103 protein-coding genes and 1 other RNA gene (2 of these 104 running past the window's edge) are annotated in these 114,408 nt (G+C 71.1%); 69 read left to right on the forward strand and 35 right to left on the reverse strand.

Annotation, left to right across the window (positions count from 1 at the left end; genetic code table 11):
* Positions 1–92 carry the 5' end (the start) of an amino acid ABC transporter permease gene (locus ACXKZB_RS09220; protein ID WP_260233042.1) on the reverse strand. Its footprint begins 1,057 nt before the window's first position, so the window shows 92 of its 1,149 coding nt (coding positions 1–92); its start codon is at positions 90–92; the stop codon falls past the left edge of the window.
* 131 nt (positions 93–223) lie between these two features.
* On the opposite strand from ACXKZB_RS09220, the gene ACXKZB_RS09225 reads away from it, so the two are divergent.
* The 4 genes from ACXKZB_RS09225 (at position 224) to ACXKZB_RS09240 (ending at position 4,511) form a co-directional block, all read left to right on the forward strand.
* On the forward strand, positions 224–475 hold the full coding sequence (locus ACXKZB_RS09225) for a DUF4287 domain-containing protein (protein ID WP_488825823.1): 252 nt from the start codon (positions 224–226) through the stop codon (positions 473–475).
* Positions 476–536: 61 nt separating this feature from the next.
* On the forward strand, positions 537–1,505 hold the full coding sequence (locus ACXKZB_RS09230) for a hypothetical protein (RefSeq protein WP_488825824.1): 969 nt from the start codon (positions 537–539) through the stop codon (positions 1,503–1,505).
* Positions 1,506–1,581: 76 nt separating this feature from the next.
* Complete coding sequence (locus tag ACXKZB_RS09235) at positions 1,582–2,964, forward strand: alpha/beta fold hydrolase (RefSeq protein WP_488825825.1); 1,383 nt, start codon at positions 1,582–1,584, stop codon at positions 2,962–2,964.
* Complete coding sequence (locus ACXKZB_RS09240; RefSeq protein WP_123312801.1) at positions 2,961–4,511, forward strand: GMC family oxidoreductase; 1,551 nt, start codon at positions 2,961–2,963, stop codon at positions 4,509–4,511. Before ACXKZB_RS09235 ends, ACXKZB_RS09240 begins: the two co-directional genes overlap by 4 nt.
* Positions 4,512–4,558: 47 nt before the next feature.
* Here ACXKZB_RS09240 and ACXKZB_RS09245 read toward each other — a convergent pair whose 3' ends face one another.
* Together ACXKZB_RS09245 and ACXKZB_RS09250 are read right to left on the reverse strand one after the other, a co-directional pair.
* Positions 4,559–5,125, reverse strand: a complete 567-nt coding sequence (locus tag ACXKZB_RS09245; RefSeq protein WP_488825826.1) for a GIY-YIG nuclease family protein — start codon at positions 5,123–5,125, stop codon at positions 4,559–4,561.
* Positions 5,126–5,227: 102 nt separating this feature from the next.
* Entirely contained in the window at positions 5,228–6,073 is an 846-nt protein-coding gene (locus ACXKZB_RS09250; protein ID WP_488825827.1) for a siderophore-interacting protein, read from the reverse strand.
* Between the two features lie 58 nt (positions 6,074–6,131).
* Here ACXKZB_RS09250 and ACXKZB_RS09255 point away from each other — a divergent pair, with 58 nt between their 5' ends.
* From ACXKZB_RS09255 to ACXKZB_RS09305, 11 genes are all read left to right on the forward strand, one after another.
* Positions 6,132–6,815 (forward strand): biliverdin-producing heme oxygenase, encoded by a 684-nt coding sequence (locus ACXKZB_RS09255; RefSeq protein WP_488825828.1) that lies wholly within the window; start codon positions 6,132–6,134, stop codon positions 6,813–6,815.
* Positions 6,812–7,105, forward strand: a complete 294-nt coding sequence (locus tag ACXKZB_RS09260; RefSeq protein ID WP_488825830.1) for a DUF2470 domain-containing protein — start codon at positions 6,812–6,814, stop codon at positions 7,103–7,105. Before ACXKZB_RS09255 ends, ACXKZB_RS09260 begins: the two co-directional genes overlap by 4 nt.
* Positions 7,106–7,320: 215 nt before the next feature.
* Positions 7,321–9,978 carry a phosphoenolpyruvate carboxylase gene (locus ACXKZB_RS09265; RefSeq protein WP_488825831.1) on the forward strand — a complete coding sequence of 886 codons (2,658 nt, stop codon included), beginning with the start codon at positions 7,321–7,323 and terminating at the stop codon, positions 9,976–9,978.
* A 54-nt stretch (positions 9,979–10,032) separates the two neighbouring features.
* A complete protein-coding gene (locus ACXKZB_RS09270) occupies positions 10,033–11,241 on the forward strand; it encodes a multidrug effflux MFS transporter (protein WP_340196849.1) in 1,209 nt (402 codons plus the stop codon).
* A 60-nt stretch (positions 11,242–11,301) separates the two neighbouring features.
* Positions 11,302–11,637, forward strand: coding sequence for an STAS domain-containing protein (locus ACXKZB_RS09275; RefSeq protein ID WP_488825833.1), 336 nt, complete (start codon positions 11,302–11,304; stop codon positions 11,635–11,637).
* Positions 11,637–12,050 carry an ATP-binding protein gene (locus ACXKZB_RS09280; protein WP_488825835.1) on the forward strand — a complete coding sequence of 138 codons (414 nt, stop codon included), beginning with the start codon at positions 11,637–11,639 and terminating at the stop codon, positions 12,048–12,050. The genes ACXKZB_RS09275 and ACXKZB_RS09280 overlap by 1 nt, the downstream gene beginning before the upstream one ends.
* 107 nt (positions 12,051–12,157) lie before the next feature.
* On the forward strand, positions 12,158–13,117 hold the full coding sequence (locus tag ACXKZB_RS09285) for an AraC family transcriptional regulator (RefSeq protein WP_488825836.1): 960 nt from the start codon (positions 12,158–12,160) through the stop codon (positions 13,115–13,117).
* A gap of 28 nt (positions 13,118–13,145) precedes the next feature.
* Positions 13,146–13,730, forward strand: coding sequence for an RBBP9/YdeN family alpha/beta hydrolase (locus tag ACXKZB_RS09290; RefSeq protein ID WP_488825837.1), 585 nt, complete (start codon positions 13,146–13,148; stop codon positions 13,728–13,730).
* A 118-nt stretch (positions 13,731–13,848) separates the two neighbouring features.
* Positions 13,849–14,895, forward strand: coding sequence for a hypothetical protein (locus ACXKZB_RS09295; protein WP_488825838.1), 1,047 nt, complete (start codon positions 13,849–13,851; stop codon positions 14,893–14,895).
* 71 nt (positions 14,896–14,966) lie between these two features.
* Entirely contained in the window at positions 14,967–15,824 is an 858-nt protein-coding gene (locus ACXKZB_RS09300; protein ID WP_488825839.1) for a Nif3-like dinuclear metal center hexameric protein, read from the forward strand.
* 2 nt (positions 15,825–15,826) lie between these two features.
* Positions 15,827–16,561 (forward strand): zinc ribbon domain-containing protein, encoded by a 735-nt coding sequence (locus ACXKZB_RS09305; protein WP_222660981.1) that lies wholly within the window; start codon positions 15,827–15,829, stop codon positions 16,559–16,561.
* Between the two features lie 359 nt (positions 16,562–16,920).
* On the opposite strand, the gene rnpB is transcribed toward ACXKZB_RS09305, so the two are convergent.
* The 3 genes from rnpB to map form a co-directional block, all read right to left on the reverse strand.
* An RNA gene (rnpB, locus tag ACXKZB_RS09310) (RNase P RNA component class A) lies at positions 16,921–17,281 on the reverse strand.
* Between the two features lie 239 nt (positions 17,282–17,520).
* A complete protein-coding gene (gene ppgK / locus ACXKZB_RS09315; RefSeq protein ID WP_488825840.1) occupies positions 17,521–18,270 on the reverse strand; it encodes a polyphosphate--glucose phosphotransferase in 750 nt (249 codons plus the stop codon).
* A 40-nt stretch (positions 18,271–18,310) separates the two neighbouring features.
* Positions 18,311–19,174, reverse strand: a complete 864-nt coding sequence (map, locus tag ACXKZB_RS09320; protein ID WP_488825842.1) for a type I methionyl aminopeptidase — start codon at positions 19,172–19,174, stop codon at positions 18,311–18,313.
* 184 nt (positions 19,175–19,358) lie between these two features.
* Here map and ACXKZB_RS09325 point away from each other — a divergent pair, with 184 nt between their 5' ends.
* From ACXKZB_RS09325 to ACXKZB_RS09350, 6 genes are all read left to right on the forward strand, one after another.
* Complete coding sequence (locus ACXKZB_RS09325; RefSeq protein WP_123312787.1) at positions 19,359–19,538, forward strand: SPOR domain-containing protein; 180 nt, start codon at positions 19,359–19,361, stop codon at positions 19,536–19,538.
* Between the two features lie 108 nt (positions 19,539–19,646).
* Positions 19,647–20,984, forward strand: a complete 1,338-nt coding sequence (glnA, locus tag ACXKZB_RS09330) for a type I glutamate--ammonia ligase (protein ID WP_123312786.1) — start codon at positions 19,647–19,649, stop codon at positions 20,982–20,984.
* A gap of 13 nt (positions 20,985–20,997) precedes the next feature.
* The gene (locus ACXKZB_RS09335) at positions 20,998–23,949 is read left to right on the forward strand and encodes a bifunctional [glutamine synthetase] adenylyltransferase/[glutamine synthetase]-adenylyl-L-tyrosine phosphorylase (protein WP_488825844.1); all 2,952 of its coding nucleotides are present in this window, start codon (positions 20,998–21,000) and stop codon (positions 23,947–23,949) included.
* A 514-nt stretch (positions 23,950–24,463) separates the two neighbouring features.
* Positions 24,464–26,089: a glycosyltransferase family 2 protein gene (locus ACXKZB_RS09340; protein ID WP_488825845.1), complete on the forward strand. Its 1,626-nt coding sequence runs from the start codon at positions 24,464–24,466 to the stop codon at positions 26,087–26,089.
* Positions 26,082–27,713, forward strand: a complete 1,632-nt coding sequence (locus ACXKZB_RS09345) for a glycoside hydrolase family 26 protein (protein WP_488825846.1) — start codon at positions 26,082–26,084, stop codon at positions 27,711–27,713. The genes ACXKZB_RS09340 and ACXKZB_RS09345 overlap by 8 nt, the downstream gene beginning before the upstream one ends.
* Entirely contained in the window at positions 27,710–29,137 is a 1,428-nt protein-coding gene (locus tag ACXKZB_RS09350) for a UDP-glucose dehydrogenase family protein (protein WP_488825847.1), read from the forward strand. The genes ACXKZB_RS09345 and ACXKZB_RS09350 overlap by 4 nt, the downstream gene beginning before the upstream one ends.
* A gap of 216 nt (positions 29,138–29,353) precedes the next feature.
* Here ACXKZB_RS09350 and glnA (ACXKZB_RS09355) read toward each other — a convergent pair whose 3' ends face one another.
* Positions 29,354–30,778: a type I glutamate--ammonia ligase gene (gene glnA, locus ACXKZB_RS09355; protein WP_123312781.1), complete on the reverse strand. Its 1,425-nt coding sequence runs from the start codon at positions 30,776–30,778 to the stop codon at positions 29,354–29,356.
* A gap of 140 nt (positions 30,779–30,918) precedes the next feature.
* Here glnA (ACXKZB_RS09355) and ACXKZB_RS09360 point away from each other — a divergent pair, with 140 nt between their 5' ends.
* A complete protein-coding gene (locus ACXKZB_RS09360) occupies positions 30,919–31,374 on the forward strand; it encodes an RDD family protein (RefSeq protein ID WP_123312780.1) in 456 nt (151 codons plus the stop codon).
* A 350-nt stretch (positions 31,375–31,724) separates the two neighbouring features.
* Here the strand turns inward: ACXKZB_RS09360 and ACXKZB_RS09365 are convergent, their stop codons facing one another.
* Positions 31,725–32,438 carry a DUF4191 domain-containing protein gene (locus ACXKZB_RS09365; RefSeq protein WP_123312779.1) on the reverse strand — a complete coding sequence of 238 codons (714 nt, stop codon included), beginning with the start codon at positions 32,436–32,438 and terminating at the stop codon, positions 31,725–31,727.
* Positions 32,439–32,566: 128 nt separating this feature from the next.
* Between ACXKZB_RS09365 and ACXKZB_RS09370 the strand changes: the two genes are divergently transcribed.
* On the forward strand, positions 32,567–33,382 hold the full coding sequence (locus ACXKZB_RS09370; RefSeq protein ID WP_488825849.1) for a hypothetical protein: 816 nt from the start codon (positions 32,567–32,569) through the stop codon (positions 33,380–33,382).
* Positions 33,383–33,487: 105 nt separating this feature from the next.
* On the opposite strand, the gene sucB is transcribed toward ACXKZB_RS09370, so the two are convergent.
* The 3 genes from sucB to ACXKZB_RS09385 all read right to left on the reverse strand — a co-directional run bounded on the left by sucB (position 33,488) and on the right by ACXKZB_RS09385 (position 38,094).
* Positions 33,488–34,984 (reverse strand): 2-oxoglutarate dehydrogenase, E2 component, dihydrolipoamide succinyltransferase, encoded by a 1,497-nt coding sequence (sucB, locus tag ACXKZB_RS09375; protein ID WP_123312777.1) that lies wholly within the window; start codon positions 34,982–34,984, stop codon positions 33,488–33,490.
* A gap of 73 nt (positions 34,985–35,057) precedes the next feature.
* Positions 35,058–36,431, reverse strand: a complete 1,374-nt coding sequence (gene lpdA, locus ACXKZB_RS09380) for a dihydrolipoyl dehydrogenase (protein WP_111086393.1) — start codon at positions 36,429–36,431, stop codon at positions 35,058–35,060.
* A gap of 154 nt (positions 36,432–36,585) precedes the next feature.
* Positions 36,586–38,094, reverse strand: coding sequence for a leucyl aminopeptidase (locus ACXKZB_RS09385; protein ID WP_488825850.1), 1,509 nt, complete (start codon positions 38,092–38,094; stop codon positions 36,586–36,588).
* A gap of 75 nt (positions 38,095–38,169) precedes the next feature.
* On the opposite strand from ACXKZB_RS09385, the gene ACXKZB_RS09390 reads away from it, so the two are divergent.
* From ACXKZB_RS09390 to ACXKZB_RS09415, 6 genes are all read left to right on the forward strand, one after another.
* A complete protein-coding gene (locus ACXKZB_RS09390; protein ID WP_123292679.1) occupies positions 38,170–39,099 on the forward strand; it encodes a proteasome assembly chaperone family protein in 930 nt (309 codons plus the stop codon).
* 156 nt (positions 39,100–39,255) lie between these two features.
* Entirely contained in the window at positions 39,256–40,575 is a 1,320-nt protein-coding gene (locus ACXKZB_RS09395) for an MFS transporter (RefSeq protein WP_488825851.1), read from the forward strand.
* A gap of 193 nt (positions 40,576–40,768) precedes the next feature.
* The gene (locus ACXKZB_RS09400; RefSeq protein WP_488825853.1) at positions 40,769–42,019 is read left to right on the forward strand and encodes an RNA polymerase sigma factor; all 1,251 of its coding nucleotides are present in this window, start codon (positions 40,769–40,771) and stop codon (positions 42,017–42,019) included.
* 4 nt (positions 42,020–42,023) lie between these two features.
* Positions 42,024–43,283 (forward strand): MurT ligase domain-containing protein, encoded by a 1,260-nt coding sequence (locus tag ACXKZB_RS09405; RefSeq protein WP_488825854.1) that lies wholly within the window; start codon positions 42,024–42,026, stop codon positions 43,281–43,283.
* A complete protein-coding gene (locus ACXKZB_RS09410; RefSeq protein ID WP_488825855.1) occupies positions 43,280–44,053 on the forward strand; it encodes a type 1 glutamine amidotransferase in 774 nt (257 codons plus the stop codon). Before ACXKZB_RS09405 ends, ACXKZB_RS09410 begins: the two co-directional genes overlap by 4 nt.
* Before the next feature lie 126 nt (positions 44,054–44,179).
* Positions 44,180–44,629, forward strand: coding sequence for a hypothetical protein (locus ACXKZB_RS09415; RefSeq protein WP_488825856.1), 450 nt, complete (start codon positions 44,180–44,182; stop codon positions 44,627–44,629).
* Between the two features lie 79 nt (positions 44,630–44,708).
* Here the strand turns inward: ACXKZB_RS09415 and ACXKZB_RS09420 are convergent, their stop codons facing one another.
* Positions 44,709–44,933, reverse strand: coding sequence for a DUF7455 domain-containing protein (locus ACXKZB_RS09420; protein WP_071255055.1), 225 nt, complete (start codon positions 44,931–44,933; stop codon positions 44,709–44,711).
* Positions 44,934–45,101: 168 nt separating this feature from the next.
* Between ACXKZB_RS09420 and ACXKZB_RS09425 the strand changes: the two genes are divergently transcribed.
* Positions 45,102–47,228 (forward strand): DNA gyrase/topoisomerase IV subunit B, encoded by a 2,127-nt coding sequence (locus ACXKZB_RS09425; protein WP_488825857.1) that lies wholly within the window; start codon positions 45,102–45,104, stop codon positions 47,226–47,228.
* Between the two features lie 239 nt (positions 47,229–47,467).
* On the opposite strand, the gene ACXKZB_RS09430 is transcribed toward ACXKZB_RS09425, so the two are convergent.
* Positions 47,468–49,954, reverse strand: a complete 2,487-nt coding sequence (locus ACXKZB_RS09430) for a DNA gyrase/topoisomerase IV subunit A (protein ID WP_123312768.1) — start codon at positions 49,952–49,954, stop codon at positions 47,468–47,470.
* 62 nt (positions 49,955–50,016) lie between these two features.
* On the opposite strand from ACXKZB_RS09430, the gene ACXKZB_RS09435 reads away from it, so the two are divergent.
* Complete coding sequence (locus tag ACXKZB_RS09435; RefSeq protein ID WP_488825858.1) at positions 50,017–51,183, forward strand: alkaline phosphatase family protein; 1,167 nt, start codon at positions 50,017–50,019, stop codon at positions 51,181–51,183.
* 42 nt (positions 51,184–51,225) lie between these two features.
* Here ACXKZB_RS09435 and sepH read toward each other — a convergent pair whose 3' ends face one another.
* A complete protein-coding gene (gene sepH, locus ACXKZB_RS09440) occupies positions 51,226–52,260 on the reverse strand; it encodes a septation protein SepH (RefSeq protein WP_456795425.1) in 1,035 nt (344 codons plus the stop codon).
* Positions 52,261–52,526: 266 nt separating this feature from the next.
* Here sepH and ACXKZB_RS09445 point away from each other — a divergent pair, with 266 nt between their 5' ends.
* On the forward strand, positions 52,527–52,826 hold the full coding sequence (locus tag ACXKZB_RS09445; protein ID WP_031263038.1) for a DUF4193 domain-containing protein: 300 nt from the start codon (positions 52,527–52,529) through the stop codon (positions 52,824–52,826).
* Between the two features lie 104 nt (positions 52,827–52,930).
* On the opposite strand, the gene ACXKZB_RS09450 is transcribed toward ACXKZB_RS09445, so the two are convergent.
* Positions 52,931–53,362: a DUF3093 domain-containing protein gene (locus ACXKZB_RS09450; RefSeq protein ID WP_111086383.1), complete on the reverse strand. Its 432-nt coding sequence runs from the start codon at positions 53,360–53,362 to the stop codon at positions 52,931–52,933.
* A 66-nt stretch (positions 53,363–53,428) separates the two neighbouring features.
* Here ACXKZB_RS09450 and dut point away from each other — a divergent pair, with 66 nt between their 5' ends.
* The 6 genes from dut to ACXKZB_RS09480 all read left to right on the forward strand — a co-directional run bounded on the left by dut (position 53,429) and on the right by ACXKZB_RS09480 (position 61,627).
* Entirely contained in the window at positions 53,429–53,920 is a 492-nt protein-coding gene (gene dut, locus ACXKZB_RS09455) for a dUTP diphosphatase (RefSeq protein ID WP_488825859.1), read from the forward strand.
* Positions 53,917–54,654, forward strand: a complete 738-nt coding sequence (locus tag ACXKZB_RS09460) for a DUF3710 domain-containing protein (RefSeq protein ID WP_261784215.1) — start codon at positions 53,917–53,919, stop codon at positions 54,652–54,654. Before dut ends, ACXKZB_RS09460 begins: the two co-directional genes overlap by 4 nt.
* Before the next feature lie 47 nt (positions 54,655–54,701).
* Complete coding sequence (locus tag ACXKZB_RS09465) at positions 54,702–55,457, forward strand: DUF3159 domain-containing protein (RefSeq protein WP_488825860.1); 756 nt, start codon at positions 54,702–54,704, stop codon at positions 55,455–55,457.
* 128 nt (positions 55,458–55,585) lie between these two features.
* A complete protein-coding gene (gene acnA, locus ACXKZB_RS09470) occupies positions 55,586–58,402 on the forward strand; it encodes an aconitate hydratase AcnA (RefSeq protein WP_123312762.1) in 2,817 nt (938 codons plus the stop codon).
* Positions 58,403–58,534: 132 nt separating this feature from the next.
* Positions 58,535–60,466: a 1-deoxy-D-xylulose-5-phosphate synthase gene (dxs, locus tag ACXKZB_RS09475; RefSeq protein ID WP_488825861.1), complete on the forward strand. Its 1,932-nt coding sequence runs from the start codon at positions 58,535–58,537 to the stop codon at positions 60,464–60,466.
* A 126-nt stretch (positions 60,467–60,592) separates the two neighbouring features.
* Entirely contained in the window at positions 60,593–61,627 is a 1,035-nt protein-coding gene (locus tag ACXKZB_RS09480; RefSeq protein WP_488825862.1) for a hypothetical protein, read from the forward strand.
* A gap of 114 nt (positions 61,628–61,741) precedes the next feature.
* Here the strand turns inward: ACXKZB_RS09480 and ACXKZB_RS09485 are convergent, their stop codons facing one another.
* From ACXKZB_RS09485 to ACXKZB_RS09500, 4 genes are all read right to left on the reverse strand, one after another.
* A complete protein-coding gene (locus ACXKZB_RS09485; protein WP_488822839.1) occupies positions 61,742–63,886 on the reverse strand; it encodes a 3-hydroxyacyl-CoA dehydrogenase NAD-binding domain-containing protein in 2,145 nt (714 codons plus the stop codon).
* The gene (locus ACXKZB_RS09490; RefSeq protein ID WP_488822841.1) at positions 63,883–65,103 is read right to left on the reverse strand and encodes a thiolase family protein; all 1,221 of its coding nucleotides are present in this window, start codon (positions 65,101–65,103) and stop codon (positions 63,883–63,885) included. Before ACXKZB_RS09490 ends, ACXKZB_RS09485 begins: the two co-directional genes overlap by 4 nt.
* Before the next feature lie 127 nt (positions 65,104–65,230).
* Positions 65,231–66,487 carry an HRDC domain-containing protein gene (locus ACXKZB_RS09495; protein WP_488822843.1) on the reverse strand — a complete coding sequence of 419 codons (1,257 nt, stop codon included), beginning with the start codon at positions 66,485–66,487 and terminating at the stop codon, positions 65,231–65,233.
* Positions 66,484–67,065: a DUF3000 domain-containing protein gene (locus ACXKZB_RS09500; RefSeq protein WP_123312757.1), complete on the reverse strand. Its 582-nt coding sequence runs from the start codon at positions 67,063–67,065 to the stop codon at positions 66,484–66,486. The genes ACXKZB_RS09495 and ACXKZB_RS09500 overlap by 4 nt, the downstream gene beginning before the upstream one ends.
* Before the next feature lie 23 nt (positions 67,066–67,088).
* Between ACXKZB_RS09500 and ACXKZB_RS09505 the strand changes: the two genes are divergently transcribed.
* The gene (locus ACXKZB_RS09505) at positions 67,089–68,312 is read left to right on the forward strand and encodes an alpha/beta hydrolase family protein (protein WP_488822845.1); all 1,224 of its coding nucleotides are present in this window, start codon (positions 67,089–67,091) and stop codon (positions 68,310–68,312) included.
* Between the two features lie 333 nt (positions 68,313–68,645).
* Here the strand turns inward: ACXKZB_RS09505 and ACXKZB_RS09510 are convergent, their stop codons facing one another.
* The 4 genes from ACXKZB_RS09510 to ACXKZB_RS09525 form a co-directional block, all read right to left on the reverse strand.
* Positions 68,646–69,119, reverse strand: coding sequence for a hypothetical protein (locus ACXKZB_RS09510; protein ID WP_488822847.1), 474 nt, complete (start codon positions 69,117–69,119; stop codon positions 68,646–68,648).
* A 480-nt stretch (positions 69,120–69,599) separates the two neighbouring features.
* Positions 69,600–74,930 carry a DUF6531 domain-containing protein gene (locus tag ACXKZB_RS09515; protein WP_488822849.1) on the reverse strand — a complete coding sequence of 1,777 codons (5,331 nt, stop codon included), beginning with the start codon at positions 74,928–74,930 and terminating at the stop codon, positions 69,600–69,602.
* A gap of 140 nt (positions 74,931–75,070) precedes the next feature.
* Entirely contained in the window at positions 75,071–75,520 is a 450-nt protein-coding gene (locus ACXKZB_RS09520; RefSeq protein ID WP_123312753.1) for a SufE family protein, read from the reverse strand.
* The gene (locus tag ACXKZB_RS09525) at positions 75,517–76,422 is read right to left on the reverse strand and encodes a sulfurtransferase (protein ID WP_123312752.1); all 906 of its coding nucleotides are present in this window, start codon (positions 76,420–76,422) and stop codon (positions 75,517–75,519) included. The genes ACXKZB_RS09520 and ACXKZB_RS09525 overlap by 4 nt, the downstream gene beginning before the upstream one ends.
* Positions 76,423–76,607: 185 nt before the next feature.
* Between ACXKZB_RS09525 and zapE the strand changes: the two genes are divergently transcribed.
* The 3 genes from zapE (at position 76,608) to ACXKZB_RS09540 (ending at position 79,826) form a co-directional block, all read left to right on the forward strand.
* Positions 76,608–77,564, forward strand: coding sequence for a cell division protein ZapE (gene zapE, locus ACXKZB_RS09530; RefSeq protein ID WP_340197717.1), 957 nt, complete (start codon positions 76,608–76,610; stop codon positions 77,562–77,564).
* 202 nt (positions 77,565–77,766) lie between these two features.
* Entirely contained in the window at positions 77,767–79,041 is a 1,275-nt protein-coding gene (locus tag ACXKZB_RS09535; protein WP_111086361.1) for an ammonium transporter, read from the forward strand.
* Between the two features lie 209 nt (positions 79,042–79,250).
* Positions 79,251–79,826, forward strand: coding sequence for a tyrosine-protein phosphatase (locus tag ACXKZB_RS09540; RefSeq protein WP_488822853.1), 576 nt, complete (start codon positions 79,251–79,253; stop codon positions 79,824–79,826).
* A 107-nt stretch (positions 79,827–79,933) separates the two neighbouring features.
* Here the strand turns inward: ACXKZB_RS09540 and ACXKZB_RS09545 are convergent, their stop codons facing one another.
* On the reverse strand, positions 79,934–80,905 hold the full coding sequence (locus ACXKZB_RS09545) for an aldo/keto reductase (RefSeq protein WP_488822854.1): 972 nt from the start codon (positions 80,903–80,905) through the stop codon (positions 79,934–79,936).
* Between the two features lie 187 nt (positions 80,906–81,092).
* Between ACXKZB_RS09545 and ACXKZB_RS09550 the strand changes: the two genes are divergently transcribed.
* Positions 81,093–82,061, forward strand: coding sequence for a beta-ketoacyl-ACP synthase III (locus tag ACXKZB_RS09550; protein WP_488822855.1), 969 nt, complete (start codon positions 81,093–81,095; stop codon positions 82,059–82,061).
* Positions 82,062–82,092: 31 nt separating this feature from the next.
* On the opposite strand, the gene ACXKZB_RS09555 is transcribed toward ACXKZB_RS09550, so the two are convergent.
* Entirely contained in the window at positions 82,093–83,040 is a 948-nt protein-coding gene (locus ACXKZB_RS09555; protein ID WP_488822857.1) for a hypothetical protein, read from the reverse strand.
* 38 nt (positions 83,041–83,078) lie between these two features.
* Here ACXKZB_RS09555 and ACXKZB_RS09560 point away from each other — a divergent pair, with 38 nt between their 5' ends.
* Positions 83,079–83,708 carry a hypothetical protein gene (locus ACXKZB_RS09560; RefSeq protein WP_488822859.1) on the forward strand — a complete coding sequence of 210 codons (630 nt, stop codon included), beginning with the start codon at positions 83,079–83,081 and terminating at the stop codon, positions 83,706–83,708.
* A 35-nt stretch (positions 83,709–83,743) separates the two neighbouring features.
* Here ACXKZB_RS09560 and ACXKZB_RS09565 read toward each other — a convergent pair whose 3' ends face one another.
* From ACXKZB_RS09565 to ACXKZB_RS09590, 6 genes are all read right to left on the reverse strand, one after another.
* Complete coding sequence (locus ACXKZB_RS09565) at positions 83,744–84,703, reverse strand: hypothetical protein (protein ID WP_488822861.1); 960 nt, start codon at positions 84,701–84,703, stop codon at positions 83,744–83,746.
* 120 nt (positions 84,704–84,823) lie between these two features.
* Positions 84,824–85,111 (reverse strand): hypothetical protein, encoded by a 288-nt coding sequence (locus ACXKZB_RS09570; RefSeq protein WP_488822863.1) that lies wholly within the window; start codon positions 85,109–85,111, stop codon positions 84,824–84,826.
* A 57-nt stretch (positions 85,112–85,168) separates the two neighbouring features.
* Entirely contained in the window at positions 85,169–85,537 is a 369-nt protein-coding gene (fliW, locus tag ACXKZB_RS09575) for a flagellar assembly protein FliW (protein WP_488822865.1), read from the reverse strand.
* On the reverse strand, positions 85,534–86,415 hold the full coding sequence (flgL, locus tag ACXKZB_RS09580) for a flagellar hook-associated protein FlgL (RefSeq protein ID WP_488822867.1): 882 nt from the start codon (positions 86,413–86,415) through the stop codon (positions 85,534–85,536). Before flgL ends, fliW begins: the two co-directional genes overlap by 4 nt.
* A 2-nt stretch (positions 86,416–86,417) precedes the next feature.
* The gene (flgK, locus tag ACXKZB_RS09585; protein WP_488822869.1) at positions 86,418–87,839 is read right to left on the reverse strand and encodes a flagellar hook-associated protein FlgK; all 1,422 of its coding nucleotides are present in this window, start codon (positions 87,837–87,839) and stop codon (positions 86,418–86,420) included.
* Between the two features lie 4 nt (positions 87,840–87,843).
* The gene (locus ACXKZB_RS09590) at positions 87,844–88,329 is read right to left on the reverse strand and encodes a flagellar protein FlgN (RefSeq protein WP_123312744.1); all 486 of its coding nucleotides are present in this window, start codon (positions 88,327–88,329) and stop codon (positions 87,844–87,846) included.
* 450 nt (positions 88,330–88,779) lie between these two features.
* Here ACXKZB_RS09590 and ACXKZB_RS09595 point away from each other — a divergent pair, with 450 nt between their 5' ends.
* The 18 genes from ACXKZB_RS09595 (at position 88,780) to ACXKZB_RS09680 (ending at position 103,997) form a co-directional block, all read left to right on the forward strand.
* A complete protein-coding gene (locus ACXKZB_RS09595; RefSeq protein WP_488822871.1) occupies positions 88,780–89,598 on the forward strand; it encodes a sigma-70 family RNA polymerase sigma factor in 819 nt (272 codons plus the stop codon).
* 117 nt (positions 89,599–89,715) lie between these two features.
* A complete protein-coding gene (locus ACXKZB_RS09600; RefSeq protein WP_222661066.1) occupies positions 89,716–90,555 on the forward strand; it encodes a flagellin N-terminal helical domain-containing protein in 840 nt (279 codons plus the stop codon).
* Positions 90,556–90,659: 104 nt separating this feature from the next.
* Positions 90,660–92,048, forward strand: a complete 1,389-nt coding sequence (gene fliD, locus ACXKZB_RS09605; RefSeq protein ID WP_488822874.1) for a flagellar filament capping protein FliD — start codon at positions 90,660–90,662, stop codon at positions 92,046–92,048.
* A 10-nt stretch (positions 92,049–92,058) separates the two neighbouring features.
* A complete protein-coding gene (locus ACXKZB_RS09610; protein WP_222661070.1) occupies positions 92,059–92,532 on the forward strand; it encodes a flagellar export chaperone FliS in 474 nt (157 codons plus the stop codon).
* Positions 92,522–92,842 carry a hypothetical protein gene (locus tag ACXKZB_RS09615; protein ID WP_488822876.1) on the forward strand — a complete coding sequence of 107 codons (321 nt, stop codon included), beginning with the start codon at positions 92,522–92,524 and terminating at the stop codon, positions 92,840–92,842. Before ACXKZB_RS09610 ends, ACXKZB_RS09615 begins: the two co-directional genes overlap by 11 nt.
* A 303-nt stretch (positions 92,843–93,145) precedes the next feature.
* A complete protein-coding gene (locus ACXKZB_RS09620) occupies positions 93,146–93,490 on the forward strand; it encodes a flagellar basal body rod protein FlgB (protein ID WP_123312740.1) in 345 nt (114 codons plus the stop codon).
* A complete protein-coding gene (locus ACXKZB_RS09625) occupies positions 93,487–93,882 on the forward strand; it encodes a flagellar basal body rod protein FlgC (RefSeq protein WP_235035933.1) in 396 nt (131 codons plus the stop codon). Before ACXKZB_RS09620 ends, ACXKZB_RS09625 begins: the two co-directional genes overlap by 4 nt.
* Positions 93,882–94,217, forward strand: coding sequence for a flagellar hook-basal body complex protein FliE (gene fliE, locus ACXKZB_RS09630; RefSeq protein ID WP_123312739.1), 336 nt, complete (start codon positions 93,882–93,884; stop codon positions 94,215–94,217). The genes ACXKZB_RS09625 and fliE overlap by 1 nt, the downstream gene beginning before the upstream one ends.
* Positions 94,217–95,887 (forward strand): flagellar basal-body MS-ring/collar protein FliF, encoded by a 1,671-nt coding sequence (gene fliF / locus ACXKZB_RS09635; protein ID WP_488822879.1) that lies wholly within the window; start codon positions 94,217–94,219, stop codon positions 95,885–95,887. The genes fliE and fliF overlap by 1 nt, the downstream gene beginning before the upstream one ends.
* Positions 95,884–96,951, forward strand: coding sequence for a flagellar motor switch protein FliG (fliG, locus tag ACXKZB_RS09640; protein WP_488822881.1), 1,068 nt, complete (start codon positions 95,884–95,886; stop codon positions 96,949–96,951). Before fliF ends, fliG begins: the two co-directional genes overlap by 4 nt.
* Positions 96,944–97,606 carry a FliH/SctL family protein gene (locus ACXKZB_RS09645; RefSeq protein WP_488822883.1) on the forward strand — a complete coding sequence of 221 codons (663 nt, stop codon included), beginning with the start codon at positions 96,944–96,946 and terminating at the stop codon, positions 97,604–97,606. The genes fliG and ACXKZB_RS09645 overlap by 8 nt, the downstream gene beginning before the upstream one ends.
* The gene (locus tag ACXKZB_RS09650) at positions 97,603–98,946 is read left to right on the forward strand and encodes a FliI/YscN family ATPase (protein WP_488822885.1); all 1,344 of its coding nucleotides are present in this window, start codon (positions 97,603–97,605) and stop codon (positions 98,944–98,946) included. Before ACXKZB_RS09645 ends, ACXKZB_RS09650 begins: the two co-directional genes overlap by 4 nt.
* A complete protein-coding gene (locus ACXKZB_RS09655; RefSeq protein ID WP_123312735.1) occupies positions 98,946–99,377 on the forward strand; it encodes a flagellar FliJ family protein in 432 nt (143 codons plus the stop codon). The genes ACXKZB_RS09650 and ACXKZB_RS09655 overlap by 1 nt, the downstream gene beginning before the upstream one ends.
* Positions 99,374–100,108 carry a C40 family peptidase gene (locus ACXKZB_RS09660; protein WP_488822888.1) on the forward strand — a complete coding sequence of 245 codons (735 nt, stop codon included), beginning with the start codon at positions 99,374–99,376 and terminating at the stop codon, positions 100,106–100,108. The genes ACXKZB_RS09655 and ACXKZB_RS09660 overlap by 4 nt, the downstream gene beginning before the upstream one ends.
* Positions 100,105–101,625 carry a flagellar hook-length control protein FliK gene (locus tag ACXKZB_RS09665; RefSeq protein WP_488822890.1) on the forward strand — a complete coding sequence of 507 codons (1,521 nt, stop codon included), beginning with the start codon at positions 100,105–100,107 and terminating at the stop codon, positions 101,623–101,625. The genes ACXKZB_RS09660 and ACXKZB_RS09665 overlap by 4 nt, the downstream gene beginning before the upstream one ends.
* 25 nt (positions 101,626–101,650) lie before the next feature.
* A complete protein-coding gene (locus ACXKZB_RS09670) occupies positions 101,651–102,094 on the forward strand; it encodes a flagellar hook assembly protein FlgD (RefSeq protein ID WP_488822892.1) in 444 nt (147 codons plus the stop codon).
* 56 nt (positions 102,095–102,150) lie between these two features.
* On the forward strand, positions 102,151–103,326 hold the full coding sequence (locus tag ACXKZB_RS09675) for a flagellar hook protein FlgE (RefSeq protein WP_111084147.1): 1,176 nt from the start codon (positions 102,151–102,153) through the stop codon (positions 103,324–103,326).
* A 107-nt stretch (positions 103,327–103,433) separates the two neighbouring features.
* Positions 103,434–103,997 (forward strand): DoxX family protein, encoded by a 564-nt coding sequence (locus ACXKZB_RS09680; protein WP_488822894.1) that lies wholly within the window; start codon positions 103,434–103,436, stop codon positions 103,995–103,997.
* On the opposite strand, the gene ACXKZB_RS09685 is transcribed toward ACXKZB_RS09680, so the two are convergent.
* The 4 genes from ACXKZB_RS09685 to ACXKZB_RS09700 all read right to left on the reverse strand — a co-directional run bounded on the left by ACXKZB_RS09685 (position 103,984) and on the right by ACXKZB_RS09700 (position 109,646).
* A complete protein-coding gene (locus ACXKZB_RS09685; RefSeq protein ID WP_123313120.1) occupies positions 103,984–105,564 on the reverse strand; it encodes a Na+/H+ antiporter in 1,581 nt (526 codons plus the stop codon). The two genes, ACXKZB_RS09680 and ACXKZB_RS09685, sit on opposite strands and share 14 nt — an antisense overlap.
* Positions 105,565–105,632: 68 nt before the next feature.
* Positions 105,633–106,754 carry a DUF475 domain-containing protein gene (locus ACXKZB_RS09690; protein ID WP_488822897.1) on the reverse strand — a complete coding sequence of 374 codons (1,122 nt, stop codon included), beginning with the start codon at positions 106,752–106,754 and terminating at the stop codon, positions 105,633–105,635.
* A gap of 147 nt (positions 106,755–106,901) precedes the next feature.
* On the reverse strand, positions 106,902–108,470 hold the full coding sequence (locus ACXKZB_RS09695) for a helix-turn-helix domain-containing protein (protein ID WP_488822899.1): 1,569 nt from the start codon (positions 108,468–108,470) through the stop codon (positions 106,902–106,904).
* Between the two features lie 108 nt (positions 108,471–108,578).
* Positions 108,579–109,646 (reverse strand): hypothetical protein, encoded by a 1,068-nt coding sequence (locus ACXKZB_RS09700; RefSeq protein WP_488822901.1) that lies wholly within the window; start codon positions 109,644–109,646, stop codon positions 108,579–108,581.
* Between the two features lie 127 nt (positions 109,647–109,773).
* Here ACXKZB_RS09700 and ACXKZB_RS09705 point away from each other — a divergent pair, with 127 nt between their 5' ends.
* The 7 genes from ACXKZB_RS09705 to fliP all read left to right on the forward strand — a co-directional run.
* On the forward strand, positions 109,774–110,052 hold the full coding sequence (locus ACXKZB_RS09705; protein WP_222661086.1) for a flagellar FlbD family protein: 279 nt from the start codon (positions 109,774–109,776) through the stop codon (positions 110,050–110,052).
* Position 110,053: 1 nt separating this feature from the next.
* Positions 110,054–110,887, forward strand: coding sequence for a motility protein A (locus ACXKZB_RS09710; protein ID WP_488822903.1), 834 nt, complete (start codon positions 110,054–110,056; stop codon positions 110,885–110,887).
* Positions 110,888–110,889: 2 nt separating this feature from the next.
* Positions 110,890–111,819: an OmpA/MotB family protein gene (locus tag ACXKZB_RS09715; RefSeq protein WP_488822905.1), complete on the forward strand. Its 930-nt coding sequence runs from the start codon at positions 110,890–110,892 to the stop codon at positions 111,817–111,819.
* A gap of 106 nt (positions 111,820–111,925) precedes the next feature.
* A complete protein-coding gene (locus tag ACXKZB_RS09720) occupies positions 111,926–112,834 on the forward strand; it encodes a flagellar motor switch protein FliM (protein ID WP_340196139.1) in 909 nt (302 codons plus the stop codon).
* A complete protein-coding gene (gene fliN, locus ACXKZB_RS09725) occupies positions 112,831–113,535 on the forward strand; it encodes a flagellar motor switch protein FliN (RefSeq protein ID WP_123312691.1) in 705 nt (234 codons plus the stop codon). Before ACXKZB_RS09720 ends, fliN begins: the two co-directional genes overlap by 4 nt.
* 8 nt (positions 113,536–113,543) lie before the next feature.
* A complete protein-coding gene (locus ACXKZB_RS09730; protein WP_123312690.1) occupies positions 113,544–114,059 on the forward strand; it encodes a FliO/MopB family protein in 516 nt (171 codons plus the stop codon).
* Positions 114,056–114,408, forward strand: partial view of a flagellar type III secretion system pore protein FliP gene (gene fliP, locus ACXKZB_RS09735; protein ID WP_123313118.1) — the 5' portion only. 484 nt of this gene lie beyond the right edge of the window; the window shows 353 of its 837 coding nt (coding positions 1–353); the start codon lies at positions 114,056–114,058; its stop codon lies off the right edge, out of view. Before ACXKZB_RS09730 ends, fliP begins: the two co-directional genes overlap by 4 nt.

Consider the following 114,408-nt stretch of genomic DNA (forward strand, 5'->3'; position numbering starts at 1 on the left):
GCCGCGTCGTCGACGCTGGTCGCGTCGACCGCATCGGTCCCGGCGACGGCGCTGGTCGCGTCCCGGGGCGGTCCCGTTCTGGTGTCGGTCATGTCGCGACCGTAGAAGGGTCGCGGTGCCTGGACAACGCACGGTGCAACACACCGCTACGGGGCGGAACGCGGCGTCACAGTCGCCCCGCGCATGACGTTCCGTGACGCCGTGTGCGCAGTACGGTTCTGCCATGACAGCGCACCGCGTGACCGCTCCCGTGCCCCCGGCGGACGGCAGCAAGCCGAAGGGCCCGGCGTCGTACTTCCCGAGCATCGAGACGACGTACGGCCGCCCCGTCCAGGAGTGGCTCGACCTGGTCGCCGATCAGCTGGACGACCACCCGCACATGCAGGTCGTCGCCTGGCTGAAGACCGAGCACGGGCTCGGGCACGGCCACGCGAACGCGCTCGTGGCGTACGCGAAGCAGGCCCTCGCACGCTGAGCGCCCGTCGCCGTCCCGCGGTGTCGACGGCAGTGTCGGTGGCGGTGCCTAGCGTGTGGACGTGGCCGAACCCGTCGACGCGTGGTGGCGCCGCCGACAGTGGTCGCGCGGCGAGGCGGTGCCGTACGCCGTCGGGCAGTTCCGCGCCGACTGGGCGCCCTACCCGGTGCTCATCCGCCAGTACCACCCCGACTGGAACCACGGTGTCGTCCTGACCCAGGTCCCGCCGGCGGCCGAGGTCCTGCTGACCTGGGAGTGCGACGTCGGTCACGTCTTCGTCGCCACCCCCGCCGAGCAGCGGTCCCGACCCGGTCGTGAACGCCGGCGCTCGGTGTGGTGCCCGGAGTGCGCGGTGCAGGCGCAGCCGCAGCGCTGGCCGGTCCTGCCGTCCGACTGGCCGTCGCAGGTGCCGGTCCCGCAGCGGGTGGTCCGTGCCACCGGCCGCCAGACCCTGCCGGCGGCGCCCTCCCGCGGCACCCCGGCGGGTGCCGTGGCCTCGAGCCGCACCCGTGCGCGTCGACCGGTGGCGGGGGGACCGCGACGCGCGAACCAGCCCGTGCCCCGCACGATCTGCCCGAAGACCCCGCGGCTGCCGTCGGGTGAGTCGTTCGCGAGCGTCTGCGCACCGGCGACGGCGTCCGCGGTCGAAGCCGAGCTGCGTGCCGCGCTGTCCGACCGGTTCGCGTTCACCTACGACCACTCGGCGATCCGCCTCGACCGGCCGTTCTTCGACCACGTCGAGGTCTGGCCGGACATCATCCTGCCGGAGCTCCGCGTGGCGATCGAGTACGACTCGACCGGTCGGCACGGCCTCGAACACGTCGGGCCGCGACAGGAGACCGACCGCAAGAAGGACCGCGCGGTCCGCGCCGTGGGCTGGGAGGTCGTGCGCATCCGCACCGGGCGACTGCCGGCGATCGGCCCGTACGACCTGCAGGTGTCCGGCATCTCCGGCCGGACGGTCGATCGGCTCGCCGACACCCTGCGGCACATCCGTGGCGACCTCTTCGTCGACGCGTACGCACGATGACCGATCGGGGGACAGGATCGGCCGTCGGGGTACACGCCGCCTGGGTCCGCCGCGGAGCGACCGGTAGGCAAGACGGGTGACCCCTGCGTTCTGCCTCCACGCGTTGGGGGCGAGCTCCGAGGAGTTCGCCCTGCTCCGCCGCGCCCTGATCCGTGACGACCTCGAACTCATCGGCATCGACCTGCCCGGCTTCGGCCGCAGCCCTGCGTCGTCCGGCACCACCGTCGAGGAGATGGCCGTGCTCGTGGAGCGCACGATCGGTGCGAGCGGCGCGAGCGAGTGGGTGCTCATCGGGCACTCCATGGGCGGCAAGGTGGCCACGGTCGTCGCCGACCGCACCATGTCGGGTGCCAACGGCCTGTTCGGCCTGCGCGCCGTCGTGCTGCTGGCGGCCTCCCCGCTGGCGCCGGAACCGATGGACGACGAGCGCCGCGCCGCGATGCTGTCCTGGGCGGCGGGCGGCCCGATCGGCGCGACCCACGCCGCCGAGTTCGTCGATGCGAACACCGCGTCCACCCTGGCGCCCGAGCGGCACACGACCGCCGTGCAGGACGTCCAGCGCACCGATCCCGGCGCGTGGACGGCGTGGCTCACGCGCGGCAGCCGCGAGGACTGGTCGGACGCGGCGCCGAACCCCGTGCCGGCGCTCGTGCTCGCCGGTGCCGAGGACGGCGACCTCGACGCCGAGGCGCAGCGTCGCCTCACGCTCCCGCACTGGCCGGACTCGGAGCTCCACGTCGTCGAGGGCGCTGCGCACCTGCTGCCGTGGGAACAGCCCGAGGCGGTGGCCGACCGCATCCGCGACTTCTGGACCCGCCGCTTCACCGGGGCTCCCGTCGTGCCCGTCGAGCAGGCACGGGTCATCGCCTCGCCGCGGGTCAGCGCCCGCATGCGCTCCCTGTTGGCGGCACGCGCGCTGCCCGACGACCCGACCGCCGCGCCGCGCGCGCTCACGGCGCTCCAGCTGCAGACCCTCCGTGCCATCGCCCGGATCGTCGTCCCACAGCCCGGCGACGGTCAGGTCGACCTCGCCCTGCGCGTCGACGACCAGCTCGCCGCGGGGCTCGGTGACGGATGGCGCGTCGACGGCATGCCGGACGACGTCGAGGCGTACCGGGCGGCGCTCGACGTGCTCGCCGGGCCGGCGCAGGACGGCGTGCTCGACCGCACGCTGCAGGACGTCTCCGCCGGTCGGTACCGTGCCGACGGCGTGCTCGACGCCGAGCAGCTGCGCGCCTGGTTCGAGGACGCCAGCGTCGACCTCGTGAAGCACTGGCTGGCCCACCCCGCGACGATGGCGGCGATCGACTTCGACGGCTTCGCGAACGGCGGCGACGGCGTGCGCAAGCAGGGGTTCCAGCTGCTCGCCGCCGACCAGCGCGAGGCCTGGGAGCCACCGGCACCCCACCGCCGCGACGACACCCACGACGACACCACGACGACGGAAGCAGCACGATGAGACTCGACGGACAGCGCACCTACGGCACGGACGACGTCGTCGACGTGGTGGTCGTCGGGACCGGCGCCGGCGGAGCCCCCCTGCTGGCCTCCCTGGCCCGTCGCGGCCTGCGGGTCGTCGCCCTCGAGGCCGGTCGCAACACCGAGCCGGGCGACCACGTGCCCGACGAGGTCGCCGCACCCGGCGACATCAACTGGATGGACGAGCGGCTGAGCGGCGGCGGAGCACCGACCGCGTTCGGCCCGAACAACAGCGGGACCGGCGTGGGCGGCTCGACGCTGCACTGGGGTGCGTTCACACCGCGCCCGAGCGAGCACGACCTGCGCCTGCGCTCCGAGAGCGGCCAGGGCCAGGACTGGCCCATCAGCCACGCCGAGCTCACCGGCTGGATCGAGCAGGTCGAGCACGACGTCGGGGTGGCCGGTCCCGAGCACTACCCGTGGGACCCGTCGCGCCGATACCGGATGCGTCCGCCGGCGCGCAACGCCTCGTCGGACATGATGATGCGCGGAGCAGCGGCCGCCGGCATCACCGCGACCGACGCCCCCGTCGGCCTGACCACCGAGGACCGCCACCAGGAGCACCACGGTCTGCGCCATGCCTGCGTGTCCTGCGGCTCGTGCCACCAGGGCTGCCGCAACGGCGCCAAGGTCTCGATGGACACGACGTACCTGCCGGCCGCCGTGGCCTTCGGCGCCGAGATCCGGCCGGACTCGTTCGTGCACGGCATCGAGCTCGACGCCGCGGGCGAGGTCAGCGCCGTGCTGTACACCCACGACGGCCGCGAGCACCGGCAGCGCTGCCGGTCGCTCGTGCTCGCCGCCGGCGGCGTCGAGACCCCGCGACTGCTGCTGCACACCGGGATCGCGAACGGCAGCGACCAGGTCGGCCGGAACTTCACCGCGCACGGCGCCACCCAGGTCTGGGCCCGCTTCGACCAGTCGATGCGCTCCTACCGCGGCTACCCCTCGTCGATCATCACCGAGGACTTCGTCCGACCCGCCGACGCCGACTTCGCCGGCGGGTACCTGATCCAGAGCCTCGGGGTGCAGCCGCAGACCTTCGCCAACACGCTCGTCCGGGGCGGCGGCCTGCGCGGCGCCGAACTGGTGCGGGCACTGCAGGACTACCCGTACTCGGCGGGCGTCGGCATCAACGCCGAGTGCCTGCCGTACGACGACAACCGTCTGGTGCTCGCGGACGAGGTCGACGAGCACGGTGTCCCGCGCGCACGGGTGTCGTTCACGCCCGGGTCCAACGAGGACGCGATCCGCCGTCACGCCGTCCGCACCATGACCACCATCGTCGAGGCCGCCGGCGGCAAGGACGTCCGGGTCCTCGAGCGCACCGCGCACACCATCGGCACGGCCCGCATGGGCGCGGACCGCGAGACCTCGGTCGTCGACCCCGACGGCCGCTCGTGGGACGTCCCGAACCTCTGGATCGCCGACAACTCGGTGTTCCCGAGCGCCGTCATCGCGAACCCGGCGCTGACGATCATGGCGCTGTCGCTCCGCACCGCCGACCGGATGCTCCGGGCCGCCTGACCTGCCCGAGCGGGCCGACGGCGCGATCGTGCCACGGCCCGCTCCGGTCAGCCGCGCAGCGCGAGTGCCTCGCTCGTCCACCGGGCGTGCAGGTCCCACGGGTCCTCCACGCCGGCGGCGACGGCGTCGACGTGCGCGAGCAGCTCCGGCGTCGCCCGGAACCACTCGGTGCCGGGGTACCGCGTGGCGGCGAACTGCGTGTGCCGGTGGCGTTCGAGCGACCGGTCGCCCCGCTCGAACGCCAGCAGGTCCTGGTGCGGGATCGCGGCCAGCCGCTGGCGCGGGTTCGTCGTCGTGCCGATCTTCACCCGGTCGCCGAAGTCGTCGCGCATCCGCAGGTAGTACACGACGTCGACCCGCGGGGGAGCGAGGTCGCCGTCGGGCACGTCGCCCCACCGCCACTCGCACCGCGCGCAGACGAAGCCGGACGGGAACCGCACGCCGATGCGCGACCCGCAGACTGCGCAGGGCCCCGGAAGCGCGTCTTCGACGCCGACGTGCTCGGCCGCGAACTCGGTCACCAGCGTGACGTGCGTGGCGCACAGGGGCACGCCCGCGAGCGCGTCCGCAGCGGTGCCTGCGCAACCCGGCACGCAGCACGACGAGGTGACCATGTCCGGAACGCTAGCCGGACCCACCGACGTGCCCCGCGCCTCCCGGCTGCTCTGCGCTCCCATCGCACCCGCTCTGGGAAGGACCGCGCAGGCAGCCGGCCGTCAGTCGGTGAAGATCACGCCGACCGGCTCGCGCTTCTCCTCCTGGAACTGGTCCTCGCCGCGCCCGAGCGCCCAGTAGGCGGACAGCGACATCTCGCGCTTCTCGAGCCCCCAGTCGTCCTGCAGCAGCCGACGGATCGCCTTCATCGCGGTCCGCTCGCCGTGCGCGAAGACCTGGACCGGCCGGGAGACGCGGGGCAGCGCCCGGGCTGCGTCCAGCAGGAGCGTGCCCGGCTGGGCGCCGGTGGCGTCGCGGTGCAGCCACCGCAGGTCGACCCCGGCCGGGTGCGCGATCTGCTGCTCGTCGGCCGGGCCGGCGACCTCGACCAGGGCGATGCCCGTGGCCGTGTCGGCCATGGACTCCAGCGCGGCGCCGATGGCCGGCAGGGCGCTGTCGTCGCCGAGCAGGACGTGCGTCACGTCCGGGTCGTCCACGGGCGCGTAGCCACCGCCGGGACCGGACAGGGCGAGCTGGTCGCCGGGCTGCGCCGCTGCGGCCCAGGGCCCGGCGAGCCCGTCGTCGCCGTGCACGACGAAGTCGACCGCGATCGTCCTCGCGGTGTGGTCGACGGCCCGCACCGTGTAGGTGCGGCGGGCCGGCCGGTCCTGCTTCGGCAGGGTGTCGCGCAGCGCCTCGAGGTCGTACGGCGGCTCGAGGCCGAGCGACGGCTTGGCGAGCAGGAGCTTGACGTACTTGTCGGTGGCGGCCAGCTTGTCCGGATCGGCCGTGCCCACGAAGTCGTCGAAGGCCGGTCCGCCGAGGTGGACGCGCACCATGTGCGGCGTCAGCCGCTCGGTGCGGTCGACCACGAAGACGTGCTGGGGGCGTTTGGGCTTGGAGCTCATCGGTACGAGCGTCCTCTCTCCTGCTTGACGTTTGTCGAACTAAGGTTAGCCTTACCTCATGGACACGACCGTCATCCCGTTCTCCGAGCTGCTGCGCGGGCGCACTCGGCGCTCGCACGGATCCTCGGCCGGGAACGGCTTCATGCACGACCTGCTCGGCGGGAGGTGCGACGTCGCCGACTACGCGGCGTTGCTCGGACAGTACTCGTTCGTCTACGACGCCCTCGAGCGTGCCGCCCACCGGATGGCGGACCACCCCGTGGCGGCGCCGTTCGTCACCTCGCAGCTCACGCGGATGCCGGCGATCCGCGCCGACCTCGAGTACCTGATCGGTCCGGACTGGTCCGAGTTGGTGTGCCCGCTCCCCGCCACGACGGCGTACGTGCGGCGGCTCAACGAGGTCGCGGCGGAGTGGCCCGGCGGCTTCGTCGCCCACCACTACACGCGGTACCTCGGTGACCTGTCCGGTGGGCAGATGATCGGGCGGATGCTGTCCGACCAGTTCGGCTTCGACACGAACGGGGTCCTGTTCTACATCTTCGACCAGGTCGCGGACCCCAGCGCCTTCACGGACACCTACCGTGCGCAGCTCGACGCGGCACCGTGGTCGGCGGACGAGCAGGAACGGGTCATCGCCGAGGTCGAACTGGCGTACTCGCTCAACAGCGGTCTGCTCGAGGGCCTCGACGCCCGTCGGCGGCCGGTGACGGACGGTGTCGGCGACGCGGCGGTGACCGCGTGACCGAGCCGTTCGACGACGAGGCGCGCCGCGCGATCCTCCGGCACATGAACGCCGACCACGCCGGCGACAACCTGGCGATCGTCCGCGCGAACGGTGCCGCGACCGCCGTGGCGGCGACGATGACCGAGATCGACGCCGTCGCCGGGGTCTGGCTCGCCCGGCTCGACGACGGCGACGAGGAACAGGTCATCGTGCCGTGGAGGTCGCCGCTGACCGACCGCCGTTCGGGTCGGGTGCAGATCGTCGAGGTCCACTCCGCCGCGCAGGCCCAGCTCGCCGAACCGAGCTGAGCCGAGCCGACCACAGACCCGCCGGGATCGCGGACCGCGTCGCAACTGCAGGGGTGCTCCCGCCTCGCGTCGCGATCCCGGCGTCCTCCGTGCGTGCCCGCGCCCGGCACGAACGGCCGGCTGGTCCGTCCGGACGGTCGACGTCACGGGCGCCCGTTGGCCGATACGCTGCTCGGAGCCGGGACGGTGTTCCCGGACGACCCCGAAAGGACCCCATGACGGCGATCGACGGATCGGCGCGCCATGAGCGCGCTCGGGACGACGTCAGCGGCGCGGTCGACAGTGACCTGCGCGCCGACGTGCGCTACCTCGGCAACCTGCTCGGCCGGGTGCTGCGCGAGAACGGCGGCGACGAGCTGCTGCGTGACGTGGAGTCGCTGCGCGCAGCCGTGATCGACGCCTACGAGGGCGACCACGCCGAGGGCGCCGCCCGCGCGCAGACCCTCGTGTCCGCGATGTCGGCCGAGCGCGCCGAAGCGGTCGCACAGGCCTTCACGACGTACTTCCACCTCACGAACCTGGCGGAGGAGCACCACCGCGTGCGGGTGCTCCGGCAGCGCGGTGACGACGGCGGGCTCGCCGGCGACTCGTTCCCGGCGACCTACGCGGAACTCGTGGCCGAGGTCGGCGAGGCCGAGGCGGCCGAGCGACTCCGGACGCTGCGGTTCCACCCGGTGCTGACCGCGCACCCGACCGAGGCCCGCCGTCGTGCGGTGACCACGGGCGTGCGGCGCATCACGGACCTCATCGACGAGCGCGACCGCGCGAAGAACGCCACGGCACGTGCCGAGAACGAGCGACGGCTGCTCGAGGAGATCACGACCCTCCTCCGCACCTCGCCGCTCCGCACCACCCGCCCGACCCCGCTCGACGAGGTCCGCACCGCGATGAGCGTGTTCGACCAGACCCTGTTCGAGATCGTCCCGCAGGTGTACCGCCTGCTCGACGACCGGCTGCAGGGCGACGACGCCGGTCGCGCACCGGTGACCGCTCCCGCGTTCGTGCGGTTCGGCACCTGGATCGGCGGCGACCGCGACGGCAACCCGCACGTGACCGCCGACATCACGCGCCAGGCCGCCGAGATCGCGGCCGAGCACATCCTGATCGGCCTCACCCGTGCCACGACCCGCATCGGCAGCGCCCTGACGCTCGACGCGAGCGACACCCCGGCCGACGCCGGGCTCACCGCGCTCGTGGCGGCGCAGGAGTCCCTCGACCCGACCATCGCGGAGCGGATCGGCGTCCGTGCCCCGAACGAGACCCACCGTCGTGCCCTGCTGTTCGTCGCGGCGCGCATCGACGCCACCCGCCAGGGCGCCACGCCGCTCGGGTACAGCGGCCCCGACGCGCTGCTCACCGACCTCCGGACGATCCAGGCGTCGCTCGTCGCCGCCGGCGCGATCCGACCGGCGAACGGCGAGCTGCAGAACCTCATCTGGCAGGTCGAGACCTTCGGGTTCCACCTGGCGGAGCTCGAGGTCCGCCAGCACTCCCAGGTGCACCGCACGGCCCTCGCCGAGATCCGTGCCGGCGGCGCCCTGAGCGAGACCACCGAGGAGGTCCTCGCGGTCTTCCGGACCATCGCCGGCCTGCAGGAGCGGTACGGCGTCCGTGCCGCCAGCCGGTACATCGTGTCCTTCACGCAGTCGGCGGCGGACCTCGCCAACGTGCACGAGCTCGCCGTCGCCGCACTCGGGTCGCCCGAGGCCGCGCCGGTGCTCGACGTGATCCCGCTGTTCGAGACCTTCGCCGACCTGCACGCCAGCGTCGACATCCTCGACGAGGCCGTCCGCACCGAGATGTTCCAGCGTCGCCTGGCCGCGACCGGCCGTCGACTCGAGGTCATGCTCGGCTACTCGGACTCGTCGAAGGACGTCGGCCCCGTCTCCGCGAACCTGGCGCTCTACGACGCCCAGGCCCGCATCGCCGACTGGGCGCGGGACAACGAGGTCGAACTGACCCTGTTCCACGGCCGCGGTGGGTCGCTCGGCCGCGGCGGCGGACCGGCCAACGAAGCCGTCCTCGCGCAGCCGCCGGGATCGATCGACGGTCGCCTGAAGCTCACCGAACAGGGCGAGGTCATCTTCGCCCAGTACGGCGACCAGGACATCGCGGCCCGCCACCTCGAGCAGATGGCCTCGGCCACCCTGTTCGCGTCGTCGCCGTCGAACGAGGCGCGCACGGCCACGGCGGCGACCCGGTTCGCCGACCTCGCGCAGCAGCTGGACGACGTGTCGCGCGCGGCGTTCTACGAGCTGGTCAAGGCGGACGGCTTCGCCCCGTGGTTCGCACGGGTCACCCCGATGGAGGAGATCGGTCTGCTCCCGCTCGGGTCCCGCCCGGCGCGTCGCGGGCTGTCGGTGGAGTCGCTCGAGGACCTCCGCGCGATCCCGTGGGTGTTCTCGTGGACCCAGGCGCGGATCAACCTGGCCGGTTGGTACGGGCTCGGCTCCGCGCTCGAGGCCGTCGGCGACGTCGACGTCCTGCGCGCCGCGTCCGCCGAGTGGCCGCTGTTCGGCGCGATGATCAAGAACGTCGAGATGTCGCTCGCCAAGACCGACGAGCACATCGCCCGTCGGTACCTCGAGCTCGCCGACCGCGACGACCTCGCCGCGAAGGTGCTCGACGAGATGGCACGCACCCGCGACTGGGTGCTCCGGATCTCGGGGGGCAGCGACGTGCTCGAGGACCGTCCGGTCCTGGCCAGGGCCGTCCGCCTGCGCAGCCCGTACGTCGACGCCCTGTCGCACCTGCAGCTCCGCGCGCTCCGGTCCATCCGGACGACGGGCAGCACCGACCCGACCGATGCCGACCACCGCCTGCTGCTGCTCACCGTGAACGGGATCGCCGCCGGTCTGCAGAACACCGGCTGATCCGCGGCCGGCAGGGTGCGTCGAATCGATTCGGCTGCGCGTAGCGTGTCGACCGTGACGACGGAGCGCATGCGGAAGCCGACGACGACCACCCTGCCGCCGGTCGTGCCACTGGCCCTGATCGTCGGGGTGTCACCGTTCGCCACGGACATGTACATCCCGGCGTTGCCGCAGATCGCGCGCGACCTCGGGACGACACCCGGTGCCGTCCAGCTGTCGCTCACGGCGTTCCTGGTCGCCTTCGCGGTCGGGCAGCTGCTCGTCGGGCCGGTCAGTGACGGGGTCGGCCGGCGGCCGATGCTCGTCGTCGGCACGGCGGTGTTCGCGCTCGCCTCGGTGGGGTGCGCCCTCGCGCCGGACGTCGGCACGCTCGTCGTCGCCCGCATCGCGCAGGGGCTCGGCGGCGCGGCGGGTGCGGTCGCCGGCCGGGCGATGGTGTCGGACGTGGCGAGCGGGACCCGGATGGCGAAGGTCTTCGGCACGCTCGCGGCGATCAACGCGATCGGCCCCGTCGTGGCGCCGCTCGCCGGGGGAGCCGTGCTGACGGTCGGCACGTGGCGGGTCATGTTCGTCGTGCTCGCGGTGCTCGGCGCGCTGTTCTTCGCGATGGTGCTGCTCTGGTTCCGCGAGACCCTGCCACCGGAGCGACGCGGCGGTGTGGGCTTCGCGGCGAACGGGCGACGCATCCGCGAGTTGCTCGCGATCCCGCGGTTCCGCGCCTACGTGCTGAGCGGGGTGCTCTCGACGGTGGGCTTCTTCGCCTACATCGCGACGAGCTCGTTCGTGTTCCAGACCCAGTTCGGCTTCTCCGAGGGCATGTACACGCTCGTCTTCGCCACGAACGCCTCGATGATGATCGTCACGACGCTGGTGTTCGGTCGCGTCGTCGGGCGGTTCTCCGAGGACTCCCTGCTCACCGCCGGACTGCTCGTCGGCACCACGGGCGCGGCCGCCGTCCTCGTCTCCGCGCTGCTCGACCTCGGCCCGGTGCCGGTCTGGTGCGCGCTCGCGGTCGTCACGGGCGCGTGGGGCTTCGTGCTGCCCGCGGCGATGACCCGCACACAGCACGTCGGCGCGGCGCACCCGGGCACCGCAGCAGCCCTGCAGGGTGGTCTCACCTTCGGGATCGGCGGCCTCGGCACACCGCTCGCCGGCGCCCTCGGCGGGACCGCGCTGGCGATGGGCGGTGTCATGGCGGCGCTCATGGCGGCGGCCGTCGTCGTGCAGATCACCGCGACGCGGCGGGACCGCACCGGGACCTGACACGACGGAGCCGGTAGGTTGCTGGTTGCAAGGCGCACCGACCTGAGGAGGCCACCCGGCATGGACATCGTCGTACACGAAGCGCAGCCCGACACCGCGGTACTGGAGTGCAGTGGACGCCTCAACATGGTGTCCGCCCCGGCGTTCCGCGAGACGGTCGCGCAGGTCGTCGGCAACGGACGTTCCCGCGTCGTGGTCGAGCTCTCGGCTGTCGAGTTCATGGACTCGTCCGGACTCGGCGCACTGGTCGGCAGCCTGAAGACCGCACGGCAGGCGGGTGGCGACCTCCGCATCGCCGCGCCGTCCGAGCAGGTGCAGATGGTCCTGCAGCTCTCCAACATCGACAAGATCCTCCGCACGTACCCCGATGGGGACGCTGCGGTCACCGACTGGTGATGACCGCCTCCGCCGCCGAGCACACGCTCGCCCTGTCCTGCCCGCCGGACGACGTGTCCGCCGTGCACGAGTTCCTGGCCGGTGTGTGGCAGGACGAGCCGTCGGTGTCCGTCGAGGACCGGATGGCCCTCGAGCTCGCGATCGTCGAACTGACGTCGAACGTGATCGAGCACGGGACACGCCCGGACGGTGTGACCTGCCGCCTGCGCCTGGAGATCGGAGCGGACCGGTTCTCCGCACTGCTGTCCGACGACGGCGTCGCCGCGACCGTGGACACCGAGGCGGCCCAGCTGCCGGACGGACTCGCCGAGAGCGGCCGCGGACTCGCCCTGGTCCGGATGGTCGTCGACGACCTGCGGTACGAGCGGATCGCCGACGAGAACCGCTGGACCGTCCTGCGCGCCCGGCACTGACCCCGGCCCACCGCCGTTCGTCCGTCTCGCGCACTCCACGGGCCACAATCCGCAGGGTGTCCCGGTGGATTCCCGGGCGACCTGGCCGCCGTGTCACGATTCGCGCGATGACAGCCGAACCGGATCCCAGGATCAGCTTCGAGACGTCGGGGGTCGATCTCGACGCTGCCGTGCACATGTACGAGGACGCCTACGCCAGTGTGGGCTTCACCGCGACCCGCACGGAGCGGCCGTTCGCGTACCGTTTCCGCGTCGTGGGTGACGACGTGATGTCCTTCCGCTCGACCCGGTTCGACGCCCGGATGCAGGGCGAGCTGGACGTCCGCGACGAGTACGTGGTCATGTGGACCACCGACGGGGGCGGACGCGTCGACGTCGGCCGGCAGGAGGTCGCGTTCACGCCCGCCGCCCCGATGATGTTCCCGACCGGGCGGCCGTTCGCCTTCGACCTGCAGGACGTCCGGCAGAGCCTGGTGCAGTTCGACCGGACCGCTCTGGAGCGCGTCGCCGCCGAGGTCCACGGTGCCCAGCCGGGCCCGCTCGTCTTCGACCACACGGCGACACCCCGGACGGCGGAACTGCGGGGCTGGAACGCGCAGGTCCAACGTGCCGCGGCGATCGTGCTCGGTCGGGCGTCGGTCAGTCCACTCGCCCTGGCCGAGATCGCCCAGGACACCGCCCGGTCACTGCTCCGCACGTTCCCACACAAGCTGCTGGCTCCGGACGTGCCCCTGCCGCAGGGTGCGACGGGCCGGGTGCGCGAGGCGGTCGAGTACATGCACGCCTTCGCGCACACCTCGATCTCGACCACCGACGTCGCCGAGCACGTGGGGTTGAGCGTCCGCGGTCTGCAGCAGGCGTTCCAACGCCAGGTCGGTACCGCTCCGAACGCGATGCTGCGCGGGATCCGCCTCGACCGTGTGCGCGAAGAACTCCGCCGCGCGTCGGCGGGCGACCTCACCGTGGCCAGCGTGGCCATGCGGTGGGGCTTCGCGCACCTCGGCCGGTTCTCGGCGGCCTACGCAGCGCGGTTCTCCGAGTACCCGCGCGACACACTGCAGCGCTAGCACCGGCCGGGTTCGCTACGCTGCCCGGGTGAGCAGACCTCGACCGTGGGTGATCGTCCCCGGGATCTGGAACTCCGACGCGGAGCACTGGCAGTCCGTCTGGCAACGCGAGCGCGACGACGACGCGGTCCGCATCGCGCCGGCGTCCTGGGGGGAGCCGGACCCAGGGGACTGGCGGGACGCGATCTCCCAGGCCGTCGCGTCGTGCGCGGAGCCGCCGGTGCTCGTGGCGCACAGCCTGGGCGTGCTCGCGGTCGCCGACTGGCTCGCCGCCGACCGAGCGGACCGCGCTGGCCCGGGCGGGACCGCCGTCGCCGGTGCCTTCCTCGTGGCACCACCGGACCCCTCGGCACCGGGCTTCCCCGCCGCTGCCTCCGGGTTCACGGCGCCCCGCCCCGTCCCGCTCGGCACCGCGGCGGGCCGCGTTCCGATCCGGATGGTCGTGAGCGACGACGACCCGTACTGCACCGTCGACCGTGCGGTCGCCTTCGCGGAGACGATGGGCGCCACGGTCCTCCGTGTCGGCGCCCTCGGCCACGTCAACGTCGCCAGCGGCGTCGGCGGGTGGCCCGCTGGTCGGGAGCTCCTCGACGCCTTCGAGCAGACCCTCTGAGCCGTGCTCTGGCGTGACGGACGACACGCCGTTCACGTTCCGGGCGATATGGCAGGGATTGCTGCGACACACCGCGGATGTCCGCAGTTCCGACGCGCGCGATATTTATCCTTCGGACATGGAAACCCAGTCCGGTGCACGCACCCCCCTCGTCGACCCCTTCGGTCGCGAGGTCGAGGAGTGGCTTCGTGACGCCCCGGCGACGCGCACGCCGTACGTGGCGGACCTCGTGGTCCCGCCCGTCACCGGCCCCGTGCAGCGCCCCCGCGTCGCGGCCGAGGTCACCGCCGTCGAGCTGCCGGAAGCCGGCAGCGAGACGGCCGCACCCGGCACCGCGACGCCCGTCGTCGACCAGTCGCCGGCAGCCCCCGCGTTCCGCCGTGACCGTGCTCGGCACGCCGCCGTCTGCGCACCGTCGTTCCCGGAACCCCCGGAGCGCCTGGCCCTGCGCATCGAGGACCTCGCGATCGAGGTCTCCTCGTCCACCGGCCGCAGCACCATCGAGCGCATCGTCCTGCTCGAGACCGAGGTCCGGCGTCGTGACGAGGACCTCGCGCGCCTCGCCGCCTGGGAGGCCACGGTCTCCGGCGCCGACGACCCGGAGCTCACCGCCGCTCGCGCCTTCGCCCGGACGGTCTTCGCCGACCTCCTCGAGGACGCCGCCGCCGAGTCGGACCGTCAGGACCGCGCGGCCGCCCGCCGTGCCGCGACCGCCCCGGTCGCCGTCGTGACCGGCCCCGCTCCGGCTCCGGCTCCGGCGTCGGTCGTCCGTCCCGCACCTGCGGCAGTCACCGCGCCCGCAGCCGACGTCGTCACGGCGACCCCGGCCGTGGCGCTGGTCACCCCGGAACGCGACGAGCCCGTGCGACCGGTGCTGGGCCTCCCGGCCGTGTCGCCGGTGTCCGCGAACACGCGACCCACGCCGCTCGTCCAGCCCGCCACCGGACCCACGGTCATCGACCGTGCCGCGTTCGCGGCGGCCCTCACGGCCCACCAGGGGACCACCGCGAGCACGCCCGTCGTCCTGCCGGACGCGGTCGCCGTGCCCGTCGAGACGGCCGCTGCCACGCACGTCGACACCGACACCGACACCGACGGCCCGGCCCGGCCCGGCTGGTGGTCGCGGCTCGTCGCCGGCCTGCTGCGTGCGCTCGGTCGCCGCTGACCGGGAGGCCCGGATCACCCCGCGCGGACCGGCTGCCGGTGCCGACGCGGTCGCCTCGGTAGACTGACCGGATGCCGACGCTCCGCGAACTCCAGGCCGTGATCGAAGACCTGTGGCCCGCCGCAGGAGCCGAGTCGTGGGACGCCGTCGGACTGGTCGCCGGAGACCCCGACGCCACCGTCGAGCACGTCCACCTGGCCGTCGACGCCGTCCCCGCCACCGCACGCGAAACGGTCGAGCTCGGCGCCGGGCTCCTCCTCACGCACCACCCGCTGCTGCTGCGCGGCGTCACGACGATCGCCGAGTCGACGTACAAGGGCAGCGTCCTCGCGACCCTCGTGCGCGGTGACAGCGCCCTGGTTGCCGCCCACACCAACGCGGACGTCGTCACCACCGGCACCTCGGCGGTGCTCGCCGACCGCATCGGGCTGACCGACCAGCGCCCCCTCGACCCCGGGTCCGGCCCGGGCTCCGACCCTGCGACGGGCATCGGCCGTGTGGGCGTCCTCGCCGAGGGCACCACGCTCGGGGCACTGGCGCGGAAGCTCGTCGACCTGCTGCCGCCCACCGCGACCGGCGTCCGGGTCTCCGGCGACTTCGACCAGCCCGTCCGCACCGTGGCGCTCTGCGCCGGCGCGGGGGACTCGCTGCTCGGGCACCCCGCCGTCCTCGCGGCCGACGTGTACATCACGAGCGACCTCCGCCACCACCCGGCGTCCGAGTTCCGCGAACAGGCCCTGCTCGGCGGCGGCCCCGCCCTCATCGACACCTCGCACTGGGCCACCGAGTGGCTCTGGCTCGACGTCGCGGCCGCGCAACTGCGCGACGCCGCCGGCGTCCGGGTCACCGTGAGCGACCTCCGCACCGACCCGTGGGACTTCGCGGTCCTGCCGGCGGCCGAACCCACCACCCCCACTGAAGGAGTCTGACCATGAAGGCAGCACCCGAGGACCAGGTCATCCTCCTCGACGTCCAACGACTCGACAACGACGTCACCCGCATCGCGCACCGGATCACGTCGCTGCAGAAGGGCGACCAGCTCACCGAACTCGGCACCAAGGCGGCCGGGCTGCGCAGCGAACTCGTCGCCGCGACCGGCCTCGTCGAGGACGCCGAACGCGAACTCGCCCGTCTCGAGTCCGACACCGCAACTGCGCAGGCCCGCGTCGAACGCGACACCACGATGCTGCAGAACGTGTCGAACTCGAAGGACGCGGCCGGGCTCCAGAACGAGCTCGAGTCGCTCCAGCGCCGCATCGGTGGCCTCGAGACTGCCGAGCTCGAGGTCATGGAGAACCTCGACGGGCTCCGCGCCCGGGTCGGCGACGTCGAGGCCCAGCTCGCCGACGTCGAGGCAGCGCGCTCCGGCCTGGTCGCCGAGCGCGACGCCGAGATCGCACGGCTGTCGTCGGACCGCGCGTCCGCCGAGCAGGCCCGCGCCGACGTCGCCGCGAAGGTGCCGGCCGAGCTGCTCGCGCTCTACGACCGGCAGCGCGCCCGCTACGGATTCGGTGCGTCGTTGCTGCAGGGCGGGGTGTCGACGGCGTCGGGCGTCGCGCTGAACAACTCGGACCTGCAGGACATCCGTCGGGCCGCTCCGGACGACGTGGTGCTCTGCCCGGACAGTGACGCGATCCTGGTGCGCACGGCCGAGTCGGGGCTGTAGGCGCTCGAACGTAGTCGACGGGAGGCGCGGTGCCGGGCTGGCACCGCGCCTCCCGTCTGGGGTGTGGGGTGCGGTGGTCGTCGCCTGGTGCGAGGTCTGTCACCTGGTGCGAGCTTGCACGCTCGGTGCGAGGTTGTTGCGCCGCACGGAGCGGTCAACCTCGCACGGGCTGGCGAGCGCGGCACCGTGCGGGTCTGTCGGCGCAGGTGTGGTGCGTGCCGGTGCACGGTGCGGGGTCCGTCGCCTGGTGCGAGCTTGCACGCTCGGTGCGCCGTTGTGGCGCTGCACCGAGCGTGCAACCTCGCACGCGATCGCGAGCGCCGCACCGTGCGTTGAGCACGGGGCTCGTGCAAGTGGGGCGAATGGGCCGGCCGTACGCCGGGTTCTGTCCCGCCGCTTGCACGGCGGTGACGGCCATCTCTCTCGGACCGACGTTGCCGTCGGCCTCCAGCGGTCTACCCGAGGACTCGGCGAGCAGCCTCAGCGTCCTCTGTCTGACCTTGCTCCGGGCGAGGTTTACCGAGCGGATCCGGTCACCCGGATCCCTGGTGGTCTCTTACACCACCGTTTCACCCTTACCGACGTTGCCGCCGGCGGTCTGCTTTCTGTGGCACTGTCTCGCGGATTGCTCCGGGTGGGTGTTACCCACCGCCCTGCTCTGTGGAGCCCGGACGTTCCTCGGCACTCCCGGGGGAGTGACGCGACCGTCTCACCGACCCATTCGCAGGCCCGAGTCTACCGGCCCCGCGCCCTCGCCCGTGCCCCGCCCCGTGCCCCGCGCCCCGAGGTTCCAAAATCTCGGCATGTCGGCGTGCACGAGGGGTCTCCGTGGAACCTCGGCGCACCGCAGACGGCGAGTCGTGGAACCTGGGTGCGACCGGCCGGGTGCGTCGAACCGCGCCGAACAACTCCCACACCGCACGGTGCGGGCCGGTGTGCGGTCTGGGCGGATCGCCGGGTCAGGCGCTGCGCGCGGCCAGGGTCGCAGCGCCGATGATGCCGGCGTTGTTGCGCAGGGTCGCGGGGATGATCTCCGCCTGCAGGTCGAGCAGCGGCAGGAACTCCTCGTACTGCTTCGACACACCACCGCCGACGACGAACAGCTCGGGGGAGAGCAGCGCCTCGAGCGTCGAGTAGTACGTCTGCAGGCGCTTCGCCCAGTGCTTCCAGGACAGGTCGTCGCGCTCCTTGGCGGCGAACGAGGCCCGCGACTCGGCGTCGTGCCCGTCGATCTCCAGGTGCCCGAGCTCCGAGTTGACGATGAGCACACCGTCGTTGATGAGCGCGCTGCCGATCCCGGTGCCGAGGGTGGTCACGATGACCAGGCCGTCCTTGCCCTTCGCCGCACCGAACTGCTGCTCGGCGAACCCGGCGGCGTCGGCGTCGTTCACGAAGTGGATGGCGCGGCCGAGCTCCTTCTCGAACAGCGCCTCGGCCTCGAAGCCGATCCACTTCTTCGAGACGTTCGCGGCGGACATGGTCTTGCCGTCCCGCACGATCGCGGGGAAGCACACGCCCACGGGGACGTCGGCCGCGGGGGCGAGCTCCTCGAGGATCGAGGCGACGACGGCGGTGATGTCGTTGGGCTTCCCGCCTTCGGGGGTGGCCTTCTTGATGCGGTCCGTGGTGAGTTCACCGGACGCGACGTCGACGATCGCGCCCTTGATGCCCGTACCACCGATGTCGACGCCGACTGCGAGGGAGGTCATGAGGTTGTCGTGCCTTTCGGTTGCCTGCCGGAGTGCCCGGTCAGGAGACGGTGAGGAGCTCCGCGCCGCGTTCGGTGACGACGAGGGTGTGCTCGAACTGCGCGGTCCACGACTTGTCGCGCGTCGAGACCGTCCAGTCGTCGGACCAGATGTCGGCCTCGATCCCGCCGAGCGTGAGCATGGGCTCGATGGTGAACACCATGCCCGGTTCGATCACCGTGTCGTACTGCGGTGCGTCGTAGTGCGGGATGATCAGCCCGGAGTGGAAGGCCCGACCGACGCCGTGTCCGGTGTAGTCCCGGACGACCCCGTAGCCGAAGCGCTTCGCGTAGGCCTCGATGGCGCGGCCGATGACGTTCACCTGTCGGCCGGGGGCGACGGCCTTGACGCCGCGCTCGAGGGCGAGTCGCGTGCGGGTCACGAGGTCCTCGACCTCCTGCGACGCCTGCCCGACGATGAACGTGCGGTTCGTGTCGCCGTGCATCCCGTCCTTGTAGGCGGTGATGTCGATGTTGACGAGGTCGCCCTCCTGCAGGACCGTGTCGTCCGGGATGCCGTGGCAGATGACCTCGTTGAGGCTCGAGCACAGCGACTTCGGGTACCCGCGGTACCCGAGCGTGGAGGGGTAGGCGCCGTGCGCCACGACGAACTCGTGGCCGATGCGGTCGAGTTCGTCCGTGGTCACGCCCGGGCGGATCGCGGCGCCGACGGCGTCGATGGCCTGCGAGGCGATGCGGCCGGCGGTGCGGATGCGCTCGACCTCGTCCGGCGAGTACGTGTCGCCCAGGCCGTGCTCGTGCGGTTCGACCTTGCCGACGTACTCGGGACGCTCGATGTCCTTCGGGACTGCCCGGTGCGGGGAGATGCGGCCAGCGGTCAGGTGTCCGTGTTCATCCCGGGGCATGCCGACCACTCTAGCCGCGGCGCGACGCGCCGAGCGCAACCGCCCCACGGTGCGGCCCGACGCGCCGAGCGCAACCGCCCCACGGTGCGGCCCGACGGGGTGGACGTGACCGCCTGGAGGCCCGGTGCCGGTCCGCCGGACCGGCACCGGGCCTCCAGGCCGTCACCTGGGTACGGTGGGCGACATGAGCGACGAGCGCATCGAGTCCCAGTGGTGGTTCAACGACAAGACCGGTCAGGTCGAGCAGGGGCCGCAGTCCCCGCAGCGCGACCGCATCGGCCCGTTCGACACGCGTGAGGAAGCACAGCACGCTCTCGACCGGATCGCCGCGAACAACGAGAAGTGGGACGCCGAGGACCAGTGAGTCGGTCACGTGCCGCGGCGGCGCGTCGCACGCCCCCGCGCACACCGCCGGACCACTAGCCTGGGAAGAGGCCCGCCCGCGGCCACCCGATACACGGAAAGGTCGTGCATGGACAAGCAGACGGACTTCGTGCTCCGCACCATCGAGGAGCGCGGCATCAAGTTCATCCGACTCTGGTTCACGGACGTCATCGGGACCCTCAAGTCGGTGGCGATCGCCCCGGCTGAGGTCGAGGGCGCGTTCGCCGAGGGCATCGGGTTCGACGGCTCCGCGATCGAGGGCCTGTCCCGTTCGTACGAGGCCGACGTGCTCGCGCACCCGGACCCCTCGACGTTCCAGATCCTGCCGTGGCGCGGCGAGATCGACCCGACCGCGCGGATGTTCTGCGACATCACGACGCCGGACGGGCAGCCCGCCGTCGCCGACCCGCGCAACGTGTTGAAGCGCACGCTGGCCCGGGCGAGCGAGCGCGGCTTCACCTTCTACACGCACCCCGAGATCGAGTTCTACCTGCTCAAGAGCCGCGAGTGGAAGGACGGCGGCCCGCAGCCCGTCGACCAGGCCGGCTACTTCGACAACGTCCCCGGCGGCAGCGCGCACGACTTCCGACGCCGCTCCGTCCGGATGCTCGAGGACCTGGGCATCTCGGTGGAGTTCAGCCACCACGAGGCCGGTCCGGGCCAGAACGAGATCGACCTCCGGTACGCCGACGCGCTGACGATGGCGGACAACATCATGACCTTCCGCACGGTGGTGAAGGAGGTCGCCATCGAGCAGGGCGTCTACGCGACGTTCATGCCGAAGCCGATCTCCGGGCAGCCGGGTTCGGGCATGCACACGCACGTCTCGCTGTTCGAGGGCGACCAGAACGCGTTCTACGAGGCCGGCGGCGAGTACCAGCTGTCCCGGACCGCGAAGCACTTCATCGCCGGTGTGCTCAAGCACGCACCGGAGATCACCGCGGTCACGAACCAGTTCGTCAACTCGTACAAGCGCCTCTGGGGTGGCGACGAGGCCCCGTCCTTCGTGACCTGGGGTCACAACAACCGTTCCGCGCTCGTGCGCGTGCCGCTGTACAAGCCGAACAAGGGCCAGTCCTCGCGCATCGAGTACCGCGGTATCGACTCGGCGGCGAACCCCTACCTGGCGTACTCGCTGCTGCTCGCGGCCGGCCTCAAGGGCATCGAGGAAGAGTACGAACTGCCGGCCGAGGCCGAGCACGACGTCTGGAGCCTGACCGACGCCGAGCGCCGTGCCCTCGGGTACAGCCAGCTGCCGTCGAGCCTCGACCACGCCCTCAGCCTGATGGAGGACTCCGAGCTGGTCGCGGAGACGCTCGGCGAGCACGTGTTCAACTTCGTGCTCCTCAACAAGCGGCAGGAGTGGAAGCGGTACCGCGACCAGGTCACGCCGTTCGAGCTCGACACCAACCTCGGCGCCCTCTGAGCGAGCGCACCACATGACCGGTCGGACGACGTCGTCGCGCTCCGAGTTGGCCCGCCTGGGGTTCGCCGAGCTGTCGGAGAGCCTCGAGCGGATCGCCGACCTGGAGGCGCGGTTCGGCTCCGTCGTCCCGCTGCCGGTCAGCGGCACCCCTGCGCTCTGGGGCATCACCGCGGATCCCGACGGTGCGCTGCGGTTGCTGGAACGGCTGCTGGAACGTGCTCCTGACGAGCTGCGCCCCGTCCTGGCGGACGAGGCAGCGACCGAGCGGCTCATCCGGCTGCTCGGTGCATCGGTCGGCCTCGGGGAGTTCCTGCACCGCCGACCGGCCGAGCTCGCGCTGCTGCTCGAGCCCGTCGTCGCACCCTGGTCGCAGGAGCGGTACACGGCGTCCCTGATCGACGCGATCGACGGCGCCACCGGCGAGGAGGCGCGGATGTGCCTGCGGGTGCGGTACCGCCGGCACCTCGCCCAGATCGCCCTGTACGACGTGCTGCACACGTCGCCGACCGAGGCCTTCCCGGCGGTCGCCGCCGGACTGGCGGACCTTGCCGGGGCAGCGCTCGACGCCGCGGTCGACGTGGCCCGGCGCGAGGTCCCGTTCCCGGCGGCCGACGTCGCCGCGACCCCGCTCGCCGTGATCGCGATGGGCAAGGCCGGCGCCCGTGAGCTGAACTACGTCAGTGACGTCGACGTCATCTTCGTCACCGAGTCCACCGACGAGATCAGCACCGACCGCGCCGTCCTCATCTCGACGCGGATCGCGATCGCCGCGACCCACGCGATCACCGACCTGGCCGCCGAGCCCGGTCTGTGGGAGGTCGACGCGAACCTGCGACCGGAGGGCAAGGACGGTGCCCTCGTCCGCACGCTCGACTCGCACGTCGCCTACTACGAGCGCTGGGCGAAGTCGTGGGAGTTCCAGGCGCTGCTGAAGGCGCGGCCGATCGCCGGGTCGGCCGACCTCGGTGCCCGCTACGCCGACGCCGTTGCCCCGTTCGTCTGGAGCTCGTCGGCGCGGCCCGGGTTCGTCGAGTCGGTCCAGCGCATGCGCGAACGCGTCACCGAGCACATCCCCGACGGCGAGGTCGACCGGCAGCTGAAGCTCGGTCCCGGTGGGCTGCGCGACGTCGAGTTCACCGTGCAGCTCCTGCAGCTCGTGCACGGCCGCGACGACGAGTCGGTCCGGGTCCGGTCCACCCTCGAGGCGATGGACGCCCTGACGGCTGCCGGCTACGTCGGGCGGGCCGAGGCCGCACGGTTCGGCCCGGACTACGCGCTGCTCCGCGTCCTCGAGCACCGCATTCAGCTCCGCCGGTTGCAGCGGACACACCTGATGCCGACGGACGAGGAAGAGCTGCGTGTCCTCGCCCGGTCGAGCGGCGTCGCCACCTCGGCCTCCGCGCTCGAGACCCGCTGGCGTGCCGTCAAGCTCGAGGTCCGCGGCCTGCACGAGCGGCTGTTCTACCGGCCCCTGCTCTCCGCCGTCGCCGCGACCGAGGACGAGATCGTCCTGACCGACGACCAGGTCGTCGATCGTCTCGGTGCGATCGGGTTCGTCGACCCGCCCGGTGCGCTGCGGCACATCCGGGCACTCACGCAGGGGACGAGTCGACGGGCGGCGATCCAGCGGAACCTGCTGCCGGTGCTCCTGCGGTGGATGGCCGAGGGGCCGGCACCCGACCGGGCACTGCTGGCGTTCCGACGGCTCAGCGACACGCTGGGGGAGTCGAGCTGGTTCCTCCGGATGCTCCGCGACTCGTCCGGGGCGGCGCACTCGCTCACCACGGTGCTGTCCGAGTCGGCGTTCCTGTCCGGACTCCTCGAGCGCTTCCCCGAGGCCGTCGCCTGGCTCGACGAACCCGAAGCGCTCCTCCGCGCCCGCCCGATGGACTCGCTGCTCGCCGAGATGACCGCGACGACCGCGCGGCACGGCAACGACGTCGACGGGGCGGCCGGCCTGCTGCGCTCGGCTCGTCGCCGCGAGACCCTGCGCCTCGGCATGGCCGCGGTGCTCGGGCACCTCGACGTGGACGCCCTCGGTGCGGCGCTCAGCGACGTGACCGAGGCGACGCTCGCCGGGGCACTCGCGCTCGCTCGACGGGACGCCCCGGCGGACTTCGAGTTCGGGATCATCGCGATGGGCCGGTACGGCGGACGTGAGCTCGGGTTCGGCTCCGACGCCGACGTGCTCTACGTCTACCGCGCTCCGGACCTGCCGTCCGAGGTGGCCTCCCGGACGGCGCAGACCATCGTGCGCGAGCTGAACCGGCTCACCGAGGACACCGTCCACCCGCTCGACCTCGACATCGACCTGCGCCCCGAGGGGAAGAACGGCCCCGTGGCCCGCACCCTCGAGTCCTACGGTGCCTACTACGCCCGGTGGTCGCTGACGTGGGAGGCGCAGGCCCTGCTCCGTGCCCGCGGCGCCGTGGGGGATGCGCAGCTGCTCCGCGACTTCGAGCACCTGGCGGACCGCACCCGCTACCCGGAGCGGATCGACGAGCACGAGGTGCGCGAGGTCCGGCGGATCAAGGCGCGCGTCGAGTCCGAGCGGCTGCCGCGCGGTGCCGACCCGGCCCGCCACCTCAAGCTCGGTCGGGGCTCGCTGAGCGACGTCGAGTGGTTCGTCCAGCTCCTGCAGCTCCAGCACGCACTCGAGGTCCCGGCGCTCCGCACCACGTCGACGCTCGAGGCGCTCGACGGTGCGGTGTCGGCGGGGTTCGTCAGCGCCGAGGACGGGGAGCGGCTGGGTGCGGCCTGGCGTTTCGCCTCGCGGACGCGCAGCGCCCTGGTGCTCTGGTCGGGGAAGACGACGGACGTGCTGCCCGTCGACCGCGTGCAGCTCGAGGGCGTCGCGCGGCTGATGGAGTACCCGCCCGGCTCGGCGAGCCAGCTGGAAGAGGACTACCTCGGCGTCACCAGGCGTGCACGGCAGGTCTTCGAGCGCGAGTTCTACGGCGCCTGACGCGTCGCCGACGCGACCGCGACACGCCCGGGCATGCTCCCCGGAGCCGAAGGTGACGGGACGTCGGAGGTTAATTCCCCGTGTCGCGCACCGTCCCCCGTTCGTTTCGGACTGTACCCCGAGCGCCGTCAGTGGGCCGGTCGTTACCGCGTCGTGACCACCCCGCAACGGGCTGCCGGCCGACGTGCCGGAGGCACGCGCCGACTCGCCCGGTGACCACGCTCTGAACAGGGGTTTCCCGGAGCGGCGATCCGCGCCTCCCGGCATCACCCGTCGCGCACCAGGGTGACCGATCGGGTGGACCCCGTCCGCAAGAGTGCTGTCAGCACGAGGGGGGACCACCGGACCCGGCGGAGAGGAGGACAAGTGTGTACCCCGTAACGCGCGCGAAACGCCCCCGGACGGGGGTCGCGTTGCGCGGGGGTTCAGGTTTCTGCGTCAATGGCATCACCCGAACCGACCCTGATTCCCCAACGTCGCGGAATCTCCACCTCGAACGTTGAAGCAGGGATCAGTGTTCACCTTCATTCTGCAGATCAGGCAGATGGTCGAAGGCCACCCCGAGTTCTACCTGTTCGCCGTGTACTCCGCGGTGATCTGGTTGCTCTGGTTGGTCAAGGTCGTCATCTCCGCCCGCTACCGCCCGTTCACCGGCACCTTCGTCGGTACCACCAGCGTCGTCGTCCCCGTCGTGGACGAACCGCTCGACCTGTTCCGCGACGTCATCGGTCGCATGGTCGAGCAGCGACCCGGCGAGATCATCGTCGTCATCAACGGCGCCCGCAACGAGGCGCTCGAAGCCGTCTGCGACGAGTTCGCCCCGCTCGTCCGATGGACCCACACGCCCATCCCGGGCAAGCGCAACGCCGTCAAGGTCGGCACCGAGATGTCCAACGGCGACATCACGGTGCTCGTCGACTCGGACACCGTCTGGACCCCCGGCGCGCTCGAGGAACTCCTCAAGCCCTTCGCCGACGAGTCCGTCGGCGGCGTCACGACCCGGCAGCGCATCCTCGAGCCCGAGCGCAGCTGGATCACGCGCTGGGCCGACTGGCTCGAGAACTCCCGAGCGCTGTACTCGATGCCCGCGCAGAGCGTCCTCGGGCAGATCGGCTGCCTGCCCGGCCGCACGATCGCGTTCCGCCGGAACATCCTCGTCCGGGTCATGGACAAGTTCATGCACGAGAAGTTCATGGGCGTCTTCCTCGAGGTCTCCGACGACCGCACGCTGACGAACCTCACGCTCAAGGAGGGGTACCGGACCGTCTACCAGTACACCTCGCTGGTCTACACGGACGCCCCGCTGCAGGTGAAGAAGCTGTTCAAGCAGCAGCTCCGCTGGGCCCGCGGCTCGCAGTACAACACGCTGCGCATGCTGCCGTGGATGCTCGGCCACGCCCCGGTGCTGGCGGCGTTCTTCATCACCGACATCATCCTGCCGTTCATGCTCTTCGGCGTCATCGCCGGCTGGGTCTACCGGGCCTTCACCGGGCAGGGCGAGAACCTGTACCAGGGCATCCTGTCGCAGTACGGCTTCTCGACCGGCTTCGTCTACGTCGCCGCGCTGATGGTCGTGTCGTCGGTGCTCAGCATGGCCATCCGGCAGATGCGCCACCTGGCCGAGAAGCCGAGCGACTTCTTCCGCCTGCCGATGTTCATCATCGTGTCGACGTTCTTCCTGATGCCGATCCGGCTCATCGGCTTCTTCCGCCTGGCGCACGCGTCCGGCTGGGGGACCCGGGCCGGCGCCTACGCCGGCGGTCCGATGCAGGAGGACCCGGCCGACAGCGTCCAGCCGACCACTCCGGGCACGCAGATCCCGTTCAGCCCGATCGACGCGGCGGACCGCGCCCAGGCGCTCGACGGGTTCGTCCAGCTGCAGGGCACACCGTCCGGCGCCGCGCACGAGCAGGTGGCCGTGGACCGCGCGTTCGACGAGCTCTTCGGCGCCGACGCCACGACCAACTCCACCGCGACCGTGCTCGCGACCCGGCGCGAGGCAGCAGCGGCGTTCGCCGACCAGCAGCCCGCGGCCCCACGGACCGCCCCCGTGAAGGCCCGCCGGTACAACCCGTACGCCGCGATCCCGTACTGCATCGGCTTCGCGATCTTCGCCCTGGAGGCGTTCCTCATTGTCTGACATCATCCGCTCCTCGAGTACCTGGTGGGCGCAGTCGAGCAAGCACGCCCGCTGGACGGCCGTCGGCACGACCGCCATCGTCCTCGCGCTCGCCCTCATCACCTGGTCGGTCTGGGTCTCCCCGGCCGGCCCCGTCTCCACCGCCGTCCACCAGGCGCTCGGGGTCACCGCCCCGAAGGCCAAGAAGGTGTCCGCCGCCGAGCTGCAGACGCAGCTCGACGCCGCCCAGGACCGCATCTGGGCGCTCGAGGGCAAGCTCGACTCCCGCACGGCCCAGGCCGGGTCGCGCGGCGACCAGATCACGCAGCTCAAGGCGCAGATCGCGTCGCTCCAGTCCCAGCTCGGTTCCGCGAAGGGCTCGGGAGGCTCGTCCTCCGTCAACGCGTCGGGTTCCGGTGCGAACGGGGCCGGCACCTCGGGCTCCGGCTCGGGTTCCGGTTCGGGTTCCGGGTCCGGCGGGGCCGGCGGGTCCGGTGGGTCCGGTGTTTCCGACAACGGGTCCGGCTCGGGGAGCGGCTCGGGCGGCGGCTCCGGCGGGTCTGGCGGGTCTGGCGGGTCCGACGGTTCCGGCGGCGGCTCCGGTGGGGTCACCAACCCCAACCCCGGCCCGTCGACCGACCCGGGCACGACACCCGTGGCCGTCCCGACGAAGGCGGACATCCTCGGGCAGCAGTCCCGCTGGTACGGCCTGTACACGGCGCAGTCCCCGTTCAACTGGTCCGAGTACGACCAGGTCTCGCAAGAGGTCGGGAAGGCGACGAACATGGTCGGCTTCTTCCAGGGCTTCGACCAGGACTTCAACCAGAACGCCGTCCAGCGGTCGTGGGCGAACGGGCGTCTGCCGATGATGACGTGGGAGTCGGTGCCCGCCAAGACGGGCAACGACCAGCCGTACGTCGAGGGCTACACCAACGAGGACGTCATCTCCGGCAAGTTCGACGCCTACCTGACGCAGTACGCCAAGGCGCTGGCGGCCAACGGCCAGCCGCTCGTCATCCGGTTCGACCACGAGATGAACGGTCAGTGGTACAACTGGTCCGAATCGGCGAAGCAGCAGAACGCCGCCGGCTCGTACACCGCGATGTGGCAGCACGTCTGGAACGTCTTCCAGGCCAACGGGGCGAACCAGTACGCCATCTGGGACTGGTCGCCGTCGCGCATCGACAAGCTCGGCAACGCGAAGTACCAGACGCTCGAGTACATGCAGAACTACTACCCGGGCGCCGAGTACGTCGACTGGGTCGGCATGAGCGGCTACTACCGTGACGCCACCGAGCAGCCGACCTTCGAGAACACGTTCGGCGCGACGCTCGCCCAGATCCGGCAGGTCGCGCCGGGCAAGGGCATCGTGCTCAACGAGATCGGGGCCACCGAGACCGGGGGCAGCGTCACGAACCCGCAAAAGACCCAGTGGATCGACTCGCTCTTCGACGCCCTGGCCGACCCCGCCAACTCGGACATCATCGGCTTCGCGTACTTCAGCGAGACCGCGACCACGATCGTCGACGGCACACGCACCACGAACGACTGGCGGCTCAACTCACGAGCCGACTCCCTGGCGGCCTTCGCCGAGGGCATCAAGCGCAACGACATCGACTACGACCTGCAGGAGGTCACGCCATGACCGCGTCCAAGAAGTCGCCCGACCAGGCCGACACCCGTCCCGCACCCGTCATCAGCGTCATCGGCACCGGCTACCTCGGTGCCACCCACGCGGCCGCCATGGCCGAGATGGGCTTCGAGACCATCGGCGTGGACGTCGACCCGGCGAAGCTCGCCGCACTGTCCGCTGGCGAGGTCCCGTTCTTCGAACCCGGGCTGCCCGAGCTCATCACGAAGCACGTCGCGAGCGGCAAGCTCCGGTTCACCGCCGACATCGCGTCGGCCGTCGCCGCCGCGGACGTCCACTTCGTCTGCGTCGGCACCCCGCAGAAGGCGGGCTCGCACGCCGCCAACCTGGCGTACGTCGAGAGCGCCACCCGCGGTGTCGCCGAGAACCTGACCCACCCGGGCCTCATCGTCGGCAAGTCGACGGTCCCGGTCGGCACCGCAGCGCGGCTGCGCGGCATCGTCCGCGAGTTCACCCCTTCGGGGATCGACGCCGAGCTCATCTGGAACCCGGAGTTCCTCCGCGAGGGCAAGGCCGTCGAGGACACCCTGCACCCGGACCGCCTGGTCTGGGGCGGTGCGTCCGAGGCCGCCGACGCCGTCATCCGCGAGGTCTACGCCGCGCCCATCAGCGAGGGCACCCCGGTCATCACCACCGACCTGGCGACTGCCGAGCTCGTCAAGGTGAGCGCGAACGCGTTCCTCGCGACGAAGATCTCGTTCATCAACGCGATCTCGGAGATGTGCGCGATCACCGGCGCCGACGTGTCGACGCTCGCCGACGCCCTCGGGCACGACGCCCGCATCGGCCGGAAGTTCCTGAACGCCGGCCTCGGCTTCGGCGGCGGCTGCCTGCCGAAGGACATCCGTGCCCTCATGCACCGCGCGAACGAGATCGGCGCGGGCCAGGTCGTCGGGCTCATGCAGCAGGTCGACGAGATCAACATGGGCCAGCGTCAGCGGGTCATCGACATGGCGATCGACTCGGCCGGGGGATCGGTGCTGAACCGTCGCGTGGCGGTGATCGGCGCCGCGTTCAAGCCCCTCACCGACGACGTGCGGGACTCCCCGGCGCTCAACGTCGCCGCCGCACTGCACCTGCGTGGTGCGCAGGTCACCCTCTGGGACCCCGAGGCGATGGAACCCGCGAAGCGCTCGTTCCCGACGCTGAGCTACGCCGCGTCGATGACGGACGCGATCGAGGGCGCCGACGTCGTCCTGGTGCTCACCGAGTGGGACGAGATCATCACCGCCGACCCGGTCGCCCTCGGTGACCTCGTCGGCCGCCGCGTCGTCATCGACGCGCGCAACTGCCTCCCGGTCCACGACTGGGTCAAAGCGGGGTGGACCGTCCGTTCCCTGGGACGGCCCACGCCGGTCACGGGTGCACCCGTGAGCGTCGCAGCGGGGTCGAACGACTCGTTGGCCACGGCTCGGTAGTCACCGTTCGCGAAGCGGGGTCCGTGCCGGGCGGCACGGGCCCCGTTCCCGTGTGCGCTGGCGTGCGGTGCGTCCGCACCCCGCGCTCCAGCCGGCCGAATCGTCTCGCGAAAGCGACAGAATCCCGTGGATGGTTCGCGGCACACTGTCGCTGTCGCGACACACAGACGAAGGCCCCGCACCTGACGGTGCGGGGCCTTCGTGTGTCAGTGACGATCAGACGCCGAAGTACAGCTCGTACTCGAACGGGTGCGGGCGCTGGGCCAGCGGGAGGATCTCGTTCTCGCGCTTGTAGTCGATCCAGGTCTGGATGAGGTCCTCGGTGAAGACGTTGCCCTTCGTGAGGAACTCGTGGTCCGCCTCGAGGAAGTCGAGCGCCTCGTCGAGCGAGCCGGGGACCTGGGGGATGCCCTTGGCTTCCTCGGGCGGGAGCTCGTAGAGGTCCTTGTCGACCGGCTCGTGCGGCTCGATGCGGTTCTGGATACCGTCGAGGCCGGCCATCAGCTGCGCGGCGAAGGCGAGGTACGGGTTGCCCGAGGCGTCCGGTGCGCGGAACTCGATGCGCTTGGCCTTCGGGTTGGTGCCCGTGATCGGGATGCGGATCGCAGCCGAACGGTTACCGGCCGAGTAGACCAGGTTGACCGGCGCTTCGAAGCCCTTGACCAGGCGGTGGTACGAGTTGATCGACGGGTTCGTGAAGGCGAGCAGCGCCGGAGCGTGCTTCAGCAGACCGCCGATGTACCAACGAGCGAGGTCCGACAGGCCGCCGTAGCCGTTCTCGTCGTAGAACAGCGGCTTGCCCTCCGACCAGAGCGACTGGTGGGTGTGCATGCCCGAGCCGTTGTCGCCGAAGAGCGGCTTCGGCATGAACGTCGCGACCTTGCCCCACTGGTCAGCGGTGTTCTTCACGATGTACTTGAACTTCAGGATGTCGTCCGCGGCGTGGACCATCGTGTCGAACTTGTAGTTGATCTCCTGCTGGCCGCCCGTGCCCACCTCGTGGTGCGAGCGCTCGAGCTCGAAGCCGGCGTCGATCAGCTTGAGGGTGATGTCGTCGCGCAGGTCGGCGGTCTTGTCGACCGGCGACACGGGGAAGTAGCCGCCCTTGTACGGGGTCTTGTTGGCGAGGTTGCCGCCCTCTTCGTCACGACCGGTGTTCCAGGCACCCTCTTCGGAGTCGACCGCGTAGAACGACTCGTTCTGGGTGACGGAGTAGCGGACGTCGTCGAAGATGTAGAACTCGGCCTCGGGGGCGAAGAACGCGGTGTCCGCGATGCCCGTCGACGCGAGGTACTTCTCGGCCTTCTTCGCCACCTGGCGCGGGTCGCGGCCGTAGATCTCGCCGTTCCGTGGGTTGTAGATGTCGAAGATCATGATGAGCGTGCGCTCGGCTCGGAACTGGTCCACGTACGCGGTGGTCACATCGGGGATCAGCTGCATGTCGGACTCGTGGATCGACGCGAACCCACGGATCGAGGAGCCGTCGAAGAGCTGGCCGACCGAGAAGAAGTCCTCGTCGACGGTCGAGGCGGGGATGTTGAAGTGCTGCTGCACACCCGGCAGGTCCGTGAATCGGATGTCGAGGAACTTGACGTCGGTGTCCTTGATGAAGGCCAGGACCTCGGAGGAATCGCTGAACATGGGGCCGATCTCCAATGGGTTGGGTGATGTCGGAGGCACCGATCAAGGCACCTCCGACGAGGCTATTGACACGGGGTTTCCCGGACGTGACTGGATTGTTTCAGGCGTGTTACGGGCGGCCGGTCGCCTACGCTTGTCGCATGGCCAGCAGCTCCTCCAGACCGTCCGCGCCCTCCGAGCACCCGGACGGCTGGCCTGGCAAGGACCTGGGGCTGCCCGAGGACGGTCCCCGCAGCGTCGGGCGGATCGGACGGCGGATCGTCGCCCTGCTGATCGACGGGGCACTCGCCGACCTCATCGCCTACGTGACCGGGGTCTGGTCGCCGGTGAACGGTTCCGGGGACATCGCGCACTCGTGGGTGCAGCTGGCGATCTTCGCCGCGCTCCAGGTGCTCTTCATCTGCCTGCTGTCCGGCTCGTTCGGGCACATCTGCGTCGGTCTTCGCGTCGTGCCGATGCGCGGGGGCTACGTCGGGGTGTGGCGTCCGGTCGTCCGGACCGTCCTGCTCTGCCTGGTGGTGCCGGCGCTCATCATCGACCGGGACAGCCGCGGCGCGCATGACCGCATCGCCGGGACGGTGCTGGTCCGGCGCTGACCCGGGGCCACCGGCGGCACCGCACGGTGCGAGGTTCGTCGCCGGGTGCGCCTGCGTGCTGCGGCGCACGGTGCGAGGTTCGTCGCCGGGTGCGCCTGCGTGCTGCGGCGCACGGTGCGAGGTTCGTCGCCGGGTGCGCCTGCGTGCTGCGGCGCACGGTGCGAGGTTCGTCGGCACGTGGGACGTTGCCCGCTCGGTGCAGCGCGACAGGCTCGCACCGAGCGGCCAACCCCGCACCAGGTAACCGAAGCCGCACGGTGCGCTCGGCCAGTGCCACCCGCTGCACGCACACAGAACGCCCCCGACCTGGCACGGTCGGGGGCGTTCTGCAGTGCGGCGTCGGGGACGGATCAGCGCGGACGGCCGGCGCGGGCCCGCATCGGGTCCATGCCCTTCGGGATCGCGGCCGCGGGGCTCTGCGTCAGGGAGTCGAGGCGGTTCGCGACCGCCAGGACCTCGTTGCGGTTGAGCGACTTCTTGAACTTGTTCATCGCACGGGGGAGCTTGTGCAGGGTGATGGTGTCGTCGCCGTCACCGACGCTGACCACGTGGACCGCGACGTTCGGGACGATGCGCTGCACCTTGCGGCGCTCTTCGTCGAGCTGCCGCTTCAGGTTGCCGCGCTGGCCCTCGGTGATGAGGACGACGCCGGGGCGACCCACCGCGCGGTAGACCGCGGACTGCGAGCGGCCGTGCACGGCGACGGGCATCTCGCTCGAGCGCCACTGCCGACGCAGCGAGTTGGAGAGCACCGCACCGACGGCGCCGGGCTGTCCCTCGATCTGGGAGTACGCGGCGCGTTCGGCCAACCGGCCGAGGACGATCAGGAAGAGGAGCACGCCCATCAGGACACCGGCGACGATCCACAGGATCATCGCGAGCCAGTTCTGTCCGGGGAGCACCAACGCCAGCACGATGCCGAGGACGACCGGGCCGACGAATGCGAGGGCGAACCACCAGACCGACGACGGATCGGCCCGCCGGGTCATCTGGAAGACCTGGAACATCTGCTTGAGACGCCCCGGCTCCTTCGCCTTCGTGTCTGTGGAAGTGCTGCGTGCCATGCTGACAGGATACGGCCTCCGCGGTCCGGGGGAGACCGCAGCCGGTCCGGCTGTGCGCGAACATGCGTTGTCCACAGGTCGGGCCGGACGGCCAGGAGGCCCGACCCGCGTCCGACACGCTCGTCACCATGGACACGAGCACCGACCAGGGCACCCACGGCGCCCGCACCGACCGTTGGGTCGCGCAGGCCGACGACGCTGCAGCTGCCTCGTGGGTGGCGGACCGGTGCGCCACCGGGCACCGCCACCTGGTGCCCGTCTCGGCGGTCGGCCGGACCGTTGACGGCGCACTCGTGGTGCTGCTCGACCGCCCGTGCGGGACGCCGCTCCCGGCTGCGCTCGAACGGCTCGGCGCCCCGACGACCGGGGTCGCGGTGACCCTCTGCGTCCCGTTGCTCGAGCTGCTCGTCGCGGCGGTGGACGGTGCGCTGCGGCTCGGCGTCGCCGGGATCGACGACGTCCTGGTGGACGACGCCGGCGCCGTCGTGCTGTGCGACCACCCGGCTGGGGCAGTCCGCGACGGCACGGACCCGGGCAGCACCGACGCCGCACGCGTCCTCGTGCTCGCCGCGCGGGTGGTCTGGGACCGGGTGGACCCGCGCGATCCGTCGCGCGACCAGGTGGACGCCGCACTCGTCGCGGCACTGGACGGTGACCGCACCGCGGCGAGCACGGCCCTCGACACGGTGCGGGGCGCTGCGCCGCCACGGCCGTTCCGGTGGACGCCACCCCTGGCCGACCTGGTGTTCGCGGAGGCCGACCCGCCGCTCGATCCCGGTGGTGTGGCGGCTCGGCTGCGTGCGGTCGTCGAACTCGGCATCCCCGTCGGCGTGGAGCGACGCGTGCCGCTCCGGCGCGCCCTGGTCGGCGTCGTCGTCGCGATCGGCACGGTCGTCGCGGCCGTCTCCGCGCTCGGTGCCGGTGCGCCGGGCGGTGGTGGCTGACGCTTCGGCCACCGACGAACGAGGACCGCTCCGGCTCCCCACGAACGGGAACGGCCCCGGCTCCCCACGAAGGGGAACCGGGGCCGTCGGCCGTGCTGCGGGGTGTCAGTACCCGAGGTTGGGGGCGAAGTTGCCCTCTTCCAGGCGGTTCTTCACCGCGACCAGGTACCGCGACGCGTCCGCACCGTCGATGATCCGGTGGTCGTACGACAGCGCGAGGTAGACGAACGAACGGATCGCGATGGCTTCCTGGCCGTCGACCTTCACGACCGCGGGACGCTTCGTGACGATGCCGGTGCCGAGGATCGCCGACTGCGGCAGGAACACGACGGGGGTGTCGAACAGCGCACCACGCGAACCGGTGTTCGTCAGCGTGAACGTGCCGCCGGCGAGCTCGTCGGGCTTGAGCTGGTTGTTCCGGGTGCGCTCCGCCAGGTCCGCGATGGACTTGGAGAACTGCGCCAGGTCGAGCGACGCCGCGTCCTTGATGACCGGGGTCAGCAGGCCGCGCTCGGTGTCCACCGCGATGGAGACGTTCTCGGACTCCGGGTAGACGATCTCGTCACCCTCGACGGTCGAGTTGATCTTCGGGTGGGCCTTGAGTGCCTCGGAGGCAGCCAGGGCGAAGAACGGCATGAAGGAGAGCTTCGAACCGGTCTTCTCGAGGAACTCCGCCTTGTGGGCGTCGCGGAACTGCGCCACCTTCGTGACGTCCACCTCGACGACGCTCGTGAGCTGTGCGGTCGAGGTCATCGACTGCACAGCACGCTCGGCCACGACCTTGCGCAGGCGGGTCATCTTCTCGCGGGTGCCGCGCAGCGGCGAGACCTCGGCGACGAACGGACCGGACGCTGCGGCGGGTGCAGCTGCACCACCGGCGGCCGGGGCCTTCGCGACGGCCGCGAGCACGTCCTCCTTGCGGATCCGCCCGCCGACACCGGAGCCGGTGACGGTGGACAGGTCGACGCCCTGCTCGTTGGCGAGCTTGCGGACGAGCGGCGTGACGTAGCCGGAGGCTGCGCCGTCCTGCGACGGGTTCGGCACCGCGGCGGCGGTCGTCGCGCTGGGCGCTGCGGCCGGTGCTGCGGGGGCGGGGACCGCGGCCGGGGGAGCCGGGGCGGCGGCGGGCGGCGGGACCGGGGCTGCCTGCGGAACCGGGGCGGCGGCGGGCGGCGCGGACGGTGCCTGCGGGGCTGCGGGCTGCGTCTGTCCGGCCGGAGCCGGCTCGGGCTCGGTGGGCTCCGGGGCGGGGGTCTCGGACTCCTGCTCGGTGCTCGGCTCGGCCTCGGGGGCCTCTGCCTCGGCGGCGGCCTCGTTCGAGGACTCGTCGGACGAACCGGCGTCGGAGGAACCGGAGTCGGACGAGCCATCGCCGATCTTCACCAGCGCGGTGCCGACCTCGACGGTCTCGTCCTCCTGGACGAGGATCTCCTCGATGACGCCGGCGACGGGCGACGGGATCTCGGTGTCGACCTTGTCGGTCGAGACCTCGAGCAGCGGCTCGTCGACCTCGACCCGGTCACCGACGTTCTTCAGCCATCGGGTCACCGTGCCCTCGGTGACGCTCTCGCCGAGCGCCGGGAGGCTGACGGATTCGCTCATCGGGTGGACTCCTCTTCGCGGGGGGTTGCAGTTGTTGTTGATGTCATTGTCACAGGGCGCGGACTCGTGCGGGTCACAGCGCGTGCAGCGGCTTGCCCGCGAGGTGCATGAACGCCTCGCCCAGGGCCTCGTTCTGCGTCGGGTGGGCGTGCACGAGCGGAGCGATGTCCTCCGGGTACGCCTCCCAGTTCACGGCGAGCTGCGCTTCGCCGATGAGCTCGCCGACGCGGGCGCCGATCATGCTGACGCCGACGACGGGGCCGTCGACGACGCGGACGACCTTGACCGAACCGGACGTGCCGATGATGTGGCTCTTGCCGTTGCCGGCCAGGTTGTACTCGTACGAGTCCACCTTGTCGGCGCCGTACTCGGCCTCGGCCTTCGCCTGCGACAGGCCGACGGAGGCGACCTCGGGGTCGGAGTACGTGATCTTCGGGATGTTCTTGTCCTCGATGACCACCGGGTTGAGCCCGGCGATCTCCTCGGCGACGAAGATGCCCTGCTGGAAGCCGCGGTGCGCGAGCTGCAGGCCGGGGACGATGTCGCCGACCGCGTAGACGTTCGGCAGGTTGGTGGCGAGGCGCTCGTTCGTGGTGACGAAGCCGCGGTCCATGGCGACGCCGACCTCGTCGAAGCCGACGTTCTGCGTGACCGGGCCACGACCGACGGCGACCAGCAGGACGTCGCCGTCGAAGGTCTTGCCGTCCTCGAGCGTGACGACGACGCCGTTCTCGTGCTGCTCGACGCCCTGGAACCGGACACCCAGCGAGAATTCGATTCCGCGCTTGCGGAAGGCGCGCTCGAGCTGCTTCGACATGGACTCGTCCTCGGCGGGGACGAGGTGGGGGAGCGCCTCGACGATCGTGACCTCGGCACCGAAGGACTTCCAGACGCTGGCGAACTCGACGCCGATGACGCCGCCACCGAGGATGACGACCTTGTTCGGCACGTAGTCCATGCGCAGCGCGGTCTCGGACGTGATGACACGCCCGCCGATCTCGAGCCCCGGCAGGGACTTCGAGTAGGAGCCCGTCGCGAGCACGACGTTCTTGCCGACGATGTTCTGGTCGCCGACCTGCACGGTGTTCTGCGAGGTGAGTCGACCCCAGCCCTCGACGACGGTGATGCCGCGGGCCTTGATGAGGCCCTGCAGGCCCTTGTACTTCGAGGTGATGACGCCCTGCTGGTACTCGATGACCTTCGGGACCTCGACACCGGCGAACTCCGCGATCACGCCGTACTTCTCGGCGTCGCGGGTCGCGTCGGCGACCTCGGCCGCGTGCAGCAGCGCCTTGGTGGGGATGCAGCCACGGTGCAGGCACGTCCCTCCGAGCTTGTCGCCCTCGATGAGCGCGACGCTCATGCCGAGTTCGGCGGCCCGGAGCGCAGCGGCGTAGCCACCGCTCCCGCCACCGAGGACCACGACGTCGTAAGTCTGTTCCGTCACCTGGTGCAACTCCCTCGTGCGTGTCGGGCCGATCGGGCCCTACGTGGACACCGCGGGGGCGGCGTCCGACGGTCGGACCGCGTGGTTCCGGTCCCGTCCCGTGCAGTACCGGTGGGAGGCGCGTCGATGCCCCGTCCCACCGGTACCAAACCTACTACTCGGACTGGAGGTCTTCTGCGAGTGCGATGAGCGTGCGGACCATCACACCCGTCGCGCCCTTCCCGAGCCACCCGTAGCCGCCGCCCTTGTGCTCGGACGGGCCGGCGATGTCGAGGTGCGCCCACGGGATGCCCTCGCCGACGAAGCGCTCCAGGAACTTGCCGGCGAGCAGCATGCCGCCGGCCGGGTTGCCGACCGTGGCGTTGACCATGTCGGCGACGTCGCTGGCGAGCCGCGCGTCGAGTTCCTCGGGCAGGGGCATCGGCCAGATCGGCTCCGACACGCCCTCGGCCACGGCGCGGACCTTCGCGACGAGGTCGTCGCTGCCCATCAGGCCCGTCGTGCGGTCGCCGAGTGCGACGACCTGCGCGCCGGTCAGGGTGGCCACGTCGACGATCGCGTCGGGCGTCTCGAGCGAGGCGGCGGCCATGCCGTCACCGAGCACCAGGCGGCCCTCCGCATCGGTGTTCGTGACCTCGACCGTCTTGCCGTTCTTCAGCGTGAGGACGTCTCCCGGGCGGGTCGCCGTGTCCGACGGCATGTTCTCGGCGAGCGCGAGCCAGGCGGTGACGCGCACGTCGAGGCCGAGGCGCGCGGCGGCGACGGTCGCGGCGAGCACGGTGGCGGCGCCGGTCATGTCGGTCTTCATGCCGAGCATCGACGCCGCCGGCTTGAGCGAGAGCCCGCCCGAGTCGAACGTGATGCCCTTGCCGACGAGGGCGAGGTGCTTCGTGGCGGACTCCGGCGCGTAGCGGACGACGACCAGGCGCGGGGGACGGGCCGAACCGCGGCCGACACCGAGGATGCCGCCGAAGCCCTGCTCCTCGAGCGCCTGCTCGTCGAGGACCTCGACCGTCAGGGGCAGCCCCTCGGCCTGCGCGCGGGCGACGTCGGCGACGTCCTGCGGCCCGAGGTCGCCGGCGGCGGTGTTGACCAGGTCGCGGACGAGCGACGCGGCGTCGGCGACGATCGCGGGCCGGACTGCCGCGTCGGCGGCGACGTCGGCGGGCGCGACGACCTCGATGTGCTGGTCACCCCGCGTCGGCGCGGTCGTGCCGGCGCCCTTGTGGCGGGTGAAGGCGTAGGCGCCGAGTGCGGCGCCCTCGAGTGCGGCGTCGACGAGCTCGGCCGAGTCGGTCGGCAGGGCCAGGGTGATCGAGGCGACCTGCGGGAGCTGGCGGACGGCGCTGCCGGCGGCGGCACGGATCGCCGCGACACCGGTGGCCGACCCGAGACCGATGAGTGCGATCGAGGACGCGGCCACGCCGGTGCCGGGCAGCCGGACGAGCTGGTCCTTGGCGCCCGTGACGCCGATCGCGGCGAGGTCGAGCCCGGCGAGAGCCTCGACGACACCGGCGGCGCTCGGCGCGAGGGACGCGCCGGCAGCGGTGTCGCCGGACGGTGCGGCGTCGGTGGACGACCCGGGGCGGACCCCGACGACGAGCACGTCGGCGGTGGTGGTCTCGGGGGCGGAACTGGTGGTGGAGAGCGTCGGTCGGACCATGGGCCAAGCCTATCCGCGCGCTGTTCGCTGTCGGCGTGGCCGTCCCGCGCGGGGGCGTCGGTGGCCCCGCCTAGCATGGGGACGGTGAACCACCCCGAGGAGCTCTACACGTTCGACGAGGCCGCCCCGACCGTCCCGGCCGGACTGCACCTGGTCGCCGGGCTCACCGGTTTCGCCGATGCCGGCTCGGCCGTGGCCCAGGTGACGACGTCCGTGCTCGAGGACCTCGACACCCAGCTCGTCGCCGAGTTCGACCCCGACGTCCTGCTCGACTGGCGAGCCCGACGGCCGGTCATCACCTTCGAGCACGACCACATCGCCGCCGTCGAGCCGCCCCGGCTGGCGCTGCACCTGGTGCGCGACGAGATCGGCCAGCCGTTCCTCTTCCTGTCCGGGTACGAGCCGGACTTCCAGTGGAACCGGTTCGTGGACGCCGTCACCGGCCTCGCCGCCCGGCTCCAGGTCGCGGACACCACCTGGGTGCAGTCGATCCCGATGCCCGTCCCGCACACCCGGCCGATCAGCCTCACCGTCTCCGGCACCCGTGCCGACCTCGTCGAGCAGATGAGCGTCTGGAAGCCCGAGACGCAGGCGCCGGCGAACGTCCTGCACCTGGTCGAGCACCGGCTCGCGTCCACCGGCGCGCAGGTCACCGGCCTGGTGCTCCTCGTGCCGCACTACCTGTCGGACACCGAGTTCCCCGACGCGGCCGTCGCCGCACTGTCCGGCATCGCCGCGGCCACCGGCCTCATCTTCCCGACGGACGCCCTGCGCGAGGCGGGTCGCGAGTTCCTCACCCGGGTCGAGGAGCAGGTCGCCGGCAACGCCGAGCTGCAGCGGCTCGTCGGTGTGCTCGAGGAGCGGCACGACACGTACATGGAGGGCAACCCGGTCGCGTCGCCGCTCACCGACGTCGACGGCGAGGTGCCGACCGCGGACGCGATCGCGGCCGAGCTCGAGCGCTTCCTGGCGGATCGTCGCACCCAGGGTGACGGCGGCGAGTAGCCGGGTCGGGCCCTGGACGGTCCGGAACGGCGGCCAGGAGGCCCGTGGCGGGCCCGCACCGCGCCTCCCGTCCGTCGTCCGGTCGTGACCAGAGCGTCGCAAGCCTCGACGACAGCCGTCGCGTATCCGGCTCCGCCGGATCGGTAACCTGTCGGGGTGAACTCCCGTCGCGCCTTCCTCGTCTGGGGCATCGCGGTGCTCGCCTACGTCCTCGCGGTCGTCCAGCGGTCCTCGCTCGGGGTGTCCGGCGTCGACGCGCAGGACCGGTTCGCCGTGTCGGCGGCGGTGCTCTCCACGCTCGCGGTCGTGCAGATCGCCGTGTACGCCGGACTCCAGATCCCGGTGGGCGTCGCGCTCGACCGGGTGGGGCCGCGCAAGCTCGTCCTGCTCGGCGCCGCGCTGCTCGTGGTCGGGCAGGCCGTGGTGGCCTTCTCGCCGACGATCGGCCCGGCGATCGCGGGACGCGTGCTCGTGGGTGCCGGCGACGCGATGACCTTCATCTCGGTGATCCGTCTGGTGCCGATGTGGTTCAGCGGCCGGATCCTGCCGCAGATCTCGCAGTGGACGGGCAACCTCGGGCAGATCGGCCAGATCCTGTCGGCGTTCCCGTTCGCGGTGCTCCTGCACGCCGCAGGGTGGACTCCCGCGTTCGGGGTCGCCGCTGCGGTGAGCGCCGTCGGGCTCGTCCTGGCCTTCGTCTTCGTCCGGAACGGCCCGGTCGTCGTCCGGACCGGCACCATCCCGCTGCCGCACTCGTGGGGCGCCGCCTTCCGGACCTTCGGGCACGCGCTGCGGCGTCCCGGCACGCAGCTCGGCTTCTGGTCGCACTACGTGACGCAGTCCTCCGGCACGGTGTTCTCGCTGCTGTGGGGGGTCCCGATGCTCCGTGGGCTCGGTTACAGCCCTGCCGAGGCCGCCGGCTTCCTGACGATCATCGTCGCCGTGGGCTTCGCCGCCGGACCGGTGCTGGGCCTGTTGTGCGCGCGGTTCCCGATGCGCCGCTCGAACCTCGTGCTCGGGGTCGTCGTGCTGCTCGCCGTGGTGTGGACCGCCATCCTGCTCTGGCCCGGCCACCCGCCCACCTGGCTGCTCGTGCTGCTCGTCGTCGCGATGGGGATCGGCGGCCCCGGTTCACTGATCGGGTTCGACTTCGCCCGGACGTTCAACCCGGTCGGTTCCCTGGGGTCCGCGAACGGCGTCGTCAACGTCGGCGGCTTCCTGGCGGCGTTCGTGATGATGTACCTGATCGGGCTGCTGCTCGACGTGGTGTCCCGCGTCACCGGCGAGACCGTCTTCGCCTGGGACAACTTCCGGGTGGCCCTCACGGTGCAGTACCTGGTGGTCGGGTTCGGCGTCGCCATGCTCCTGCACGCTCGGCGCCGGACACGGCGAGTGCTCCACGCGGAGGAGGGAATACGCGTCGGCCCGCTCTGGGTTGCACTCGTTGCGCGCCTGCGGAAGCGGCACGTGCAATAATGATCACGGACCCACTCAGGACCCCCTTCCTGTCGGAGCACTTCGGAGCGCCGATCGACACGGGGGACTTGACATGGGTCTTAGTGCTGCCCGGAACGGTAGGACTCGACGACGCGGGGGACTGCGGCTCGGGCCCTGGGCGGCGAGGGAGGCCACGACCCCACGAACGTGGCACGACGAGAGAGGTGATCGCATGGCTGCCCGGAGCACGACGATCGATCCCACGAAGGACACGCAGCCCGAAGGTGCTGTGGCAGACGACGCCACGGACACCGAGGGAACCGACGCGCCGAAGAAGCGCGCCACCAAGGCCCCCGCCAAGAAGGCCCCGGCCAAGAAGGCCGCCCCGAAGGCGAAGAAGGTCGACCCCGTCGACGAGGCGAACGAAGCCACCGACGAGCCGACCGAGGACGTCGAGGACACCGACGACAAGGCGATCAAGCCCGACGCCGCCGCTGCGGTCGCCGCCGGCGCGCTCGTCATCTCGCAGACCGACGACGACGAGGCGCCGGTCTACTCCACGACCATCACGGGCGCGACCGCCGACCCGGTGAAGGACTACCTCAAGCAGATCGGCAAGGTCGCCCTGCTCAACGCCGAGCAGGAGGTCGAGCTCGCGATGCGCATCGAGGCCGGCCTGTTCGCCGAGGACAAGCTGCAGCACTCGACCGGCCTCACCAAGCCGGCCGAGCGCGAACTGCGCTGGGTCGCCCGCGACGGTCAACGTGCGAAGTCGCACCTGCTGGGCGCGAACCTCCGCCTCGTGGTCTCGCTCGCCAAGCGCTACACCGGCCGCGGCATGCAGTTCCTGGACCTCATCCAGGAGGGCAACCTCGGCCTCATCCGTGCGGTCGAGAAGTTCGACTACACCAAGGGCTTCAAGTTCTCGACCTACGCGACGTGGTGGATCCGCCAGGCGATCACCCGCGCCATGGCGGACCAGGCCCGGACCATCCGCATCCCGGTGCACATGGTCGAGGTCATCAACAAGCTCGCCCGCGTCCAGCGTCAGATGCTGCAGGACCTCGGTCGCGAACCCACTCCGGAAGAGCTCGCCCGCGAGCTCGACATGACCCCGGAGAAGGTCGTCGAGGTGCAGAAGTACGGCCGCGAGCCGATCTCCCTGCACACGCCCCTGGGTGAGGACGGCGATTCCGAGTTCGGTGACCTCATCGAGGACACCGAGGCGGTCGTGCCGGCCGACGCCGTGGGCTTCACGATGCTGCAGAAGCAGCTCGAGAGCCTGCTCGACTCCCTGTCCGAGCGCGAGGCGGGCGTCATCCGCATGCGCTTCGGCCTCGGGGACGGCCAGCCGAAGACCCTCGACCAGATCGGTGACACGTTCGGTGTGACGCGTGAGCGCATCCGCCAGATCGAGTCCAAGACGATGGCGAAGCTCCGCCACCCGTCGCGGTCGCAGTCGCTGCGCGACTACCTCGAGTAGGCCGATGCGGTTCTTCATCCCGATCCTGATCGGGCGGATCCTCCGTGCCCTCGCCCGAGCGCGGGGCGGGGGATCCGCGTACCCCGGCTTCATCGTGCTCAAGCTCGTGCCCGACTTCCTGCAGCACGTGACGAAGCAGTTCCCCAACGGTGTCGTCTTCGTGCTCGGGTCGAACGGCAAGTCGACGACGACGCACATGATCTCGGACATCGTCCGGGCGCACGGGCTCCGTGTCTTCACGAACCCCTCGGGCGCGAACCTGCCGCAGGGCATCGCGTCGGCGCTGTTGTCCGAGGTCTCGCTGACCGGTCGCCTGAAGGCGGACATCGGCATCCTCGAGGTCGACGAGGCCTTCGCGGTCGAACTCGCCGGCATCCTGTCGCCGTCCACGGTGACGATGCTCAACGTGCAGGTCGACCAGCTGTACCGGTTCTTCGAGACCGAACGCGTCGCCGACATGATGCTCGACACCGCGGCACTGTCGACGGCGAACGTCATCACGAACCGCGACGACCAGTTCCTCGACGCCTACGTGGCGCGGACCGGCCAGCGCGTGTTGCGCTTCGGTGCGAGCGCCGAGGTCGTCGCCGCGGCGCCGAACGGCCTGCAGAACGCCGACGACTTCGACCGGCAGGACGCCCAGCCGAACGCCGCCGAGGCCGAGGTCGTCGTGAACACCGGTGACGGTGCGACGATCCGTTTCGACGGCACCGAGATCCCGGTCCGGTTGCCGGCCCGCGGCCTGCACTACGCGGTCGACGCCGCCGCAGCCACCGCCACGGCCAGCGCGGCACTCGGCACGCAGTTCCGCGCCGACGCCGTCACGAAGGCCTTCGGCACGATGAAGCCGGCCTACGGGCGCGGCGAGCGACTCCCGATCGCAGGCGAGTCCGCCGAGTTCACGATGTTCAAGAACGCCGCGAGCCTCCAGCTCAACCTCGACGCGCTGCCGGACCGCCCCGAGCAGGTCCTCATGGCGATCGACGAGGGCACGCCGGACATCTCCTGGATCTACGACATCGACTTCTCGAAGCTCGACCACGTCGACGTCGTCTCCGGTGACAAGGCCTGGCAGATCGCGATCGCCCTCGAGCACGCCGGTGTCCGCATCGGTCGGGTCGAACCCGACGTCGAGGCCGCGATCAAGCACATGGAGCAGCTCGGTTCGACGACCAGCGGGACGAAGAACTTCATCGTCAACTACGAGATCATGATGATCGCCCGCAAGGCCCTCGGCCACCCGGACATGGAGAAGACCGCATGACGGCCGACCGGCTGACCATCCTGCACGTCTACCCCCGGCAGATGGGCGTCTCGGGCGATCGTGGCAACGTCGCGGCCCTCGTGCGCCGTGCCGCTGCAGCCGGCCTCGACACCGAGGTGCTCGAGTACGCGCCCGGCGACGAGCTCCCCGCGGCGGCCGACGTCGTCGTGATCGGCAACGGGCCGCTCAGCGCGATGCGGTCACTCGGCGCCGACGTCGCGCGCATCGGTGCCCCGCTCCGTGCCTTCGCCAGCGACGGGGTGCCGGTGATCGCGGTCGGCGGCGGGTTCGACCTGTCGACGAACGAGGTCGTCCCCACCGAGGGTGCACCGGTCGCCGGATTCGGCGTGTTCGACGCCCGCGCCGTCCGCGGTGCCGAGCGGCGCGTGAACTACTTCGTGCTCGAGACCCGGTACCCGCTGCTCCCCGGAGCGCCGAAGCGTCTCGCCGGCTTCGAGGACCACGCCACCAGCATCGAGCTCGCGGCCGGGGTCACTCCCTTCGCCGATGTCGTGTCCGGCGGCGGCAACCAGGCGGGCGCCCCGGTCGAGGGTGCGATCGTCGGCACGTCCTTCGGTACGCACACCCAGGGCCCGATCCTGCCGCTCAACCCGCAGCTGACCGACGGTGTCCTCGCCGCAGCCGCCGCACGGCTGGGCCGCGAGTACACGCCGGACCCGGAGCAGACGGCGACCATCGACCGCTACGCACGCGAGGCGCGCGCCACCGTCGACCGCTACGTCGACAAGGCGTTCAAGCGCATCGCGTGAGACACGACGAAGGCCGGGCCCGCAGGGGCCCGGCCTTCGTCGTTCCCGGGGGCGGTGGCAACTGTTGCCAGTTCCGGAACGTCGCGTTGTGCATGTGACATGTTGGGGGCGGACAAAGGAGGTCCCATGCAACGCAACACGCGCACACTCGCCCTGGTCGGTGCACTCGTCGTGACCCTGGTCGGTGCCGGTGCCGTCGGACAGACGACGACGGCCGAGGCGGCGATGACCCGGATCAGTCCGGCGTGTGCTTCGGTCCCGACGACCACGACGGAATCCGACGGCGTCCCCGGACCCGTGTTCTACAAGCGGCTGCAGTGTCTCGGCAGCATGGCCACATACACCGGCCCGATCGACGGCGTGATGGGGCCGATTTCGTGGATCGGCGCGTCCAACCAGCTCGCGAAGGGCGGGTACTACCAGGCCCCGGTCGCGTGGGGGTACGAGAGCAAAGACGTCGTGGCAGCACTGCAGCGATGGGCGGCCGCCCACGGCCGCTACAGCGGCCCCATCGACGGTGTCTGGGGGCCGAACAGCTACCGCGGCGCCGCCTGGGCGCTGAACCGCGCGTTCTGAGACGGGCAACAGACAGACGGGAGGCCCGGTGCCAGCTGGCACCGGGCCTCCCGTCTTGCTGTGCTCGCGCCTTCGCGCGCTACTTCGACTCGTAGAGTCGGCTGCTCTCGTCGTGCCACTCGATGGCAGTCGCCGCGAGCTTGTCCTTGAACTCGGCGCCGTGATGGGCGCAGAAGAACAGCTCGCCGCTCGACATGGTGGCTCGGATGTAGGCCTGCGCCCCGCAGCTGTCGCAACGGTCGGCGGCGGTCAGCTGGTGGTTGCTGACTTCGTCGATGGAGGGGTCCTGCACGGTCTGGGTCATTGCTGTGCTCCTCACGGATCGCAGGTGGTGCCGGGTGGTTGCACCATTTCAACACGTGATGCCTGAGAACGATGCATTGTGCAGCGCTGTTTCGCTGAGCGCGGACCGGTTGTCCCCAGTGCGAGTGTCCACGACGAGGGTGTCGGTGCCGCTCGGTAGCATCGGACGGTGAGCTCCGACTACTCCGCACGCCATCTCTCCGTCCTCGAAGGGCTCGAGGCGGTCCGGAAGCGTCCGGGGATGTACATCGGGTCGACCGACTCCCGAGGGCTCATGCACTGCCTGTGGGAGATCATCGACAACTCCGTCGACGAAGCCCTGGCGGGGCACGGCGACGAGATCGGCGTCGTGCTGCACGCCGACGGCTCGGTCGAGGTCCGCGACACCGCTCGTGGCATCCCGGTGGACGTCGAACCGAAGACCGGCCTGACCGGGGTCGAGGTCGTCTTCACGAAGCTGCACGCCGGTGGCAAGTTCGGTTCCGGGTCGTACGCGGCGTCCGGCGGTCTGCACGGCGTCGGTGCCTCGGTGGTCAACGCGCTGTCGGAGCGCCTCGACGTCGAGGTCGACCGCGGCGGCAAGACCTACGCCATGTCCTTCCACCGCGGCGAGCCCGGCACGTTCGACGACACGAAGGGGATCGGTCCGGACGCCCCGTTCAGCCCCTTCACCTCGGGCAGCGAGCTGCGGGTGGTCGGCAAGGTGAAGAAGGGCGTCACCGGTTCCCGCATCCGCTACTGGGCGGACCGGCAGATCTTCACGGCCGACGCGCGGTTCAGCACCGACGACCTGGTCACCCGCGCACGGCAGACGGCGTTCCTCGTTCCAGGACTCGGCATCACGATCACCGACGAGCGCGTGTCCTCGATCGAGGCCGCCGCCGCGCGTGCCGAGGCGACGGGCACCGCCGTCGAGGCCGGTCCGGTCGTCGAGCGCTTCCGCTACGAGGGCGGCATCGGCGAGTTCGTCGAGCACCTCGCCTCCGACACCGGCGTCACGGACGTCTGGCGCGTGCAGGGCACCGGGACCTTCACCGAAACCGTCCCGATGCTCGACGACAAGGGCCACATGGTCTCCACCGCGGTCGAGCGCTCCTGCGAAGTGGACCTCGCCCTCCGGTGGGGCGACGGGTACGAGACGGTGTTCCGCAGCTTCGTCAACATCATCGCCACGCCGAAGGGCGGCACGCACCAGGCCGGCTTCGAGTCCGGGTTGGTCAAGGCCGTCCGCGCACAGGTCGAGGCGAACGCCCGCAAGCTCAAGGTCGGGCAGGACAAGCTCGACAAGGACGACGTGCTCGCCGGCATGACCGCCGTCCTGACCGTCCGACTGCCCGAGCCGCAGTTCGAGGGGCAGACGAAGGAGATCCTCGGCACACCGGCGGTCCGGAAGATCGTCGACCAGGTCGTGTCGAAGCGCATCACCGAGATCCTGACGTCGACGCAGCGTACCGAGAAGGCCCAGGCCGCGACCCTGCTCGAGAAGGTCGTCGCGGAGATGAAGACCCGCATCTCGGCCCGCGCCCACAAGGAGACGCAGCGCCGGAAGAACGCGCTCGAGAACTCGTCGTTGCCGACGAAGCTCGCGGACTGCCGGTCGCAGGAGACCGAGGGCACCGAGCTCTTCATCGTCGAGGGCGACTCGGCCCTCGGGACCGCGAAGCTCGCACGCAACAGCGAGTACCAGGCGCTGCTGCCGATCCGCGGCAAGATCCTCAACGTGCAGAAGGCGTCCGTCTCGGACATGCTGTCGAACGTCGAGTGCGCGTCCATCATCCAGGTCATCGGCGCCGGCTCCGGTCGCACGTTCGAGATCGACCAGGCGCGGTACGGCAAGGTCATCATCATGTCGGACGCCGACGTCGACGGCGCCCACATCCGGACGCTGCTGCTGACGCTGTTCTTCCGGTACATGCGACCGATGATCGAGGAAGGCCGGGTCTTCGCTGCCGTTCCGCCGCTGCACCGGGTCGTCGTGGTGAACCGCGGCAAGCCCAACGAAACGCTCTACACGTACTCCGAGCAGGAACTGCAGACCGTGCTGAAGAAGCTCGAGAAGACCGGCAAGAAGTACCAGGAGCCGATCCAGCGGTACAAGGGCCTGGGGGAGATGGACGCCGACCAGCTCGCCGAGACCACGATGGACCGAGCGCACCGCACCCTGCGGCGGGTGAACATCACGCATGCCGAGAGCGCGGCGAAGGTGTTCGAGCTGCTCATGGGCAACGACGTGGCCCCGCGCAAGGAGTTCATCTTGGCCGGCGAGGGCCTCGACCGCGACCGCATCGACGCGTAGCGCGCCGGACCGCGGCGCCGCTGCTGGCCCGAGTCTCAGTGCCGCCAGAGCGACACCGTGACGCCACCCTGCGCCGTCCGTGCCGCTAACACGACAGTGTCCCGCGAACTGTTCGCGGGACACTGTCGCTTTCGCGGAGGGTGGGCGCAGCGCGGCGGAGGGTGGGCGCAGCGCAGCGCAGCGCGGCGGAGGGTGGGCGCAGCGCGGCGGAGGTGGGCGTAGCGCAGCGCCCCGCCCGCCTACGCGTCGCCGGCGGTACCGTCGAGCGCAGCGGCACTGCCACCGATCGAGCCGATGACGGCCTCGAGCGGCGCACCGGACCCGTCACGCTTCGACAGCCAGTCCGGCAGTGTCCGCGCCGCGCCGTCCGTGCCGACCGCGTGCGGGGGAGCGATGCCCGCCCAGCCCACGGTGAGCCCGTCCTCGCCCTTCAGGAACGCGTGCGCCCGGACGCCCTGGGTCGCACGGCCCTTGGCGGGGAACTCGGACAGTGCGGAGACCTTGGCGCGACCGGAGTCCGTGCCGGGCAGCGCCGTCGACGTCGTGGACACGGTGGCGACCACGGCGTCGTCGGAGCGGGCGACGGACCCGAACCAGATCACCGAGGCGCCGGAGGCCAGCGCCATGCCCGCGACACCGCCGGCGGGGAGCCCCTGGGCGCGGACGCCGGCCGCGGGGAACCGCAGGAGCTGAGCGTTCGAGCTGATGAACACCAGGTCGTCGGACTCGGGTGCCTGAGCGGCGCCGATCACCGTGTCGCCGGGCTTCAGGCCGATGGCGACGAACTCCGGCTTGTCCGGCCAGTTGCCGGGCACGACGCGCTTGACCACGCCCTGAGCGGTACCGATGGCGAGTGCGTCCGACGACGCGCCAGACAGGTCGACGAGTGCGACGACCGTCTCGCCCTTGGTGAGCGCCAGGAAGTCGGTGACCCGCACGCCGGCGTCGAGCCGGACGGCTGCGGGCGGCACCGCCGGGACGTCGACGGGGGAGAGCCGCAGCACCCGACCGGTGGAGGTCAGCGCGCCGACCTGGCCCCGGACGGTGCTCACCACGGCGGACCGGACGGCGTCGTGCTTGGAGCGCTTCGGCACGCGGACGATGCTGAGCTCCGACGTCGGGATGTCGACGCGGATGAGCCGTCCGGTGGTCGAGAGCAGCACACGGCACGGCGAGTCGGCGACCTGGAGCGACTCAGGGTCGACGGCTGCCTTGCGACCGCCCTTGACGGGTGCGTCGGCCTCGGTGAGCAGTGTGCGGCGCGGGGTGGCGAACCTGTCGGACACCTCGGTGAGCTCGAGCGCCACCTGGGCTCGCAGCCGTTCGTCGGACGCCAGCAGTTCCTCGAGCGCGGCGATGTCGGCGAGCAGCTGGTCGCGCTCGGCCTCGAGCTCCATGCGCGAGAACTTCGTCAGGCGCCGGAGCCGCAGCTCGAGGATGTACTCCGCCTGCACCTCGGACAGGTCGAAGACGTCGCGGAGTCGGCTGCGTGCCGCCTCGGAGTCGTCCGAGGTGCGGATGACCTGGATGACCTCGTCGATGTCGAGGATCGCGATGAGCAGTCCCTCGACCAGGTGCAACCGCTCGCGACGACGCGCGAGCCGGTACTCGGACCGCCGGGTGACGACCGACAGCCGGTGCTGCACGTAGACGTCGAGCAGCTCGCGCAGCCCGAGCGTGCGGGGCGACCCGCCGACGAGCGCGACGTTGTTGATGCCGAAGCCGTCCTCGAGCGGGGTGTGCTTGTACAGCTGCTCGAGCACCGCGGTGGGGTTGAAGCCGCTCTTGATGCCGATGACGAGCCGGAGCCCGTGGTTGCGGTCGGTCAGGTCGTTGACGTCCGAGATGCCGACGAGCTTCTTGGACTGGACGCCGTCCTTGATCTTCTCGATGACGCGCTCGGGGCCCACCAGGTAGGGCAGCTCGGTGACGACCAGTCCGACCTTGCGCGGCGTGAGGTTCTCGACGCTCACCTTCGAACGTGTGCGGAACGTGCCGCGGCCGGTGGCGTAGGCGTCGCGGACCCCGGAGAGGCCGACGATCGTGCCACCCGAGGGCAGGTCCGGGCCGGGCACGAACTCCATGAGCTCTTCGAGGGTGGCCTGGGGGTTCATGAGCAGGTGCTTCGCGGCCTCGACCACCTCGCCCAGGTTGTGCGGCGCCATGTTCGTCGCCATGCCGACCGCGATGCCCGAGGCGCCGTTGACGAGCAGGTTCGGGAACGCCGCCGGCAGCACGCCGGGCTGCATGATCTGGTTGTCGTAGTTCGGGACGAAGTCGACGACGTCCTCGCCCAGGCCCTCGGTCATCGCCATCGACGGTTCGGCCAGACGTGCCTCGGTGTACCGGGCGGCAGCGGGACCGTCGTCGAGCGAGCCGAAGTTGCCGTGGCCGTCGATCAGCGGCACCCGCATGGTGAACGGCTGCGCCATCCGCACCAGCGCGTCGTAGATCGCGCCGTCGCCGTGCGGGTGCAGCTTGCCCATCACCTCGCCGGTGACGCGGGCGCTCTTGACGTGCCCGCGGTCGGGCCGCAGACCCATCTCGGCCATCTGGTACAGGATGCGCCGCTGGACGGGCTTCAGGCCGTCACGCGCATCGGGCAGCGCCCGCGAGTAGATGACGGAGTACGCGTACTCGAGGAAGGAGCCCTGCATCTCCTCGGAGACGTCGACGTCCTCGATGCGCTCACCGTCGGGCAGGCCGACTGCGTCCGTGCGTGCCATGGCACCTTTCTGGGAGACCGGAGTCGTCTGGGAGACCGGGGTCGTCTGGAAGACTCTGTGGAATGGGAACAAGCGTACCGACGGCCCCCGACGCCGCCGCGAACCTCGCCGACGTCTTCCCGAGTTGCCTCGTGGCGCTCGGGGCTGCGGACGACGCGTGGTCGCGTGACAACGGCCTGGAGGCCCGGATCGCCCTCCGTCCCGCCCGTTCCGCGATCGTCGTCCTGGTCGACGGCCTCGGTTCGGTCGCGCTGTCGGCTCGCGCCGGCCACGCCCGCTGGCTGACCGCGGCGAAGGGCACCGGCACCACGAAGAAGCTCCGCAGCGGGTTCCCGACCACGACGGCCGCGGCACTGAGCACCCTGACGACCGGACGGTCGCCCGGCACGCACGGTGTCGTCGGCTACAGCGGCTGGAACCCGGACACCGGCGCGGTGATGAACCTGCTCGGCGGGTGGGACACCGAGGTGCCGGCGGACTGGTTCCTCGTCGAGACGCTGTTCACCCGGGCCGCGGAGCTCGGCGTCGACCCCGTCGTCGTCGGTCCGGAGCGCTACCGGGCGTCGGGCATGACCGCGAACGTCCTCGGTGGCGCGCGGTACGTGGCAGCGGACACGATCCCGGAGCGCATCGACGGCGCCCTGGCCGAGACCGCCACCGGCCGGTCGCTCGTCTACCTGTACGTGCCGGAGCTCGACTCGATCGGTCACAAGTCCGGATGGCAGTCCGACCGGTGGACGGCGACGCTCGAGCTGCTCGACGGCGAACTCGCCCGCCTCGACGCCCGTGGTGCGCGCGACGTCGGCATCCTGGTCACCGCGGACCACGGTGTGCTCGACGTGCCGGACCACGCGAACATCGCCGTCGACCCGCTGCTGCTGACGGACGTCGTCGGGGTGGCGGGCGACCCCCGGTGCCGCCAGTTCACGGTGGCGCCGGGCACCGACGTGCGCGGGCTCGTCGGGGCCTTCCGCGCACGCTACGGCAAGAAGGCGTACGTCGCGAGCCGTGACGAGGCGATCGCCGCCGGCTGGTTCGGTGCGGTCTCGCCGGAGGTGGTCCCGCGCATCGGCGACGTGATCGTCGTGGCACGCGGCTCGTGGGCGTTCAACGACGACCGGGCGCTGCGCGACGGCGAGGTCCCGAAGCGCATGATCGGACAGCACGGTGCGATGACCGACGAGGAGACCCTCGTGCCGCTCCGGCTCGCCGGGGCGTTCGCGCAGTAGCCGGTCGCCGGTCGCCGGCCGCCGCGGATCAGTCCGAACGGATCAGGCCGGGTCCTCCGGGCGGGTGCCGAAGACGATCTCGTCCCAGCTCGGCATCGACCGGCGGTTGCGCTTCTTGCGCTCGGCACGTCCCTCGGCCTCGGGCGCCGATGCCGGGCGGGCGTCGGTCGACGACGGGGCGGTGTCGCTCTCGGGCTGGTCCTCGAACCCCTGCAGCGGGATGTCGACGACGCTGATCGAGGTGCCGCGGGCGGGCTCGTCGCGCTGCTCGCCGAACGAGGCGGCTTCGCGCTCGCCCCGGCGTCGGCGGAGGGCCTCGAGCAGGTCGGCGGTCTCGTTGCCGGGTGCGCGCTCCTCGACGGCCGCCTGTCCGATGCGGGGCAGCGGTGCACGGAGCGGCGCGCGGTCGGGGACGTCGGGGTTCGTGACGGCCTCGTCCTCTTCCTCGACACGGAAGGCGCCGGAGTCGAAGCGGGTGCCGTCGTCGTCCTGCTGCTCGTACTCCACGGCGCGCAGGCGGGGCGCGATGCCCTCGTCGTCGGTGTGCGAGAGCCGGTGCGCGTCGCCGTTGTCTGGCACGAGCGTCGAGGTCTTCGGGTCGAAGCGCCACTGGGCGTCGTGCTCGACCTCGGCCGCGGTGTAGCGGACCCGGACCTGCCAGCCGCTCTCCGGGTGCTTCCAGGAGCCCCAGCTGATCGCGGTGGCCTCGCCGGCCTCGAGCTTCGCGGTGATCGCCGCGCCGAAGGTGTCGGGGGCCTCGTCGTCCACCGGGGTCACCGGGACGCGGTGCGAGGCGTCGAGCACGAACGCGCGCTCGGCCAGCACCGGACCCTCGAAGCGTCGGACGTACTCGACGTCGACGTCGAGCGCGGCGGCGACGTCGGCGGCGTCGGCACCACCGCGGATGCGTGCCTGGACGTCCTTCGGCGAAACCCGCTTCTGCGGCCCGGCGTCGGGGTTGGCCTGCCGGACCTGCCCCGGCAGCGAGGACGTGACGGGCAACCGGAACTCGGTACCGCCGTCGGTCGCCAGGAGGAGTGCGCCTGCCTCGACTCCGATGACTCTCACGTCTTGCATGGTCCAGCCTTCCCAGCGTCGCGTACGGTCGTGCGTCGTACCCCGTGAGTATGCAGTGGTCGTGGACGGTTTCCACGGAGGCGCACGGGCGTGCCGCGGAGTCTGCGGCGAGCGTCGACGGGTGTCGGGAATGTCTGAAACGGGGTACGGGTTGCAGGGCCGTGACGACGCGCCGCAGATCTCGGTTTGCACTCTGGCGGGACGTCGTGCAAACTGTCGCCGCCGATCACCCGGCGACGACCTCTCGATACGAGAAATGGATGGGCATGGCCACCGATTACGACGCCCCCCGGAAGACCGATGACAACTCCGATTCGGAGTCGATCGAGGCCCTCAAGGAGCGCGTTCCCGACAAGATGTCGGGGGTCGTCGACGATGATTCGGACAACCCCGGCAGCTTCGAACTCGCCGGGCAGGACCTGAGCGACGTCGACCTCGACGTCGTGGTGCTGCCCCCGCAGGTCGATGAGTTCACCTGCGTCGAGTGCTTCCTCGTGAAGCACCGCTCCCAGCTCGACCACGAGTCGAAGCTCGGGCCGGTCTGCGCGGAATGCGCGGCGCTCTAGGCGCAACGATCACCGAAGGCCCCGCATCCTCCAGGATGCGGGGCCTTCGTCGTGCGGTGCGGGGCGGACGCGCGCCGGGCCTCCCGTCCGCCCGTCGCGGTCCGTCAGGACCGGAGCGCCTCGACCACCTTGGTGGGCTGCCGGACGCTGACCAGCCAGTAGGGCGTCGGGTCGGCGTCGTCGCGGACCTCGACCTTGACGACCCCGCGCACGTACCCGCGGAAGAGCGTCCACGCTCGAGCGTCGAGCTTCGGGCCGCGCTGCGTGGTCGCCTCGGCGCCCTCGAACGCCTCGACGCTGCCGACGAGTGCGCGGGGGAGGTGCGCCTTGCCGGCGCGGAACTCGCTGTCCGTGACCTCGATGGTGGGTGCGAGTGCCCACAGGAGCACGAGGACGCCGAGCTCCATGCCGATCGCCACGAGCACACCGGCAAGGACGCTGATGGGCAGGAACACGAGCAGGGTGGCGGGGATGACGAGCGCCGTCGCCAGGTACAGGGCGGGCGGGGCCCAGAGTCGTTCGCGGTACAGGGTCACGAGTCCATTCGACCACGACTCGGGCCAGGTCACGGTCGGGTCACGTCTCTGCACTACCCTCGACACGTGACCGAACCAGTCGACGTCCTCTGGACCGGGGAGAACCGCCCCGGACACGCCCACCCCGGCGACGCGGGTGCCGACCTCGTCTCGGCCGAGTCCTTCGTGCTGCAGCCGGGTGAGCGACACCTCGCAGCGACGGGGCTGCGGATCGCGCTCCCCGAGGGGTACGCCGCGTTCGTGGTCCCGCGCAGCGGCCTCGCCGCGAAGCACGGCATCAGCATCGTCAACAGCCCGGGCACGGTCGACTCCGGGTACCGCGGCGAGATCAAGGTCGCACTGCTCAACACCGACCGGTCCGAGCCGTACGAGGTGCACGTCGGTGACCGCATCGCGCAGCTGATCGTGATGCCCGTCCCGCGGGTGACGTACACGCACGTCGAGGACCTGCCCGACAGCGTCCGGGGCCAGGGTGGCTTCGGCTCGTCGGGCTACGGTGACCGGAGCGGCGCCGTGACCGGTGCCGCCCACGATGTTCAGGAAGGAACGCGCGCATGAAGTTCGGTCGACGCAAGCGTGACGAGGGCGAGGTGGCCGAGGTCGAGGTGGCCGAGGCCGTCGCCGACGAGGTCGAGATCGCGGACACGTCTCCCGAGGTCGACATCGCGACGGACGCCGACGCGGACCTCGACGAGGTCGACGCGGTGGCCCCCACGGACAAGTCCGCGCCCGAGGACCGCGCCGAGAACGGTCCGCACGACGAGACCGAGGCGAACCTGGTCCGCCCGTACGTCGACCTGGGTGGCGTGAAGGTCCTGCCGCGCGAGGGGCTGCACCTGCGCCTCGAGGTGGAGGAGGGCTCGCAGCGTGTCGTCGCGGTCGGGCTCGACTACGACGACTCGACGCTCCAGGTCCAGCCGTTCGCCGCACCCCGCTCGACGGGCCTGTGGCACGAGATCCGCGCGCAGATCGCCGAGCAGATCGAGCGCCAGGGCGGTGTCGTGACCGAGGTCGACGGCCCGTTCGGCCCCGAGCTCCGTGCATCCGTGCCCGTCGCGGTCGACGGCGACGGCGGCGCGGCCGGCGTCCGCCCGGCCCGCTTCGTCGGCGTCGACGGTCCCCGCTGGTTCCTGCGCGGCGTGATCGCCGGCAAGGCCGCCGAGCAGCCCGACGACGCGAGCGAGATCGAGGAGCTGTTCCGCAGCGTCGTCGTCGTGCGCGGCACGACGCCGATGCCGCCGCGCGACCTCATCCCGCTGCACATGCCGAAGTCGACGCAGACCGCGATCTGACGCTGCGGCCGGCTGACGACCTGACGACGAACCCGCCTGGAGGCACGGTGCCGGAACACGACGACACCCCACGACCCGAGACGGCCGGGTCCGAGCCCGTCGCGCCGTCGTTCTCCTCCCAGTTCCGCGACGCGGTGCAGAACGCCGGCATCGCCCGGGTCGCTCCCGGCGAGGCACCGTCCGGCCGTGCGCTGCTCGGTGCGGTCGGCGGGATCCGTGGGCTGGCCGAGTCGGTGCTGCCCGGGTTCGCGTTCCTGGTCGTCTACGCGATCACGAAGGAGCTCGTGCCGAGCGTCGTGATCCCCGTGGTGGTCGGTCTGGTGTTCGTCGCACTGCGCCTGGCGCAGCGGCAGTCGCTGACGATGTCCTTCGCCGGCATCCTCGGCGTCGCGGTGTCGGCCGGGCTCGCGCTCATCACGGGGCGTGCCGAGAGCAACTTCATCCCGGGGATCGTCATCAACTCGGTGTGGCTGGTCGGGCTCCTGGGCTCGCTGGCCGTGCGGTGGCCGCTCATCGGTCTGGTCGTCGGGTTCCTGCTGCCGGCGAACGAGGACGGCTCGCACGTCGACTGGCGGGCCGACCCGGTCAAGCGCCGCGTGCTGACGGTCGCCACCTGGGTCTGGGTCGGGCTGTTCGCGCTCCGCCTGGCCGTCGAGGTGCCGCTGTACCTCACCGCCCAGGTCGAGCTGCTGGCGGGCCTCAAGCTCATCCTCGGCGTGCCGCTCTACGCCGCCGTGCTCTGGGTCACGTGGTTGCTGGTCCGGACCGTGTTCGTGCGAGGGGACGACGCCGCCACGGTGTAGCGTTGTCTCGACATCGAGATAGTTCTCGGAGAGCGCGCTCGCGTTCTCGGGATTAGGTTTGCCTTGCTGGTGGGACGGTCCACGGCCCGCGAGGATGAGGGCAAACCGATCAGTAGGGAGGCGGCACGGTGGCTGCAGTCAATAGCTTCGGCTCGAAGGACACACTGTCGGTTGGGGGTGTCGACTACGCGATCCACCGGATCGACACGGTGCCCGGGCACGAGAAGCTCCCGTACAGCCTCAAGGTGCTGCTCGAGAACCTCCTCCGCACCGAGGACGGCAAGAACGTCACCGAGGCGCAGATCCGCGCGCTCGGCTCCTGGCGCCCCGACGCCGACCCGGACACCGAGATCCAGTTCTCGCCGGCGCGCGTGGTGATGCAGGACTTCACGGGTGTTCCGTGCATCGTCGACCTCGCCACCATGCGCGAGGCCATGGCGGACATCGGCGGCGACCCGAACAAGATCAACCCGCTGTCGCCGGCCGAGATGGTCATCGACCACTCGGTCATCGCCGACCTCTTCGGCAGCACGGACGCGCTCCAGCGCAACACCGACCTCGAGTACGAGCGGAACGGTGAGCGCTACCAGTTCCTCCGCTGGGGCCAGACCGCGTTCGAGGACTTCAAGGTCGTCCCGCCGGGCACCGGCATCGTGCACCAGGTGAACATCGAGTACCTGGCGAAGGTCACCTACACGCGGGACTTCGACGGTGAGACGTACGCCTACCCGGACACCCTCGTCGGCACCGACTCGCACACCACGATGGTGAACGGGCTCGGCGTGCTCGGCTGGGGCGTCGGCGGCATCGAGGCCGAGGCCGCGATGCTCGGCCAGCCCGTCTCGATGCTCATCCCGAAGGTGGTCGGCTTCAAGCTCTCCGGCGAGATCCCGGCCGGCGTGACCGCGACCGACGTGGTGCTCACCATCACGCAGGAGCTCCGCAAGCACGGCGTCGTCGGCAAGTTCGTCGAGTTCTACGGCGAGGGCGTCAGTGCCGTCCCGCTCGCGAACCGCGCCACCATCGGCAACATGTCGCCCGAGTTCGGTTCGACGGCGGCGATCTTCCCGGTCGACGACGTCACGCTCGACTACCTGCGCCTGACCGGTCGCGACGAGGCGCAGATCGCCCTGGTCGAGGCGTACTCCAAGGCCCAGGGCCTCTGGCACGACGCCTCGGTGGAGCCGAACTACTCCGAGTACATGGAGCTCGACCTCTCCACGGTCGTGCCGTCGATCTCCGGTCCGAAGCGCCCCCAGGACCGCATCGAGCTGACGAACGCGAAGAGCCAGTTCGAGGTCGACCTGAACAACTACACGACCCCGAGCGAGCAGACCGACCTCGACGACGCGGTGGAGGAGACCTTCCCCGCCTCCGACCCGATCGCCGCGGGCTCCACCAACGAGGACACCGACCTGCACGAGCACGTCTACGTGTCGAGCGCCCCGTCGACGGCCTCGGCCCCGACGAAGGTCGCGATGGACGGGGCCGACCCGTTCACGATCGACCACGGCGCCGTCGCGATCGCCGCGATCACGTCGTGCACGAACACGTCGAACCCGTCCGTCATGATGGCGGCCGGCATCCTGGCGCGGAACGCCGCCGCCAAGGGCCTCACCTCGAAGCCCTGGGTCAAGACGACGCTCGCGCCCGGTTCCAAGGTCGTCACCGACTACTACGAGAAGGCCGGACTCACGACCTACCTCGAGCAGCTCGGCTTCTACACGGTGGGCTACGGCTGCACCACCTGCATCGGCAACTCGGGCCCGCTGCCGGACGAGATCTCGCAGGCCGTGCAGGACAACGACCTCGCCGTCACCGCGGTGCTCTCCGGCAACCGCAACTTCGAGGGTCGGATCAACCCCGACGTCAAGATGAACTACCTGGCGTCCCCGCCGCTGGTCATCGCCTACGCCCTCGCCGGGTCGATGCACTTCGACTTCGACAAGGACGCCCTCGGGCAGGACCAGGACGGCAACGACGTCTACCTGCAGGACATCTGGCCCGACGCGGCCGAGGTGCAGCAGGTCATCGACGAGTCGATCGACACCGAGATGTTCACCCACGAGTACGGCTCCGTGTTCGAGGGCGACGACCGCTGGAAGAACCTGCCGACCCCCACGGGCGACACCTTCGAGTGGGACCAGGAGTCGACCTACGTGCGGAAGCCCCCGTACTTCGAGGGCATGACCATGCAGCCCGACGCGGTGTCGGACATCTCCGGCGCCCGCGTGCTGGCGAAGCTCGGTGACTCGGTCACGACCGACCACATCTCGCCCGCCGGTTCGATCAAGGCGGACAGCCCGGCCGGCAAGTACCTGGCGGAGCACGGCGTGGACCGCAAGGACTTCAACTCCTACGGTTCCCGTCGTGGCAACCACGAGGTGATGATCCGCGGCACGTTCGCGAACATCCGCCTGCGCAACCAGCTGCTGGACGGTGTCGAGGGCGGCTACACCCGCGACTTCACCACCGCCGACGGCGAGCAGTCGTTCATCTACGACGCCTCGCAGCACTACCAGGAGCAGGGCATCCCGCTCGTCATCTTCGGTGGCAAGGAGTACGGCTCGGGCTCGTCGCGCGACTGGGCGGCCAAGGGCACGAACCTGCTCGGCGTCCGCGCCGTCATCACCGAGAGCTTCGAGCGGATCCACCGCTCGAACCTGATCGGCATGGGTGTGGTCCCGCTGCAGTTCCCGGCGGGCGAGACCGTCGAGTCCCTCGGACTCGACGGCACCGAGGTCGTCTCGATCTCCGGCCTGACCGAGCTGAACGAGGGCCGCACCCCGAAGACCGTGCACGTCACCGCGACGCCGAGCGAGCACTCGCCCGCCGGCAAGCAGCCGGTCGAGTTCGACGCGGTCGTCCGCATCGACACCCCGGGTGAGGCCGACTACTACCGCAACGGCGGCATCCTGCAGTACGTGCTCCGCTCGCTCGTCTGAACGACGTGAGCACGGGTCGCTGACGCGACCGACGACCGGCCTGGAGGCGCGGTGCCAGCTGGCACCGCGCCTCCCGTCCGTTGTCGGGTCCCGAGAATAGAGTGGGCCGACAGCCCCACGAAAGGAGCGCCCGTGAGCCTGCTCAGCAGCATCACGTCGCCGCGCGACCTGAAGCGTCTCTCCGACGCGCAGATGACCGACCTCGCCGCCGAGATCCGCCGGTTCCTGGTGGCCGAGGTCGCGAAGACCGGCGGGCACCTCGGACCGAACCTCGGCGTCGTCGAGCTGACGCTCGCGATGCACCGGGTCTTCGACTCGCCGAACGACCCGTTCGTGTTCGACACCGGACACCAGTCGTACGTGCACAAGCTCGTCACGGGGCGCCAGGACTTCTCGAAGCTGCGCGAGCGGGGCGGCATCGCCGGCTACCCGCAGCGGAGCGAGTCCGAGCACGACATCGTCGAGTCCTCGCACGCGTCGTCGTCGCTGTCGTGGGCCGACGGAATCTCCCGCGCGTTCGGGCAGACCGGGCAGACCGACCGCACCGTCGTCGCGGTCGTCGGGGACGGTGCGCTCACCGGCGGGATGACGTGGGAGGCGCTCAACAACATCTCGGACGACAACGACCGCCGGCTGGTCATCGTGGTCAACGACAACGGCCGGTCCTACGCCCCGACGATCGGTGGCATGGCGCGGTTCCTCAGCTCGATGCGGACGCGGCGCGAGTACCGGGCGCTGTACGAGACCTCGCGGGCGGTGGCGGACCGGTTCGGTGCCCCCGGACGTGCGGTCTACCGGGGGATGCGTGGGGGCCTGCACGGGTTCCTGTCGCGGTTCACGAACAACGAGGCGCTGTACTCGAACCTCGACATCAAGTACATCGGCCCGGTCAACGGCCACGATCAACGGGCGATGGAAGCGGCGCTCCGCCAGGCGAAGGCCTACGGTGCCCCGACGATCGTGCACGCGATCACCGAGAAGGGGCACGGGTTCGAACCCGCCCTGCGCGATCAGGCCGACCAGTTCCACGCCGTCGGACACATCGACCCGGAGACGGGGGAGTCGCTCGACGCCGCGTCTGGGCCGTCGTGGACCTCCGTGTTCGCGTCGGCGCTGGCGTCGGCCGGCGACTCCGACCCCCGGATCGTCGCGATCACGGCGGCGATGCTCCGGCCGACCGGGCTGCACCTGTTCCAGGAGCAGCACCCCGACCGCGTGTACGACGTCGGCATCGCCGAGCAGCACGCCGTCACCACGGCAGCTGGTCTGGCTTACGGCGGCCTGCACCCGGTCGTGGCGCTCTACGCGACGTTCCTGAACCGTGCGTTCGACCAGGTGCTGATGGACGTCGCCCTGCACAAGGCCGGCGTGACCTTCGTGCTCGACCGCGCCGGGATCACCGGGCCGGACGGCCCCTCGCACCACGGCATGTGGGACCTTGCACTGCTGCAGGTGGTGCCGGGGATCCGGATCGCGGCTCCGCGCGACGCCGCGACCCTGCGTGAGGAGTTCCGCGAGGCGATCGCCGTCGACGACGCCCCCACCGTGCTGCGCTGGTCGAAGGGGCAGGTCGGGCCGGACATCCCCGCGCTGCGCCGGATGGACGACGGGGTGGACGTGTTGCACGCCGCCGCGGACGGCGTCGAGGACGTGCTCTTCGTGGCCGTCGGCTCGATGGTGCCGACCGCACTCGAGGCCGCCGGGCTGCTCGAGGCGCAGGGCATCGGCGTCACCGTGGTCGACCCGCGCTGGGTGGTGCCGATCCCGTCGTCGCTCATCGAGCTGTCGCGGACGCACCGCCTGGTCATCACGATCGAGGACGGCGTGCGGGTCGGCGGCGTCGGCACACGACTGCGGCAGGACCTGCGGGCCGCCGGGGTCGACACCGGCGTGAACGAGTTGGGCCTGCCGGACGAGTTCATCGACCACGCGACCCGGTCACAGATCCTCGCCGACGTCGGGTTGACGGCGCAGGCGATCGCCCGCGACGTCATCGACCAGGTCGTCGGAACGAAGTTGCCGCAGGCGAAGCCCGCGCGATCGCGGGAGTCCGCTGATCGATAAGGTCGACGGCATGCGCATCGCCCTCGTCAGCTGGACTGCCGCGACGCAGTGGACGGTCGATTGCAAGTAGGCGCCTTCAACCGACTGGGATTTCGGAGCAGCCTCTTCTCTTTCTTGTGGTTGTCCATGTCCGCCATTCTCGGCAGCCTTCTGATCGTGTGGGTCTGGGCTGTGATCACGGTAGGCGTGCCGGACTCACCCAGAGTTTGGACCGTCGCAATCGAAGGTGCCTCGGAAGTCGGCCGTGGCATCGGACACTCGATCGATGCGGTGGCGGGGATCGTCGTGACGGTGCTCCTCGGCTTCTACATAGCGATCATCGGCGGCCAGTTCACACCGGGGATCGACATCGTGTCGCTCCGCCGCAAGCTCAGCTCGGCCGCGTTGATCCTCGCTGTCCTCTTCGTTTGTCTGTCGGCGCTGACGATCACGTGGGAGACCCGCGACGGGAGCTCTTTCGGAGAGATAGTCGTCGTCGTCATCGAAGTGGTGATCACAACAGGACTTGCGATCGAGTTGACGTCGTGGGTGCTGCTCTCGCGGGCTCTTCAAGTTGAACAGAACCTGATCGCGTTGGAAAGGTCTCGAGCAAGACTGCGATCGTTGGGTGCCGGGATGCGGGGGTCTGCGCGTCGTGGGTGGTCGTTGACCGTGTTGATCCCGGTTCTTGTTCCTGCGGTCCCATCAGTGGTCTTGAGTCTTCTCGGAAACGATCGCTCCATGTCGCTCGTGCTCGCGCTCGTACTGGCCACCGTGATGTCCCAGGGGAGCTTCGGTCTGGTGTTCTGGTCTCGTCTGACAGGACTGCCCGGGATCGTTCGTTGGACCACGCCCGCAGTGGTGGCATTCGTGGGTTTCTGGGCGCTCATCACCACGCTGTATCTGGCAGTGACCGATCACGGGCTCCAGGCTGTAGCGACGCTCCTCGCCTTCGTCGTCCCGTTGATGCTGAACCTGGCCAGCGACATCGGGCGATCAGCGATCCCGCTCACGCTCACGCTCAAGCCGCTCATCGCGCGGATTGAGTACGTCGACGCAGTCCTCGCGAGACGCGCTAGCCTGCAACGCCTCGAGAGGCTGACCGCTCCTGATCACGACCGCAACGATGACGAAGATCAGCAACTCCTCGACTGGTTGCAGAGGACGTCGCACGCCCGTTGACGGCCTGTGGCTCGTTCGCCGAAGTCGGCTGCTTCCGCACAACCAAAGTCACCCCGAACCACGGCGATCCGCGGTTCGGGGTGACTTCGGTTGTGCGGGACGGACTCGGGCCGGCTAGCGGGAAGCCGGGCCGACGATCAGCGGGTCGTGGAAGCTCCCGCCGAAGACGCGCTCGGACGCACCGCTGCGGTCGAGGTACGGGCTGATCCCACCGGCCTGGAACGGGTAGCCCGCACCGAGGATCAGGCCGAGGTCGATCTCCTCGACGTGCTGGACGACCTCGTCCTCGAGCATGCGGTGCAGCTCGTCGGCCAGGGCGTCCTCGAAGCGCTGCTGCATCGCTGCGGCGTCGACGGGCTCCGCGTCCTTCTTGGACGGCGCGACGAGCTTGACGGCGGCAGGGTCGTACCCGGTCGCGTTGCCCTTCTTGTCGCGGGTGAGGATCTTCCCGTACTCGGCGATCTTCTTCAGCCCGTCACCGGGGTAGAAACGCTCCGGCCACGCGGCGTGGTGCGAGTCGAGCACGTGCGCCCCGACCGGCAGTCCGACGAGCTCGAGCAGCTCGAACGGCGACATCGGCAGTCCCAGCGGCGCGGCACCGGCCGCCACGACGTCGAACGAGGTGCCCTGCTCGACGCCACGCATCGCCTCACCGAGCACCCGAGCGAGCACGCGGTTCACGACGAAGCCCGGCTGGTCGGCCGTGATGATCGCCGTCTTCTTGAGCGTCTTCGCGACGGCGAGGGCAGTGACGAGTGTCTCGTCGGAGGTGTCGGCGATGCGGACGACCTCGAGCAGGGGCATCACGGCGACCGGGTTGAAGAAGTGGAACCCGACCAGGCGCGACGGGTCGGACAGCACCGAACCCATCTCGGAGACCGACAACGACGACGTGTTCGTCGCGAGGATGGCGTCCGGGGCGATGACCTGCTCGATCTTCCGGAAGACCTCCTGCTTGACGGTCATCTCCTCGAAGACGGCCTCGATCACCCAGTCGGCGTCGGCGAAGGCGTCGTAGGACACCGAGCCGCTGACGAGGGCCGTGATGCGGTTGGCGTCGTCGGGGGAGATCCGGCCCTTGTCGAGCAGCTTCGCGACCTCGCCACGGATGCGCTCCACGCCGGCGTCGACGCGGGACTGGTCGACGTCGGTGATCACCACGGGGACGCCGAGGCGACGGGCGAAGAGCAGCGCGAACTGCGACGCCATCAGCCCGGCGCCGAGGACACCGACCTTCGTGATCTTCTTCGGCTCGACGCCCTGCGGAGCGCCGACGGGCTTCTTCGCACGCTTCTGCACCAGGTCGAACGCGTACATCGACGCGGCGAACTGGTCGCCGGAGAGCAGGTCCGCGAGGGCGTCGTCCTCGTCGGCGAACCGCTCGTCCAACGAGCCGCCGCGAGCGGCGGCCACGAGGTCGAGCGCTCGGAACGGCGACTTCGGTACGGTGCCGATCTTCGACGCCACCTGCCCGCGCGCGACCTTGACGACGGTGCCCCAGGCAGCCTTCTCGAGCATGCCCGGCTCGTTCTTGCGCACCACCTTGGTCGCGCCGGTGATGACGCCGTCGGCCCAGGCCACCGCTGCGGGCAGGAACGTCACCGACGGGATGAGCACGTCGCCGATGCCGATCTCGACCGCAGCCGGGCCGTCCATCAGGCGGTTGTTCTTGAGCGGGTTCTCGACGATGACGCGGAGCGCTCGTTCGGGGCCGATCAGGCGGGGGAGGAGCGTCGCGCCACCCCAGCCGGGGATGATGCCGAGGAAGACCTCGGGCAGGCCGATGCCCTGCGCGGCGGACGAGAACGCCCGGTACGTGCAGTGCAGGGCGATCTCGAGCCCACCGCCGAGGGCCAGGGTGTTCACGAAGGTGAACGACGGCACCCCGAGGTCGGAGAACTTGCGGAGGGTGGCGTGCCCGAGGGCGGCCAGGTCGTGGGCGGCCTCGCGCGAGGGCACCGCGGCGGCCTGGGACAGGTCGGCCCCGGCGGCGAAGCAGTACTCCTTGCCGGTGATCGCGACGCCCTGGATCATCCCGGCCGCCGCCTCGGTCTTCAGGGTGTCGAGCACCCCGGAGAGTTCGTGCAGCGTGCGCGGCCCGAGGGTGTTCGGACGCTTGTAGTCCTTGCCGTTGTCGAGCGTGATGAGTGCCAGTGTGCCGCCGGAGGGCATCGTGACGTGCTTGACGAACGAGTGCGTGACGACCTCGTCCTCGCTGAGTTCGGACAGGCGGTCGGTGTCGACGGTGGTCATGCTCATGCCCCCTTCCGAGCCGAACGTGCTGCGGACTTGCTGAAACCGGGGTTCTCCCAGATGACGGTGCCGCCCTGCCCGAGCCCGATGCACATCGTGGTGATGCCGTACTGGACGTCCGGACGCTCGGCGAACTGCGCCGCGAGCTGCGTCATCAAACGGACACCGCTCGATGCCAGCGGGTGGCCGACGGCGATCGCGCCGCCCCACGCGTTGACGTTCGTGGAGTCCTGGGCGATGCCGTAGTTGTCGAGGAACGCGAGCACCTGCACGGCGAACGCCTCGTTGATCTCGAACAAGCCGATGTCGTCGATGGACAGGCCGGCCTTCGACAGCGCCTTGTCGGTGGCGGGGACCGGGCCGACGCCCATGACCTCGGGCTCGACGCCGGCGAAGGCGAAGGAGACCATCCGCATCTTCGTGGGCAGGCCGTGCTCCTTCGCGCCCTCGGCCGAGGCGAGCAGGCTCATCGTCGCGCCGTCGTTGAGGCCGGCGGCGTTGCCGGCGGTGACGCGTCCGTGCGGACGGAACGGGGTCTTCAGCGCGGCCAGGGCCTCGAGCGTGGTGCCCGGACGCGGCGGCTCGTCGGTGCTGACGACGTCCCAGCCGTCGCCCTTGTTCACCTCGACCGGGATCACGTCCGGCTGCAGCTTGCCGGCTGCCCAGGCGGCGGCGTAGCGCTGCTGCGACTGGACGGCGTAGGCGTCCGTGCGGTCCTTCGTGATCGCCGGGAAGCGGTCGTGCAGGCGCTCGGCGGTGGAACCCATGACCAGTGCGTCGCTGGACACCATGCGCTCGGCGATGAACCGCGGGTTCGGGTCGGAGTTGAAGCCCATCGGGTGGCGTCCCATGTGCTCGACGCCGCCGGCGATCGCGATGTCCGCGGCACCGAAGGCGATGGCGCCCGCGAGCGTCGTGACGCTCGTCATGGCACCGGCGCACATGCGGTCGATCGCGTACCCCGGGACCGACTTCGGCAGGCCGGCCAGCATGCCGACGGTGCGGCCGAGGGTCAGCCCCTGGTCACCCTGTTGCGTGGTCGCCGCGACGGCGACGTCGTCCACCGCTGCGGTGTCGAGCGAGGCGTTCCGGTCGAGCAGTCCGCGCATCGCGTGCACCGCGAGGTCGTCGGACCGGGTCTTCCAGAACACCCCCTTCTCGCCGGCTCGTCCGAACGGCGTCCGTACTCCGTCCACGAACACGACGTCTGATGCCTTTGGCAATCCGGGCCTCCCAGATCCTCTTCGATCGGGCCGGAACGCTGGTCGCTCCGGCCGGCCGGGCCTCGCCCGGCGACGCTCCTGACGCTATGCCCCCAGGCTGGGCGGCCGCATGCCGGTTGGGCGGTTCCTACGACTCGACGTCATCCGTCGCCGCGGGCTGCTGTGCAGCAGCGACAAAGGCCGAGGCGATGACCGAAGCCAGTTCCTCCACCTGCCACGGACGGGCCTCGTGCGCGGCGAGGGCAGCCCCGACCAGCTCGGTCGACGGTGGCGACGGCGGTGCCCACGACACCAACCGGAGGGTCTCCGGGGTCAGCAGGTTCTCGAGCGGGATGTCGAGCTCCTCGGACCGCTTCGTCACCGCAGCTCGGGCCGCCTTGTACCGGCGGTCCGCCGCGGGATTGCGGTCGGCCCAGGCGCGGGGCGGCGGGAGCGTGGCCTCGCCGGATCCGCGGAGCTTCGGCAGGTCCTCGGTCGTCCGGCCCTCGTCCACCGCGGCCCACCAGCGGTCGAGCTCGGACCGACTGGCCCGCCCCGTGAACGCCTTGAGGCCGCCGAGCTCGGCGCGCGACGCGGGTGCGGCCGCCGCCGCTGCGACGATCGCGGCGTCGGGGATGGTGCGCCCGGGAGCGATGTCGGCCGCGCGGGCGTACTCGTCACGGGCGAGCCAGAGCGACCGCGCGATCGCGAGTGCACGGGCACCACGGAGGGCGTGCATGCCGGACAGTCGGCGCCACGGCTCGGCGCGGACGGGCTTCGGGGCGCGGTGCAGCACCGCGTCGAACTCCTCTTCCGCGATGCGGGACTTCCCGGCCTCGTCGAGCTTCGCGGCGAGGGCGTCGCGCAGGTCCGGCAGGAGTTCGACGTCGAGCGATGCGTACACGAGCCACGACTGCGGCAGCGGTCGGGTCGACCAGTCGGCCGCCGAGTGCGCCTTGGCGAGCGTGATCCCGAGCAGCTGCTCGACGACGGCACCGAGCCCGACCCGGGGGAACCCGGCGATGCGTGCGCCGAGTTCGGTGTCGAAGATGCGGGTCGGGACCAGGCCGACCTCCTGCAGGCACGGCAGGTCCTGCGACGCGGCGTGGAAGAGCCACTCCTCGTCGACGATGGCCGCCTGCAGTTCGGAGAAGTCACCGATCGGGATCGGGTCGAACAGGAACGCGCCGGCACCGCGGCGGAACACCTGGATCAGGTAGGCGCGCTGCGAGTAGCGGTAGCCGCTGGCGCGCTCGGCGTCGACGGCGACGGGGCCGTGACCTGCAGCGATCGCCGCGACGGCGGCCAGGTAGTCGTCGCGCGACTCGATGACCTTGACGGCCTCGTGCGAGTCCTCGAACGCGGGGTCCGGTGCACCGGGGGTCGAACTGACGGGGTCGGTCACTTGGCGAGCCTCCTCGGGGCCAACAGGGTCACGCCGTCCGAGGCAGGAGGCAGACCGGCGAGCATGGCGACGATGTCCTGCCATGCCCGGACGTGCGCGGTGAGGTCGTCACCGCGCGGCGTCCACGATGCGCGGAGTTCCAGCTGGGCGCCGTCGCCCTGTGCGGCGAGGTCGCCGTACCCGCGCGAGATGATCTTGGTGGCCGTGCCCGAGGCGTGGTCGTACTCGGCGCCGTGCGTCTCGAGCGCGTCGACGAGCCAGCTCCACGTGACGTCGGCGACGAACTCGTCGACGCCGATCTCCGGTTCGAGCGGCGCCTGGGCGAACGAGACGACGCGGAAGGCACCGCCCCAGCCCTCGGGTTCTTCGGGGTCGTACAGGGCGATGAAGCGCCCGGTGCCGAGGTCCGACTCGACGCCGTGCGCGGTGCCGGACACGTCCGCCGCCAGGGCGATCGAGAACGGTGCGATCCGCGTGGGCGAAGGGATCTCGGTGACGGTGGTCTCGGAGCGGCTGCTGCCGGAGGACACAAACGCGCGGAGCCGCGCGAAGGCGTCGGGCTCTCGGGTTTCGGACACACATGCAGACTAGGCTCCGGGCCATGTCCCGATCCGCGCGACCCGCCGAGGACGCCGTCCAGGAGACCGCACGATCGGCCGGGTTCATCGCACTCGGCGCCGGTCTGGCCGCCGCCGCGGTGGGAACGGCCGTCATCGGCGGCTTCGTCGCCGCCGTCGCCCGTGCCGTCGTCACCCCGGACCGCAAGCGCACCGAACGCGTCCCGATCCACGCCGTCGACCCGGTCCGGATGACCGTGACCATCGAGCGGACCGCCGACACCGAGCTGCAGGGCCGCTACTCCCTGTGGTTCGGCGCCGGCACCGGGCACATGCGCGTCGGTGAGGTCCTCGGCACCACCGACACCACCGTCACGCGCCGCATCATCGCGATCGACGCCGGCGACCCGACCGCTGCACGCCGCGGTCGCTGGGGCGGCTGGTTCTACCTGACCCCCGGCGAGCTCGACGTGCCCGTCGAGGACATCGACATCCCCACACCGAACGGCCCCGCACCCGCCTGGGTCGTCCGCGCCGACGACCCGGACGCCCCGTGGGCCGTCCTCGTGCACGGCCGCGGCGTCACCCGCGCCGAGACCATCCGCGCCGTCCCGGTCTTCCGCGCTGCCGGCTACTCGGTCGTCCTCGCGTCGTGGCGGAACGACGGCGTCGCCCCGCCGAGCGTCGACGGGCGCTACGGCCTCGGCAGCACCGAGTGGGAGGACATCGACTCCGTCCTCCGCTGGCTCAGCGCCCAGAACGCGCAGAGCGTCGTGCTCATGGGCTGGTCGATGGGCGGCGCCGTCGTGCTGCAGACCCTGCTGCGCTCACGGTTCGCCGGGCTCGTCGACGGCGTGGTGCTCGAGTCGCCCGTGGTCGACTGGCACGCGGTGCTCAAGTCGCAGAGCCAGCTCATGGGGTTGCCGCGGCCGGTCCGCAAGGTCGCCCAGCGCCTGCTCCGCACGCCGCTGCTCCACCGGTTGGCGGGGCTGCAGCGGCCCGTCGACCTGCGCGAGCTCGACATGGTCACCCGGTCCGCCGAGCTGACGGTGCCGATCCTCCTGCTGCACAGTGACGACGACGGGTTCGTGCCGTCCTCGGCATCGCACGACCTGGCACGCGCCCGACCCGACCTGGTGCGGCTCGAGGTGCAGACCACGGCCCGGCACACCAAGCTCTGGAACCACGACGCCGACTGGTTCGACGCCCGCATCCTCGCGTGGCTCACCGAGGTGGTCCAGCGGCGCGGGGCGGCCAGCGCGCGGTAGAGCGACCGAAGGGCGGACGGGAGGCGCGGTGTCGACCCCGCCACGGGCCTCCCATCCGACGTTGCGTCCGTTCGGTCGCTTCGTGAGCAGGAATGGTCGGGTCACCGTCGCGCACTCGACCCTTCCTGCTCACGAAGCTTCGTGAGCATCACCGCGGAGAGACCCGGTGCAGGGCCAAGCTGCTCCCGTCTGCGAATCCGCTCGTGCGTGTGTTGCCCCCAACGGATCGCTAGCCTGCGACGTGTGGACCAATGGGGTTCTTGAACGACGTTCGTCGTCATTTGCTACTTTCCACCCGCGCTCTTTCAGCTCCAGGCTGGCATCTGTTAAATCTCAGAGAGGCCTTTCACTCTGAGGCCCTGCGGCGCGAGTAGTCATTGCTGATATAGGTTCGCCCGGCCCGAACTCTCGCAAGAATCCATCCTGAATTTGGACCCGATCCGCATCGAGGATGATGGTCCAGTACGAACCGTCGCTCATATCGAGCCGAATGACTGCTTTGTCGATGTCTCCGACGTCCGATTGATCGAAACCGACGAACTCGCCATCGATGAACTGATGTGTTGCTCCGACGAGACGCTTGAAATCAGCATCTTCAAGCACCGGATTCGGCAAGTCGGGTGCGCTAGAAACCCGTTCCAGTTCATCAACGTTCAATCCGGGGTCCTTCGACACGTTGATGAAGATGTCTTCAGCTGTCCAGGAGAGCTGCGGTAGATGAAGGGACGACACCACATCGGCGAGGTCGAATCGTCTCTCGTCTCCCTGCTTGCATTCACGAGTAAAAATTCGCAGCATTGTATCCATTCTTCCAGAAGAGGGGCCGAGTAATATCCTTGCTGCCTCTCTCGCTCAAGCGCCAACCAAGTTCTGTGCGCGGGTAGCCCCGACTCCGGCAATCAAACCTGCTTGAGCGAGCTTGGAAGCGGTCGCTGTGGTTCCAACTCCTGTCAGGCTTCTTGGAAACGGAACATCGTCCCGGAGATTCGCCACCGATGTCAGCAAGTGGCCATTCGACATCGCCCCCTCCCGAGGCCGCCGACGTCGCCGCGCCCTCGTCAGCGTTCCGGAGCAGACCACCGGGATCACCAGCCGGCCAATCACCTTCTGCCACGTTCTCGAGTAGGTGCTTCCCGATCATGGCATTGGCGCCATCCCCGATGGCACCGAAGGCCCCACTGCCGGCGACCCGGCTCGAGTTCACCTCGCCGGTGGTGGCCTTCTCGAAGACGGTGTCGGCGTCGACGCTGATGAGCATCCAATCGAAGCTGGTACGACAGTATGCTCCTACTCCACAAGGGGTTGTGCGCTGCCACGGCTCCGGCCTCCGCCCGCCTCGCTTGGTTTGTACTCGTGGAAATGTGGATTCGGATGTAGATGCGGTGTGTTGTGATCGGTGAAGTCGATGTCTCGAAGAAGAAGGCCGTCGGTTCCGAACTCGCGGGCCTGAGGATGCGAAGGGGCGTTCTTCTTGAACCGCCACCCGAGTTGAGTGTGCGGATATTCCGACTCAGGCAAGCGTACGCCGTGACGACTACTCGGGAGTGGGCGCTTCGGAAACCACTGTCCGTCCGGAGGCGTTGGTACGTCGTCGCCGAGCTTGTTCACCGCGGTCGGAAGATGGACCTTCGACAGTGTGCCACCGGACGCCGCTGACGTCACCGCACCCTCGGCCGCACTCCCGAGCAGACCGGCAGGGGTGACTGGCTGCCCACTGACCGCGTAGTTCGCAGCGTTCTCGATCGCACCCTCGGCTGCGTTCCCGAGTACGTGCTTGCCGAGCAAGGCACCGGCACCACCGCCGACGGCACCGAAGGCCCCACTGACGGCGACCTGTCCCCAATTGACCTCGCCGGTGGTGGCCTTCTGGATGATGGTGTCGGCACCGGCGCTGACGAGCACCATGCCGAGCGGTCCACCGACGCCGGTGGCGAGCAGAACACCGCCTGCGATGACCATCGCCCCGCCGGCCACGTACTCCCAGTTGTTCGCGAACCAGTCCCCGGTGGCGGCCGCGGCACGGGTGAGGGGACCCTGTTCGGCCGCCGCGTAGGCCTCCAGTTCCGCGTCGGTGACGGGCGCGAGACCGAGCGGGTCGATGGCGTGCAGCGGATCGTTGCCGGCGAACGAGTAGGGGTTGCCCGCCCAGGCTGCTCCGGCGGGCGCGGCGACCGGGTCGACGGACAGGAAGCCGCGCGACGACGAGTCGTAGGCGCGGGCACCCATCCACTCGAGGCCGGCGACCTGCAGCGAACCGTCGGCGCCGAGGGCGATCCCGCCGGGCAGGCCAGAGCCGCCGAGTTCGACGAGCGTCTGCCACGGGTCGGCGTCGTCTGCTGCTCTCGTGGTGCGCCGACCGCTGGTTGCCCACCCGTCGCCCATCCCGGTGAGACCACCGGCAGCGCGGACGACCGGGGTGTCGCCGACAGCGAGGAGCGTCGGCGCGAACGCGGCGGTGTCCCAGTCGATCGGGACGCCGTCGACATCGGCGAGTTCACCGAGGGGGTCGACGTGCAGGTCGGTCGTGGTGGTGCCTGCCGCGGTGGCCTCCGCCACCGCGGTGAGGTGACCCTGCGGGGTCCAGCCGTACGTGGTCGTCACCCCGTCGGCTCGGAGCGCCTCCACCCGACGACCAGCGCCGTCGTACGCGTACTCCACCTCGGGCGCCCCGTCCGTGGCGTCGACCCTGGTCAGCTGTCCGGCGGCGTCGTACGTGAACCGTCGGGCCCCGGAGTCCGTTCGTTCCTCGACCAGGCGACCCGCTGCGTCGTATACCCAGCCCGTGCGATTGCCGTCCTGGACGGACGCCACCAGCTGCGCGGCATCGTCGTGCTCGTAGGTGGTGCTCCCGCCGGGTCCGTCGACCCGGGTGATGCGCCCGTCGGCGTCGCGCCCGATGGTGCTGAGGTGCGTGCCGTCCGAGTCGATGCGCGCGTGCCGGACGACGTGTCCGTTCGCGTACTCCCAGGTCTGCAACTGGTCGCCGGCCCGGGCCTGCAGCATCCGACCGGCTTCGTCGTGTTCGTACCGGGCCTCGCCGAATGCGGAGTGCTCGACCCGGACGACCCGTCCGGTGGCGTCGTGCTCGTACCGTGTCGTGGACCCGTCGGGGGACTGCACCGAGGTGCGGAGCCCGTCGGCGTCGTGGGTCCACCGCGTTTCGCGCGCGCCGGTCGAGCGTCGGACGAGCTGCCCCAGCCGGCTGAACTCGAGGACGTGGGCGGTGGGGGAGTGCGGACGGGTCTCGTCGGTGATCGTCACTGTGCGAGCACGCGCATCGCGGTCGATGCGGCCGATCAGACGGTCGTCGGCGTACTGCGCGGATTCCCGACCGGCTGCGTCGTACTCCCACCGCAGCACGGTGCCGTCCGGATCGGTCTGGGTGAGCTGTCGTCCGGCAGCGTCGTAGGTCGCCGTCGTCGTGCGCCCGAGCTGATCCGTGGACGAGGCCACCTTGTCGAGCTGCGTGTACGTCCGGATGGTCACGCCACCCAGCGGATCGACGGTGCGGACGAGTCGTCCACGCTGGTCGTACTCGTAGCGGGTGGTGCCGCCGAGCCCGTTCACCGCGGCGACGAGCTGTCCGGCGGCGTCGTACCGGAAGGTCCGCTGGCCGAAGCGGGTGTCCCGCGCCGAGACCACGCGACCGACCCGGTCGTACCGGTACCGGACGGTGCCGACTCCGGGGACGTCGGCGTGGACGACCCGACCTTGGCGGTCGTACTCGGTCCGGGCGACCTCGCCGGTCGGCAGGGTGCGCGCGACGACCCGTGAATCGGCGTCGTAGGTCAGCGTGGTGCGTGCGCCGGCGGGGTCGATCGCGCTGACCGGGCGACCGCACGCGTCGTACTCGTACCGGGTGGTTCGGCCCGCCGGGGTGGTGACGGCGACGACGCGTCCGGCGAGGTCACGTTCGATCCGGGTGAGGCCCCCGTCCGCGTCGACGAGCTTGACCGCGCGGCCGCAGGCGTCGTACGTCGTGAGTTCGGCGGACGTGTCCGCGTGCTCGAGCCGGGTCGGACGCCCGAACTCGTCGGTCGTCACGGAAACGGCGTCGAAGGCGTCGCGAACCGTGGAGACGCCGTCCGCGCGCGAGCGACGCACCTCGGTGCGGACACCGGTCGGGTCGACCGTGGCACCGAGGGCTCCGACCGCGTCGTACTCCCGCTTCCAGGTGCCGCCGGCCGGGTCGACCACGGCTTCGAGCCGCGAGAGCGCGTCGTGGACGAACGCCCACTCGGCACCGTCGGGCAGGGTCATCGTCGACACGTTGCCGAAGGCGTCGAAGTCCTTCGTCACGACGCGACCGAGCGGGTCCGTGGTGGACACGATCTCGCCGTGCTGGCCGTAGGTGACCCCGGTGCGGGCACCGGTCGCATCGATCGTCGCCGTGACCCGACCGCCGTCGCCGTGCTCGAACCGCCACAGCCCGCCGTCCGGGTCCTCACGCGCGGTGAGCAGTCCGGCGGCGTCGTAGCGGTACCGGGTCCGGTTGCCGAGCGGTGTGACCGCCTCGATGATCCGGCCTCCGGGGTCGCGGACCAACTGCGCGGTGTCGCCGACGGCGTTCTCGACCCCGATGAGCTCACCGGACGCATCGTGGTGGAAGGAGACGACGACGCCCATCGGATCGGTCGTCCCCACGAGCAGGCCGTCCCGCCACTCGAGCAGCGTGCGACCGCCGACAGGGTCGATGACGACGGAGGGGTTCCGGTCGTCGCCCGCGTACTCGTACTCGACGACCCCGCCGTTCGCGGTGACCACCGTGGTCATGCGGTCCTGCTCGTCGTACCCGAAGATCAGGTCGGCGCCCTCCGGTGTCACGGTCCGGACGCGCCGTCCCCGCTCGTCGTACCCGTGGACGGTCACCTGACCATCGCGCTCGGTCACCGAGACGAGGTTGCCGTGCGGGTCGTACGACATCGACTGGCGCTGCCCGTCAGTGTCGATGATCCCGACGACGCGGCCCTTCCGGTCGGCGATCCAGGTGTTCGCGTGCTCCCCGTCGATGTCGGAGACCGAGGTGACCCGACCCGGCAGGTACGAGAACCGGACCCGTCGACCGAACGGTGTGCGCTGCTCGACGACCCGGCCGCGGTCGTCGTAGGTGTTCTCGCACTCGACGACCGCCGTCGCAGCGGTCACCCGGTCGATCAGGCCGTCCGCGTTCCAGCGGTACCCACGACTGCCGACGGCATCGGTCGCCCGGACCAGTCGGCGGGCGTCGTCGTAGTGGTAGTCGACGCGTCGCCCGTCCGACGCCCTCACCGACGCCACCCGGTCGCCGCGGTACTCGATGTCGACGAACCGCCCGAACACGTGCGCGAGCCGGGTGATCCGGTCATGCTCGTCGCGGCGCACGGTCACGGCGGTGCCCGCTCCACGCGCACTGCTCAGCCACAGTCCGGACGGCGTGAACGCCCACCGGCCGCCGGCGTTGTCCCGCACGACGAGCGAGTCCTGCTCGGCCCGGAGCCACAGGTCCTCGCCGACGCCGCGGCTCCACCCGTCCCCCTGCCGCGGGAAGTCGACCTGCCGGCCGTCGTCCAGCACGACCGAGGCGGCTTCGTCACTGATCTCGAGCCGGATGTCGAGGATGGAGGACCATCCGAGTCCGAACACCCCGACGCGGCCGTCGAGTGAGTTGTACATGCGGGTGAGTCGGAGCGACGCAGCCTGTCCCGCGAAGGACAGGTCGGTCTCGGGCTCGAGGAAGTTGCCGGTAGCGGTGTTGACCGGGTCGTCGGCGAACCCGTTCGTCGGGGGTGTTCCCATGGCCGAGAACGGCCCGATGGTGAAGTCGTCACGTCCGGCGTCGATCCCCGCGGAGGACAGGGCTGCCGCGATCGCCGCGTCCGACAGCGTCGCGGGCCCGGCACCACCACCGGCGGCCTCGAACTGCGCTGCGACGGTGCCCGCCCAGTCGGCGTCGTGCCCGTTGGCGGTGAGCCAGTCGTTGGCGGCGGTCAGGAGTGACTGGGCATCCAGCATGCCCCAGCACGGGTTGCACTCCGCCTCGTAGTCGCCCAGGGCGTTCCGGAAGGTCGTGACGGCACCGGAGAGATCTGCGTCCAAGCTGCGGCTCCCGGCCTGGAAGGAACGGAGATCTGCGGGAACGGCCGATGACGTGCTGCCGCCCGGCCCACCGCCCGCAGGGAACTCGCGCCCCTTGACGTTCACCGGCTCGGCGCGGAGCTGCGGTTCCGGTTCTGGCTCCGGCGGTTTGGGATCATCCTGCCGACCGAGCCACTTGGAGATCTCGTACCCGGCGCCGACGAGGAAGTTCTCCTCACGCTCCCGTTTGTCGGCTTCCCACGCCTTGGCATCGACGCGACGATCGTCTTCGTCTCTTGCTGCGTCGCGGAGCTCCTGCACGAACATCGAAAGGCTTTGCAGCGACTCAACGAGTTTCATGGCGCTGCGTGCACCGATGTCCGCGTTGTCCGCGAAGACCTCGGCGAAGTAGCCCCGGAACTGCGTGCTCGCGGTCGTCACCAGGGAAGCTCGGGGCCCGGTCTGGTCGCCGAGCGACGATGCGAGTGCGGTCGCTGCGGACTTCAGCGCATCAGCTGCGCTGTACGAGTAGCCAGTCGGATCGTTGCCGTGGATCTTCGCCATCGCCGATTCCCCCCAAGGTGTCGACGACCACTGTTGCATGTGATGTACTGAAGTACCAAACGGGAAATGTGCCGGTGATCAACATCCGGGAGGCGCGGTGCCAGCTGGCACCGCGCCTCCCGTCCACCTTCCGGTTGCGTCTACGACACCGCAGCCTGCACCTGACGCTGCACGCGACCGAGCATGCCCACCATGCCGCGGATCCGCAGCGGGCTGACCGCCTCGGACAGGCCGATGGTCAACGGGTAGTCCGCGGGCACGGCGAGCACCTGCGCTGCCGTCAGTCCGCTCAGGCCCTGCGCCAGGATGGAGGCGAAGCCGCGCGTGGTCGGCGCCTCGCGCGGAGCGGTGGCGTGCATGCGGACGACGTCGGGTGCGTCGCCGTCCTCGCCCACGGTGACCGTGATGAACACGGGGGACTGGCACTCCTCGACCCGTTCGAGTTCGTCCTCGTGCCCCTGCAGCCGTTCGGGCAAGGCCGGCAGCTCGTTCGAGAACTCGAGCAGGAGCTGCAGGCGGTCCTTCTGGCCCAGGGCGAGGAAGTCGTCGCGGATCTCGGCAAGGGTGGCGGGGAGGGTGGCGTCGTTCATCGGTTCGGGACTGTACCCGGCTCCGCACCCTGCACGATCGGGACGCGCACGGCGCTGCCCCACTCGGTCCACGAACCGTCGTAGTTGCGGACGCTGTCGTAGCCGAGCAGGTGCTGCAGGACGAACCAGGTGTGGCTCGACCGCTCGCCGATGCGGCAGTAGGCGATGACCTCGTCCGCGTCGCCGATGCCGGCGCCCTCGCGGTAGATCGCGTCGAGTTCCGCGCGCGGCTTGAAGGTGCCGTCCGGTGCGGCGGCCGTGGCCCACGGGATGTTCACCGCCGTGGGGACGTGGCCGCCGCGCAGGGCGCCCTCTTCCGGGTAGTCGGGCGCGGTGGTGCGCGAACCGTCGTACTCGCCTGGGCTGCGCACGTCGATGAGGGGCTTGCCGAGGTGGGCGAGCACGTCGTCCTTGTAGGCACGGATCTCGGTGTCGATCCGGTCGACGACCGGGTACTCGGCCGGGGTGACGACGGTCTCGTCGGTGGTGAGGGCACGGTCCTCGGCGATCCACTTCGCACGGCCGCCGTCGAGCAGGCGGACGTCCTCGTGGCCGAACAGCGAGAACACCCAGAGGGCGTAGGCGGCCCACCAATTGTTCTTGTCGCCGTAGACCACGACGGTGGTCTCGCGGCCGATGCCCTTGCTGCCGAGCAGCTCGGCGAACGCCTCGCCGTCGATGTAGTCGCGCTGGACCGGGTCGTTGAGGTCGGTGTGCCAGTCGATCTTGACGGCACCGGGGATGTGGCCCGTCTCGTAGAGCAGGACGTCCTCGTCGGACTCGACGACGACCAGGTCGGGGGTGCGGGCGTCCAGTTGCTCCTGCAGCCACTCCGTGGAGACGAGACGCTCCGGGTGGGCGTAGGCGGTGAACTTCTCGGACGGGTCGACCGGTGCGGTCATGGTGGGCTACCTCCAGGTGGTCATCCGGCACCGGACTAGGATCGGTCGTCGGTGCCTGTGGGCAACGGTACGCGGACGTACCGTGCCCCAGCCGCAACGTGACACCGCACGACTTGCTTCCCGGAAGGCCCACTCGATTGCCAGCGCACCTCGTCGACCGTGACCCCCAGGTGACCCCGCAGCAGATGGCCGCGGCCCTCGTGCCACCGCCCCAGTTCGCGGACGCCTCGTTCGACTCGTACCGGCCGGACCCGGACTACGCCTCGCAGGCCGACGTGCGCGACGCCGTTGCCGCGTTCGTCGCGGCGGGTCCGACCGAGGCACCCCGTCGCGGGCTGTTCGGCCGCCGGAAGCAGTCGGTCGAGCCCGCCGCGAAGTCCGGTGTCTACCTGGACGGCGGGTTCGGTGTCGGCAAGACCCACCTGCTCGCCGCGGCGTACCACGCGGCGTCGGGGCGGAAGACGTTCGGCACGTTCATCGAGTACACCGCCCTGGTCGGCGCGCTCGGGTTCCAGGGCACGGTGGACCTGCTGCGGGGGACCGCGCTGGTCTGCATCGACGAGTTCGAGCTCGACGACCCGGGCGACACGATGGTCATGACGCGCCTGATCAAGGAGCTCACCGAGACCGGCACCCGGTTCGCCGCCACCTCGAACACGCCTCCGGGCGCGCTCGGCGAGGGACGGTTCGCGGCCCAGGACTTCCTGCGCGAGATCCAGGCGATGTCCGACCGGTTCGACACCATGCGGATCGACGGGCTCGACTACCGCCGCCGCGCGGTCGACGAGTCCGCGGGCGTGGTGTCCGACGTGGCCGCGGCCCTGCCGTCCGGGGATGCCACCCTCGACGACTTCTCAGCCGTGGTCGCGCACCTCGGATCGGTCCACCCCTCGAAGTACGTCGCGCTGGTCGAGGGTCTCGACGCCGTCGGGCTCACCGACGTCCGGGCGTTCACCGACCAGACCGACGCGCTGCGCTGGGTCGCCCTGGTCGACCGGCTGTACGACGCCCAGGTCCGGATCGTCGCCTCGGGCACCCCGCTCGACCAGGTGTACCCCGACGCGATGCTCGACGGCGGGTACCGGAAGAAGTACCTGCGTGCCGCCAGCCGTGTCGTGGCGCTGACGCGCGCCCAGGACTGACGCTCGCCCTCGCCGTCCGCTGACCGGTCGGTGCACCCCCTTTCCAGGGGGCTTCGGGCCGTGCGAAACACGACGTTTACAAACCGCGCCGTCGCGTTACATCCGCGAAACACATCGTGCTCCCTCGCGAAACCTCGCATCGCCAGACTCGGTGACACCCGAGGCGGTCCAAGAGCCGTTCGTGCAATCGAGAGGTGAACAGATGCTTGATCAGGGCAACACGACGTTCGTGTTGGTCATGGCGGCGCTGGTGTTGTTCATGACACCCGGCCTGGCCTTCTTCTACGGCGGCTTGGTGAAGGCCAAGTCCGTCATCAGCATGATGATGATGTCGTTCGGTGCGATCGCACTCGTGAGCGTCCTGTGGGTGCTCTACGGCTACGCGATCGCCTTCGCCAACCACGGTGACGGCACGGCGGTCTCCGGTGTGGTCGGGTTCTTCAGCATCGACTGGAACCAGATCGGTCTCGGCCAGGCCTTCGAGGAGGCGCAGTCCTCGAACATCCAGGCGGCGTACCCGTCGATGGCGTTCGTCGGCTTCCAGGCCACGTTCGCGATCATCACGGTCGCCCTCATCTCCGGTGCGATCGCCGACCGCGCCAAGTTCGGCGCGTGGATGGTCTTCGCCGGCATCTGGGTCACCGTCGTCTACTTCCCGGTCGCCTCGTGGGTCTTCAACCTGACCTCGGGCTGGGCCGCCACGTGGGGCGTCATCGACTTCGCCGGTGGCACCGCGGTGCACATCAACGCCGGTGCAGCAGGTCTCGCCCTGGCGCTCGTCCTCGGCAAGCGCGTCGGCTTCGCCAAGGGTGCGCACAAGCCGCACAACCCGCCCTTCGTCCTGCTCGGTGCCGCCATCCTGTGGTTCGGCTGGTTCGGCTTCAACGCCGGCTCCGAGGGCGCTGCTGACGGCATCGCCGCGATCGCCTGGGTCAACACCCTCGCCGCTCCGGCCGCAGCGATCCTCGGCTGGCTGCTCGTCGAGAAGCTCAAGGACGGCAAGGCCACCTCGGTCGGCGCCGCCTCGGGTGCCGTCACCGGTCTCGTCGCGATCACCCCGGCATGTGCCAACCTGACCCCGGGCTGGGGCATCCTGCTCGGCTTCGTCGCCGGCATCATCTGCTGCTTCGCGATCGACTGGAAGTACCGTCTCGGCTTCGACGACTCGCTCGACGTCGTCGGTGTCCACCTGGTCGGCGGCATCGTCGGCACGCTGTACCTGGGCTTCTTCGCCAACGACACCGGCCTGATCTACTCCGGTTCGTTCGAGCAGCTCGGCAAGCAGGCCACCGCGGCCCTGGCCGTCGGCATCTACTCCTTCGTCCTGGCGTTCGTCATCGGCTTCCTCATCGAGAAGACGATCGGCTTCCGCGTCAAGACCGAGGACGAGGTCGCCGGTATCGACACCGCGGTCCACGGCGAAGAGGGCTACGTCCTCTACGAGCAGACCGACGACTCGCCGGTCTCGGTCCGCTAACCGGCAGACACCAGCACCACCCGCACGACGACGGGCCCCGCGCACACAGCAAGCGCGGGGCCCGTCGTCGTGCGGTCCGGCATCCGGCATCCGGCGTCCGGCATCCGGCGTTCGTCTTCTGACAGGGTGGTCGCATGACGACGACGTCGACCCTCACCAACCTGCGCGAGGTCGGGGGACCGGGCCTGTAGGACGCCCGAGCCCGCACCGTGTACCGCGCGAACACCGAGCGCGTCGGTGCCGACGCGTACCCGACGGGCCTCAGCGCCGTGGTCGACCTCCGCCGCGACGACGAGGCCGCCCGCGTCCCGCACCCGCTCGCGACCACCGACGGCTACCGGCTCGTCCCGCTGTTCGACCCGTCGACCGTCGAGTCCGGCGCCCGGGCCGTGCAGCTCGACGAGCAGTACGTCGACTGGCTCGAACGGCACCGCACCGGGATCGCCGCGGCGTTCCGCGCCATCGCCCGGGCCGACGGCGACGTGCTCGTCTGCTGCTCGGCCGGCAAGGACCGCACCGGCGTCGTCAGCGGGTTGCTCGCCCGACTCTGGGGCGCGTCGCTCGAGACCGTCGGCGTCGACTACGCCGCCAGCGCTGTCGGACTCGCCGACCGGTTCGCCGCGGAACGTGCGGTCAGCACCGACCCCGAGGCCACCGCGGTCGCCCAGCGGTGCGTGCCGGAGACGATGACGACCGTCGTCCGGCACCTCGAGTCGCGCTGGGGGAGCGTCGGCGCGTACCTGCGCTGGACCGGACTGACGGACGCGGAGATCGCGTCACTCTGACGGGCGTGCGTGGCCCCTGCGGCTCGCCACGTGCAGTGGCCGCAACGGCGGACGGGAGGCACGGTGCGCCTCCGACGCGCACCGTGGTTCCGGCCCGTTCCGTCAGCTCACCAGGCGTAGTCCTCCGGCGAGGTCTCGTGACCCGGGAAGATCTCGTCGAGCCGGTCCAGCGCACGCTGGTCCAGGCGGATGTCGACGGCGCGGACCGCGGACTCCCACTGCTCCATCGTGCGGGGGCCGGTGATCGGCGCCGTCACGCCGGGCTGGTGGAGGAGCCACGCGAGGGCGAGCTCACCCGGGGTGTGGCCGAGCTCCTTCGCGAACGACTCGTAGGCCGTAAGCTGGTCACGGTGCCCCTCGACGTACTCGGCGCTGCGACCCGACAGACGGCGGGAACCGTTCTCGGCCTTCTCGATGACGCCACCGAGCAGGCCGCCCTGCAGGGGCGACCACGGGATGACGCCGAGGCCGTACTCGCGGGCGGCGGGCAGGACCTCGCGCTCGATGTCGCGGACGACGAGGTTGTAGATCGACTGCTCGCTCACCAGGCCGAAGGTGTGGCGGCGCTTCGCGGCTTCCTGCGCCTGGGTGATGTGCCAGCCGGCGAAGTTCGACGACCCGACGTACAGGACCTTGCCCTGCTGCACGGCGACGTCGATCGCCTGCCAGATCTCGTCCCACGGCGTCGCACGGTCGACGTGGTGGAACTGGTACAGGTCGATGTGGTCCGTCTGCAGCCGCTGCAGGCTGGCGTCGAGCGACTGGCGGATGTTGAACGCGCTAAGCTTGCCGCCGTTCGGCCAGTCGATCATCTCGCCGTAGACCTTGGTCGCCAGGACCGTCTTCTCGCGGCGGCCGCCGCCCTTCGCGAACCAGCGGCCGATGATCTCCTCGGTGGCGCCCTTGCCCACCGAGCCGCCGTAGCCGTTGGCGGTGTCGAAGAAGTTGACGCCGAGCTCGTGGGCCCGGTCCATGATGGCGTGCGAGTCGTCCTCTGTGGTCTCCGGGCCGAAGTTCATCGTGCCGAGCACTGCTCGTGAAACCGACAGCCCTGTCCGTCCGAGGTGTGTGTAGTCCATGTCTCCGGTCTACGCGCTCCGAGGGGCACCGTGCCAGGCCCTGGGAGTACCGGTTCTGCACGGTGCGGAGTCGTGGTCGTGGTCGTGCGTCGTGCGGCGTCGTGGTCGTGGTCGTGGTCGTGCGTCGTGTGGTCCTGCATGCCGCCGGGGGCATGTCGGTGCTCCGGGGAGGAGTACCGTGACGTCGGTGAACACCCCAGCACTCCGTGGCAGCCGGATCCTCGGGTTCGGTCACCACCAGCCCGAACGCATCCTGACCAACGACGAGCTCTCGACCATGGTCGACACCAACGACGAGTGGATCCGCACCCGGACCGGCATCCAGACCCGGCACATCGCCGGACCGGACGACAGCGTCACGTCGATGGCGATCGAAGCGGGCCGCAACGCCCTCGCCGACGCCGGGGTCTCGCCCTCGGCCGTCGGACTCGTCATCGTCGCGTCCACCACGCACCAGGACCGCGCGCCGTACACCGCAGGCCGGGTCGCCGCGGCGCTCGGGATGACGAACGGTCCCGCGCCCATCGACATCAACACCGCCTGCAGCGGGTTCGAGTACGCGCTCGCCCTCGCCGACCAGTCGATCCGCGTCGGTTCCACTGACGTCGCGCTCGTCATCGGGTCCGAGACCCTGTCCGCCATCGCCGACTGGACCGACCGCTCGACGTGCGTGCTCGTCGGCGACGGAGCCGGGGCCGCCGTGCTCGGCGCCACCGACACCCCCGAGATCGGACCCGTGTCGTGGGGCAGCGTGCCGCACCTGCTCGACGCGGTGCGGGTCGAGGGGTCGCCCGGGCGCTTCAACCAGGAGGGCCGCTCCATCTACCGCTGGGCCATCACCGAGGCCGAGGGACACGCCCGCAAGGTCGTCGAGGCCGCCGGGCTCACGATGGACGACATCGAGGTCTTCGCGTTCCACCAGGCGAACCTGCGGATCATCGAGCCGCTCGTCACCGCACTCGGCGGCGAGTCGAAGTTCGTCATCCGCGACGTCGTCGAGTCCGGGAACACCTCGGCCGCCAGTGTGCCGCTTGGGTTGTCGAAGGCCTGGGCGCGCGGCGACCTGCCCGAGGGCGTCCCCGCGCTGCTGTTCGGGTTCGGCGGCGGGTTCGCGCACGCCGGGCAGGTGGTCAGGACGCCGGTTCGGTCGTTCTGACCGGGCCGTGCCGGTTCCCGAGCCGAGCGGTTCAGCGCTCGGGGGTCTCCGACCAGAGGTCCTCGTCCTTCGCGGATCCTCGGCGCCAGCCCAGGCCCTTCGGCTTGGGCTGGTTCTCCGTCTTCAGGTTCTTGTCGGCCCTGGACTGCTTGTCGGCCTTCGGCTGCTTTCCCGACTTCGGCTGCTTGTCCGACTTCGGCTGCTTGCCCGACTTCGGCTCGAGCACGATCGGGAAGTGCGCGGCCGGCGGCCCGAACCCGGTCCGCGAGGCCTGGATGACCTTCCGCCCGAGCGCGTGGTTGCCGAGCCCGCCAACGGCGGCGCCGATCCCGAACGGCAGTGCACGGCCGAGCACCGAGGTCCCCTGACGGACCGCGAACCGCTTGATGAACTGGTCGCGGACCTGTCCGCCGAGGCCGTTCACGACCTGCTTCGGCAACGACGAGGTCACCATCTCGCCCCAGAACGCCGTGCGTGCCTGGCCGCCGGCGATCTGCCCGCCGAGCTGCTTGATCAGCTGCGTGCCCGGCGCGCCGAGGATCATCGCCATCACCAGGGTCCGTGCCCGTTCGGGGTCGTCCAGGGCGATGCCGTGGACCTCGGTCACCGACTGAGCGAACAGCGCGGTCGTCTCGAGGAACCCGATCGTCTCCGCACCACTCAGCCCGAGGGCTGCCACCATCCCGACGCCGGGGATCACCGCACTCGCACCAACCGCTGCGCCACCGGTGGTGACCGCGGTGAGGTACTGCCGCTCGAGGATCTGGATGACCTCGGCGGGGGTGGCGTCCGGCTTGCGTCGGCGGATCGCGTTGACGTGCGCGACGACCACCGGGCGCTGGACGCTGATGGCACGGTCGAGCAACTTGACCCACCCGGCGGGTTGTTGCACCTGTGGGATCCGGGAGTCGTCGGGCATGGGGGAGACCTGGGCGTTCGGCAGCGGCACGATCGCCTGGTCCTTCGGGGAGCGGGCCATGCGCTCACCGTACGCCGGGCATGTGGGAGGCTCGCTGGATGGACATCGACGGCGCGCCGGATCCGGCGGACGACGCTCGGCGGGCCGCCGGGTTCCTGACGGTCGCCGAGGTGCTCGGTCTGCTGCCCGAGGTCCGTGTGCTCGATCCCGGCTCGGTGCTCATCGGTACGGACGTGGTCCTGGCAGCCGGGGCGGTGCTCTACCCGGGAACCGTGCTCGAGACCCGTGCCGGGGGCTCGATCACCGTCGCATCCGGCGCGCGGCTCGGTCCGGGCCAGGTCACCCTCGTCGCCACCGCTGCCCGGGTGACCATCGGGTCCGGTGCAGAACTGGGGCCCGGTCCCGTCACGATCACGGCGACGGGGTCGGACGTGCGCGTCGGCGACAGCGCTCGACTGTCCGGCGGATGCCTCGTCGAAGGGCCCGCCGTCCTCGGTGCCGGGGCGCAGGTGCTGGGTGCGGTCGCCGTTCGGGACGCCGTGCTCGCAGCGGGCGGCGACCACCGCGAGGCCGACCCGGACCGACGTGCCGGGGTGGTCAAGGGGATCGGACGGGTGCACGGAGCGCGGGTCGGCGTCGGCGAGGTGGTCGTCGGCGGCAGCGCGCCGAGTGCGCCGCTCGTCGTCGAACGGCAGCGTGCACACCACCCGGAGGCGCCGAGCCGCTGACGCCGGCGGACGACCGGGTGTCGGTCGTCGCCTCGTCACCGGCACGGGACCCCTGCCCGGCGGAGCGCGGCGCGCACGCGGTCGGGCTGCATCAGGTCGGCCCACGACAGCCGGACCACGAACCGCACCTCGGGGAACGACCGGACGAAGTCCTCGCGACGCTTCTCCCGCCAGTGCGCCTCGGCGGTGCTCCGCCCCTCGAGCATCGTCGGGTCCTCGTACTTCGCGCGGCCGTCGACCTCGACCACGACGCCCTGCTCCGGGAACCAGAAGTCGACGACGGCCGCCCCGCCACCGGTCCGTCGGAACTCGCGCTGCTGCACCGGCTCCGGCGCCCCGACCTGCCGGAAGCGCACCCGGCACACCGACTCCGCCGGCGACCCCGACAGCGCCGATCCCATCCCGATCGCCGTCCCTGCCTTCTCGGACCCCTTCCGCTCGTGGGCCGAGAGTTCGTCGCGGAGCATCTCCGTCAGGACCCGTCGCTCGCGCAGCGCCTGGTCGATCATCGGTACGGCCTGGTCCAGCGGTGCAGTGGCAGAGACATCGACGAGCGTCCGGACCAACGACGTCACCGGCGAGCCGTCGATCTCGATCGGCATGGTCGGAGGAGTCCCGGTCCATCGTCCGCCGGAGTCGTCGATCGCGTGCCCCGGCCTGACCCGGGCGAGCGCCGTGGTCTCCGGCCGGGTCAACCGAGGGTCGACGACCTCGACCCGGTCGGGCGCCGCTGCCGTGAAGGGCAGTCCGTGCACGGTTGCCGCGGACGAGTGCGAGAACGCGCGCGGCAGTCTGACCGACGGGACCGTCGCCCGGACGAGCAGGAGCAGACGGTCTTCGCTCCGCAGCCCGTGTACGAGCGACGGATCGACCAGCACGCCGGGCCGGATCGCGGCAAGCGAGCCGCGGTGCACGCGACGCTGGAGCGCACGCCGTTCGGCGCTCGGATGGTCGCCGGTGCGGATGAGGGGGATGGCCAGGACTCGGTCGTTCATGTCTCAACGATCGGCGGTGGGAGCCGACCACGTCGGTTCGGAGCGACGATCTGTGGAGAACGAGCCGGGCCTCCAGTCTGTGGAGGGGTGAGGCGAACGCACGGTGCGACAACAGCGATGTCACTCGACGTCGATGTTGTCGCCGGGCCGCGCGTACAACTGTTGCGCGCGCGCAGGTGCGACGAACTCGAAGTCGTACGACATCGAGGACGTCGTTCGGGGTCGACCGGTGACAGGGTCCTGCGGGGATCGGTGCCCTGGGCCGAGGGCGTACGCGTGTTCGAAGCTGGACCGACGCCCGTGCAAGGTGCGACAACAGCGATGTCGCACGACGTCGATGTTGTCGCCGGGCCGCGCGTGCAATTGTTGCGTGCGCGCAAGTGCGACGAACTCGATGTCGTACGACATCGAGGACGTCGTTCCGAGTCGACCGAGCTGCCGAGCCGACCCGGCCGACCCGCCCCCCTACGCCCGCGCGAGCTCCGCCCGCAGCGGCAGGTCCTGGTCCTCCAGGATGAGCTGGGCGCCCACGGCGGTCCGGGCGTTCACGACGATGGGTGCGAGCAGGTTGACGGTCGTGCCGGACGCGCCGGGGTTCGCCACCACGAGCAGCATGGCGTCGGCGGGGTCGGTGAGCTCGAGCCCGGCGGCCTGCTCGTCGGTGAGCTCGGGGGAGTACGACGGCAGGTGCACCGCGGCGTCGAGCACGAACATGCGCGAGGAACCCCCGACGAGGGTGAACAGGCCCTCGGCGCCGTCCACCGGGGTCAGCGTGAACACGGGCGCGGGGGACAGGCCGAACGGCGGGACGGCGAAGGTCAGGGAGATGCTCATCGGAGGTAGTCCATCAGGGTCGGCTGCAGGACCTTCGCGGTGACGGCGAGGGCTGCCTGGTAGTTGGTCTGCTGCACCTGCAGGTCGAGGACGGCCTTGGCGAGGTCGACGTCCTCGATGCCGGCGCGGCGGTTCTCGAGCGCGACGGACGCGGTCTTCAGCGAGTCCTGGGCGGCGAGGGCGGTGGCGTGCCGGACACCGACGTCGGCCTGGGCGCCGCGGACGGCCCCGAGGGCACCGTCCACGTCGTTGATCCGCGCGTTCACGTTCACCCCGTTCTGCAGGTCGCTGACGATGGAGTCGAGCACGCCGAACACCGACGACGCCCCGGTGCCGAACACGTCGGCCCCTGCGGTGTCGACGCGCACGGTCGTACCGTCACCGATCCGGCGGGTGACGTCCGTGCCGGACGCTGCCCACCCGGTCGCCGGGTCGTACGCGGCGGCAGCGGTCGAGGCACCGGCGAAGACCGACCGGGTGCCGTAGGTCGTGTTGGCCCGTGCCTCGAGGTCGGACTGCAGCGACCGGAACTGCGTGATGAAGGCGTCGCGGTCGGTGTCGCTCATGGTGCCGGAGTTCGCCGCCTGCACGGTCAGGTCGCGCACGCTGTTGAGCACGGAGTAGACGCTCGACAGGGCGCTGTCGGTGGTCGCCAGCCAGGCCACGGCGTCGTTCGCGTTGCGCGTGTACTGCGCCGCGGCGGCCTGCTCCTTGCGCACCTGCATCGACGACGCGGTGCCGACCGGGTCGTCGGACGGCTTCTGGATCGCCTGCAGCGTGGTGGCCTGCTCGGTGAGCTGCGCCACGCGCGCCGCACCGGTCTGCAGGCGGGCCGAGGCCGCGGCCATCGACATCTGGGTGGTCACCCGGGTGATCACGATCAGCCCCTCCCGACGAGTCCGACTCGGTTGATGATGGTGTCGAGCATCTCGTCGACGGCGGTCAGGACGCGTGCCGCGCCCTGGTACGCGTGCTGGTAGCTCAGCAGGTTCACGTTCTCCTCGTCGAGGTCGACGCCCGCACTCGACTGCTGCTGGGTGCGCGCGTTGGTCAGGGCGAGTCCGGTGAGCGTCGACTCTGTGGCGGCCGACCGGGAGGCGGTGCCCACCCCCGCCACGAACGTCGCCCAGGTCGTGTCGGCAGCACCGGGGCCCGTGCCGAGTCGCGAGAGCGCGTCGGCGAACGAGTCGTCGAGCTGCCCCGCCGCGTTCCGCGTCGCGAGACCGCTGCCGTCCGTCGGGACGACCGACAGGCCCTGTGCTGCGGGGACACCCGCCGCGAGGGCGAAGAAGGCGGTACCGGTGGTGCCGGCCGGGGTCGTGCCGGTGGCGTGCACGGCGTTGACCGTGGTCGCGAGCTGGGTCGCGACGGCGTCGTACGACGCGGCGGCCTGCGCGAGCGCACCGCCCGTACCGTTCCCGTCCGCCGGGGCGAGGACGGCGAGGGCGCCGCCGATCGACCCACCGCTGAGGGACACCGCGCCGGCGCTGCCGGAGGTCCAGGTGAGGGTGACCGCCGCGCCGTCGGCGAGGCGTTCGCCACCGCCGAGGGCGACGGCGCGGGCGTCGGTGCCCTGGACGAGCGGGTTCCCGCCGAGCAGCACGTCGACCGTGCCGTCCGCGTTGGTGCGGGTCGTCCCGCCGGCGAGCGTCGCGATCTGCTCGGTGAGCTGGTCGCGCTGGTCGAGGAGTTCGTTGGCGGTGCCGCCGGAGGCCAGCGCGGTGCGGATCCGCCCGTTGAGGTCGGCCACCTGCTTCGCGGCGTCGTTCAGCTGCGTCACCTGGCCGGCCACGGTGCCCCGGACCGAGGACCACTGCGCGTCGACCGCCTTGGAGCCGGAGGCCAGGGCCGCGGCGACGGTGCCGGCGGCTCCGAGGACGGCACTGGCGGCACCCGGGTCGTCCGGGTGGCTGGCGAGTTCGCTCCACGACGACCAGAAGGCGTCGAGCTTGGCGCTCAGGCCGTCCTTGCCGGGCTCGTGCAGGCCGGTCTCGAGGGCGGACAGGGCCGTCGCGCGGGCGTCGGCGTAGGCGGAGGAACCAGCGGCGACCCGGACGCCGACGTCGAGCGTCAGCGATGCCAGCCGGGCGATGCCGTCGACCGAGACGCCCTGCCCGGCGAGGGCGGCGGTGCCCCGCATGAAACCGGTCTGGGTCGCCGGGATCGAGTTCTGCGTGACGCGCTGCCGCGTGTACCCGGCGGTGCCGGCGTTCGCGATGTTCTGGCCGGTGACGTCGATGCCGGCGCGGGCCGCGGCGAGTCCGGAGTACGCGGTGGCGAGGGAGCCGAAGGTGCTGACCACGGGGTTACAGGGTCCCCTCGAACAGGCGGGCGCCGTCGGAGCCGGCGCCGGAGGTGCCCGAGGCGTCGTAGGTCGCGGCGTTCGTCACGGTGCCGGCGAGGGTCTCCTCGGTGGCCTGGGCGGCGGTGCGCAGGAAGCGGTCGTTCTCGTCGCGCAGGGCGCCGATCTGGGTGGTCAGTTCGACCATCGCGGTCAGGTGCGCGGCGAGGATCTCACCCCACGGTCCGTTCGGTGCGGCGGCGACGACCTCGCGCAGGGGTGCGTCGGCGGGGACGCCCCACTCCTCGGCGACCTCGGCACTCGACGCGGCGCGTTCGAGGCCGGTGCTGCGGAGTCGTTCGAGGACCTGCTCGACCTCGCGGCTGGCGTGCGACACCCATCGGGAGCGGCCCGCGGTGAGCAGCAGCTGCTCCTCCTCGAGCTTGAAGGTGAGCAGCTCGAGCAGTTCGCGTTCGCGCCAGAGCACGGCGGACAGGTCGTTCACGCTCATCAGCTCCTCCCGTGTGGGTCGTCGTCGGGTGTTCGGGTCTTCCGGTCCACCTTCCGGCGGACACCGAGACCTATCGACGCTGTGGCACCGCCCGTAAGGCCCGAGGCCGAGTGCGTGGAACGGACAGCGTCCCGCCGTGGACCAGTGACCCCCGATGGGGGACGAGAACGACCGTTCCCGACCCGGTGTCCCCACAAATGCCGACCCCGAAACACCGGGAACACCCCCGCACTGGGGACTGATCGACCCCCGTACAGCGCATTGCCAGCCGATACATTCGGAACGCACCACGAGGGCGACCTCGAACCGCGCGAACGAGGCGCGGGGTGCGCCGCTCGGAGGGAACCGGGCGGGTCTTCGGCGTACGCACCGGCCATCCGAGGCCGGCGTTCGCCGTGCCCACGGACGGGTGAGTCAGGACAGTCACCTCAGGTCGATCAGGGGATCAGCATGGACCGCACCGCACGCAACGCGATGATCGTGGAGCACCTCCCGCTCGTGGGCTACATCGTCGCCGACGTCCGCTCCCGTGCCACGCACCTGGACCGCGACGACCTCGCCGCCGTCGGCTCGCTCGCACTCGTCGCCGCTGCCGACGCGTTCGACCCCACCCTCGGCGTCCCCTTCGGCGCCTACGCCCGGACCCGGATCGCCGGTGCCCTCGCCGACGACATGCGCTCCGCCGACTGGGCGTCGCGCGGCACCCGGAAGCGCATCCGTGAGACCCTCGCCACGCAGGAGGCCCTGTCCGCCCGACTCGGCCGGAGCGTCGGCGTGCAGGAGATCGCGGACGCGATGGGCGTGGACCGGCAGACCGCCTCGGACGCCATGAGCGACGCGGCCCGCATCGTCGCGCCCCTCGACGAGACCGTGCACGACCTCGTCGCCGCCGACCTGCCGTTGCCGGGCGACGACCTGCTCGAGGCCGAGAAGCGCCGCTACCTGCGTGCAGCCGTCGAGGCGCTGCCCGAGCGGATGCGCTTCGTCGTCGAGGCGGTCTACTTCGGGGACCGCTCGGTGACCGACGTCGCCGCGGAGCTCGGCATCACGCACTCCGCCGTGTCGCAGCAGCGCTCGGAGGCGATGCGCCTGCTCCGCGACGGCCTGGCCGCGCACTACGGGGACGGCGGCGCGGTCGCCGAACCCGCCTCGCGCACCACGGCGGCCCGCCGGAGCGCCTACCTCGCACGTGTCGCGTCGAACGCCACCGCCGGCGTCGCGCGTGCCGTCCACGACGCGACCGCGCCGGTCGTCGTGGCGGCGAGCTGAACCGTCGACGGTCATTTCCGTCGATTCCCTAACGACTCCCGGCACCCGGTCGAGAGTCATCCACGTCAGCCCACGGACGGGCTGTAGTACGACCCAGAATTCACGGAGGAAACCACCATGGGTATGTCCATCAACACCAACCTCTCGGCACTCAACACGTACCGGAACCTCAACGCGACGCAGAACGACCTGTCGAAGTCCCTCGAGAAGCTCTCGTCGGGTCTCCGCATCAACCGTGCTGCCGACGACGCTGCCGGTCTGTCGATCTCCGAGGGGCTGAAGTCCCAGGTCGGTGGCCTCACGGTCGCCGCCCGCAACGCGCAGGACGGCATCTCCGTCGTGCAGACCGCTGAAGGTGGCCTCACCGAGACCCACTCGATCCTCCAGCGCATGCGCGACCTGGCCGTCCAGGCCGGTAACGACTCGAACAACGAGGACTCGCGCAAGGCGATCACGACCGAGGTCGGCGAGCTCACCAAGGAGCTCACCCGCATCTCGGAGTCGACCAACTTCAACGGCATCAACCTGCTCGACGGCTCCGCCGGCACCGCAGGCGTCCTGAAGTTCCAGGTCGGCGCCAACGGCGACGCAGCGAGCCAGATCGACGTCGACCTGTCGAAGGCGAACGTGGAGTCCGTGTCGACCGCGGTCGGCGCCCTCACCTTCGACAGCGCGACGAACGCTCAGGCCGCGATCACCGCGATCGACGAGCAGATCAAGTACGTGTCCTCGGCACGTTCGAGCATCGGTGCTGTCCAGAACCGCTTCGACCACGCCATCAACGTGACGAACGTGGCCAAGGAGAACCTCACCGCTGCCGGCTCGCGCATCACCGACGTCGACATGGCCGAGGAGATGGTCAAGTACACGCGCGACAACATCCTCAGCCAGGCCGGCACGTCGATGCTCGCGCAGGCGAACCAGAGCACGCAGGGCGTGCTCTCGCTCCTGCGCTAGCACCCACGACGCCGCCTTCCGGGATCGTTCAGGCTTCCCGGGAGGCGGCGTCGCCCTCCTGACCATCCCCACGACGCCAGGGAGTGTCGACGATGTCATCGTCCGTGTCCTCGAGCACCAGCCTCGCGATCGACGGGCTCGTCAGCGGGCTCAAGACGACCGACCTCATCAACTCGTTGATGAGCGTCGAGGGCGTGCCGCAGACCCTGCTCAAGAACAAGCTCACGAGCACCAACTCGTTCATCTCGTCACTGCAGACGATCAACGGGTTGGTGCAGGCCCTCGCGACGAAGGCGAAGGACGCCGCGAAGGCGACCTCGCTCGACCTGTTCACCGCCACGAGCTCGTCGTCGGGCGTCACCGCCGTGACCGGCACGAACGCGAGCGCCGGGTCGCTGACGTTCACCGTCGGTGCGACCGCTTCCGCGCAGGTCGGGGTGACCGCCGCGATGTCGACGTGGTCGGCCGCCGCCGAGCCGATCACCCTGGTGGGCGCGGACGGCACGAAGACCACCGTCACGCCGTCGTCGGGCTCCCTCGACGACACCGTCTCGGCGATCAACAAGTCCGGGGCAGGCGTCACCGCCACGAAGGTCGCCGCGGGCGCCGCTGCCGACGGCACCAAGCTCTACCGGCTGCAGCTCACGTCCACCAAGACCGGCGCCGCTGGCGGCTTCGAGGTGTACCGGGGGACCGCCGACCAGGTCGCCGCCGGCACCGCGACGAACGTGCTGACCGAGGTCGGCGCCGCGGTCGTCGCCCAGGCGAAGGACGCCAGCGTCACGCTGTGGGCCGGCACCGCCGCCGAGCAGACGATCACGAGCGCGACGAACACCTTCACCGACCTGGTGCCCGGGCTCAGCGTCACCGTGTCGAAGGCGTCGACGGACCCGGTCACGGTCGGCGTCGCGCAGGACACCACGAAGGCCCAGGCCGTGGCCTCCGGACTCGTCGACGCGATGAACGCGATCACGTCCTACTACAAGACGAACACGGCGGTCACGAGCACCACGAGCGCGACCAGCGGCGCCACGATCACCACCGCCGGCGTCCTGATGGGCGACGGGACCTCACGCGACGCCGTGCAGCGCCTGGGCAGCACCATGTCGGCGCCCGTCGGCGGCAAGTCGCCGTCGTCGATCGGCATCACGATCACCAAGGACGGCAGCTTCACCTTCGACGCCGACGTCTTCCAGAAGGCCCTCGCCACCGACCCGGAGGGCACGCAGGCGATGCTCTCCGGCGTCGCCACGAACGTCGGTGCCGCCGCGACGGCGGCGTCCGACAAGTACGACGGGTCCCTCACCACGGCGATCACCGGCCAGCAGGCGGTCGCCAAGGACCTCAACACCCAGATCGACAGCTGGACTGACCGACTCACGATGCGCCGCGCATCGCTCCAGACGCTGTACTCGTCGCTCGAGACCAGCCTCAGCAAGCTCCAGTCCCAGTCGAGCTGGCTCGCCAGCCAGCTCGCGTCGACGACGAGCTGACGGGATCACCATGACCTTCGACTTCCAGGCCGCCGCCTTCCGGCAGGCTGCGCAGCCCCGCACCGTGACCGACCAGCGTCGCGCCCAGTACACGAACGAAGCCGTCCTGTCGGCCACCCCGGCGCAGCTCGTCACGATGCTCTACGACCGGCTGCTGCTCGACCTGCACCGTGCCGAGGCCGCACAGACCGGCGCCGACTGGGACGCCGCCCGCGAACAGCTCCTGCACGCCCAGGCGATCGTCGGCGAGCTGTCGTCGACGCTCCGGATCGACGTCTGGGACGGGGGTGAGGGCCTGCTCGCCGTCTACAACTACGCGTCGACGTCCCTCATCACCGCGAACGTGCACCGAGACGTCCAGGCCACGCGGGACTGCATCCGGATCCTCGAACCGCTGCGGCAGTCATGGCACGACGCCGCGGCGTCGCTCCCGGCGACGCCGGCACGCCAGCAGGCGACGGGCGGAGCCCTCGGTGTCGCCTGAGCCGACACCGTCGCCTGAGCCGGTCGACCACCGCCCCGCCTGGGAGGCCCTGCTCGACTCCCTGGAGCACGACGCCGCCCGGCAGGCGGCCGACCCCACGGCCGTGGTGGGGTGGTCGGAGCCGGCCGGGCTGGGTCCGGTGCCGCGCGACCTGGTGGGGCGTGCCTCCCGGCTGCTCGCCGCGCAGCGGGACCGCATCGCGGAACTGGAGTCGGACCGACGGGCCACGCTCGAGCACCTCGGTGCCCTGCGGGCCGTCGACGCGACGCGCGAGCCGCGTCGCGCGGTGTACCTCGACGCCTCCGCCTGACCCGTCGCGCGCTCGACCCGGAACGACATGCTCGACGTCGTTCGACATCGATGGTGTCGCCCGCCCGCGCGTGCAACACCGGGCGGGCGCAAGGTGCGACGAGGTGGTCGTCGTACGACAACGAGGATGTCGTTCTGCATCGGACGGACGCGCACCGGCCACCCCCGTTCGGGGCGAGGGCTAACGCGGCGCGCGACGGGCACCGATAGCGCCACACGAGCACGGATCGCTCACCAGTTCGGCCACGGATCGGCCACCACCGCACGGCGACGTCCACCGACGACGCCTGACGAGGGGACCACCGTGTTCGATTCCGTGACGAGCGTCGCGCTGCAGAGCGCTCTCGACGGCCTGTCGATGCGCCAGAAGGTGATCGCGAACAACATCGCGAACATCAACACGCCGAACTACCACGCCGAGAAGGTCCAGTTCGAGGACGCCCTGGCGAAGTCGATCACCGACGGCAGCGGCGACACCGCGCCGACGGTCGCCCGCAGCCTCGAGCCGACGAACACGAACGGCAACAACGTCAACCTCGACGAGGAGACGCTCTCCAACGTCGACACCGTGCTCCGGTACCAGTTCGCCACCCAGGCGATGAACTCCGAGCTCACCAGCGTCCGTGCGGCGATGCGGACGAACTCGTGACGACCTTCGACGCGATCGGCATCGCGAGCACCGGCATGACCGTGCACCGGAAGTGGCTCGACGCCGTCGCGGACAACATGGCGAACGCGAACACCGTGAAGTCGATGGACGACACCGCGTTCCAGGCACGCTACGTCGAGGTGCAGGAGGGCAACGGCGTGTCCGGCGCCTACGTCAAGGGCGCCGCGTTCGGCAGCGCGGCCGGCCGCGTGACCTACGACCCGGACAACCCGCTCGCGAACGACGAGGGCTACGTCCGCATGCCGGACATCGACCTCGGCACGCAGATGGCGGACCTCATCATGGCCCAGCGCGGCTACCAGGCGAACGCCGCCGTGGTCGACCGTGCCAAGACCGCCTACGAGGCGGCACTGCAGATCGGGAAGAACTGATGCCCATCGACGCCGTCAACGGTGTGACCACCAACGCGATGACGAACGCGCTGACGAGCGTGTCCGGCACGTCCAGCGACGTCGCCGGAACCGCCGGCGCGACCAGCACCGACGGCAGCGGGTTCGCCGCCAGCCTCGGGAACGCCGTCGACGGGCTGCAGGCGCTGCAGAGCGACTCGAAGACCCTCGCGCTCAAGGCCGTCACCGGCAACCTCGACGACATCCACGACGCGACCATCGCCGCCACCCGCGCGCAGGTCACGCTCGAGCTCGTCTCCGCCGTCCGCAACAAGGGCGTCGACGCCTTCAACGAGATCATGAGGATGCAGGCCTGATGCCCGTCGCCGTCAAGAACGTCTTCGCGCGCCTGTCCGCGTACGTCAAGGGCTTCTCCGCCGCCCAGCGCACGATCGCGATCCTGGTGATCGCCGCGCTCGTGCTCGGTGGGATCGCCCTGGCGTCGTGGCTCGGCAAGGCCTCCTACGCGCCGCTCTTCACCGGGCTGGCCGCCGCCGACGCGAGCTCCATCACCGACCAGCTGCAGACCGACGGTGTGCCGTACCAGCTCACCGACGGCGGCGCGACGATCCTCGTGCCGCAGGCGCAGGTCTACTCGGAGCGCCTCAAGGCCGCGTCGAACGGGCTGCCGTCGTCGAACGAGGGCGGGTACTCGCTGCTCGACCAGATGGGCGTGACGAGCTCGGAGTTCCAGCAGGACGTCACCTACAAGCGGGCGATGGAGGGCGAACTCGCCAAGACCATCGGCGCGATGGACGGCGTGCAGACCGCGACCGTGCAGCTCGCGATCCCGGAGAAGTCCGTGTTCGTGTCCGAGGAGAAGGACCCGACGGCGTCGGTGTTCATCGCCACCGACAACGGCACGCAGCTCAGCACCGACCAGGTGCAGGCGATCGTGCACCTGACCAGCGCGTCGGTCGAGGGCATGCAGCCCACCGACGTCTCGGTCGTCGACGCAAAGGGCCAGACGCTGTCCGCCGTCGGCACCGGCGCCACCGGCAGCGGCGCCGACCAGGCCGCCGACTACGACGCCGCGACGAGCAAGAAGATCCAGGACCTGCTCGACACCACCCTCGGTGTCGGCAACGCGACCGTCGTGGTCTCCGGCACGATGAACCAGGAGTCCGGCACCCGCACGTCGGAGAGCTACACGACCCCGACCTCCGGACCGGTCGCGCTCAACGAGTCGAGCACCACCGAGCAGTACGGCGCCGGATCCGGTGCGTCGAAGGGTGCGACCGGGGTCCTCGGCCCGGACAACATCGCCGTGCCCAACGGGACGGCGACGAGCGGCACGGGCGACGACGGGTACACCAACGAGTCGGCGACGAAGAACAACGCCGTCGACCACACCACCGAGACCACGCAGATCCCCTCGGGGTCCCTCGACCGGCAGACCATCTCGGTCGCGCTGAACTCGAAGGCCGACGCCGTGCAGAACGCGAACCTGCAGAGCATCAACGACCTGGTCTCCGCCGCCGCCGGCGTCGACCAGGCCCGCGGCGACCAGGTCAAGGTGGCGATGATGGACTTCGACACCAGCGGCGCCGACCAGGCCGCCAAGGCCCTCGAAGCGCAGCAGAAGGCCGATCAGCAGGAGGCCCTGTGGTCGTCGATCCGCACCGCCGGCATCGTCATCGGCATCCTGCTCGCCCTCATCGCGGTCATGTTCGTCATCGCCCGCCGCAGTCGGAAGCAGGAGCGCGAGGCGGTCGACCTCGGCGAGCTCGACGCCTTCGCCGGCGAGACGTTCCAGCTGCCCCTCGCGATGGACGGCGCCGCCGACCGTGCGACCCTCGGTGCCGGTGACGCCCCGACCGCCGTGTTGTCGACGATGCCCGCAGGTGACCCGCCGACCGAGGTGCTGACGACCGACGAGATCACGGCCGAGCGTCGCCGCCAGGACATCTCCGCGCTGGCCGAACGCGACCCGAAGCGCACGGCCGAGCTGCTGCGCGGGCTCCTCGACGACCGGGCGCCGGTGTGAGCGCCCTGATGCCGAGCGCCGGCGGCCCGGGCAACGGCACCGGCAAGAACTCGAGCGACCGCACGCTGAGCGGCGCGCAGAAGGTCGCGCTCATCCTCATGCAGATGGAGACCGAGCGCGCCGCCGAGGTGATGAAGCAGTTCACCGAGATGGAGGCCGAGGAGATCTCGGCCGAGATCGTCCGGATGCGCCGCGTCGAGGACACCGTCGTCGACCAGACCATGTCGGAGTTCCACCGGATCACGATGAGCGGTCGGCTGCAGAAGCGCGGCGGCAAGGAGACCGCGCTCGGGCTGCTCGAGGCGTCCTTCGGCGCCGAGCGGGCTGCCGGCGTGATGGACCGCCTGGCCTCGAACCTGGCGGGCCAGTCCTTCGACTTCCTCGACGACGCCGAGCCCGGTCAGGTGATCACCCTGCTCGAGGGCGAGCTACCGCAGACCATCGCCCTCGTCCTCGCGCACCTCAAGCCGGGGCAGGCGAGCGCCGTCCTCGCGGGTGTCGACGAGCGCGTCCGCACCGACGTCGCGCAGGCGTTCGCGACGATGGGCAGCGCGACCCCGGAAGCCGTCGGCATCGTCGCGGGTGTCCTGCGGCAGCGCGCCGGCGCCGTCGTGTCGCCGCGCGAGAGCGTCGAGGTCGTCGGGGGCATCGCGCCCCTGGTCGACATCATCAACCGCTCCGACGTCGCCACCGAGAAGGCCGTCCTCGACGGGTTGGAGGCCCGCGACCCGGAGCTCGCCGAGGACATCCGCTCGCGCATGCTCACCTTCGAGGACATCGTCAAGCTCGAGTCCCGCGACATCCAGCAGGTGCTCCGCGGCATCGACTCGAAGCTGCTGGCGACCGCCATGAAGGGTGCGGCCGGACCCGTCGTCGAGACGATCCGCGCGAACGTGTCCGAGCGCAACCGCTCGCTGCTCGACGACGAACTGCAGGCCATGGGCCCGGTCCGTGTCTCGCAGGTGGAGGAGGCGCGCGCCGAGGTCGTCCGTTCCGTGCGCGAGCTCGAGGCGCAGGGCGTCATCACCGTGCACCGCGCCGAGGAGGACGAGCTCGTTGACTGACACCACGACCGCCGGCACCGTGCAGCGCATCGCGTTCCCCGTCATCGGCGACGCCGCCGGGCGCGAGCGTGCGTCCGGTGCGGACGTCCGCGGCCACGCGGCCGGCTACACCGCAGGGCTCCGCGCCGCGCAGGCCGAGACGGACGCCCTGCGCGCCCGCCTGCAAGCCGAGCACGCCGCGCTGACCGCGTCGCTGCGCGCGGACACGGTCCGCCGCATCGCGGTCCTCGACGCGGCGACGAACGCGATGCTGTCCACGGTCGCACCCGTCCTGAGCGACGCGGAGGCGTCGGTCGCCAGCGCGGCCACGGACCTGGCCGAGGCGATCGTCGGGTACGAGATCCGCGCCTCCCGTCCGGCGGTCGGTCCCGATGACGACCGGGAAGCACGGATCACGTCCGGCGCCGAGACCACCGTCCGGCGGGCGCTCGCGTCCATCGACCGCAGCGTCCCGGTGGCCGTCCGGCTCAGCCCGGCGGATGCGGCCCGCGTCGCCGACGTCGACCTGCCCGTCCCGGTGGTCGCGGACCCCGCGCTGCGGGACGGCGACGCCGTCGTCGACCTGCCCGACGGCATCCTCGACGCCCGGATCGCGACCGCGCTCGACCGCGCCCGTACGGCGCTCGGCGTCGAGCTGCAGGGGGCGTCGGCATGAGCGCCACGCTGCTCCGGCCCCGGGGGCTCGACGACGCCCTGCGGCAGGCCGCGCCCCAGCGGGTCGGCGTCGTCACGAGCGCCGTCGGCCTCGGTCTGACGATCGCCGGGCTCGACGCCCACGTCGGCGAGGTCGTCACGGTCGGGGCAGAGGACGGCGTGCAGACCGCGGTCGAGGTCGTCGCCACCGATGCCTCCGGCGTGCGCTGCATGCCGCTCGGCCGCCTGACCGGTGTCACCGCCGGCACCCCGGCACGCCCCACCGGCCGTCCGGTGCTCGTGCCGACGGGGGCCGGGCTGTTCGGCCGTGTGCTCGACGGGCTCGGCCGGCCGATCGACGACCGCGGCCCGCTCGTCGGCGCCGGTGGCGAGCCGGTCGACCTGGTGCCGCTCGACCACGCGACGCCGAACGCGATGGCGCGCACCCGCATCGACACCCCGATGCAGCTCGGCGTGCGCGTGCTCGACACCCTCACCACCGTCGGCCGCGGCCAGCGCATGGGGCTCTTCGCGGGCTCCGGTGTCGGCAAGTCGTCGCTGCTGTCGATGATCGCGCGGGGGAGCGACGCCGCCGTCAACGTCATCGCGCTGGTCGGGGAGCGTGGCCGTGAGGTGCGCGAGTTCCTCGAGGACGACCTGGGGCCCGAGGGTCTCGCCCGCTCGATCGTCGTCGTGTCGACCTCCGACGAGCCCGCGCTCATGCGCCTGCGTGCGGCGTTCGTCGCCACCCGCATCGCCGAGTCGTTCCGCGACGCCGGCCAGGACGTCGTGCTCATGATGGACTCGCTCACCCGCGTCGCGATGGCGCAGCGCGAGATCGGGCTGTCCGTGGGCGAGCCGCCGGCGACCCGGGGCTACCCGCCGTCGACGTTCTCGGTGCTCGCCGGGCTGCTCGAGCGCGCCGGCACCGACCGGGTCGGCAGCATCACCGGCATGTACACCGTGCTGGTCGACGGCGACGACCACAACGAACCGATCGCCGACGCCGCCCGCAGCATCCTGGACGGGCACGTCGTGCTCGACCGCAAGCTCGCGATCACCGGGCACTTCCCGTCGGTGGACGCCCTCGGCTCGGTGTCGCGCGTGGCCTCGAAGGTCACCCGACCCGAGCAACGCGCCGCCGCCACCGTGCTGCGGAAGGTGATGGCCGCGCGTGCCGGCGCCCAGGACCTGCTCGACGTCGGCGCGTACCAGCGCGGTTCGAACCCGCTCGTCGACGCCGCCGTCGACCACCAGGGCGCCATCGACGCGTTCCTGCGCCAGGGGATGGACGAGCGGGCGACCGCCGACGCCTCCTGGCAGCGCCTCGGCGGACTCGTGCAGCAGCTGGGGGTGTCGTGATGGCCCGCCGGTTCCCGCTCGCCGGACTCCTGCGCCTGCGCCACACCGAACAGGACCGCGCCGCCGCCTCGCTCGCCACCGCGAACGAACGGGTCCGTGACGCTGCCGACGCCCGGATCGCCGCGCGCCGGAGCCTCGCCGACACCGAGGGCGCGCAGCCGATCGAGGACGCCGCCACCCTGAGCGCCGTCGCCGCCGCGCGCGCTGCGACCCGCGGCATGCTCGAGGAGCTCGACGCCGTCGTGCGGACCCGCCGCGCGGACGCCGACCGTGCGCAGGACGAGTACACCGCCGCACGGCGTGCCGCGGTCGGCCTGGAGAAGCTCGAGGGCAAGCACGCCGCCGAGCAGGCCGCCGAGGAACTCCGCACCGAACAGAACGCCCTCGACGAGATCGCGGCACGACGCCGCACGGAAGGTGGTGCCCGATGAGCGTCGAAGCGGTGCTCTCCCGGATCTCCGAGATCCGGTCCCAGATCGACACCCTGCGCGGGGGCGCGGCCCCGGCGGCCAGCTCGTCGTCGTCCGCCGCCGCGACCAGTGCGTCGTCGAGCGCGTTCGCTGATGCACTGGCGACCGCCACGGGCTCCACCGGCACCGGCACCGCGACCGCTGCTGCCGCCGCTGCGGCGACCACCAGCAGCGCGCCCGCAACATCGGTCGACGCGGGCGCGGGCACGCTCGCCACGGGCAGCGGCGCCACCGGGTCCGACGTCGTCGCGGACGCGAAGAAGTACCTCGGCGTGCCCTACGTGTTCGGCGGCACCACGACCGCCGGCATGGACTGCTCGGGCCTGGTGCAGACCGTGTTCAAGGACCTCGGTGTGACCATGCCACGGGTCGTGCCGGACCAGGCGAAGATGGGCGTCGAGGTCGGGTCCCTGAAGGACGCACAGCCCGGCGACCTCATCGTCCCGAAGGGCGAGGGCCACGTCGTCATCTACGTCGGCGACGGCAAGGTGCTGCACGCGCCGCGCCCCGGCAAGGACGTCCGCATCGTCGACAACTGGTACTCCGACGCCGACATCGCGACCATCCGCCGCATCGTGCCGGCCCAGGCGTCCGCCACCCCGGCGCCGACCGCGACCACGGCCGCGAGCAGTGCCACCGACCTGCAGACCGCCGCGCTGCTGTCCATGATGCAGACCGGGAGCGCCTCATGAGCCTGACCATCGCCACCCAGCCCGCGCCCGCTCCGACGAGAGCCGCTGCCCCTGTCCGTGCGACCGACCCTGCCGGGCCCGGCTCGTTCGACGCCGCCCTGACCGCCGCGGCCGCGACCGGTCCTCGCGCCGGCAACCGGTCAGCGGCGCGCGACGACGGTGCCGGCACCGCGGCCGACGACGGCACCAGGCCCTCGACGCCGCCCACGCCGGACACGACGCCGCCCACGCCGGACACGACGCCGCCCACGCCGGACACGGCCACGGCCGACACGACTCCGGCCGCCGATTCGCAGGCGCTGCTGCTCGCCGGACTGGTGCCCACACCCACCGCCGCCCCGGTTCCGGCGACCGCCGCCACCGCTGCTCCGGAGTCCGCCACGCTCGAAGCGGGGTCCGCCGCGGATGCCGCGACGACGGCTCCGGCGGTCCTGCGGTCGCCCGTGACCGAGACCCCGGTGGCCGGTGCAGTCGCGGTTCCGGCCCCGGCCGAGCTGTCCGCGACTCCCGTGGTCCCCGCGCAGTCGGCACGCTCCGACGCAGCCGCCGGTGCGGACGCGGGTGAAGCGGCGGGCGAGTCCACCCCGGCGCCGGCACCCGCCACGGCACGCTCGACCGCTGCGCCGACCGCGTCAGCGCAGCTCCTGGCCGCCACCGCCCAGCAGGGGAGCGTCCCGCCCACCCCGACCGACGTCGGCCCGGCTGCAGCCGCCGTCCGTACGTCCGCCATCCGTACGTCCGCTGCACCCACGTCCGCTGCACCCACGGCCGCCGCACCCACGGCCGCCGCAGCGACCGCAGCCGCCACACCGCTCGCGTCGGCGGTCCCCGCGCAGGCCGCGCCCACGAACCCGACTCCCGCGGACGGCACCGCGACCGCGACCCCTGTCGTCGTGACGGTCGCCGCGGCGACCGGCGCACGCGGTGCCCAGACCGGCCACGGGACGGACCAGCAGGGGGCGGCGGCGGGTGATCCGGGCCTCCCGGCAGTCACCACCGCCCGCGGTGGCGAGACGCCCTTCGTCCTGCCCACGACGCCGACCGCCGCGCCCACCCCGGCCACCGCGGCTCCGTCTGCGTCGGCCACGCCGGCACCGCTCGGGCAGCAGCTCGCGCGCCCGGTGTTCTCGCTCGCGCTGGCCGGCCCCGGTGAGCACGTCGTCACCGTGCAGGTCGTGCCGGACAGCCTCGGACCGGTCTTGGTCCGCGCGCACGTCACGGCGCACGGCATGCACGTGGAGCTGTTTGCGGCGTCCGAGGCGGGCCGCGACGCTGTCCGCCAGGTGCTGCCCGACCTGCGGCGCGACGCCGCCGGCACCGGGCTGAGCACGACGCTCGACCTGTCCTCCCAGAACCACCCGGACACGGCGCCGGGTCGCGACCAGCGACCGGCCGACGGCCGCCTGCGTGCCGACACCGGCCTGGAGGCACGGCGCACGTCCGCCACGCAGCCCGCGTCCGCCGCCACCACCTCCTCCTCCACCATCCGCACCGCGGGACTCGACGTCCTCGCCTGACCGGCTCACGAACAGGAACCAGACCATGCCCATCGACGGCATCACCGGCAGCGTGGACCAGGCTGCCCAGGCCGCGGCCCTCGCCGCGAACTCGACCGCGAAGAAGTCTCAGACGATGGACTCCGAGGTGTTCATGAAGCTGCTCGTCACGCAGCTGCAGAACCAGGACCCGTCGTCGCCGATGGACACCAACCAGATGATCAGCCAGCAGACGCAGCTCGCGATGATGGAGCAGATCACCAACCAGACCACGACGGGGAACGAGAACTTCTCGCTGCAGATGCGCATCGCCGCAGCCAACCTCGTCGGCAAGCAGGTCAGCTACACCGACGCCGATTCGGGGAAGTCCGTCACCGGGACCGCCTCAGCCGTGTCCTACGCGAACAGCGTTCCCACGGTCACCGTGAACGGCAAGGAGGTCGCTCTCGACGTGATCTCCGGCATCACCACCACCGCACCGGCTTCCTGACCGTTCTTCTCCCCCTCTTCCTCCCTGCTCTTCCTGCCTCTCCGAAAGGACGCACCATGCTCCGCTCGCTCTACTCCGGGATCTCCGGCCTCCGCTCGCACCAGCAGATGCTCGACGTCACCGGCAACAACATCGCCAACGTCAACACCGTCGGCTTCAAGTCGTCGACCACCGTCTTCCAGGACACCCTGTCGCAGATGACCCAGGGTGCCGGCGGACCGCAGTCCGGTATCGGCGGGACGAACCCCGCGCAGATCGGCCTCGGCGTCCAGGTCGCCGGTGTGTCCACCAACTTCGCACAGGGCTCGGCCCAGGCCACCGGCAAGGCCACCGACCTGATGATCTCCGGCGACGGCTTCTTCGTCACGCGCCTCGGCAACGACACCGTGTACAGCCGTGCAGGGGCCTTCGACTTCGATGCGAACGGCCGTCTGGTCACCGCCGACGGCAAGATCGTGCAGGGGTACTCGGCCACGAACGGCGTCGTCAACGACGGCGGCCAGCTGACCGACATCCGTCTGCCCCTCGACGCCGCCGCACCCGCCACGTCGACCACCTCGGCCACCGTCAGCGGCAACCTGCCGTCGGACACCGCCGTGGGCGAGACGCTCAACCGTGACGCCACCGTGTACGACCAGTACGGCACGAAGCACACCATGTCGCTCGCGTACACCCGCACGACCACCGGGTGGAACGTCTCGGCGTCGAACGGTCAGGGGACCTCCGCCACCGGCACGATCACCTTCAAGACCGACGGCTCGATCGCCTCCGGTTCCACCCTGGCAGTCGGTGGGATCACCGTCGACATGACCCAGCTGTCCGGCTTCGCGTCGCTCAACACCGCGTCGATCTCGTCGCAGAACGGCCACGAGGCCGGCTCCCTGCAGGGCTACTCGATCTCGAAGGACGGCACCGTCACCGGGTCGTTCTCGAACGGCGCCTCGCTGGCCCTCGGACGGATCGCCCTGGCGACCTTTGCGAACCCCGCCGGCCTCGAGAAGACCGGCGCCTCGGGCTACCGGGCGACCGCGAACTCGGGCCAGGCCTCCGTCGGCACCCCCGGATCGGCGGGCGTCGGCTCGCTCGCCTCCGGAACGCTCGAGATGTCGAACGTCGACCTGTCGCAGGAGTTCACGAACCTGATCGTGGCGCAGCGCGGGTTCCAGGCGAACGCCCGCATCATCACGACCTCGGACGAGGTGCTGCAGGAGCTGACGAACCTGAAGCGGTAGGCGCGCGGCGCTTCGTGGCGCGCTTCGTGAGCAGGAATGGTCGGGTGCCTCCGGGCAACCCGACCATTCCTGCTCACGATCGTCCGTCGCGGCGTACCGTCGCGCGCATGAGCTCGCACACCACCAGCACCGCTTCGGTCACCGCCAAGACGCTGCTCCGCATCGCCCTCGGAGCCGTCCTCGTCTCGCACGGCTCCCAGAAGCTCTTCGGCGCCTTCGGCGGCGGAGGCATCGAGGGCACCGCGCAGGGCATGCACGCGATGGGCTTCCGGCCCGCCAAACGGAACGCCGTCCTGGCCGGGATCGGCGAGGCCGGCTCCGGCGCCGCACTGGCACTCGGACTCGCCACCCCGATCGCCGGCGCGGGAGCTGCGACGACGATGGGCGTCGCGTCGAGCGTGCACACCCCGAACGGCTTCTTCAACGCCGACGGCGGGTTCGAGTTCCCGGCGTTCCTCGGCTTCTCGGCGGCGATGTTCGCGCTCGGCGGCCCCGGTCCGGTGTCGCTGGACCACGCCACGCGGCACGTGTTCGACCGCCCGTGGTTGCGGGCGGTCGCCCTCGCCGCGATCCCGGTCGCGATCGCGGTCCAGGTCGCGCAGCGTCGGAAGGCGCTCGCGTCCGACGCTGCGGCCTCCGACGACGCGGACGGTGGCGTCACGCCGGCGTGATGCCGCCCAACCGTGCCTCTTCCGCGTCGTAGCCGGCGCGGACCTGCCGGAGCACCAGGTCGTCGATCTCGTCCGAGTCGCGGAGCCGCAGCAGGGTCGCGGCCTTGTGCTGCACGAGGGCGAGTTCGAGCGCGACGGCGGAGTCGTGCCGCTGCAGTGCCGGGTGCTCGTCGTCGTCCTCTTCGCGTGCCTGGATGACGTCGAGGTGCGCCTCGTAGTCCTTGCGGACGCGTTCGACGGTCGCCCGGTCGGCGCCCGTGGACCGTGCGAGCCGGGGGAGTGCGTCGAGCGCCTCCTCGATCGCGGTCCGCTCCGCGAAGCGGCGCTCCTCGCCGACCGACTCGTCCTCGGGCAGCGCTGCCCGCCGCAGGACCGCCGGCAGCACGAGGGCCTGCCCGACGATCGTGACGACGACGACGCCCGCCGTCACGAAGACGATGAGGTCGCGGTCCGGGAAGTCCGCGCCGGACTCGAGCATGCGCGGCACGGCGACGGCCATCGCGAGCGACACCGCACCGCGGAAGCCCGCGAAGCCGCTGACGAGCCGGTCGCGGTGCCCCTCGCGCGGTGCGCCGCCGGTGCGTCGCGTGACGAGCCAGACGGTGCCGCCCGCGGCGTTGAGGAAGGCGAACCGCACGACGACGAGCACCACCGCGACGGCGAGCACGATCCCGGCGGCGCGGAGCAGCTCGGGTGGCGTGAGGGCCCGTGCCGCGACCATCGCCTCGATGCCGACCAGGACGAACAACGCGCCGTTGAGCAGGAACGTCAGGAACGACCAGAACGCCCGGACCTGCTGGCGGGTCTCGGCCCGGTCGAGTTTCGGACCGACCTGGCTGACGACGATGCCGGCCGCCACGACGGCGAGCACGCCGGAGGCACCGATGGCCTCGGCCGCGAGGAACGCGCCGAACGGGACGAGCAACGTAACGAGGTTCTCGAGCACCACGGTGTCGACCCGGCGCAGCACGAGCGTCCCGACCCACGCGGCGGCGAGGCCCGCGGCGACCCCGCCCACGTAGGACAGGACGAGCATCCCCGAGACGCCCCAGAAGGTGAGCTCCTGCGTGCCCACCGTGACGGCGACCGCGATGCCGTAGACGACGAGGGTCGTGCCGTCGTTCACCAGGCTCTCGGCGCGCAGGACGGTGACGTTGCGGCGGGGCAGCATCTTCGTGAGCACGCCGACCGCGGTCGCGTCGGTCGGGGCGACCGCCGCGCCGAGCACCCATGCTGGCCCCCAGGGCAGGCCGAGCAGGTGGAGCAGCACCGCGACCGCTCCGGCCGTGACCACCACGAGCAGCGTGCCCATGAGGACGATGCCGCGCAGGTTCTTCCGGATCTCGCGCAGCGACGTGGTCAGGCTCTCCCAGTACAGGAGTGCCGGCAGGAACAGCAGCAGGACGGCGTCGGCGGGCAGCTCGACGTCGGCGAACTGCGGCACGAACGCCAACGCGGCGCCGAACACGAGCAGCAGTACCGGCGGGGCCACCCGGATCCGGTCCGCGATCCCCGCCGTCAGCGCGATGGCCAGGCCGAGGACGACCACCAGTTCAGGACCCAGCACGTGCACTCCGATCGTCGTCCGACCCGCAAGTCAACGCCGATCGCCGGTGGATCCTTCCAGGCGCGTGATCAGACGGGGTGCGGGCGCCGCGACAGCCGACGCCACCAGGCTCGCCACGGCAGGGAGCTCGCGAGCGCCGAGCCGATCACCACGCTGCCGAACCACCCGACGACGACACCCGGGATCGGCACGAGCAGGCTCGCCCAGAGCAGCACCGCGAGCACGCCGAGCACGTACGCCGCCCCGGCCTTCAGGTAGCGCAACCGCTTCAGCCCGGCGGCCTCGTCCAACCGTGAGGTCAACCGCGCCAGGAACACCGCGCCGACGCCGATCGCCGCCACCGCGACCGCGGCCTGTTCGAGCGCACCGAGCCCGTCGGCGCCGAGCGTGCCCGAGCCCGACAGGCTGTACACCCCGTCCAGGATCTCGAACAGCATGAACACGACGAGCCCCCGCTCGAACACGACCGTCGACGCGTAGGCGTGGATCCGCCAGGCGCCCCGCCCGACCCCGATCGACGCGGTGTCCGACCCGACCCCGTCGAGCGCCCAGGCGGCGACGCGCTTCGACCCGAGGTACGCCGCGATGCCCGCCGCGCCGCCGAGCACGACCGGCAGCAGGGCTCCCGGCGACCACGCACGGTCGACGCCGACGAGGACGGCCGTCACGGCGACCCCCGTCGCAGCGGTGACCAGCGACCAGACGCGAGGTCGCGCGACGGCGGCGAGCCGTGCCTCCAGGCGGCCCAGCCAGGACCTGCGCGACGCACGGTCCGTGTTGAACAGGTACTCGGCGAACACGAGCCAGATGAAGGCGGCGCCGAAGGCGGCGAGGCCGGGGCGGACCTCGGCGAGGTGCGCCGAGAACGAACCGGGGGCGAAGACGGCCTCCTGCACGGAGCTCGCCGGGTCGGTCGCGTCCCCGACGGCGACCGCCGCCGGAGGCAGGAGCAGGCGCATCGCGAGGACGCCCGCGACGATGCCGAGCGACAGGAACAGTCGGCGGGCGGGGGAGTGCAGTCGTCCGGCGATGCCGGCCATCGGCACCGACGAGTCGGCGGCCATCGCGATCTCGAGGAGCGCGAGCGCGACGAACGCGAGGGCGGCGGCGGGGCCGAGGACGAACCAGGCCGCGGCGGCGGCCGCGACCGTGGTGAGCAGGGGGACGGTCAAGAGCGATCTCGTGGCCATCACCCCATCCAGCACCGGTCGCCTGGGTGGGTGGTGGAGCGCTCCTGCGCATCAGCCTGGAGGCACGGGTCGATCCGCGCAGAACGGGTGACGGCCCGTCCCCACTTGCGGGGACGGGCCGTCAGGTCACGCGGGCAGGCGGTCGCCTCAGTCGTGGAACGTCTCGATGGACGCGCCGAGCGAGTTCAGGCGCTCCTGCAGCTGCTCGTAGCCGCGGGCGATGATGCCCACGTTGCGCAGGACGCTCTCGCCCTTCGCCGCGAGCATCGCCAGCAGGATGACCACCGCGGGGCGGAGGGCCGGTGGGCAGCTGATCTCGGCGCCGGAGAAGTGCGTCGGACCGGTGACGTCGAGGCGGTGCGGATCGCGGAGGGTGACGCTCGCGCCGAGGCGGGTCAGGTCGAGCAGGTGGATCGCCCGGCCCTCGTACACCCAGTCGTGCACGAGCGTGGTGCCTTCGGCCATCGCGGAGATGACCACGAAGAACGGCAGGTTGTCGATGTTCAGCCCGGGGAACGGCATCGCGTGGATCTTGTCGATCGGTGCGTGCAGTTCGGACGGGTGCACGGTGATGTCGACCAGTCGGGTGCGGCCGTTCGCGGCCGGGTACTCGTCGGTCACGTCGAAGCGCAGGCCCATCTCGGCCAGGGTCGCGAGTTCGATCTCGAGGAACTCGATCGGCGCACGCGTGACGGTCAGCGTCGAGTCGGTGACGATGCCCGCGGTCAGCAGGCTCATCGCCTCGACCGGGTCCTCGCTCGGCCAGTAGTCCACGACCTCGTCGATGCGGCTCTTGCCGGTGATGCGGAGCGTCGTCGTGCCGATGCCCTCGATCTGCACCCCGAGCAGCTCGAGGAAGAAGCAGAGGTCCTGCACCATGTAGTTGGGGCTGGCGTTGCGGATGACGGTCTCGCCGTCGCGGGCTGCCGCGGCGAGGATCGCGTTCTCGGTCACCGTGTCGCCGCGCTCGGTGAGGACGACCGACTTGGTGGGGACGTCCTGGTTCGCGACGCCGACCTCGTACCAGCCGGAGGTCGCCTCGACGTCGACGCCGAACGGACGCAGGGCGATGAGGTGCGGCTCGACCGTGCGGGTGCCGAGGTCGCAGCCGCCGGCGTACGGCAGCCGGAAGGACTCGTACCGGCCACTGAGCGGGCCGAGGAACATGAGTACGCTGCGGGTGCGGCGGGCGGCGTCGGCGTCGATCGCGTCGAGGCGCAGGTCGGACGGGGCGACGATCTCGAGGGTCTCGCCGTCTTCCGACCAGGTGACGCTCGCGCCGAGGCTGCGGAGCACGTCGATGATGCGGTCGACCTCGACGATCCGCGCGACCTTGTGCAGGCGGGTGACTCCGCGGTTGAGCAGCGAGGCGCAGAGCAGCGCGACGGCCGCGTTCTTGCTCGAGTTCACGGCGATGGAGCCGCTGAGCTTCCGGCCGCCCTGCACGCGCAGGTGGGCACGCTGCGGGGCGCCGCCGATCGAGACGATCTGCTGGTCGAGGGCGTCGCTGATGCGCGTGAGCATCTCGAGGGACAGGTTCTGCCCACCCTGTTCGATGCGGTTGATCGCGCTCTGGCTGGTGCCGACGCGTTCGGCGAGCTGCGCCTGGGTCATGCTGCGGCCCTTGCGGGCGCCCCGGATGAGGGCGCCGACCTCGCGGAGTGGTGCTGCGGTCGCCGGAGATGCCGGCGAGACGACGGTGGTGGTGTCGGTCATGAGCGCCACGGTAACACGCTCATGAGATAAAACGGGTGGACATCGACACCTGTCGCGTGTCTTCAGGTCTCGAATACGTCACAGCTGAGAATTCGGGGGACGAGATGATCAGCTGAGACGTCGCCAGACCCCTGCGTTGCCGGGTCGCGACCACGCTTCCCGTTCGCCGGTACCCGGACGGTGCTCGGTGAGGTAGTAGGCCGAGTCGGGTGTCCAGCCCGCCACGACGCTGGCACTGTCGTCGTCGACCGTCACCGCGTCTCCCGAGGTGCGCAACCACCCTGCGACGGTGAGGTGGACGACGTCGTACTCCGCGGCCACCCCGGACCAGTCGGGCAGCACCCAGGTGCCCTGGCGTCCCGTCGCCAGCTGCCAGTCGTTCCGTCGGGTGGTCGTGGTCACGTCGAGCGGCCAACGCCGGCACAGCGCGGCCCAGTCTCCGGGACCGTCGACCGTGAACACGCGGGCAGCGGGGTCGATCGGTGCGGGCAGGGCACGAGCGCGCTCCTGGCCCGAGGAGTCCTCCACCGCCCACAGTGCCAGGGGACCGGCGGACGGGAAGGGTGCCCGGGTCGTCTGCACCAGCGGCCACGGCGGCGTGGTCCACCAGACACCGCTCGCGACGCCGGGGCTGCCCGCGGCGACCTCGGCGCGCAGCTCCCGCGCCCAGTCGCGGAGCGCCTGTCCGGTGCTCGGGTGGTGCGACTGCTCGTCCTCGTCGAACACGACGGTCCACGCTCCGCCCTGCGGCTCGGCGAGCTGTCGGACGACCGGACTGTCCACCGCCCAGCGCGCGATCCGGGTCAGCGCCGGCCGCAACTCGGCACGGCTGAGGAGCGCATCGGTCGCATCCGCCGGCTGCCACCAGAGCGCGCTCTCGGCAGTGGACTCGAGTGCCACCACGACGTCGTCCTCGCCGGGGACCGGCAGGGGCACGGCGGCGAGCGCGCTCGCCACGGAGGTGATCTCCGGCGCTGGCTCCTCGAGGACGTCGCCGCCGACGCCGAACAGCACGTGGCCGTCGCCGCGCTCCGCGCCCAGGTGGTGGACCGCCCAGAACAGCAGGCCGCCGAGGTGGTCCGCGGCCGCGGAGTCGGGCTGCTGGACCCCGCGGACGAGTTCGAGGCAGAACCGGCGGCCCCGCGGGTGGTCGAGCAGGTCCGCCGCGGTGATCACCGTCCCAGGCTAGCGACGCCTGCTAACGGCAGGACCCCACCCGCCGATAGACCTCCGTGCAGGCCCACGGACGGGCAGCATCCCGCCCCACGGACGGCGGCGGGACGATCGAGAACCAGGACGGGCCATGATCGTCGTCACACGACTCAACGGCAGCGCATTCGCTGTCAACCCCGACCTCGTGGAGCGCATCCACGAGACGCCGGACACGACGCTCATCATGGTCGACGGAGCGAAGTACATCGTCCGCGAGTCCATGGCCGACGTCATCGACCTGATCGCCGCGTACCGCGCCCGCATCGTCGGGATGGCCTACGGCACCGACCTGCCGACCAGGAACGCCACCGGCCCGCAGCCGACGCTCACCGCGGTCGCACCCCTCCGCACGCAGGACGGGGGTCGCTGACGTGGACATCGCGACGATCATCGGGATCCTGCTCGCCTTCGGCGCCCTGTTCGGCATGGTCGAGATGGAGCACGTCGAGCTCGCCGGACTGTTCCTCCCCGCGCCGATGCTGCTCGTGTTCGGTGCGACCATCGGGTGCGGCATCGCGAGCACGACGCTGAAGGACGCCATCGCGAGCTTCAAGGCCGTGCCCAAGGCGTTCACGGGCAAGGTCACCCCGCCGCAGTCGGTCATCGACGACGTGGTGGGCCTGGCCGAGACGGCGCGGTCGAACGGTCTGCTCGCGCTCGAGCAGGAGGCCGACAAGCACGACGACCCGTTCATGAAGAAGGCGCTGCAGAACATCGCGGACGGCACCGACGGCGACGAGCTGCGGATCCTGCTCGAGGACGAGATCGAGTCGAACGCGGCGCCGACCCGGAGCGCGAGTGCGTTCTTCATGGGCCTCGGCGGGTTCGCCCCGACGGTCGGCATCATCGGCACCGTCGTGTCCCTGACCCACGTGCTCGCGAACCTCGGCAAGCCCGACGAGCTCGGCCCGCTCATCGCGAGTGCGTTCGTCGCGACGCTGTGGGGCCTGCTGACGGCGAACTTCATGTGGCTGCCGATCGGCGGCAAGCTCCGGAAGCTCGCGCAGCTCGAGTCGGACCGGCAGACGCTCCTGATGGAGGGCCTGCTCGCGGTCCAGGCCGGCAGCCAGCCCCGGTTGCTCGGTGAACGCCTGAAGGCCATGGTGCCACCGGCCGCACGCGCCGACACCGCCGGCAAGAACAAGGGCAAGAACGGCAAGGGCGCCGCCACCGCCGACGCCGACGACCAGCAGCTGGCGGCCTGACGATGAGCGCCAACCCCCGCGGCCGCGGCCGCGGTCGTGCGAAGAAGGGCCACGACGAGGCCGAGCACCCCGACGAGCGCTGGATGGCGTCCTACATGGACATGATCACGGTGCTGATGTGCATGTTCCTGGTGCTCTTCGCGATGTCGACGGTCGACCAGGAGAAGTACATCGCCCTGAAGAACTCCCTGGCGACCGGTTTCGGCGAGGTGAAGTCGCAGAAGGTGGACACCGCCAGCGGGACGGTGGTGACGAAGGACCAGGTCGAGGACGGATCCGGGTACTCCAGCGACAAGTCGCAGGCCGACCACTCGACGGCGTCGTCCGGCGCGGAGGACACCAACGTCGACCCCGCGTCGACCGTCGTGCCGGTGACCGCGACGAAGCAGGACGTCGCCGCCGCGAAGCGGGAACTGGACGACCTCACCGCGATCGAGACGGCGATCAAGCGGAACCTCGCGAAGGCCGGGCAGACCGCCAACGTGCAGTTCACCGTCGACGCCCGTGGCCTGATCGTCCGGCTCATCGGTAGCGAGACGTACTTCGGCACGAACAGCGCGGACCTGTCCGACCAGGCGAAGTCGATCATGGACGCGATCGCCCCGGTGCTGAAGGGCAGCCACCACGACGTCAGCGTCGAGGGGCACGCCGACCAGCGGAACTCGACGGCGCCGTACGCCACGAACTGGGAACTCAGTGCGGCCCGGGCGACGGGGGTCCTCCGCGACCTGGTCGAGCGCGGCGGGATGCCGGGCGACCACGTGCAGAGCGTCGGCTTCGGGTCGAGCCGACCGCTCGCGAAGGGCGGCACGGACCAGGACCTCGCCCTGAACCGACGGGTCGACATCGTGGTGCTGTCGAACGCCGACCAGGACGTCAGCGCCCTGATGCCGGCGCTCGCGAAGGCGCAGGACGGAGCACGCCAGGGCTGAGCCGCCCGAGCACACGACACGACGAACACCACCGGGCCGCACCCGGCCTCCCCAGTACGGGGTACAGCACTGACGGGTGCCACACAGGCGACCGATAGACGCACCCGTGACCGAGACCCTGCCCGCGCCCGAGGTGTACGACTTCGCGCGCCCGTCGACGCTCGCCCGCGAGCACGCCAGGGTCCTCGAGCTCGCGTTCGAGACGTTCGCGCGTCAGTGGGGCACGCAGCTCACCGCGAAGGTCCGCGCCGTCAGCCAGGTCACCTGCGAGCAGGTGCAGATGGTGACGTACGACGAGTACGCCGCCTCGCTGCCCGCGCTCACCGGCATGGTGCTGCTGCCGATCGCCGACGTCGTCCCGAAGGGCGTCCTGCAGGTCCCGCTCGACGCGGCCCTGACCTGGGTCTCGCACGCCCTCGGCGCCTCGAAGCCCCTGCCGACCCCGGAGCGCACCTTCACGCCCATCGAGCAGGCCCTCGTGCGCAAGATCGTCGAGGACGCCCTCGACGACCTCCGGTACTCGTTCGGCGGGTTGCTCGCGCACGACGTCACGGCCGGCGGCTTCCAGTTCAACTCGCAGTTCGCCCAGGCCGCCCAGAAGGGCGACCTGATGATCGTCGCGGCGTTCTCGATCCGCGTCGGCGACCGCGTCGCCCCCGGCACCCTCGCCCTGCCGGCCGAGGCCGTGCTGCCGCAGCTCGGCGAGGCCGCCGCCAACGTGTCGCCCGCCGACGCCCAGGCCCTGCTCGACGCGCAGCTCGCGGGCGTGCCCGTCGGGGTCAGCCTGCGGTTCGCCCCGGCGACGGTCCTGCCGACGCAGGTGCTCCGGCTCGCCGTCGGCGACGTCCTGCCGTTGCCGCACCCGCAGCACCGTCCCCTCACCATCGCGGTCGACGGGGAACCCGTCGGCACCGCCGCGGTCGGCGCGAACGGCTCGCGCCTCGCCGGCATCGTCGTCACCACCACCTCGGCCGCCGCCGGCACGTCGTCCGCAACCAGCACGGAGCTCGCATGAACGCCACGACCACCCTCCAGACCACCGCGGCCGAGTCGCTCGCGGCGCAGCTCCCGACGGCCGTCCCGCTGGGTGCGCAGCTGCTGCCGGGAGGCGCGACCCCCGTCGTGCTCGAAGCGGCGACCGACGCCGTGGTCGCCTCGTTCGTCGGCGGCCTGTCGGCCGATCTGGCCCTCGTGCTCACCGACCTCGAGGCCGTGATCGCGGCCGGCGGCACCGACCACGGGATCGTCGCCGTCACCGACGTGCTGCGACCGTCACTCGAGGCCGCCGCGTCCGTGCTCGGCGTCGGGGTCCTCGGCGAGGCGAGCCGCGAGTCGGCCGCCGCGCTGCTGGCCGACCCCGACACGGTGGTGTTCGAACTGGCCGCCGGTGGTGTGCCGAGCGGCTGGTTCGGGATCCGCGTGCGCGAGCACGGCACGGTCTCGGCCGCGGCGCCGGTCGGTGTGCCCGCCGGCAACCTCGGCCGCATCAACAACGTCGAGATGACCCTGACCGTCGAGATCGGGCGCACCCGCATGTCGGTCCGCGACGTGCTCGGCATGGAACCCGGAGCTGTCGTGGAACTCGACCGCAGCGCCGGCGCCCCCGCCGACGTCCTGCTGAACGGCCGCCTGATCGCGCACGGCGAGGTCGTCGTGGTCGACCAGGACTACGCCGTCCGGATCACCCGCATCCTCGACGTCGCCGAATCCCTCTGAGCCTGCGCGTGGACACCCTCCTCGTCACCCTCCGCGTCGCGCTGTCGCTCGGCGTCGTGCTCGCCCTCATGTGGGTGCTGCACCGCGCCAGCAAGAAGCGCTTCGCGGGCAGGACCTCCGGGCGCCGTGCGGCGACCGTCGAGGTCGTCGGCCGCCAGGGCCTGGGCGGCAAGGCGAGCGTCGTCGTGGTCGACGTCGAGGGGGAGCGCCTCGTGCTCGGGGTCTCCGAGCAGGGCGTCAGCCTGTTGACGAGCGGGCAGGCGCCCGCTCCCGAACTCACCATCGTGACCGGACCCGTGCAGCTGCCCGTGCGTCCCGCCCCGTCGGCCGACGCGTTCGGTCAGGAACTGGCGCTGCAGGCGGACGCCCCCACGGGCCTCCCGGAGGCCCTGCCGATGCGCCCGCGCAACCGGCGTCCGCAGCGCACCACGCTGCCGACCGCGCAGCAGCTGCAGGGGTCGATCCTGTCGGTCGACACGTGGCGGCAGGCGGCCGCGGCGCTCCGGAACCGGCGGGTCGGGTGACCGCCGCAGGGTCGCACCGGCTGGCGCTGTCCGGACGCGTCGTCGCCCTCGTCCTGCTCGGGCTGGCCGTCGTCGCCGGCTTCCTCATGCTCACCGCGACCGGTGCCCACGCCGCCGGGGTCGTGGAGCCGACCGCCCCAGCCACCCCGACTGCTCCCGCGGACGGCGACTTCAGCGTCAGCGTGAACGGTCCGGACGGCACCCCGTCGTCGGCGGTCGTGACGCTCATCGGCATCACGCTGCTCAGCGTCGCCCCGGCGCTCATGCTCATGATGACGTCGTTCACGAAGATCTTCGTCGTCCTGGCGATGACCCGGAACGCGCTCGGACTGCAGTCGATCCCGCCGAA

This window comes from Curtobacterium sp. ABR8 (genome assembly GCF_057812125.1).

Bases quoted from the DNA above. Each gene is read 5' to 3' on its own strand.
- fliW (WP_488822865.1), bottom strand. From the start codon at position 85,537: ATGAGCATCTCCCTGACCTTCGCCGTCCCGCCGTTCGGCCTGTCCCCC.
- glnA (WP_123312781.1), bottom strand. From the start codon at position 30,778: ATGTTCAGCGATTCCTCCGAGGTCCTGGCCTTCATCAAGGACACCGAC.
- ACXKZB_RS09350 (WP_488825847.1), top strand. From the start codon at position 27,710: ATGACCGCGTCCAAGAAGTCGCCCGACCAGGCCGACACCCGTCCCGCA.
- ppgK (WP_488825840.1), bottom strand. From the start codon at position 18,270: ATGACCTCCCTCGCAGTCGGCGTCGACATCGGTGGTACGGGCATCAAG.
- ACXKZB_RS09570 (WP_488822863.1), bottom strand. From the start codon at position 85,111: ATGTCGTACGACATCGAGTTCGTCGCACTTGCGCGCACGCAACAATTG.
- ACXKZB_RS09610 (WP_222661070.1), top strand. From the start codon at position 92,059: ATGACCTTCGACTTCCAGGCCGCCGCCTTCCGGCAGGCTGCGCAGCCC.
- ACXKZB_RS09480 (WP_488825862.1), top strand. From the start codon at position 60,593: ATGTCCGCCATTCTCGGCAGCCTTCTGATCGTGTGGGTCTGGGCTGTG.
- ACXKZB_RS09690 (WP_488822897.1), bottom strand. From the start codon at position 106,754: ATGGCCACGAGATCGCTCTTGACCGTCCCCCTGCTCACCACGGTCGCG.
- ACXKZB_RS09505 (WP_488822845.1), top strand. From the start codon at position 67,089: ATGTCCCGATCCGCGCGACCCGCCGAGGACGCCGTCCAGGAGACCGCA.
- ACXKZB_RS09525 (WP_123312752.1), bottom strand. From the start codon at position 76,422: ATGACCGCACCGGTCGACCCGTCCGAGAAGTTCACCGCCTACGCCCAC.
- ACXKZB_RS09360 (WP_123312780.1), top strand. From the start codon at position 30,919: ATGGCCAGCAGCTCCTCCAGACCGTCCGCGCCCTCCGAGCACCCGGAC.
- ACXKZB_RS09415 (WP_488825856.1), top strand. From the start codon at position 44,180: ATGCAACGCAACACGCGCACACTCGCCCTGGTCGGTGCACTCGTCGTG.
- ACXKZB_RS09390 (WP_123292679.1), top strand. From the start codon at position 38,170: ATGGGGACGGTGAACCACCCCGAGGAGCTCTACACGTTCGACGAGGCC.
- ACXKZB_RS09695 (WP_488822899.1), bottom strand. From the start codon at position 108,470: ATGACCGACACCACCACCGTCGTCTCGCCGGCATCTCCGGCGACCGCA.
- ACXKZB_RS09705 (WP_222661086.1), top strand. From the start codon at position 109,774: ATGATCGTCGTCACACGACTCAACGGCAGCGCATTCGCTGTCAACCCC.
- ACXKZB_RS09410 (WP_488825855.1), top strand. From the start codon at position 43,280: ATGACGGCCGACCGGCTGACCATCCTGCACGTCTACCCCCGGCAGATG.
- zapE (WP_340197717.1), top strand. From the start codon at position 76,608: ATGGCCGCGGCCCTCGTGCCACCGCCCCAGTTCGCGGACGCCTCGTTC.
- ACXKZB_RS09600 (WP_222661066.1), top strand. From the start codon at position 89,716: ATGGGTATGTCCATCAACACCAACCTCTCGGCACTCAACACGTACCGG.
- ACXKZB_RS09655 (WP_123312735.1), top strand. From the start codon at position 98,946: ATGGCCCGCCGGTTCCCGCTCGCCGGACTCCTGCGCCTGCGCCACACC.
- ACXKZB_RS09385 (WP_488825850.1), bottom strand. From the start codon at position 38,094: ATGGTCCGACCGACGCTCTCCACCACCAGTTCCGCCCCCGAGACCACC.
- ACXKZB_RS09675 (WP_111084147.1), top strand. From the start codon at position 102,151: ATGCTCCGCTCGCTCTACTCCGGGATCTCCGGCCTCCGCTCGCACCAG.
- ACXKZB_RS09535 (WP_111086361.1), top strand. From the start codon at position 77,767: ATGCTTGATCAGGGCAACACGACGTTCGTGTTGGTCATGGCGGCGCTG.
- ACXKZB_RS09680 (WP_488822894.1), top strand. From the start codon at position 103,434: ATGAGCTCGCACACCACCAGCACCGCTTCGGTCACCGCCAAGACGCTG.
- ACXKZB_RS09510 (WP_488822847.1), bottom strand. From the start codon at position 69,119: ATGGATACAATGCTGCGAATTTTTACTCGTGAATGCAAGCAGGGAGAC.
- ACXKZB_RS09255 (WP_488825828.1), top strand. From the start codon at position 6,132: ATGGACACGACCGTCATCCCGTTCTCCGAGCTGCTGCGCGGGCGCACT.
- ACXKZB_RS09265 (WP_488825831.1), top strand. From the start codon at position 7,321: ATGACGGCGATCGACGGATCGGCGCGCCATGAGCGCGCTCGGGACGAC.
- ACXKZB_RS09405 (WP_488825854.1), top strand. From the start codon at position 42,024: ATGCGGTTCTTCATCCCGATCCTGATCGGGCGGATCCTCCGTGCCCTC.
- ACXKZB_RS09275 (WP_488825833.1), top strand. From the start codon at position 11,302: ATGGACATCGTCGTACACGAAGCGCAGCCCGACACCGCGGTACTGGAG.
- ACXKZB_RS09520 (WP_123312753.1), bottom strand. From the start codon at position 75,520: ATGAACGACGCCACCCTCCCCGCCACCCTTGCCGAGATCCGCGACGAC.
- sepH (WP_456795425.1), bottom strand. From the start codon at position 52,260: ATGCAAGACGTGAGAGTCATCGGAGTCGAGGCAGGCGCACTCCTCCTG.
- ACXKZB_RS09650 (WP_488822885.1), top strand. From the start codon at position 97,603: ATGAGCGCCACGCTGCTCCGGCCCCGGGGGCTCGACGACGCCCTGCGG.
- ACXKZB_RS09250 (WP_488825827.1), bottom strand. From the start codon at position 6,073: ATGAGCTCCAAGCCCAAACGCCCCCAGCACGTCTTCGTGGTCGACCGC.
- ACXKZB_RS09560 (WP_488822859.1), top strand. From the start codon at position 83,079: ATGGACATCGACGGCGCGCCGGATCCGGCGGACGACGCTCGGCGGGCC.
- ACXKZB_RS09665 (WP_488822890.1), top strand. From the start codon at position 100,105: ATGAGCCTGACCATCGCCACCCAGCCCGCGCCCGCTCCGACGAGAGCC.
- ACXKZB_RS09370 (WP_488825849.1), top strand. From the start codon at position 32,567: ATGGACACGAGCACCGACCAGGGCACCCACGGCGCCCGCACCGACCGT.
- ACXKZB_RS09240 (WP_123312801.1), top strand. From the start codon at position 2,961: ATGAGACTCGACGGACAGCGCACCTACGGCACGGACGACGTCGTCGAC.
- ACXKZB_RS09565 (WP_488822861.1), bottom strand. From the start codon at position 84,703: ATGAACGACCGAGTCCTGGCCATCCCCCTCATCCGCACCGGCGACCAT.
- ACXKZB_RS09305 (WP_222660981.1), top strand. From the start codon at position 15,827: ATGAAGGCAGCACCCGAGGACCAGGTCATCCTCCTCGACGTCCAACGA.
- ACXKZB_RS09245 (WP_488825826.1), bottom strand. From the start codon at position 5,125: ATGGTCACCTCGTCGTGCTGCGTGCCGGGTTGCGCAGGCACCGCTGCG.
- ACXKZB_RS09420 (WP_071255055.1), bottom strand. From the start codon at position 44,933: ATGACCCAGACCGTGCAGGACCCCTCCATCGACGAAGTCAGCAACCAC.
- ACXKZB_RS09670 (WP_488822892.1), top strand. From the start codon at position 101,651: ATGCCCATCGACGGCATCACCGGCAGCGTGGACCAGGCTGCCCAGGCC.
- ACXKZB_RS09430 (WP_123312768.1), bottom strand. From the start codon at position 49,954: ATGGCACGCACGGACGCAGTCGGCCTGCCCGACGGTGAGCGCATCGAG.
- ACXKZB_RS09365 (WP_123312779.1), bottom strand. From the start codon at position 32,438: ATGGCACGCAGCACTTCCACAGACACGAAGGCGAAGGAGCCGGGGCGT.
- ACXKZB_RS09445 (WP_031263038.1), top strand. From the start codon at position 52,527: ATGGCCACCGATTACGACGCCCCCCGGAAGACCGATGACAACTCCGAT.
- fliE (WP_123312739.1), top strand. From the start codon at position 93,882: ATGCCCATCGACGCCGTCAACGGTGTGACCACCAACGCGATGACGAAC.
- ACXKZB_RS09660 (WP_488822888.1), top strand. From the start codon at position 99,374: ATGAGCGTCGAAGCGGTGCTCTCCCGGATCTCCGAGATCCGGTCCCAG.
- fliN (WP_123312691.1), top strand. From the start codon at position 112,831: ATGAACGCCACGACCACCCTCCAGACCACCGCGGCCGAGTCGCTCGCG.
- ACXKZB_RS09460 (WP_261784215.1), top strand. From the start codon at position 53,917: ATGAAGTTCGGTCGACGCAAGCGTGACGAGGGCGAGGTGGCCGAGGTC.
- ACXKZB_RS09555 (WP_488822857.1), bottom strand. From the start codon at position 83,040: ATGGCCCGCTCCCCGAAGGACCAGGCGATCGTGCCGCTGCCGAACGCC.
- map (WP_488825842.1), bottom strand. From the start codon at position 19,174: ATGCCCCGGGATGAACACGGACACCTGACCGCTGGCCGCATCTCCCCG.
- sucB (WP_123312777.1), bottom strand. From the start codon at position 34,984: ATGAGCGAATCCGTCAGCCTCCCGGCGCTCGGCGAGAGCGTCACCGAG.
- ACXKZB_RS09435 (WP_488825858.1), top strand. From the start codon at position 50,017: ATGGGAACAAGCGTACCGACGGCCCCCGACGCCGCCGCGAACCTCGCC.
- ACXKZB_RS09515 (WP_488822849.1), bottom strand. From the start codon at position 74,930: ATGGCGAAGATCCACGGCAACGATCCGACTGGCTACTCGTACAGCGCA.
- ACXKZB_RS09335 (WP_488825844.1), top strand. From the start codon at position 20,998: ATGACCGGTCGGACGACGTCGTCGCGCTCCGAGTTGGCCCGCCTGGGG.
- ACXKZB_RS09300 (WP_488825839.1), top strand. From the start codon at position 14,967: ATGCCGACGCTCCGCGAACTCCAGGCCGTGATCGAAGACCTGTGGCCC.
- ACXKZB_RS09595 (WP_488822871.1), top strand. From the start codon at position 88,780: ATGGACCGCACCGCACGCAACGCGATGATCGTGGAGCACCTCCCGCTC.
- ACXKZB_RS09715 (WP_488822905.1), top strand. From the start codon at position 110,890: ATGAGCGCCAACCCCCGCGGCCGCGGCCGCGGTCGTGCGAAGAAGGGC.
- ACXKZB_RS09285 (WP_488825836.1), top strand. From the start codon at position 12,158: ATGACAGCCGAACCGGATCCCAGGATCAGCTTCGAGACGTCGGGGGTC.
- ACXKZB_RS09225 (WP_488825823.1), top strand. From the start codon at position 224: ATGACAGCGCACCGCGTGACCGCTCCCGTGCCCCCGGCGGACGGCAGC.
- ACXKZB_RS09590 (WP_123312744.1), bottom strand. From the start codon at position 88,329: ATGAGCGTGAACGACCTGTCCGCCGTGCTCTGGCGCGAACGCGAACTG.
- glnA (WP_123312786.1), top strand. From the start codon at position 19,647: ATGGACAAGCAGACGGACTTCGTGCTCCGCACCATCGAGGAGCGCGGC.
- ACXKZB_RS09280 (WP_488825835.1), top strand. From the start codon at position 11,637: ATGACCGCCTCCGCCGCCGAGCACACGCTCGCCCTGTCCTGCCCGCCG.
- ACXKZB_RS09325 (WP_123312787.1), top strand. From the start codon at position 19,359: ATGAGCGACGAGCGCATCGAGTCCCAGTGGTGGTTCAACGACAAGACC.
- ACXKZB_RS09400 (WP_488825853.1), top strand. From the start codon at position 40,769: ATGGCTGCCCGGAGCACGACGATCGATCCCACGAAGGACACGCAGCCC.
- ACXKZB_RS09485 (WP_488822839.1), bottom strand. From the start codon at position 63,886: ATGAGCATGACCACCGTCGACACCGACCGCCTGTCCGAACTCAGCGAG.
- ACXKZB_RS09295 (WP_488825838.1), top strand. From the start codon at position 13,849: ATGGAAACCCAGTCCGGTGCACGCACCCCCCTCGTCGACCCCTTCGGT.
- fliF (WP_488822879.1), top strand. From the start codon at position 94,217: ATGCCCGTCGCCGTCAAGAACGTCTTCGCGCGCCTGTCCGCGTACGTC.
- ACXKZB_RS09545 (WP_488822854.1), bottom strand. From the start codon at position 80,905: ATGGACTACACACACCTCGGACGGACAGGGCTGTCGGTTTCACGAGCA.